Below are 115343 nucleotides of genomic sequence, written 5' to 3'. Positions count from 1 at the left end.
ATAATATCAGATTTTACAGAATTGCCCAACATCAAGAAATTCTCTGGCGGACAGTCAAGATGCTGTAATAGTTTTTGATAATCAATCTCTTTTTTTTCACTCATTATTTCAATATGATGAAAGTAATGCTCTAGGCCAGAATGCTTCAACTTTCGTTCTTGGTCTAGTAAATCACCTTTGGTGGCCACAATCAATTTATAATCATCTTTCAACAGCTCCAAGGTTTCTTTCACTCCATCAAGAAGAACAATAGGTTGATTTAAAAGATCTTGTCCAATTTCAATTATTTTATTTATGATATGCAGAGGAAGGGCTTGCTCAGAGATACGATTGGCCGTTTCAATCATGCATAGCATAAAACCTTTCACTCCATATCCATAAAGCGATAGATTTTTCATTTCTGTTTTAAAGAGCTCTTGAGATAATTTCTCTTTTGGCATCAGCTCTTTCAGTAATTCACAGAATTGATTTTCAGCTTCTTGAAAATAAGGTTCATTGATCCACAATGTATCATCTGCATCAAATGCTATTGTTGTTATGTTATTTTTCATTTCTTTATGCTTATCTTTTTTGATGGAACAAAATTCAGCAAAAGAGAAAAGACAGTAAAGGACATTTGTCCCAACAGAGATATGTTAAGGAAAAATCAATCATTTTTAGAATACATTGAGCAATTGTATGCCCAACAAGAACGTAAGGATAAAATCATTGTCAAAACCTATAAGCCTGGGCAAAAGCTCCTTTTCCAAGATGAGAAGCTTACCAAAGTGATCATTATTAAAACCGGAATCACAAAATGTTATTTCACTGAGGAAAATGATAAAGACTATATATTTGAGTTTTTGGGCGAGGGAGAAATTGTTGGTGAAGTTGAATTTATAAGAAAAGTTCCTTGTCTATGCAGTATTGAGGTCATCACAGAAGTTACTGCCTATGCCATAGCCTTGGATTATTTTACAGACCTGATCAAAACAGATCTTAGGCTGAATAATATTTTATTGGATGTTTTTGCACAAAGAATTATCAATACTTCCAGCCGGGCTTCTTTTCAACAACTTTATTCAATTGAGCACAGTTTAGGTAAACTTCTAGCGTTACAGGAGCAACAGGAAATTGCTATATCAAAGGAAAATATGGCTTCTTATCTAGGGATTACCATAAGAAGCCTTAATAGAACCTTGAAAAAGTTATATGATTGATAAATACTTTACAGTAAAGTGATTGATCGTAGACCATTCATTGATAATACCATGAAGCACTAACAATCAACCCTTTAGTGCTTAATCTCTTTCAAAAATTGAGGCCAAATCGTATCTCTAAACTTTTCTTTAAATACTCCAAAATGCCCAATGGAAGAGGTATTCAAGTCTTCCAGTGTAAGTCTCACTTCTTTTTTAGGAGCTTGAGAATATTGCCTTGTCATCCATTGAACAGCTTCCTTTGGAGCAAAAAAGTCATCTTCAATACTGTAAGCTGTGATAGCTGATTTTATTTTTTCATAATAAAAGGCTTGAATAGATGGATCACTCAAAATATAGTTGCTGTGCTTGCCCCAATTTCTCCATTGATTGGCGACCTTACTTGGAAGGTTTTCCATACCTGTGATTTTCTTGGAATACAAATAACCGAATGTACTTATCAAAACTGGAAATAAAACATACCAATTGAACCACATTTTTACTCTCTCAAACCCCTGCCAAAATTTCCAATAGCCGGATTGAGAAGCTACAAGCAATATTTTATCTATTTTGGGGGCTGACTTTGCAAGTCCAATTAACTGTCCACCAATACTATGCCCTAGCAAGACTTTTCGAGCAGTAGGAAAATGCTGTATGCCGTATTGAATAACACTTTCTAAGTCATTCCGCCCCCAATCCGATGCATTGTTGCGTACTTGTTGAATCGGTTGTTTCAAAGATCGTCCAATACCATTGTAATCGAACGTGATGACTGATACTCCCTGCTCACACATGAACTGAGCAAATTTCTGATAGTACTCTTGTTTTACCCCTGTGGCCGATGCGATAATCAATAAAACATCGCGTTCATTTGCCTCAAATAAGGTTGCTGATAATTGTTTTGAATTGGCTGTTATTTCAATTTCTCTCATTACTAATAGACTCCTACAAGCAACCTACATCGATATTAAACCAATGCTAATAGCCTGTTTGGGAGATTATTTAATTGTTATTTATTGGTTAATTTGGGATTCTACCTCTTTATTATTACCTGAAGGATAGAACCACGTTAATACAATATATGCAATGTTATACGTAATTACCTTGGCTTAAAGAAATAAATGAATAAAAATTCACAATTAATATCTCACCTCTCTCTTAGATAAAAGAAAAAAAATACCTCACCATGGTAATGGTGAGGTAGAATATAGTAGCACTTTTCTGTTTTCGATTAAAGTGTTGTTAAGTCAATTACTTCAAAGTTTCTAGCATCAAAATAATCATCTAAACCATAATCCGTATTGATGACTATACCACCTAGCAAAGTTACTTTATCCACATGAAATTCATCTTTGCAAGCTTTCAAATACTCATGCACTTTTTTATCTATAATCTCATAAGTCGCTTCAGTGATTGCTTTTGATTTATTTTCAGCAGCCATTATTTGTTCTCTGTAAGGAAGTAAGCTTTCCTCCAGTTTCATTTGTTGGTAATCATCATCACTCATAGTTGGTGCATAAGATTCATTTTCCAAACGACTTAAAGCCAGCATCAATGCTCCACAAGAATTTCCTGTCTCCTCCATTCTTGGTCTGTACATTTTACCCAATTCACCTTCCAATGTGATACCAATATGTGGGCCATAGAAAATAAAAGCGCTTCCATCATCAGGAATATGATGTGCAAAAGCCGTCATACCTGTTTTACCTACAAACGGAATACCTCCGAGTCCGCCCATTACAAATGGTCCAAAAAGTACGTTAAAAAAAGTAGTAGAAGGTACGTTGATATCGTCAGAGCAAACAGAAGTGGCCATCAGTACTTTTGAGACATCAAGCTGATGATCAATCTGCATTTTTCCTAAATAGTGAATTGAAGTATCCTTCGCATCTTTTGCATTTGGAAACTCTGCCTTAACGATTTTATCAAATTTTCTTTGAAGCATTTTTTTATTTGTTATTTATGAGATATTAAAAGTATTGTATTAGCTAAGTAAATATAAGCTATTTTTTAGTTTATGCGACACTATCGCACTAAATAAATTTTATTAAAAAAACACTACTAGCTCTTTATTTTACCATAAAACATAAACAACAGCTAAAGGGATTTGTTTCAAGAAAAAATGAATGAATTGCTCTTTGTTACTTTAACAATATCATATAAAAGTATCATCATCTTAACCCTGATTTAGAATTCATGATTAACCTTTCTAAACTGTCTAAATTTTTCCAGTTAGAGGATGATAATTTAAACTTTCTTGTTTCATAACTTCGGTCAGGTTTGTAGCATCTTAATACCAAAGAATAATAGGTTCTTGTGATTGTAATGTTCTCCACCTGACAAATAGTTTTATGAGTTAGAAATAAAATTCTTGTTTTGAATACTATATTTCCATCTTCAATTAAAATCTTGTCCAAATAGAAATATTTTTTCCTTAAGCTGACTATTAAAAATAAAGCCCCACCTATTCCACAGATCACCATGTATTTTATAGCGGAACTAAATACTACATCAAACCCTACTACGGCCATCAAGTTGACCCCTGCCAAAAATGAGCAAAAAATATTTATCGTCTTTATATCATCGTTTGTTTTTCTTATGAAAGTTTCCATCGTTGTTTGTTATTTAATTTATCTGTCATGAAAAAATTTTAGTCAATGACTAAGCATTAAACATAGTTTAGTATATCATCAGAAAAAGTTTGGTTGAAGTACTGATTCACATTCTGTTTTAATGTTGTTTCTGCTTGTTTGTTGATATGACTGACCTTATTTGTAGTGTAGTCTACCAAGTACTCATGTTTCCAATAATGATGATTTTTTGCAAGCTCTCTAATGGCATGCATTATGAAAAGTATTTCGGCGTTGGTTTGTGTAGGGTGAATTGAAAGTCTTATCCAGCCCTGCTTCAAAGAGTAGTCACCCTGATCTATCTTTGTTGTTATTTTTTCAGATTGACTTTCAGATATATTGAGCAGATAATGACCATAAGTACCCGCACATGAACACCCTCCTCTTGTCTGTACACCGTATCTATCGTTAAGTATTTTTACCCCAAGATTATAGTGGAGGTCATCAATGTAAAAAGATACAACTCCCAATCTATTTTTATGTTCTCCTGCAAGTACATGAAGGTTTGAAATATCCTTCAGTGAATCCCATATTATTTCCAAGATTTCTCTTTCACGTTTCAAAATGTTGCTTACCCCCATTTCTTCTTTCAATTGTGTACACATTGCCACTCTTATGGTTTGCAGAAAAGGAGGTGTACCTGCATCTTCTCTTGCCTCAATTTCTTTGACAAACTGATGCTTACCCCATGGATTGGACCATTTTACTATACCACCACCAACATTATCAGGAATGGCATTTTTGTAAAGTTTCTTATTGAATACTAGAATCCCTGTGGTGCCAGGGCCTCCCAAAAACTTATGTGGAGAAAAGAAAATGGCATCAAGGTAGCTTCCCTTCTGATCATCTTCGTGCATATTGATATCTACATAAGGTGCCGAAGTAGCAAAATCTACAAAGCATAAACCATCATACTGATGCATCAATGTTGCTATTTCCATATAAGGAGTAAAAATTCCCGTTACATTGGAACAAGAAGTAATTGATGCAATTTTTACTTTTCGATGTGCATATAATTCTACAAACTTTTTAAAATTTTCAACCGAAACTAACCCTTTCTCATCTGGGGGAACCACCACTACATCTGCAATGGTCTCTTCCCAAGAAGTCTGATTGGAATGGTGCTCCATATGCGTAACAAATACCACCGGTTTTTCTTCTTCTTTCAATACAATTTTATCACTAAAAGACTCATGCACTCTAAATCCTAAAATCCTTTGCAGTTTATTCATCACGCCTGTCATTCCAGCATCAGAAGAAATCAATAGGTCATCTTCAGAAGCCCCAACATGAGCTTTTATAATATCTTTTGCTTTCTGATAGGCATAAGTCATTTTAGAACTTGTATAGTTGGAATCAGTATGTGTATTGGCAACATAAGGAAGAACATCTTGCAATAACCTTGTTTCTATGGGTTGATACATTCGGGCACTCGCTGTCCAATCAGCATAAACAATTCGGATAGCATCATGGTGTGGTGTCTGAATATATTCATTCTGACCAATAATTCCCTCTCGGTATTTTGCAAAAAAATGTTCCATAGTTTTTAAAGTCATGATATGTGAGATAATCTTAGAACGAATGCGTACCAATTAATCAGAGTCATAGTCAAAAGACTTCATTAAGTTAGTGGTTGATATACACATCCGATTCCAACTGTAGCAAAGAGATCTTTATAGATCTAAAAATTGGATGAAAAGTATGATAATTGTGTTATTTCTTATTATCAAAAGTACAATGAGCGAAGGGAACCAAAAACTAATTTCCACAAGTGAAATGTTTTGTCACTTTTTTTGAAGTAAGTAGCATTTTCACCTTCTAATAGCAAACACAATCAACTAATTTCTAACACTTTACGAAAGTATTATTTTTCCTGATCACAGAGTTGTAGTTATGTTTCAATTTTTTGCATTTATGTTTTGAAGAGGTTTCAAGAAGTGACATTTACAAAAAAAAGACCTTTCAATTGCTTGAAAAGTCTTTCTAGAATGCTATAAAGTAGGAATAGCAGTTTTAATATAAAATTGATTTGAGAAAAGGGGTAAAAATTTTATCCCCCCTAATTCATAAACTGATTGTACTCAGGGTTCACCTCTGCATTTTTGAAAACAGCCCTGTCTTTCCATAGTTCATAAGTGGCTTTGAGTTGAAGGGTGTCTTCAGGGGTTTCTCCTTGGTCTTTTGTTTTTCTGATCCACTTATTGAGTTTGGTTCTATGCTTCAAAAGAATATCATTGTAATCTTTATCCAACGCTAAGTTATTCATCTGATGCGGGTCTGCCTCTATATCGTATAGTTCTTCCTTCGGTCTTGCACCAAACCAATGTTCCTCTTGGTAATCGGTCAGCTTTCCATTTTCATGAAGGCGGTGCATATCTTTTACCATAGGCTGTCGGTCGCGGTAGCTGGCTTGCATCATGGATCTTTCTGGAAAATAATTACGGATATAGCGGTATTGGTCTGTTCTAAGCGTTCGAATTCTGTCAATGGTAAAATCACAGCGATCACGAGCACTGACCACGTATTTTCTTGCCTTTTGAGCACTATCCAAGAGGTTTTGTCCGTCAAAATAATCTGGTATCTCTACACCTCCAATAGCTAAGGTGGTAGCAGAAATATCCAATGTTGAAACCAAGTCATTTCTGCGAAGCTTGGCTTTCAAATCGGGATGATTTCCTTTAATGATCAGTGGCACATGCACCCCTCCTTCATAACAGAATTGTTTATGACGCAAAGAAGTGTTACTGCCATGATCAGAGAAAAAGAAAATAATTGTATTTTCCAATTCATCATCATCATCCAATTGTTCTAGGATTTCCTCCACTTCAGCATCTGTACTTCGGATAGCATTGTAATGTTGTACCCAAGCTTTCTTGTGACTTTCAACATCTGGAAAATAAGGAGGCAATGGAACGTCATTTACACCCAATACTTCTCCACTTCTGATATGGTCTGTCCCCCTGGTCTTTCCTCCTTTCAATTCAATCTGTCCAAACCAAGGTTGATCTTTATCCTCTCGAGCATTCCAAGTATCCTCTGTCAGCGACATGTAGTGTCTTGACTTATTTCCCTGCCAGCCGTTCATTCCGGCTTGGTAATTTTCTTCAGTGCCTACGGTGTATAATGCTCTGCGGTCATAGTGGAAATTGTAGTCATCTTTTCCGCTATTAAAAGTAAAATAACCTGCCTCACTCATAAGTTCTGGGACTGTTTTCTGTATGTAATCTGGAAGATAAATTCTCAGTGCTTCAGGCACCACTTCTCCATCTGTAGTTCTACTACTTCTGTGTTGATGTGTTCCTGTGGTGGTTTGCATTTTGCCAGTGATCATAGCTGACCTTGAGGCCGAACAAACCGGTGCTGTTGCATACACCCGCTCAAAGAGAACTCCTTCTTCTGCTAGCTGATCCAAGGCAGGAGTGTGATTTTTATTGATAGAATCTCCATAGCATCCAAGGTAAGGAGAAAGATCTTCTACAAAGATCCAAAGTATGTTTGGTTGTTTAATTTTGACGGTATCAGTAGTCTTCTGATGGGTAACGTCACATCCACATAAAAGGAGTAGTAATATTCCTCCCAATAGTTGTTGCTTCAGCTTCATTTAATTAATAGTTAATCTGAAAAAATATAAGTTTCAAAGAAAAATGATTCAAGACACTTATTACTCAAAAAAGCAACCAAAAACAAACATAATCTAATCTGTTTCACTATTTTATGGTTTAAATGACAGAAAAAGGGCTAGAATTAAAATAAATTGATCACTACATTCAAAATTATATAAAAATTAACTCCTCTACCGGTTGAACTCACTTACAAAGCAGGTAGTTTAACTCAAGGTTGAATTTATACTTAAAATAACGTCTTTTTTAGAAGTAAAATATTTTTCAAAATCAATTTATAGTACAAATCAATACTTTTTACAAAAATGACCACAAGTAGCTATATAGCGCCATATTTATAGTATTTTTAAATGCTGATTTGTATCCAACTTGGTATTTAAACACAAAATAATCCTATAATCGACAAAAAAATGTTTAACTTTCGTTCATCTACATTTTTTTGGTTTAGTATGAATACTCTTTTAACAAAGTATACACTCTGCTTATTACTTTTCTTTGTTGTCATTCAGAACGCAGTGGCCAATCTTATCCCTGTCAAAGGGTCAGATGTTTTTATGCATTCTGATATCTTATCTGTTGTGCAAGACAAAGAGGGCTTTATGTGGTTTGCTTCTTTTGATGGACTGTATAGGTATGATGGTATTGAAATGAAAGTCTATAAGCATATGGAGGGAGATAGTCTTTCGCTGGCAAGCAATAGAATTATTTCACTGGCTGTAGATCATAAAGACAGAATTTTCATTGGTACTGACGTGAATGGTCTGTGTGTTTTTAATAAAAAGACAGGCAAGTTCAAAACCATAAAGATAAACCCCAATAAACAAGTTACCATTGATGCCGTTTTCTGTGACCCTTCAGGAAATATTTGGGTAGGTTCCGATAGCGGTTTGACAAAAGTGGTAGAAGATGAACAAGGAGAAATACACTTGCTGAATATCATTGATTCCAGTGTTAGAGTCAGACAAATTATTGAGGGTAACAATGGTCAATTATGGGCTTTATCGAGTAAAGGAATTTATGTAATACATCCCAATACATTACGTATTGTTCATCGTCCTTTCCGAATAAATCAAGAGCACATCAAAACTATTTATAAAGATAAAAACAATAGAATTTGGGCAGGAACTTATAAAGGGCTTTATGAGATCAATAAAAAATTCAAACCCATAAAAAAACATGTGGAGGCTACGGTGATATCCGTTTATATGGATAAAGAAAATACGCTTTGGGTCGGGACCAAAAATAAAGGGTTAATTTACTCAAATGACGGAGGGAAGCATTTTAAACCTTACCAATCATATACTTCTATCTACCCCTTTTATAATAATAAAGCCATCACTACTTTTTTTGAAAGTGACGAAGGAATACTTTGGCTAGGCTCACTATCCAATGGAGCTTACACCAATGAGAAAATATTTAGATATCTTGAACAATTCAAAAACCCTTACGAAAACAACCCAAATACCCTCTTTGCTTGTCATACTTTTTATCAAGATAAAGATTCAATATTATGGGTGGGTACCTTAGGGCAAGGGCTTGGGATATTTGACCGGAAAACAAAAAAAGTCATTGACTTCCGTGATAATAATCCTGAATTAAAGCATTTAAAGGTCTCAAAAATTCTTCCTTTACCAGATGGTTCCTTTTACCTTTTCTCTAATCAGTTTACGTACCATGTTACAAAACAAGATCAACAACGTCTGGTCAATGGTAAAAGAATACAACTAAAACTGATCAACCCGATAGCCCCTTATCGTAGGCCCAGTGTTACCTACGCTAGTATAGATGATGATCAACACTTATGGCTTAGCACCAACAAAGGCCTCTATGAATACATTCCTTCAAAGGAGAATTTCTACAAGGGTAATGTCAATGTTTACAGAACTGAAGGCTATTTAGGGCTAACCAATAGCACTACAAAATATGTAGTGACGCATAGAGAGGGACATATCAAATATGTTTGGATAGGTACCAAAGTAGGTTTGAACCTTTTGAAAATCGATGAAAAGAAACAGGAAAAATTCATTGCTAAATTTTATAAAGGCGATGGTGAAAATAGTCTCCCTTCCAACTTTATCGCATCGATGATCAAAGGAGAGGGAAATACGCTTTGGATTGGCTGTTTAGGAGGTGGTTTATTGAAATGTGAGATTAATCCAAAAGACATTTATGCTCCAAAATTCACGAAATACACAGAAAAGGATGGTATTATCACAAACCAATTGGAACAGCTTCAATTAGATAAAAATGGAGAAATTTGGATGAGTGGTTATGGGATTTCCAAATTCAACCCTGCCACACTCAAAGTCAAAACCTATGAATTTAATTCCGCTATCCGTCAGAATTATTATAAAATAAGAAGAAGTTATTATTCTCCCAATGATGAATTATTACTTGGTTCAGACAATGGATTTGTACTCTTCAAACCTTCCAATTATAAGGGCGCAACTACACAATACACTCCTCAATTTACTTCATTAAAGGTGAATGACAAGGAGGTAAAAGTTGGGCAATCTTATGATGGAAAAACGATTCTAACTGCACCCTTGAATGAGTCTCCTTCGATCAATTTGGCACATCATCAAGACAATATTGAGATTTCCTTCACCGCTTTTGGTTTTCATTCACAGAAGAATGAAATCTACAAATACAGAATGTCCGGTGTAGATGCCGACTGGGTGGAATCTAAAAAAGCCAATGCCATCTATAGAAATTTACCTTATGGCGATCATACTTTTGAGCTGTTGACTTATAATGGAAAATGGAGCGAGAAACCTGTCAAACTTGAACTTCATGTCAATGCTCCTTTCTACCTGACTACTTCAGCTTTTGTGACCTATTTACTTTTGTTGCTAGGAAGTATCTTTGCTTATTACCAAAGGAAAAAGGCACAGCTGAAACGTTCTCATGAATTAGAAATTGTTGAACTGAAAGCGAAAGAAACTGAAAATATACAAAAAGCAAAGCTTGACCTCTTCACTTTCATCTGTCATGATATGAAGACGCCACTGACCTTGATTTTGGATCCCATTCAAGATTTAATTTATAAGAAAGAATTTAAACCTGAAGTACAACGTGACTTACAAGTCATTCGAAAAAATGCTGTAAAACTGCAAAAATTGGTAGTAGAATTGATGGATTTCCAGAAGTTTAAGAATAAAGAAATGAGAATTTCTCCCCAAGAAATAGAACTCAATGCGTTTATCCATCAAGTGATTCATCATTTTGAGCTGTTGAGTGAAAAAAGAAATATCAAACTATCCCTCGATTCTATCCAAAAAGAAGTGATAGCCTTTATTGATCCTGTTCAGTTTGAGAAAGTAATTTTCAACTTGGTCAGCAATGCCATGCAGTTTACTCCCGAAAACGGGGAAATCATCATCCAATTAAAGGAGTTGAGCCATTCGATTGTAATTGCGATAAAAGACACAGGCAAAGGTATAAGGCCAGAAGCTCTCAAAAGTGTTTTTGATCCTTATTTCCAACAGAAAACATCAGGTAGAGGGAGTGGAATTGGATTGGCGGTAACGAAGTCGATCGTAGAACAGCATAGTGGTACAATTGCAGTGGATAGCAAGATGAAGGAAGGAAGTACTTTCACAATAGAATTATTGAAAGGAAACGGGCATTTTGATAAAATATATTCCGATCAAGAACAGTCTTATATTGATGAAAACTCTCCAATTGTAGAGGAAATAAATACTGAAATCGATACTCTTGAATTGGAGCAGGAGATGAAAGGTGCCAACCTATTAATTGTTGATGATAATGAAGATATCAGTCAATACCTTCATATTAAGTTTTCATCTCACTATAATGTCATCACAGCCAAAAACGGTGTTGAAGCTTTAGATATTGTAAAGAAGCAAAACATCGATCTGATTATCTCTGATATTACCATGCGAGAGATGGACGGATTAGCCTTTTGTAAAAACATTAAGGAACAACCTCAAACGGCCAATATTCCTATCGTTTTTCTTTCAGCAAAAGATGATGTACAAACACAGTTGAAGACCTTCAATATGGGAGCAGATGCTTTTATTTCTAAACCATTTAGCTTCGATATTCTATCTGCAAGAGTCAAGAACTTATTAACCTCTGCCTCATCATCATCATTTGAAGTGGAACCTTCGGAAATTGAAATGAGTTCTAAAGATGAACAACTTTTAGAGGAAGCCATGCAATATATAGAAGCCAATCTAGAAAACTCAGACCTCAATGTTGAGCATCTATGTAAAGAACTGGGAGTCAGTAGATCACAGTTATATAGAAAAGTAAAAATGATAACTAACATGTCGATCAGTGAGTTCATTAGAACAATTCGACTGAAACGTGCCGCTCAAATTCTACAAGTAGATGGATCTTCCATTTTAGATGTGATGGATAAAGTTGGTTTCAATAACCCTTCCTATTTTACAAGAACCTTCAAAAAGCAATTTGGTGTAAGCCCTAAAGAATATTCTAAACAGTTTTCTGGAAAGGAATAATTTTTAATTGATAATGATTAGGGGAGCTTTGTTTTCATTGTTGCTTTGATAGAAATGAAGAGAATTTTTTGTGAATAAAAACTCCTAATGTAATTCCAACCAAAAATGTGAACAACTCATTAGTGATTGTAGCTACAGGGTGATGATTATTCCAACTTGGAAGCTCATACAAAATATTAAAGATGAAGCCTGGAGTTTCCAAATTATTATGAAATGCACAAATATCTGGAACTATTATCTTGAACAAAATCGATCTCAATATAAAGGCTGATATTGTTGTTATTAGAATAATTGAAAGAAGCTTTAGGGTACGCATTTATTATAGATTTAGACCCAGTAATTAGGAAGGTTGGTTTACAATGTGGTATTCAAACTTTTGATTAACTCTTGCACCTCAATTTTAGAACCGCTATAACTCACAATTTTCACATCCAATGGAGTGTTTCTAAATTTTTTCAAAGCAATAAGTAAAGATTCAACAATCCAATCGGTTTCATTTCCAAAAGCACCACCTCCTACTAATGTCAGAAAAACTTTGTTGGAATAATTTTGATCCAGATTTATTAATGCACTGTGAAGTGTTGCTTCATACGATGCTTCAAGTATCAATCTTGCAAAGCTTTCAAAATAAAAAGAATCAAAACCTGAATAAGCAACAGGAAGTGCAGAACAAAAGGCTTGTGATACTATTTGTTGTTCATTAGAAATAGTTACTTCAGTATTCCATTGAACCCCTATTTTCAATTTTTCTTTTAAAGTTTCCCTCTCCTCTTCATTGAGATTATTAATCAAAAAATTAATCTGATGTAAACCTTCTTGACTGCATAAAGCATAGCCATTGATCATTCTCCAAAGTTGGGATTCATCATTATCAAGCTCCTCACCAATGAGTTCCAAACAATCAATCTGATTATTCAATGTTTGTCCTATTGCAAGGTTAACAGGAGCGAAATAATTTCTGTAGATTGTTCCAGCACCACATGCAATAGCACAAGCAGGCCCTTGTGTATAGTCTTTCTCATAGATTCCTACACCTTTTTCTGGAGATACATGAGGCCCAAGCATTTCCAGCAAATTAAATTGAGAGGCCACTTGAAACAAAGCGTTCCTATTTTCTTCTAGTTGGTGTAATTCCTGAACATTCCCCACTACTTCTTCTACCTGAAGGTCTCCTTTATAAGGATCGTTAATTGATCTTGCTTTTAAATCCTTCAGAGTAGGTACTTCTAGCTTTCCAAACTGATATGTTTTTCCATTCACTCTGGAAATCAATTTATCACCTTCTACTCTTATATTTTTTTTTACATGAGATGGAGAGACTTCTTCAAAACCCATTAATTCCTCAAACCACATTCTCTTTTCCTTTAAATTTTAAACGTTATTCCATTAAAACATTACTGACATTCTCCTGAAAAACAGGATTTAAGTACTCCTTATACAGATCTTTAGAGTTTCTCTGGAATATATTATTTCCTAAGAAAATATTTTTAGCACATTCAATGGAAATTGCTCTTTTATTGTATATAAAATGGTTGCCTTCAATGGCGATGGTATCCAGTCCTTTCCAATCTGCATTTGTAACACCACACCACTTTCCTTTCGCCTTAGGGTTTTTAAGTTTTGTTACTCTCATTCGTATAGTTGCCGCATTATAATCTTTCAGATAAGTTTTATCAAACCCAACGTTTTTAAAAAGATTATTTTTAATAAGGATATCATGAGCTACAAAACCTTCTCCCCAATCTACACCATTATTGATGGCAATAGCACATTGGCTGAGGTTTTCAAAAACATTGTTTTCAATCACGCCATAATTACTTTGAAGCAACATACCGTACCGCCTAGCATTTCTGAAGGTATTATTTCTGAAAATAAATGATTCACAAGCTTGTGTATCAATATAAGCGATGTCTTTTCTTTTGTCTTCTCCAAATTGAGTCAAACCATTGATACTTTTATTGAAAGTCAGTAAAAATAAGCTTTTCTCTTGTCTCTCAACATTAATAACGTATGCTTCATCTAACAAAATGCCTTCTCTTGGATTAAAAAAGCGTAATATATCTCCTTTTAAAACCCCTCCACCTTTGGTCAATATTTGATTCTTTTGAGGCTGTTTTAATATGTATTTCCTTACTGCTTTAAGATTGACGGCATCATCAGAATAACCTTCAAACAGGCAATTTTCTACCCAAGGCCCAAACTTAGAACCGCTCACATGAATACAATCTGCATTGGCCGAATGAAATCTGCCGGGCTTTAACCGAATTCTACAGTGCAATATATTCCATTCCTTATTGCCATGTGCGGCATAACTCCCTGCAGGAGAGGCGTAACTCGTGATGTTTCTGTAGGTAAGGTTTTCACTATTTAAAGAGGTGAAAATTGTTCTGCCATTATTCCTTGCTAGTTGAACAAAAACATCCCCTATGGCCATATCTCTAATAAAATGACTCTGTGGTTGTTGGATTCGGTAAGTACGTTTCCCTATTTTCTCCCACCCTCGGTATGGGTACAGATGTCCCGCACCATCTTTTAATTTGCCTGGAACGTTTTTATCCATAAGCATTCCCCACCGCTCCGTTGATTCTACAAAATAGGAAGCTGAAAGTTCGGGAAAACCTTCATCAATACAGAAGTCAAAGGCTTTTGCTTCGGGATGAAGTGCTATAATTTTACCTTGCGTAAACGGTAAAGGGTCATAATCGATATAAAGGTTTTTGATGACAACATTTTTGACGTTAATGATCTTCAAAAAACCAATCATGGGATTATGTACAATGATTGTGGCACCATTGCCATTGATTACCAAGTTATGATTCCTAGTTAATGTAAGAGCGTGAGTACCCTCAGAATTTCCCTTCAAATCATAGGTTCCTTCTTCCAATAAAAGCTCTACATTTTTTCCTGCTTCGGCCATGGAAGAAGCTTTTTCAAACGCTTTTCTAAAGCTCTTGGTATCATCTTCTCCATCATTAGGAACAGCCCCAAACTTGGAAAGGTGAATCACTTTTTTGTTTTCTAGATCTAAAAGTGGCAACTGTCTTTTATTCCTAAAAAAGTCGGGTTGATGGTATTGTTGCCCCATCGTTAGATAAGGTAAAAACAATATTGCTAGTAGAAAAATTGGTCTCATTTTATAATTAGTCATACATTAGTTTCTTCGTAAAGATATTTCCATCTTGATCTACCAACCTGATGATATACAGTTGTTTTTTATAGATCGATACTGAAATTTTTGTTGATCGTTGTTGAATACTGGCAGTATGATGTACCCTGCCTGTACCATCAAATAAGGTAAGTGACGCTACTGGATTCCCTGTTCCCTTATACAGCACATCAATTCCTTTTTTAGAAGGTGACACTTCCCAATCAGCATTCATAAATTCGTTTTCAATAGCTACTATTTCTTCAAAAATGAAGTCCGAATTCAAAATATCCATCGCCTTCCCTTTTTCTCCTTCTTCTAGAGTAGGGTCATTTTCATTATGCATCAGTTGATTATCAATAATACTTCCCGCCTCAACACAGTTCGCTACAATTCCAACTTTGTTGTAAGTCATCGTATTATTTTTAATCCATATATTTTTTATGCCCTGCTCATCACAATCTGCCGGGGTTTTACCACACCACTTATCATTTTCATCACAATCCTCCTTTTTCAGTTTCATCACCATCATTTTGATTGTAGCGGCGTACTCATCATTGATATAAGTCTTATCGTAACCACAGTTGGTAAATGTATTGTTTTGAATGAGGATGTCATGAGCAAGAAAACCTTCTCCCCAATCCACGCCGTTTTCCATCACTAGGCCTCCTGTGGAGAGGTCTTCAAAAATATTGTTCTCTATCACGCCATAAGCACTCTGAATCAACATGCCGTACCTGCGGGCATTTCTGAAAATATTATCTCTAAAAACAAAAGACTCTGTTGCTACATCCTCATTGTAAAGATGATCTGCACTTTGGTGTGTGCCTACCTTCTGAATATTTACCGCTTCAGAAAGTATAATATTATAGGTTTTGTCATCATTATCGGCGATGGACTGCACCATGGCTCTTTGGATTACTTTGCCTTCTCTTGGATTAAATACAACCACATTACTTCCTACTTCAAGTAATGAATTTACTTTCAATTCTGTTGAGCTCACCGCTTCTATAATATTCGATTTGGCATGTTTCATATTCACAGCATCATCTGCGTATCCTTCAAAAATACAGCCTTGCATCCAAGGGCCGATTTTTGCTCCAACCACATGCATTCCATCCGCATTGGTACTGTGCACTCTCCCTTCTTTAAGCAATACGTTACAGTGAATGACATTCACTTCCTCATTATTAGCCATACTGAAAGTACCTGCTGGACTTGCGTAAGCAGTTAGGTTTAAGAAAGTGACGTCTTTACATTGATTTGTTCTTGTGATTGTTCGTCCATTATTTCTAGCCAACTGCACAAAATAATCACCAACTTCAAAGTTCTCAATTTGAGAAGGCGACATTTGGAGAGAAAAAACACGGTCACCTAGATCATTCCAGCCATTAGGGTCAGTTTTAATGAGATTGGCTACTCCTTGTTTCATAAATCCTTTTTCATCCTTGATATAACCCCATGAATTTGTGGCGTTCATCATAAAGTTCTCATTGAGAGCTGGAAACCCTTCATCTATCTTCATTTCAATATGATCATCTGCTATCGAAATCACTTTTCCTTGGGTAAACGGCAATGTTTCGTAATCAACTTCAAAACCTTGAACAACAACATTCTGGGCATTAAATAAGGAAATAAAACCAACTGTTGGTGTTTTAATATTGATTTTTGTACCCGTACCATCTATGATGATATTGGACAGATTTGCGAGGAAGAAAAGATAAGTAGCATTTTCATTCACTGACAAAAGATCGTACGTCCCTTTTCCAAACTTCACTCTTACAGGGTTTTCTTCATTTGCTATTGAAACAGCCAATTTTAAGGCATCATTAATGGCCTTGTAATCATCTCGGCCATCATCAGGAAAAGCACCGAAATCGGCTACTTTTACAGTTGATACCGTTGGGAATGTAAGAAGAGGTTTATTTCTCTCTTTCCTAAAGAAATCTGGAAGTTCTTCAAAAGAAAAGAGATCATTAGGCACCTGCGTTGAAGGGCCTGTAACTGTTACTTTAAAAGACTGCACTTCAAGCAATTCATAACTTCCACTATACAATTCAACAGTGATTTCTGAAGTGCCTTCCCCCACTTCATTTAATACTAAAAGAGAGCCTTCTACTTGCACTTTTACGACATTAGTATTACTTGAAGTCACATTATAAACTACCCCTTGGTTATTTATATTGAAAAAGTCCGTCATTTCAATAAAAGCAATTCTAAAACCACCTTCAAACTCACGGTCTTCTACTATAATATCCTCTTCTCCAATAAAATCGTCTCCTTTGAAAATAGCCATTACTTCATCCTCAGATAATGCACCTGTGTACCATTTATAATGACTCATTTTGACATCTGAGTTGGAGGCCACTTTGAAATTTCCACCACTTTGGGTGTTAATCTTTTCATGTCCTTCCCAAGGAGAAACAAGTACTGGTCTTTGTTTTCCATCAATATATATCTTAATGTCATGTATGCTTTCCCCTTCTGTAACAACTGCCACATGATGCCAATCACTTACAAAATCAAAAGATTCTTGTGTTTCAACATAACTGAACTCATATACCGGAGCTCCATTTTCATCATCATAAGTGTTGTAATAGAGTACAACTCTGATTTTATTATTGGCTCTATATAAAATATTAAATTGTCCCTCACCGGCAATTCCGTAACTTGTCAGCACCGATTGTTTGGTATCATTGGCTTTAAACCAAGTTGCCATAGAGCGTTTCTGACTTCCTAAAATGCCCTTGTAATTATCCACTTCCAACGTACCTACATTAAATAAGATAACGTTTCCTTTCTCTTGATCCTTGTGCCCTTTTTCATATACTCCACGCATCACTGCCTTTCTGTGGAATTCCGAATAGTCATAAGGGTCTCCCGGTAAATCTGCAGGTTCATCAAACCTAAAATCTAACTGTAATTCTGTTTGTTCTACATAATTTCCCTTTTCTACTACAAATGAATTTGTAACAGACTTTGCAGGATTATACTTCAAGTCTCCTAACTGAGCAGCAGTAATACTCACTTCACCATACCCTACTATCTTTGCAACATTTCCTTCAATTTGAATGATTCCTTCATCAGAAGAAGAAAAATGCACTTCTAAACCCGAACTAGAGGAAGCTTCCAGCATAAAATCAGGATCTCCATACACCTTATTTTCTATAGTTTTGAACTTAATTTCTTGATCCTTCCTAGAAATAAAAGCTTTGATTTCTGTATCTGTCAATGCCCTATCGTACAACCTGAAATCACTGTAATAGCCTTTATATTTATTGGCCAAAGTAAAAGTGGCAGGACCTGTATTCACTATGCTGTTTACTCCCGTCAATGTTGTAGACATTAAATTGGTATTGATGTAAATTTTCACCTCTTCCAACGGTGTATTTTCTTCAATGACAATTTGCAATAAGTTCCATTGATCTTGCTGTATAAGATGAGTTGTTGCTGTGACAATATTCCCACCTGATACAAATTTCACTTGTCCTGTAGGTAGAATTTGTAATGAAATGTTGGTGGTTTCTTCTTCCTCAATCGTGATGCCCTGATACATGATGGTCTTTTGCTCAGACAGGTCTGTTGGTTTGATCCACATCGAATAAGTTCTGGCATTCATTCCCGTCACTCCATGATAATTGGCTGTACCATCTTTAAAAATCAAATGGCCCTTTCCGCTCGGAATAGATGCAAATAAAACATTACCTCTCTCTTCATCTATTACCCCAGGAGTGACCATAGCACCTTCTTCTGTGATACTATTTAATACAATATTATTCAGTACTCCCTTATTGATAAAGTCTACTTGATCGGCTACTTCATCAAAAGCAAACCACAACAACGGCTCTTCCGAAGGGCCTGCTACTTCTTCCTCCACCACTGAAATCCCAAACTTTTCTTCCACACCAAAAGAGAACGCCGTTACTTCTACTTCACCTACACTTATCCCAGTCAGAATTCCATCTGATAAAATGGCCACATCAGTATTACTAATAGTATAAGACACAGGCAAATTGGAGGTTGTAAAAGCATTGACTCTTACTCTTTCACCTACATTCAAGAGTGATGGCATATCAAAAATAATTGTATGCTTAAACTCTGTTGAAGAATAGAGGTTCAATGCCTCCTCTTCACTGACCGCTCTTTCATAATATTTAAAATCACTGAAAGATCCCCAGAATTTATTCGCAATAGCAAAAGTGGCCGGTGCGGTATTGAGTACGTTGTCATTCGACACATCAAACTGTGCTGCTTCGCCATTGATGTACATTTTGATATCAGACAGCATCGCTTCCTTTGGAATGGAAATCACGATATGATTCCATTGATTTTCTGTGAATTGGTATTCTTCTGTCGTGATAATGTTACCACCCGCCACTAATTTTACGGAACCTGTTGGAAGAATTTGAACACTCAAAGTGGTTGCCTCTCCTTCAGTTTTACCTGCGAAAAATATAGTATTGAATACCGATAAATCTGTAGGTTTGATCCAGGCGGAATACGTTCGTGCTCCAATCCCTGTCACCCCGGCATAGCTTTCACCAGCTTCGCGGAATAGTAAACTGCCTGTACCTTGCTCCATATTGATGTCTAACACAGGTCCTTTGTCTGGATCTTCTACACCCAACAAAATAGAAGCTCCATTTTCGGTATTGGCTACCAAGCTCACTTCTGAACGTAAGCCCGTATTGATCAACTCTTCTGAAGAATTTAAAGCAAAATCAAGCAATGGTTTTTCCTCTGGAATATAAGGCGTAATCGTCATCATATAAGAGGAAGTCACACCAAATGAAGTTGCCTCTATTGTCACCTCGCCTTCTTCTAATGCAGTCAGTATTCCGTCTTCAATTTTCACTTTAGAGGGGTCAGAAATACTGTAGTCAAAATCCAAACCTGAGGAAGTGGAAATTTTCAATGCTACTGATTCTCTTTCTGCAATAGATATCGGTAAGTCAAAATTAATACTGTGCGTGAAGACCGTGGAAGTATACAATGATAAAGCTTCTTCTTCACTCACTGCTCTTTCATAATATTTAAAATCACTGAAAGCCCCCCAGAATTTATTCGCAATAGCAAAAGTGGCTGGTGCGGTATTGAGTAAATTATCATTCGACACATCAAACTGTGCTGTTTCACCATTGATGTACATTTTGATATCAGACAGCATCGCTTCCTTTGGAATGGAAATCACAATATGATTCCATTGATTTTCTGTGAATTGGTATTCTTCTGTCGTGACAATGTTACCACCTGCCACTAATTTTATGGAACCTGTTGGTAGTAGTTGAATGGAAATTGATGTTGCTTCTTCCTCATCAATTCCTGCATAAAAAATAGTGTTGAATTCAGATAAGTCAGTAGGTTTTATCCAAGCCGAATACGTTCTTGCCCCTGTGCCTGTCACGCCAGTATAATTACTTCCATCAGCTTCTTTAAATATTAAACTGCCTGTGCCCTGAGCCATATTGATGTCAAGTACCTGACCTTTATCTGTATCCAAGATACCTATATTAATACTAGCTCCTCCTTCTGTATTTTTTTTCAAAATAACATCCGACAACACTCCACTATTAACAAAATCCTCTGAACCTGCAGCTTCATCAAAAGCAAAATCAAGCAATGCGTTCGTTGCTGGAATATATTCTGTAACGATTAATTTTCTTACCACTTCAGACGCAGCATTGTATCTATCATTTCCTGATTGAGTAGCAGTGATATTGGTCTCTCCCGCTCCAACAATAGTAAGTGTTGTACCGTTAACAGTAGCCACAGAAGGATTGGAACTTTCAAAAGTCACTTCAAGCTGAGAGGATGCAACTGCCGATAATTCTACCGTTTTTGTTTTGGTATTTAATGGTATCAGCTCTTCAAAAGTGATGATTTGATTAAATTTCACAGCATTAAAAACATCTGTTATTTCCTGTGCTGATAGTGCCCCTTTGTAAACTTTATAATCACTGAAATATCCTTGTGCAGCATTTGAAATTCTATAATCACCTGCAATAATAGTGTTGATGGAAGTTTCTGTCAGGTTACTTAAATCAATGCTCTTTTCCTCACCATCTACATAAATTTTCACATCAGAGGTAGTCGCTCCACTTGTAGTCACAACAATATGTCTCCAAGACGTAAAATCAATTGGTTCTTCCACAGCTAGAAAGCTTCCTCCTTTATCAGCACTGTAGAAATTATAGAGCCTGAAGGAAGAGTTGTCCCTTATTTGAAGGTCAAATTTATTCTTCTCACTACCATAATAGGTCAATCTATCTGTAACGCCAGCTCCTTCTTTTTGCTTGTACCAAAACATGATGGTGCGGGGAGTTGATCCTTCAATTCCTCTAAAAGAAGTTGCACTGACCGTAACCCCATTGGTAAACAATACCTTTCCCAATTCAAGGTCTTCAAATCCAATGGACAAATCTGATGAAGCAGTTGAAATACTGTAGTTATTTTCACTCGCATCAGACAACGTATTGGCATTGGTCACTACATCCAATAGCAATTCCTTTTGACCATATATATTAAAAACTTCGCTTGCATTTAAATATTGATCATAATACCTAAAGTCTGCCACATCTGCATTGAGTGTTGCAAAAATTTTAAATACTCCTGTGTTAGTATTGATTGTATTATTAGCACCTGATATTCCTACCTCTGAAAGGTCTCCATTAATATAAAATTCTACATCATGAATTCCCACAGATTGCTGTAACGCCACTGTAACATGATTCCATTCATTCAGTTCCAAAAGGGTTTGTGCAGCAACCCAGTTTCCTCCGTTGTCTGCTAATTTCACTTTTCCTTGACTGGTCAACTGTAATGTAAAAGTTGTTCCTGCTCCTGAGCCCGTATAAATAAAATTCTGGGTTCCCGAAAATACTTTTGGTCTGACCCAAAACGAATAGGTTCTTGGTAAATCTCCTTTCGTAACCGGATAGTTTGCTCCTGTGGATGTTTTGAAGAAAATACCTTGACTCTTTGAATCCACACTTGCAAATGATGCCCTTGTTTGATCGGACTGCTCATATGTAAAACCACCTGCATCACTGAAAACAATATCAGTTTTTGTGCCGATGTTAGTAGGTATAGCCTGATCAAATAAAAGCTGTGCCAAAGGGTCATTTTGTGCTATTCCAACCAATGGAATCAGCGACATCACCACCCATAATATATTTTGTAAAAACTTCATTTTGTTTTTTAGTAATAGTTTGTCGAAATAAATTGAATACTAAGAGTATGTTTCAAACATACACCAAGCAACGAGATTGTGTGTAATTTGCACTGTTACGCTAGTTTAATAGCCTGAATTTTGAATTAGATTCGTGTTTAAGATCAGTTCCGTTTCTGGTATTGGCAACCAGATTTTATAAGGTGCAAAATTATTTTTAAGCAATTCCATTTGCGGTTGATATTTGCTCCCTTCCAATGTCAGGTTCTTCATTACTTCTTCTATGATTCCCCAACGAATCAAGTCCAGTTTTCTCCAGCCTTCATAGCATAATTCACGGGAACGCTCATCTCTAATTTCTTCCATGATATCATACTTTTTATAGGCAAAAGTGAGTTCATTTGCCAGCTGACTGTCTCCCCCTGCTGCTCTTTCTCTTACTTCTTTCAAATAAGATCTTGCCACTGTTTCATTGGCATTTACTTTCACCTCATATTCTGCCTGCATCAATAAAATATCTGCATACCTGATCAGCTGAAAATTACAAGGACTTGCCCACGGTTCTAAAGGATAAGACCCCGGCACAGGCTGTCTCCATTTCCCAACACTAATGTTTGTCTTTCCTTGATTAATAGTTTGAGGAACAAAATACTCTACACCAAAAAAGTTTTCTTTAACGGATTGATTATTGATCGTTCCCGTTACATTATTGGCCAATCGAAGGTCTTTTTGATGGTATTGATCCATTAATTCTACACTAGGGCGAACGATTCCATACCCACCTCCATTGGTGTTTATATTTCCCTGAGGAATAAAACCGTTTACATAAATAACAATTACGTCCTGATTGTTAGTTGCTTCCACACCAAAAAGTACTTCACTGTAAGTATTTTGATTGGTTTCAGCTCTAAATAAATGAACATAATCTTCCACTAATGCCTTCTGACCAATAATAGCATAATTGATGGTGTATCCTTTCTGATAATAAATCTCACTCTCTACCCAACCCAATTGATTGATATCTGTGTTATGATAGCGGTCAATATTGTTTTCTTTTGCCGAAGCCAAATACAAATACATTTTAGAAAGATACCCTGCCGCTGACCATTTATCTGCTCTTCCAGGAATAGAGTTTTGAGCCGGCAAATTTTGATACGCAAATAGTAAATCTTCTTCAATCTGAGTATATACTTCTTGCAATGTTGCTCTGCTTAATGTATCCGCACCACTTCCATCTATTGACTTAATGATGGGAACCCCACCATACAACCAAGCCAAATACTGATAGTAAATTCCCCTCAGAAACCTTGCTTCAGCTATTTGTTCCTTTTTTCTGAACTCCCCTTGAAACGTTACTCCTTCTATTTTCTCCAAAAAGAAATTAGCTCTTTTAATACCCGCATAAAAGAAAAGCCAGGCCTCTCTTCCCATTATATCTGAGTCATTGTAAGTATAAGTCAAGTAAGGTTGATATAAAATTTGATTGGAATTGGGCACTGCTTCATCTGATCCCCCATTCAAAATATAAAGCATATTTCTTCTAAAGGTAGACGCATTTCCTTCTCCATTCACATCACTAGCGTTCAATATATTGTAGATTCCTGTAAGGGCAGTTTCGGCACTGATTGAATCTACGATCAGATCCTCTGGATCAATTTTAGATTTTGGAGGTACTTCAAGAAAATCATTACACGACATCTGAAATAAGAATAGAAACCCAAAAAGAAATGAGGTCAATGTGTTTGTTTTAAAAGTAAAGTTCTTCTGTTGCATTGTCTTCTTCTATTATAGATTTACATTCAGTCCCAAAGTCATGGTCGTGGCTCTTGGATAGCCAATTCGATCCAAACCCGTCATCACTGGATTATTAAAACTCAACTCTGGGTCGTACCCTGAATAAGGAGTCCACACAAAAAGGTTATCTGCTACACAGTAAACTCTGATGTTTTCTACATTGATACTATTCAATAACTTGCCACTGAAAGTATATCCCAATGAAATATTCTGTAAACGGATAAATGAAGCATCTTCTACATAATAAGAAGAAACGTCTTTTGCTCCTGCATTAGCTAGCTTGCCATAACTGTTAGAAGGATGCTCTTCGGTCCATCTATTATCCCAATACTCCTGCGTCACATTATTGATTTGCTGTACACCTAACCCGCCTTCGTATCTGAATCTTCCAGCATTGTAAATTTGGTTGCCATACGACCAACGGAAGAGAATATTCAAGTCAAAACCTCCGTATTTAAAAGTATTGGAAAAGCCACCAAAATGCTGAGGTACACTTTGTGATATCACCGTTTTATCATTATCGGAATCTACAATTCCATCTCCATCCAAATCTTTGTATTTGAAATCTCCAGGCTGCACGTTTCTTCCTGCCATACGCACCACACCTTCTTTCAGCGATCCATCAGCATTAAAATCTTCTGATTGATAAATACCATCAAACGCATAACCGTATGCAGTACCTATAGATTCACCTACCACCAAGCGACCTAAATCCGTCATATATCCGCCTGGAATCGTAAAAGGCATTTCATCTACTCCTCCCAAATCCAGAATTTTATTTTGATTAAAAGTGATATTGATAGAAGAGCTCCATTGGAATTTTTGCTGGTCCAGATTAATAGTATTCAAAGACAGTTCAAGCCCTTTATTCTCCACTGCACCCACATTTTGCCACTGTTTAGCTTGTCCACTGACGCCCGTTACATTGGCATACAGCAATAAATCGGATGTTCTTTTATAATAAATATCCGCCGTAAGGTTTATTCTATCCTTTAAAAAGCCAAAGTCTACACCAATATCATGTTGCCATGTCGTTTCCCATTTAAGGTCTGATGAAGATTCATAAAGTGGAGCAAAGCCTTTGTCAATAGTTCCACCATTTCCATAATCTGCAGACGAGGCATAACTATACGCCACATCAGTAGGAATTCGGTCATTGCCAGTAGTTCCTGTACTAAACCTGAACTTGGCTGTACTGATCACTTTGTCTAACCCTTTCATAAAGTGCTCTTCCCCCAATTGCCAAGCAAAAGCAGCAGAAGGGAAAAAGCCCCATTTGTTATTTCTAAATTTTGAAGACCCGTCTGCTCTATATGAAAAGGTAAAAAGGTATTTGTTTTTGAAAGTATAATTCAACATTCCCAAACCTGACATCCTTGTATTAACTTGACGAGTAGAATAGGGTGTCTCCACATTTTGAGCAAAACCTAAGTCGTCTACTCCTACCACTTCATTTACATAACCAGACGTTTTAATCAGGTTACTCTTGAATTCATATTGCTCCACATCCCATGCCGCTTGAGCACTGATTTTGTGTTTTCTTTTGAAGTTATTACTATAAGATAAAATATTTCTCAAAAAGGTCGTTGCTCCATTATTGTTTCTTATAATGCCTTTTCCATTTGCTGCTCTTCCCCAACTTGTATTTTTTCCATAAAACTCCCTCGACTCTGAAAGTACTCTATTGGTACCTACTGTTGTTCTTAAACGAAATTTCTTTGTGAAGTTCAATTGCATATAAGCTGTGGCTAAAATCCGATTCATTTCCACGTTCTTATAAGCATCAGTCAGCATGGTGTATGGAGAGGTCAAACCTCCCGTTTCATAACTATCCAGGTCTAAACTAGGATCAATTAAAATTGGATTAAAAACAACGATGGATTGCGTAATACCATTAAAATTACCATTTCCACCGTTCAGTGCAGCACCGTTGTTATTCGAGTTAGAAAAATTCAAATTTCCACCTAACTGTACCCATTTATTTGCTTTTTGATGGACATTGATTCTACCTGTAAACCTGTCATATCCCGTTCCTTTAATGATGCCCTGCTGTTCTAAATAAGAAAAAGAAGAGGAATAATTGAACCCCTTGCCTCCTCCATTAAAAGATAAATTATAGTTTTGGATATGAGCCTGAACAAAAGCTTCGTCTTGCCAATTGACCATCATTGAATCTGGAAAAATTCTCGGCACTCTCACACCGTCTATTTCTTCTCCATATAATTCTGAATTGGGGTCTCTTTCAAAACGCATGGCAGCATAAGTATTTCCATCCAGAACATTGAGTTTTTTAGAAGCATTGGCCACACCATGAGAAATATCTAAATTGATCTTGAATTTACCATCCTGCCCTTTTTTTGTGGTAATAATAATAACACCATTGGCACCCCTTGATCCATAAATTGCAGTTGCTGAAGCATCCTTTAAGATTTCTACCGAAAGAATATCATTAGGGTTGATGGCTGACAATGGATTGTAAGATTGCGTTGATCCAAAATCTCCCGAAGCTACTTCACCATCATTGACTTCAACTTGCACTCCGTCTACCACATACAAAGGTTGAGAATTCATACTCAATGAATTTTTTCCTCGGATATTGATGTTTACACCTGCGCCAGGTTCTCCTGATTGTGAAACAATCTGAACACCCGAGGCTCTTCCTTGCATAGCCTCCATAAAAGAAGTTGCTTTGCTTTTGGTAAGTTCATCACCATGTACTGACCCTACCGATCCGGTCAAGTCTTTCTTTTTTACCTTTGCCCCATAACCAATAGCCACCACCTCTACCTCTTTTAAGGCCTTCTCTTCAATCAATAAGTTTATATTGATGGTGGTTTGGTTTCCTACTTGGATTTCCTGGGTTTTATAACCCACAAATGAATACACTAAAACTGCATTTTCATTTGGAATAGTGATTTGGTATTTGCCGTCAAAGTCAGAAACCGTTCCTTGATTGGTTTCTTTTATTTTAATATTAACGCCTGGAATCGTCAGCCCATCCTCTCCTGTAATGGTGCCTTCCACCACATTTTGAGCATAAACGCCTTCGATGACCAACAGATAAAATAGTACTAAAAAGAATAGTTTACTGTTCTTTTTGTCAGTTGCCATAATTACTTCATTTTAGAGAAGAACTCAAAAGCAGATGTTGGTGATAGTTGAATGTTTTCAGTTTTTCCGTCTACTTTAAGCGTTCCCTTTTCTCCGTTACTCTTCAAGAATGTATTGGATGAGATATTGACTTTACTGCAATTTCTGAGATCCACATTCGGTGATTTAGGATAAATTGGTTGATGAGTGTTTGTTTGGACAATCTTATTATTTGTGAATTCAATTCCTTCAACAGATTGAGCTGTCAATATAGAATTTTCAAATGATTTTATCACATTGTTTCTAATACAAATGTCCTTACAGTACTTGTATTTTGGATCCATCATGGTTTTGTTCTTGTATTGAGGGTCAATTAGGATGACAGATTGATTGGCATTCCCACCATACAAGCAATCTTCAAAAATGTTATTCTCAATTAAAACGGATTGCGTAGGGCCCGATTCATTCCATAGCCTTAAGTCACCTGTTATTCTGATACTCGACATTTGAGAGGATAAATAATTATTTCTAATAACAACAGGTTTGTTGGTAGAAAGTAAAATACTTCTCGCTCTGTTATTTCTGATGATGTTGTTTTCAATCACAGCCGATGCATTCCATGATATATTTTCAATGCCATTGTACAATGCTATTTTACCTTTGATGGATTGATTGAAAGTCAGAATTGAAATTTTCTCATTGATATACTTCACCTCTTTTATTGCCATTGCCTCCGTTTTAGGCAACAGTCGGTCATGATCTACCACTCTAACAGAATCACCTGCTTCTCCAAATAAATAACCTTTCTGATGTGGATGATACGTTTCCACAGCCACTGAAAAATCATCTATTACTTTGTTTACTCTCACATATGTACCATGAATATTGGTGGCATCGTCCAACATATTCTCAAAAAGACAATTTTTGATGGTGATCAAGCCTTTGTTATTACAAAAATGAGTAGCATCAGCAGTGGTGGTCACCATACGTTCACTTCCTTCTCTCAATTTTACATTGAAAGCATCTAAAGTGATATTTTCAGAGCGCTCAGCAATCAACCCCATCGCTCCAGCATGATAAATATTGATATTATTGAATTCGATGTCTTTGGTTTTAAATACCCTAAACGCTGGTGAAGTCCGATTAGAAAGATAAGCTCCTTTGGAATTTAAAACAGCACCAACAGGTGGCAACTCCCTTGATTTCGCTTTCAACCTCACCTTCCCTTCTTCAAGTTCCACCGCTTCAATTGATCTGACTCTTAATTGGTAATTTCTAGTATTATAAAGTGGTTTTTTGAGTTTTTTATCCCAAAATATATTCTGTCCCACTTCCATTTGATCTCCTTCTGGAATGGCAAAACGGTAACCAAAATCCCTTTCATAAGGGGTATCATCACGTTCTAGCATCACATATAAATGACCGTTTTGTACTTTATAATCTGTATTGAGATGTAAATCAAAAGTCTTTTCATCTGTATCATTGGCAATAACTTCTCCTTCTATATAAAAAGGTCTCTCCCAGTCTATGTTTAAGTTTTTGATTGTAATATGCTCACTGTTTTCAATAAGAAAAGGAATCATTTTCCCATGAAAAATAAAATCAGAATCACCTCCATCAATTTCTAAATCTTTAAAACCAATAATAGGAAATGGAGTTCTTTTTAAGCCATTATCATTATTAGTGATGGCACAATAATAATCAGGAGCAAAAGTCTTATAAAAATGGTAAGTGCCTTTTGGAAACTTGATTTTACGGATACCTTTCGCTTTGGCATCTTCAATGGCTTTGACCACTACAAGTGTGGCATCATTGGCTTCAGTAATATTGTAGTCTTTCAAATGAATAGATTGAGCCAACAGCTCAACACCATAAAAGAGAAGTAATAATGGTAGTAGTGTGGTTTTAGATAATAATGTCATGTTATTATAAATTAAGATCTTGAATGGTAAATTGTAAACTAAATTATCGTCAACTTTCACGCAACATTTCTACAAGCTTTGAAAGTTCTACTTTCAACCTTCCTTCTTCTTCATTTTTGTCCTGAAACAAAAATGAAGCAAAAAATTCAAGGCTTAGAAGTCAAAAGCTAAATTCCATTCCTTTCTCCTAAATGATTTTAAACTCGCTAAAGCTCAAACAGGAAAATCATTTTTAACGGCTCAATTCATGAAATTCTTAACGCTTTTCCCTTCAATGCCAAGGGGAGTACTGCCAAACTATCATGGTAGAAAGCTCAATGGCGCGAATGTTAAGCGTTGGCGTCATTCGTGTCCTTCATATCATCAGAAGTCTCCTGATTTCTAAATGCTACAAATAACGAAAACTTAGTTTACAATGTAGTAAGTTGTAAACTAAATGATCATTTACTTTCAATTAAAAGGTGCTGCTAACTTTTGATGTCAAATACAAAATTAGACTCTATTGCAGTTACTGTGGGAACGTCGTATTACAACGTCCAAACCGACCACCATTAACAACCAGTAAATTTTTTCTGATTTTTGAATGAAAGAAACATTTGAAGGCTTCGCTTACATCTACAATTATAGCTTGCTGGTCTCAAAAATAAATTGACAGAATGTTCATTTTTTTGTACATATTCAATGTTCTTCTTCAAGAAAATAGAAAATGCACTTACCTTATTTAATACTGAAGATTGTCAAATAAATAAATTTTCAAGAAATTGTATTAATTCTAGTCTATTCCTCCAGAGCTACTTCAAATATTCTTTATTAGAGAGAATGTATCAAATAATCACTCCTGATTATTTATAACAAATGGTGCACAAAAAATCCCTACAAATCGAAAAAAAGCTCTTTTTTAGCCCTAAAAGTTGTACAAATCAGTCACAAACTATTCAAAATCGCTCAAATGTCAAAAAGTAACAGAATATGACTGTTATGGTCTTAACATTGTTCAACAAAATGACGAGCTTTAGATTGTGTAATTAAAATAGCAATTATTAAAGACTAAAACGAATTCACATTTATCAAAATTTAAAGTAAAAGTGATGGTGTGTTACAATAAATGGTGTATATGCCTTCTTAATTCGACTGATTATTGATTAACAATAAAAAAAACAGGTTTAGGTGTGACTACCTAAAGTATAGGTGTAAAGTAATAGTTTTACACCTATTTTGTTTTTAGTCATTTTTTCACTTAAAAAATTTATTCAAAAGCCTTCCTCATAGAGAATTTAGAATAATATGCTAAATGCTGTAAGCATAGAAAACATTGTATTCTTTATTACCAACTTTTAGTATATTTATAAATCACTAGATTGTAGTTGCCTTGGATTTGTTTAGTAAGAACAGGATCTGCCTGCTCTCTTTTGATTTGAATTTTTCTATTTAAAATTAACTCTTAAAAACATGGGATTTTTCTCAAACTTAACGGGCAATGCCTCAGAACTTAACGCCGAAGAATTAGAAGCGGACTTCACTGATGTCATTTTTGAAGGAGAAAATGTTGAAGCGGCTTTCAAAATATTTAGAGACAAATGGGTATTCACCAACAAAAGACTTATTGTTTTGGATGTACAAGGTTTAACTGGTAAGAAAAAAGAATATCATTCAATTCCGTACAAATCAATTACACAATTCTTGGTTGAAACTGCTGGAAATTTTGACGCTGACTCTGAACTTAAAATCTGGTTGTCTGGTCAAGGTGAACCTTTATCATATGAATTAAGCAGTGGTGTAGATGTGGTATCATTACAGAAGACATTAGCGAAAAATGTTTGTAAGTAATTGAATTTTTGATAAAAGTAGATTAACAGTAAGAGCATGTTTGAAACATCTCTAAATTGATTATCTACAATTAAAAACATGAGTCATCCCTATTTTATATGTCAATATATTAGAGAGGTGACTCATGTTTATGTCTATAGTGATACAACTTCTATAACTCTGTGGTCTGAAGTGTAACGTTTCCAAGTGCTCCACTATCTAAATTTGCACCAGATTGCTGTGTAACAAATGGATTATTCGGAGCTGCAGCTCCATAAGGAGTCCAAGTAGATGTATTCTCCTTGGAACCCCAAGGGCAATCCCAAGAATATGTTCCCACTTTGGTATTGCCATCATATAAGTCAAAGCTTCCCTCTGTTCCTGAAGCCGAATCAGAGCGCCCACAAGCATAGACTGTATAACTACCTTTCTGAGGTATTTTTACTCCATTAATAGCAGATGGTTCAATTTCTTTATCTTTATTTCCATCAGAGTAAAATTTACCCCAAGAATGTGCAACGTTTTTCAATGTCACTTCAAAATTACTAGGGTAAATTGTAATTGCTACCCATTGTGCATAAGCCATAATATTAACCTTTTACTGTTTTATTATTCCTACTCGTAAGGTTTTTCGGATTCTACCTTCTTTGTTAACAAAAAAATGATAGTAGCTACTCAATCAAATATTTTATATTTTGATTACATTACAAATGTCTGATAAAACATTAGCTTTTACTTGAGTATAAACACTTGTTTTTGCAAGAGAGTATTTATACTCAACTTTTTAATTCATATTATTAGCTTATCCAACGTTGAGAACTTAAGTAATTCAACTTAAATTGTTAGACCTTCAAAACCCCTCTCCTATACAATTCCATTACAATATCAGCCTCATGGAAGGCGTCATCGGCTCCTCGGTGGATTTCGGTGTAATCATTATTCGGAAAGAAAAAGTCGTAGGCCTCTTCTACTTTGGGCCACTTCCATTTTTTATAATACGCGTTCCAAGAAACCTTACAAATATTAGTGGATAACTGCATTGGGCAATCTAGTTTCTTTGGGAAAGAAAAGTTTCTGCTTTCCAAAAAATCAAAATCAAAAGAGCGGTTGAATGCCGTCGCTCCTAAAGTGTAAGTATTGATGATTGACTGGACTTCTTCTCTTAAATGTTCAAGGTTTTTACTGTATCGGATTTCTTCTACAGACATATAGCCATTGCTCACAATCCAGCTATTTTCTACACTTTCTAATGTCATGCCCTTCTCATGACATACTTTATCAAAAACGATTTGTTTATCTCCATTTCTTAAGTCCAGCTCCACCATTCCAATTTCTGCAATATGTCCGCCTTGATTAAGGAAGCCTGTCGTTTCTATATCTATGATTAGTATTTTGTTGTCCATCCTTTCTTTTATCTCAATAATATCTCAGGACCTTAAGTTAAGGTAATTTTGTGTTTTTTGAAACGACTGTACTCACCGCTTCTCAGCAGAATTTCACATTAATAGCTAGTAATCAACCCGTTCCATTTTCTTTAAATAATACAATAAATTGTTTCACGTGAAACGTTTTCAACAACTTTCCTCTTCTATTTATACTATTACATCTTAAAGTTTGCCTTAAATTTTAGTTATTTTCTAATACAAATCACTCATTTTGAAGTGTAAAAATTATCTTTTCGTATAATTTTCATAAAAACCATGAAGTCAGCGATTTACGTTCATTCTTGGGAATATGATAAACAGCAGTGCAAAAACTGACTTTTTGTTTTATGAGGTCTAAGCTTCATCAATTTAATCAAAGCTTACTGTTGGAAAAAGCTTTTGAATACTACCTGAAAACACCGTGATTTAAATCATAAGTCTACGAAGAAAGTAAAAACTATCACAAAATATTTGATTCCTTGTTCATTCGTATTACATTGAAAGAGCTTAACGAATTAATAAAACTGACTATTTAACGAATCTCATGAAAAACCTTCAACTTTATCATAGAAGAGTCATCCAAAGTCTTATTGAAGACAAACGATTTACCGTAGCAGAAATTGCGGAAGGTTTAGAAGTGTCTCCATCTACGATCTACCGTGAGTTGAAAAGAAATACCAATCCTAAAACCCAAAAGTACGACGCAGAATATGCACATAAATTATTTTTAGCACGAAAGAAATACGCCGGTTCCAAAAAGAAAAATCCATTCATACATCATCCAAGGAGAAAAAATGATTACGAGCTTTATGCCGAAAGAAAATATATCTATTGGTACTCTGATCAGTACTACGATCTAAAATTTAAAGGCAAGAACTACGATGCTGTCTACCTCAAAAAATGGTACGCTTATCGGATTGGTAAAAAGTATCATCATCATCAAGATGATTGGGAATACTACGATCTTTGGATGGAACATCTACAGCTTCTCAGAGCACAGCAATCACAAGCCGGTCCCAAATATTATTGGATGCGTAAACTGATCAAAGATCAACCACAATTCAAACTCTGGAAGAACCCAATCGCTGTATTGGAACAGAAGAAGTGCGTCTAATCCATTCCATTTTAATAAAAATTCATCCTAACTCGTCTATTTCTACTCACTTCTCTCTACAACTTTTCACAAGACTCCCCTCTTCAGGGATTTTTTTATGCCCAAATTTCCCAAGGTCACACCAAAAATCAACAATTATTCAAACCTGAAAAGAAAATTTGCATTTGCTCACGAATTGATTTGAAAAAAATAATTTCCCACACCGATCAAGACAATTCAAGCCATCGTAATGATTCCTCTTGCCATTGAAAGAAAGTATTTTAAAAACTTGAATGATAGCAGTTGAAATTTAAAGTGTTTTCGATTGTTCACGGTTTAAAAAATTATAATAATGCTGTAGATTTATTCTATTCAATAAGAATAATGCTTTGTAAACTGAGTTTTCGAATATCTATAATTTAGAAACCAGGAGATTTATTTCTATTGATCTGTAGGACAGATGACACTAACGCTTCACATTCGTACCAGTGGGCTTTCTGGACAATTCGTTTGGCAAGTGCTCCCTTTGCCTTGAAGGGAAAAGCGTCAAGGTTTTCATGCGGTCAGTCGTTAAAAATGATTTTCTTGTTTGAAGTTTAAAATCATTTAAGCAACAGAACTGAAGAAGGAAGATTGAAAGTTGACTATAATTTGGTTTACAATGCAGTAATGTACTTACACGATAGATTACAAATGAAGATGAAAAAATACATATGGAACTGTTTTCTACTCTTAATTCCCATATTCTTGTGGAATATTCTGCTCGTAAAGTACTTACCTAAGGGATATAGTCCTGAGATTTTCTGGGAAAACATTCCACCCCTCGTAAAATATATTGAGAATATATCCCGAATTATTGTGTTTGCATTACCAGCACTAATGTTATTGTCATTTGAAACACGAGTACAACGAGCTGGTATCAGAACATACTTAGTTGGATTAGTTTTCTATTTTATGTCTTGGGGAATTGTAATTCTCTATCCAGAATCTTTGTGGAGTACAAGTCAAATTGGTTTTATGGCTCCCGCTTTTACAACACTGATTTGGTTTGTGGGGATTGGTATGGTAGGTCAAAAATCATTTATAAAAATTCCATATATATCCACTCTCTACATTATTCTTTCAATACTGTTTGTAATCGTTCATTCGTTTCATTGCTATATCGTTTTTCAAAGGTTTGTAGAATAATGCATACTTGATCATAACAAAAAACACCTTTCAAAAGATTTTATCATCTCTTCTATTTTCTGGTAAGAATAACAATTCTTGTTTTGTAATACATTAGAATGTAAATTGATCAAATGTTGTATGCAATCACATAAATTATCATGCATTCTATTGGTCAAATATCTTTAATATATACCGATAAGGTGGAAGATTATCAGATAGGAAAAGGAAGGTTTTCGTTAACAAAACTAGATGAGAATTACCAAATCAATTTTTGGATAAGAGCTGAATATGATATTGCAATGCCTGATGGACAAAAAGAAATTGTATGGGGGCCGACAATGGAAATTCTAACGGTTCACAATTCAGAAATAGAGATTGGTAAAGTTTCTCTACTCCAGATTTTAAATAGAGAAAAAGCTGGAGAAGAATGGGATATCAAATATCGAACAGGGTTTTACCATCAAAGTCACCAAACAATTAATAACTGTATTTTTAAAGTTCAGAAACTAGAAAATGAGCATATAGAAATTGAATTTACAGGTGAACCTTCTGATGATTCAGAAGAGTTCTTTTTTAAAGGAAACTGTATACTGCCCTTATCAGATAGCCTAGAAAGATATTGGTAAAACTAAATTTTGGTAAATGAGTGAACGTCAATTTGAGATAATTACCAAAGTCACTTCTAGATGCAGCCACAGGTGGGATTTGTTGGTGAGAAAATCAAGGTTGGGAAATTGTTGTAGATAATTCCATTGTAATTGAGAACAAATTAAATACACTTAAATATCAAGTTGATACAAAATCATCTATCAGCAAAAGAAAAACACCAACTGAGAATATATTTAGACAAGCAAATTGTACAATCTTTAATTATTATTTTATGACGTTAAGTCCTGATAAAGCTGATAAAGGAGCAATTATTGAAATAAATTGATTTAAATACCAACGAAAATGAACTAAATATTGATGGCAAAAATTATAAAGCATACTCTTATTCTAATCATTTTAGTTTCTTGTTTTACTACAAACATATTTTCTTTCATCACAAAAATTATCAATCCGGATTTTAAGGTTACTGATATCTATTATCAAATTAGAAATGATAAAGTTATAGATAAGGATATTGTCTTAATCAATATAGGAAAGGCCTCAAGAGGAGAAATTGGAAAATTACTTACAAAACTAGATCAGTATCAACCCGCAGTAATAGGTATCAACGCCACTTTTATGGGAAATACGAGTTACTCAAACCCACATGAAAACAAAATTCTTTATCATGCTCTGAATAATATGCATACTAAAGTTATTCTTCCAAGTAGCATAGTTAATGATGAAAAAAACAACCTACAACTTGAATTATCTGATAAGCCATTTACTCAAAATACAGAGCATGGTTTGACACATTTCCATTATGATAATGAGCAAAATGAAGTTGTTCGAAAAATGGTAAAGTATATAGACTTGGATACCAATAGGAAAGAACTTCATTTCGCCATAAAAGTGGCAGAATTATATAACCATAATTTAGCATCTCAATTTTTATCTCGTAAAGACAGTATTGAAACTATTTTTTTCAAAGGAAATATTGAAATTTACTCAAAAGTAGAGTATTCAGAAGTTTTGAATGACGAAGACTTCTTATTTAATTTTTTAGAAGGAAAAATTGTTCTCCTTGGATATATAGGAGCGCCACTTTCCGAGGATCTTGAAGATAAATTTAGGTCGCCATTAAGTTATGATTCTCCAATTCCAGATATGTATGGGGTTGTTATTCTAGCAAATATTGTTTCCATGATCTTGGATCAAAACTATATTGATAACTTAGATTGGAAAGCAACCTATCTGATAGGGGGAATATTGATCATTATAAATGTTTTAATCTGCCTTTTACTACTAAATAAAAATTTTAAAAATTGGTATTATGTGATCACTTTTTTTATGATTTCAAGTGAACTCGCAGCGATGTATTGTAGCCTAATCTACTTATTCAGTATCCACCATATTATTGTAGATTTTCAACCCTTTGTATATGGTTTAGTATTATCAGTTTATCTGACAAAAAACTACATTTATACTATAAGGACAGGCCTAACAAAAAAATACAGTAGTTAACCCATCCCTATCTCCATTCAAATGTTCTTCTTGTTTTCTAGTACATGAGAATGTAAATTCAAATCAGCTTTCGCCTCTATTACTGTAAGCTTAAAGGTAGTTGAGGGTATTTTTTAATAAATGGGTATAGTAAATCGAACCTTATCATCAATTAATTTCAAATGGATATACCTCAAGATTATTTAGAATTCCTACATTGGTTTAAAGAGCAAACTGAAGAATTTTGGAGCGTTGAGCCAACGATAAGTAATAATAATTTAGTTTGTGAAGAATGGATATTTGGAGCAAAATGGATAGGAATGACCGATAAAGAAATTGCAGAAGCAGAAAGAAAATATTCAATAACCTTTCCTGATGATTATAAAGAATTTTTGAAGGTTTTACATACAGTTGATAAAATTAGTACAGAACATTCATTTTTTTATAATTGGAATACAGATAATAATGAACTTGAAAATGCTCAAAAATGGGCATATGAAAGTTTACTACAAAGTGTACTCAATGATAAAATTTGGTTAGCAAGCTTTGGAAAGAAACCTCAATCTATTAACAATCGTAAAAATGTTTTTAATGAATGGTATAATAATGCACCAAAGCTAATTCCATTTTTAGGACATAGATATTTAGTAAGTCAATCAATTCGAGAAGCTAATCCTATAATATCATTGCATGGATTTGATACTATTGTTTATGGTTGCAATATCAGACATTATCTTTTGCATGAACTTCAAGATGAAATAGGTTTAAGTGAAATTGTTTATGATGAAACAGGGTGGAGTATAGAACCTTCAAATCAATTTCTAGAATTAAATTCTGCTGAAATTAATAAAATGGAATTATCATCTATACCGTATTGGGGGGAATTACTAGATTTTAACGGCTTAAATAAAAGATAACAGAGGCTATCTTCAATAAAATGACTGAAAAAGAAAAAATAGAATTAAAAAGAAATTGGCGATTAAGATGGTTAGGTGAATTATTTTTAATGACTCACTTAGAATATCAGAAAGATTTATGGGTCAACAGAAAATATCCAAATGAAATAGGTTGGTTCTCGGAAAATATTTATAGATATTTTGATGATCTTTATTTAGATGATAACTATCAATGTCAAATCAAAGACGGAATAATTTCTCAATTAGAATTTGAATCCATTCAAGACTTCCATTTTGCTCTAGAGAAGTTTGTTGAAATGACCAATAAACCTGAGCAGAAGTTTAATGAAACTGAGATTTTTAAAAATGAATATTGGCTCAAGATATGTGAGATTGGTAAAAAGTCTTGGACTCGATTAAAACAAATTATTTCTGATGAGAACGAATTAATCCACATGCATAGACTTGAGAGATATTATTTAACAAATAAAAAGTGAATACAGAGAAATATCATAATTAACCCCTACACTGTCCGTTGTGTTAAGCCGATCAACGTCACTATGAACTTCAATATCGTTTAAGTTTGAAGCTTAAAACATTCTGTATTGTCACAAAAGACTACTTTTCAAAAGGCTTTTGTTATCAACCTCACCTATTTCCTAAAAAATCAATTCTTGTTTTCTTGTACATATAAACGCAAACCTATATTCTACTCCAACGGTCCTACACTTGCACTCTCAAAGAGATTGAGTTATATTTAAGTGTAAATAACTCATAGACAGCTTTCAAAGTATCTTAAATTAAATAAAACTATGAAACCAAAAATTTTAATTCTAATCGGCATTCTATTTCTAACATTTGCATGTAGCAGTGATGATGAAAAATCACAAACAGTCATAAATGGGGACTATATTGGAGTTTTCGAAAGAAATGGAAATATTTCAGAGGTTGAATTAAGTTTCAATAATGGAACTTATACTGGCAATAGTAAAATTGAAAAATTCCCTGCTCTTTGTACGGGGAACTATTCTATTTCAAGTAATTCTATTCAGATTCAAAATGACTGTCATTGGACTGCTGATTTTGATTGGACACTTATTTTGAAGGATGAATGGAGTTTTGAAACGGATGAAAACGGCCTAATACTGACAAAAGCGAATGGGGATAAATATATATTGACAAAGCAATAAAATGCATAGGTAACACTAAATGATAGTATTGATTCGATATATCATTTAGTGTTATGATACATTGAAAACTAATTAGAAAAGTAGCTGTTATTAATAGTCTCTTTTTTCATCAATTTAGTCTTCCCCTAAAGACTTCCTACACTGTTCGTTGTGTTAAGCCGATAAACGTCACAACGAACTTCAATATCGTTTAAGTTTGAAGCTTAAAACATCCTCTATTTTCGCATTTCCAAAAGGCTTTTGTTACCAATCTCACTTACTTCCTAAAAAATCAATTCTTGTTTTCTAGCACATGAAAATGTAAATTCAAATCAGCTTTCAACTATCAACAGCAAACTTAATGGTAGTTGAGGGTATTTTTTAATTATTGATGAACATCGTATTCTAATAAATGATTGACATGCTGGTGTTTATTCAATGTCTATAATACTAAAACCATGAAAGTTTCAATTACATTTATCACTGTACTAATTCTAAGCCTTTTATCAAACAGCTCAATAGCTCAGAATATTTTTCCGGAAAAGTTCGTCGGTTGCAATACGGATCGATTTGCTTTAGAAAGTGATACTACAACTGCTAAAATAAATTCCTCTGAATTTATTGATGCTGTAAAAGCACACCTGGGTACATCAATTACAAAGAAGTTGAGGGGGACATTACGTCTTCAAGTTGTTGTTGATTTAGAAGGTAATTCGTGCTTACTAAGTTTAGAGAACAAAACAAATATTAAAACAAAAAAACTTAGGCTAAAACCATGGGTGGATAATGATATCAAATGGAATATCCCTTCTAAAAAAGTAAGTGCCATAATTGTTCTAGACTTTACTGATACTGGAATTGGGTATCGTAGATTAGGAATGAAGCACATGAAGTGGCATTATATTGAGTAAAAAACGAACAAACGCCTTATTCGAGTGACACCTCCTCGCCTGTATAAGCATTTACATTGTAGAACATAAGAAAATCAAAATGCAGACTCACGAAATAGTATCAGATGGTCAAAAGTTTATTTTTAATGTTATTAAAAACTTCACTGAACCCTGCCCTGAATGTGGTGTTCCTGCTTGTGGAAAAGAAGATATTCTTTGGTACGAAGACAAAAACCGAAGAATTGCCATCATTTTTGACGGCGGTTATTTTGATTTGGCAGGAGAAGAATTCTTCGACAAGAATATAAAGACGATGGAATACGACACTCTCCCCATTTTTATGAAACAGTGGAATGAAGCAAGAGGCTGGTCTAGCTGTTGGGATTATAATGGTTATACGCTTTTCATTGACGACTTTTTGGAAGCCATGGAGTTATTAAAAAGTTGTGAAATGGGTAAATGGATCACCATGGAAGAGGTTCTCTCGATGGAAGACCTTGCAAATAATGCAAAAAGCATTGGAGCTAAATTGAAAATTGGGCGAGGTTAAAATAGGTTATGGAGACCATAAACTGCTTTATTAGCCGAACTGATGTAAAATATAACAAGAAACATAGTACACTAAATGAACAAAGAAAATTTTTTCACTAATAAACTTAGATTAAAATCCAATTCCGATCTTCAATATTACATTGATAATAAAGAAAAATTTCAAGTAGAAGCGGTTCAAGCGGCAATTTGGGAACTTGAACTAAGAGGTTTACAATCTGAGAAGTCGGAAGAAGTGCAAGAAGAGATCAACGCTAAAAGACAAGCTAAAATTAAAGCCAATACCAATCAACATGGTATCCCCGTGAGGACTGTTTCGCGCGGAATTAGGTTTGTACACTTCTTGATTGATGGATTTATCTTGCAGGGATTGACTTACCTGGTCAATTTGATCCCTGTTATGGAACTTAGTCAACTATTTACTTTTTTATTGTATCCACTTTACTGCATCTTCTTTGAATATTACTTCCAGTTAACACCTGGGAAATTAATTTCAGATACTATAGTTGTGGATAAGCAGGGAGAAAAACCAGATCTCAGAACAATTATCTTAAGGACTTTCACTAGGCTTGTCCCGTTTGAACCCTTCAGCTGTCTTGGCTCAAATAGTTGGGGCTGGCATGACAGATGGACAAAAACATATGTGATTCAGAAGAAAGACCTAGCCACTTTAAGAGAAAAAAGCGGATTAGAAAAGATAGATTTAAAACCAAGACCTTTGGATAAGGTCGGGTATATGATCATTGCAGTTTTCCTTGCCACTATCATTGGAGGTGTAATTTTATCAAAATCTTCTACTGCTCAATTATCACAGGAAAGTCTTGAATTCGTTCAACAACTCGATTCAAAAGACGCTCAAAATATATTAGGAACGTGGAATACTTATGATACTGAACTTGGAGAAGTGAACTTTATATCAGCTCAAGTCGTGATTATCAAAGATATTAACTTGATTTATAAAATTGAAAACCGAGTTTTAACGATGACTGATAATGATAGCTTTGTCAAGAATTTTGTAATAGTGGAATCTTCACCAACTCAACTAAAACTTAGAGATACTGATAACCCTATGAAAGAGTTAATTTGGCGAAAATAAATCCATATTTCACAAGGTTTATAAATTGAAATCAGCTTTCAACTACCATTACAATTAGGTTGTTGAAAGCTTTTTTATTATTGAATACGATATTTCAAAACCAAAAGCTCCTCTGTTCGTGATGTTAAACTAATAGGTTTTCACTACGCCTAACAATTGTAATAATGGTTCGTAAGCCACAATGCCTTGTGGCTCTACTGTAGTATCTTTTCAATTTAATTCTTCAAATCGTTATAGATTTCCCTTTGTAGAAATGTAATGCTTTGCGTCTCACGAACTACAAAACGAAACATTATCATCACCATTATTAAATGTGAAATATAAATATCACTCCTGTTGTGATTATTTATGAACAAACTCACTATTTATTGGCAAATAAAATGTATTACATTGTAGTATACTCAAAACAGGTAAGTTTTTTGATCTAGCAATTAATGGAGAAAAAGGTTAGTAAAACTTCGTCTTCCGCATTTGAATTTTAAGAACATGAATAAAAGAAAAGGAGATTTAATTGCATTGGCAATTGATGGTGAATTCGATTTAATAATTCACGGCTGTAATTGTTTTTGTACGATGGGTGCAGGTATTGCGAAAACAATCAAACAGAAGTTCCCTGAAGCATATAATGCAGATTTACAGACTGAGAAAGGTAATCAATCAAAATTAGGCACAATCAGTTGGGCCAAATCAAAAACTGGAAATAGGGAATTAGTAATTGTAAACGGATATACTCAATTCAATTGGAGAGGAAGTGGGAGAAAAGCAGACTATGAAGCCATAAGAGCAGTCTTTAAAATAGTGAAGAAAGAATTTTCTGGGTTGAGAATAGGCTACCCTGCAATTGGAGCTGGATTAGCAGGTGGTGATTGGGATATCATTTCGGAAATCATCAATGAAGAGCTGAAAGATGAAAATCACACTTTCGTTGAATATCAAAAGTAAACTTATATGGTAGCCGAAAGCATTTTTTTATTGGAACAAAACAATCGATAATTGACATGTTAGTGGTAACTAAATGAAAAATATAAACATCATACTTATAATAATCAGTCTGCTGACTAGCTGTGAACAAACTTCCATAAAAGATACCCCTTCTACACAACTAAACGATAATGTTGATATTTCTTCAATTGAAAACAATAGTCAACAGGCGGAATCAAAGAAGGTATTGAATAGAGTGGAGAGAAGAACGCAAGTTGCCGCAGAAAAAAGAATACAGAAATCACACCTTGATTATGCTTTAAAAGACGCATTTAGAACTGCCAAAAAAGAATTCAATACAAACAGTTTTACAACGCAATATTCAATTCAACCTGACAGTAGTTCATTTGCTATTGATATAGAAATCGAAATAGGTAAACTCTTCAATGATGAACATACATATTTTTTACTTCGAAGAAATGTTCCTTGGGCTGCTTACCTAAACATTTACAAGGTCAATGGTGGGCACACTGAAGAATTAATATCTAGGCAACAGGAGGGTATGACATCCATTCGTGATACTATATATGATGTAAATGGAGATAAAAGAAATGATTTTCTTGTTCATTGGTATCCATCATCAGGTTGCTGTAGAAGAAATGTTTATAATGTATATTTGAATCAACCCGATGGAACATTCACCACTGATTACGAATTTATAAACCCAACCTTCTCCTCAAGTGAACAAATAATTAGAGGGGTCGGATATGGTCATCCAGGTGAAGTGGGACTTTATAAATACAAATGGGATGGATTAGAGGTTGACACGCTTGAATATATATATCCTGATGTTTCAAAAGAAGGACAGTTTATTAAAACTGTAAGTAAAGAATACAGACCTGATAAAACAAAAGGTACAATATTAAAAGAGGTACCAAGAGAATATCTTGAAATTGAAAGTTTTGAATGGTTCTCAGAATATTAGGAACTTCTACACTATTATAAACCTTCCCAACTCTTTCATGAAATCAATTATTGTTTTGCAATACACGAGAATAATGTAAATTGAAATAAGCTTATAATAAGTTAATAGCAAACTAAAAAGTGGTTGAAGGTCTTTTTTAACTATTGGATAAACATCATTTTAAAATACAGAATCTAATATGTACTATAGATAATCGAAGTACATTAAGTCTTGTACTACATAAAGATAATGTCATTTATCTGTAGTATATATATCAACCTAACGATAAGCATTAATTTAAAAGGTGATTGAAAATTTAAAAAAATGGCTAGCGAAAGAGTTAAAAGTAACAAATGAAGATCAAATAGATGAACATTCAAAAGATAGTGATGTAACAGGATTTCTAATTCTTTGGATAATTTATGAACAAAAGTTTTTTAAGAATTCTGTACCATGAAAAAAATGGAGGAAGTTGCACAAAATCAATTTTATAATATTGATAGAGACGAAACTATTTCAACCTATTTTCATAAGAGATATCAGGACAAAAAATTATATAAACATTTATACAATAAAAATGATAATCCTAAATTAGTACAATCTTAACGAAACAAGAAGAGAATTTTGATAGGTTGTTTCTATTACTCTATGTTGTTTATCGCTACAGAAATAATATTTTTCATGGTAATAAAGGGGTTCTTCTTAAGTTAAGTATCATAAGCAGATTAGAGAATATGTAGATGTAATGATTCAAATGATAGAAAAAAGAACAAACTTCAATAACAAGTAATCATTCATACCAAAAGAACCTATGAACAATACAATGAAAACTTTTTTAAACTAATAATTAATACTAATAAGAATCAGTTCAATGAGAATTTTAGATATGTCTAGTGAGGATGCAAGAAAATTTCTTCTAAAAAATAGTAGTTATGCGAACTTTGACTTACCGTTATACTATGATTTCAGCAATTTATTGACAAAAGTAAGCAACCTTTTGAAAGAAAATTCATTATCAAATTATTATTCTCAATTCGAAGCTCAACCAAATAGAATGAAGCCTCTGAAACCATATATGGTTGATGAAGTGAATTATAAATTTCTGAATAATAAAGATGGCAAATATTCTTGGAGACCTTTTCAGTTAATTAACCCCGCTTTATATGTTCATTTAGTACATACAATTACAACTGATGATAATTGGTTAGAAATAGTCAATAGGTTTAACACTTTACATGAAAACACAAAAATTGTTTGTTGTAGTATACCACTAGAATCTGATTATGATAAGGAGTCAGATAAAGCTTCAACTATATTAAGTTGGTGGAATGAAATAGAGCAAAAGTCTCTTGAATTATCATTAGATTTTAATTACGTTATTCATACTGATATAGCAGATTGTTATGGATCAATCTACACTCATTCTATTCCATGGGCTTTACATGGAAAAGAAATTGCTAAAAATGAGAGATCTATTTCTCTGTTAGGGAATAATATAGATTCTCAAATTAGAGATATGGGACATGGCCAAACAAACGGAATTCCACAAGGAAGCAGATTAATGGATTTTATTGCTGAGTTGGTTCTTGGATATGCTGATACTTTATTGAGTGACAAGATTAAATCAGAGAATATAAATGACTATAAGATTCTAAGATATCGTGATGACTATAGGATCTTTACAAATAGTCCAGTTGATGCAGACTTAATAATGAAGAATTTAACCGAAGTTTTGATTTCACTTGGAATGAAACTAAGTTCTCAAAAAACCATTCCATCAAATGATTTAATTAGATCTTCAATCAAACCTGATAAAATTTATTGGAATTCAATTGTTCAAAAAAGAAGTAGTTTACAAAAACAACTCTTGATTATTAATGAATTATCTCATCAATACCCTAACTCCGGAAGTTTAACAAAAGCTTTAACCGACTATTTTAATAGAATTTCCAAAATGAAAAAAGAATTAAAGGATGTAAAAGCTTTAATTGGTATTGTAGTAAACATTGCTTTTAGAAACCCAAGAGTCTATCCCATTTCAACTGGTATAATCAGCAGGTTATTAAATGACCTTGATATTGATAATAGAGTAAAACTAATCGACTCAATACTTAAAAAATTTCAAAGATTACCAAATACCGGACATATTAAAGTTTGGCTTCAAAGAGTGACTTTAAAAATTAATCGAAATATTGAGTATGAAGAACCTTTATGCCAAAAGGTAAATGATCATTCTATAGCAATATGGAATATTGAGTTCCTTCATGGTAGTTTGAAAACAATTATTGAAAATACGTCTATAATTAATGAATCAATAATAGCTGAAATGGAAGAAATAATAGATATAGATGAAGTTAGTCCATTTGAATTCTATTAATTAGAAGGAAACTACCTATAACTTTCTAAATGCTTACATCAGAAAGGGTAAGTTTTTTATACTAAAAGTGTTCTGAATCATAACAGGCACATATCTTAAACATTGTATCTAAAACAATTAATTATGTTAATAGAACTTTTAAACCAAAATACAATTGAACAATTCTTAATCGATGAGCAAAAGATAAAAATTGATAAACAAAGCTCTGATTTTATTTCATACAAAGAATTTGTGAAATATTTTAAAGATCTTGAAAAAATAACAAAACATAATTTAGTAATAGGTATTAATTTCACATATGGATGGATGCCTACAATTTTTAATTTCAAATCTACAAAATTAAATGAAGTACTTAAGATTTTAAATTCTGCCAAAAAAGATAATACCTTGAAAGAAAATGAACTAGAATTATTAAAGGAGTGCTTTAATAATTCTTTAGTTGGTACATCCAAATTATTACATTTTATCAACCCAAATAAATTTGCTATTTGGGATAGTAGGATTTATAGATATTTAAAAAATGAATTTCCTCATAAATATAGAGTTGAAAACACTAAGTCCTATCTTGATTATCTCTCATTTTGTAATACTATAATCAATAAAACTGAATATGATAGCATCCACAAATCTATGGAGAATAAAATCGGTTATAAAATGACAAAATATCGTACTATTGACCTCATAATGTATTTGAACGGTGGTGACAAAAACTCTAGAAGATTATAAGTTACCCACTGTTCATCGTGTCAAGCCGAGAGGCGTCACTGCGAACTTGAGTATTGTATTGTTTAAGTTTGTAACTTATAACAAAAACAGATGGAGACAAAAAAATAAAGGTGATGCAAAACATCACCTCTATCACTACACTACGATTGATTTACTAAGATAAATCGCTTTACTTAACTACCTTTTCATCTACAGAAGTGTATTTCACTATTGAAATCCCTATCGAATTATTGAAAATTTTTCATTTTTTTGCTCAACCTTGGAAATTGATGCTATTAGAGGGGATTAATGTGCCTGTTTTTTCTTTTTCTTCTTACCTGTTTCACCAGCTTCTGCTCTCGCTTTTCTTTTTTCCGCTCTGCGAATACGGTTCAATTCATTGACGTACTCTTGGTGCTTTTGGGTGGCAGAGATCAAGTATTGCTCATCCTCTTTGTGATTGTACATGTCCAACATAGGATCCTCTGTTTTTTGCATGTATTCCAACATGGCTTTTTCAAACTCCGCTTGTTGCTTTGCGTATTTTGGAGAGTTGATCACATTATTTAAACCGTTCGGATCATTTTTTAAATCATAGAATTCTGAAACAGTTCTGAAAAGGCAGAAATCTACACGCTCTTTCATTTCAGGATTTGTTTCCGCTTCTGTTTTCATGGCTGTAAATGTTTTTCCGTTGATCGATGACGTTTTGTATTGTCTACCTCCTACGGCCCATGGTGAGAAGATGTACAAGTAATCGTGTGTTTGTACAGCACGCATTGGGAAGGCTTTGCTACCTGATGTTTCATTGTAATGCGTGTAAATCATGTCTCTGTCTTTTTGTTTCTTTCCTTTTAAAATCGGTAAGAAACTTCTTCCGTCTAATGTCGCCGGAATCTCAAGACCTGTCGCTTCTAAAAGTGTTGGCATTAAGTCGACCATAGAAACCATATCTTTTTCATTGACCTGCCCTGCCTGAATGTGCTTTGGCCATTTGACCATAAATGGTGTTCTTGTGGATTGTAAATACACATTGGACTTGGCAAATGGGAAGGCCATACCGTTGTCAGACAAGAAAATGATGATGGTATTTTCTGTTAGGCCTTCTTCTTCTAAGGCTTCCAATAATGCTCCAACAGTGTCGTCACATCGTTTTACGGAACTAAAGTAGTTCGCTAATTCTTGTCTTATTTCTGGCATATCCGTTAAGAAACCTGGTACTTCCACTTCTTCTGGAGTATAGATTCTTGAAGGTCTCTGTCTACCGTTTCTTTCATAGTTTGGACTGTCTACGAAAAATGGACGGTGTGGATCGTGAGAGTTGGCCATCATAAAGAAAGGTCTGTTTTCTGATTTCGCTTGCTCCAAGAATTTCTTGAAGTGCGATTTGTATAATTTTGGAGATCTACCTGATCCTAAATCTTTAGAGTCTTGTTGATATTCCCACACATATTTTTCTACTTTTTTCGGTGTAGAGTGTTTTACTTTTCCAAGGATACCCGTTTTATAATTCTTCTGTTTTTTTAATTCCTCTGCCAATGTAGGCACTTCCGGTTTGGAAGGGAAAAAGCCTGTCATACCACTGTTGTTGGGGTAACAGCCTGTTCCGATTACACCTCTTGACGGCATACAAACGGCTACTGTAACGTGGGCATTTGTAAATCGAATGCCTTGTGAGGCGAGTTTGTCAATGTTCGGTGTGATGTCTTCTACTTTACTACCATTGGCACCGATGGAATTGAAGTCCATATCATCCGCTGTGATTAATAGGATGTTCGGTGTGGTACTTTGTGCGAATAATGCGCTGGAAAAAATGCTTACTAATAAGTAAAAACTAAAATTGATGATGCTTTTCATGATATTATTATTGAATGTCTCTTTATTCTTTTTTTATGTCGCAAGTGTTAAGCCGTTAAGGCGTCACTTGTGATTCTATATTGGTGAAGTCTCCTGACTTCGAAATGTATTTGGTCGGTGGTTCGAAGTCGGGAGACTTCGCCAATGATCAGTTCCAAGTGACGCTATCGCTTAACACTTGAAACAGAAATACTTTAAAGTTTATGATCCGATCTGGCTTTCACTTTGATCTCTCGTAATGGAAGGCCTTTTTCTATCTGGACGTAATGTTTGACTGTTGTTGCAATCACTATCCCTTTATGCCTTACTTCATAGGCGTCTACATTTGGGATAGGTTTCCATGTCAATACTTTTTTGTTTTTATTTTTGATACTAGTAAAAAGTTGGATTTGCTCTACTTTAGAAGCATCATTGACGGTGATAGGTTGTGGGTTTTTATTCCACCATATATCGTCTACAAAGATTTTTGAATTCTTGCCTTTGAAGACAATTTCCAATCCTTTCACCTTTCCTTTGAATTTGGAATAGTCAAAGACTAAATCCTGCCACTGTCCTGTTGTTGTATACGTTTGGACTTGATGATTGAATTCGGTTTCGTCTCCTAATTTCAAATGTACTTCTACTTCAGTTGCTTTTTTAGCGTAGATTTTCAAATGGCAGTACCCTAATTCTTTGGGTGACATTGGTGCATGTGAAACACGGATTTTTGAAGTACTTTCTCCATGTTCCAATTCCAAAACATGTTCACTCTGATTCAATCCTTTTTTGTGAGGGTTTTGAATCACTTCTACTTGCTGGAACTGCTTGCTTTCAAAACGTTCAGGGATGATTTCTTCAAAAGTAAACTGATTATGTACTTTGTATTTTCCTACTGCCGAAGGATTCCAACCCCAAGCAATTTTTGAATTATTCTGATCCCAATGGGCATAGATGGTTTTCAATTCCTCTACTTTTTCAGGGTTCTTTTTATACAAGTCTTCCTTTTCATAAGGGTCTGCACTGATGTGATACAATCTTTCCTTTTTGGCTTTCTTATCGTAAAACAGTTTCCAATCTCCATGACGAACACACCACTTGTTGGCATTCTTCCAGAACAGCTGATGGTGTGGCTGATGTTTATCCGTGGTGACAAATGGAATTAAATTGACACCATCAATGTGTACCGGAAGAGGAATGCCCGCAAATGATAATAATGTAGGATAGATGTCCATACTTGATACCATAGGTTCATAGATTTTCCCATTAGGTAATTGTGCAGGGAAGTGCATCAAGTAAGGCGTTTTGATTCCACCTTCAAATAAAGTCCCTTTATCACCGTTCAAGGGAAGGTTGAGAGATGCATTATCGCCAGGTTTTCCTCCATTATCAGAGATAAATACGATCATGGTGTTCTCGTATATCCCTTTTTCTTTCAATTTTTGAATGATTTTTCCGATGTTCTGATCCATGACATACTGCATGGCCACAAGCTTTTTTCGGTTAGGATCTTTGATATGATCAAACTTCTTCAACACTTCCTGAGGTGCTTCCAATGGCGTATGAACTGCGTTAGGTGCCCAATACATAAAGAAAGGTTGTTGCTGATCGTGTGCATCAATATAATCAATGGCTTTCTGACCAAATAAATCCGTTAGGTATACTTTGGGTGTTTTGATGGGCTGATCATCTTCCATAAAAAATTGAGAGCATTCGTCTTCAAAATAATAGGAAGAAGCACCACCCAAGAAACCATAATAATGGTCAAACCCTTTTTGAAGCGGTAAGTAGTTTCGATCCTCTTGTCCTCCCAAATGCCACTTTCCAATGGCAACGGTAGCATATCCATTCTCCTGTAATTTTTCAGCAATGGTAGGGAAATCATCAGAAATGCCCGGCACCACTTCTGGAGAAGGGCGGAAAGGACCTGGATTATCTTTAAAACCAAATCTCTGCTGATAACTACCCGTCAGTAGCGCTGCGCGTGAAGGACCACAAACCGGTGCAGTAACATAACCGTTTTTAAAGACTACGCCTTTTTCTGCTAACTTATCAATGTTTTTGGTAGGAATATCCTTACTCAAATGATGATACCCTACATCTGCATACCCCAAATCATCGGCTACGATAATCAAAAAATTGGGGCGGTCTTGTGCTAAAGATGTTCCACTTGTCAGCATCAATAGCCATAATATTCTTTTTATAAGTACCTCTTTCATTAGGCTTGCTTCTTTTCGTCTATTTCAATGGTATTGTTTTCTTCAATGGTGAAATTTGGAATGAGTAATTTGTTCTCTTTCGCTTCTTTCACTTTGGTCTTAAACTTCGAAATTGTATTTCTCGACATATTCAGCATTTCACTCAACTCAATATTGCGGTAGGCGTCGGGTTGATAAAGTGTGATGTAGGAAAGGTAAAAGGCTTTGGTCAGATCAAACTTGACGCCATGGAAAACCGTATTACTCGTCACTGAATCTACGTAACCGCACTTGGTACAACGCATGGTAAATGTCTGTCCTGTTTTAGAACCTGAACAGTTTCCGCATTGCTTACATTTGAATCCATTACTCCATTTTTGCTTAGCCAAATAACGCTTACAAGCCGTTGCATCTGGGAATAAATCTTGGAATTCGGTCAGTGTGACCACCTGATTGATAAAGCGTTTCTCAATGACTTTTTTGATTTCATCTTTCAGGTTGTAGTTGGTGACATCGAGCTTGTAATTGGTTTTTCCCAGCTTCTCTGCTCTTTGCGAAAGTTGCTGATTCAATTCCTCCAACTGCATTTCTCTTTTCTGTAGTTCCTCCGTTCTCTCCTTTACTTTTTGCTCCAGTTCTTCATTGACCTTATTACTCAACTCAATGTTCTTCTTCTGCTCTTCAATCACCTGTTCGTGCATCAATTCCGTTATTCTTTGCTGATTCAAAAGCTTACGTTGTGCTTGGTGTTCGCTTTCTTTCAAAAGACGTAACGTGTCATAAAGAGCAAAAGAGAATGCCAACATTTCAGCAATGACTGACATTCTGAAACCATAAAAAGTGAAGAAGTTATGAGGAATCACACCGTACCATTTCATGTACCATATAATGCATCCGATCAGCAGAAAACTAATCCCCATGATGTAATAGGGTGACATGGTGGATTTTCGGTAGATACTGGTCAACCCGAAAAGTAAAACGGGCAAGGTGATCACCAACGAGAGTCTTCCTTCTGAGGGAACCTCGCCCATTATAGTCAAAACCAATACCAGAAACTGAATGCCGAAAAGTACATTGATGGCAATATGATAAGACCTTGTCAAGTACTTTTTATCTACGACTTCTCTGATAAAATTGGTCACTGTCAGAGATACCGCAAAACTCAGAAAGGCATTAATAAAGGTATTGATAGCTGGCGTTTTGGGCCATAAAAACTGGAACGCAACACCGTCGTTGGTCATACTATACAGACACACCACCACGATATGCCCGATATAAGCAATGTATTTGAAATCTCGGATACTCGTCCAAAGCAAAAGTGAGTACACCGCCATAATGATAAAAGCACCATACTGTAAGCCAAACCATAGGTATTCTTTGGTAGAGTACTGCACAAAACGGTTGATGCTTCGGAAATTCATATGAAGGTCCACTTTCTTATTGCTATTGATCTTGACAAAAATTGGTTTTGAAAAATCGATATCATGTGTCAGTGGAATGACGAAGTTTTTGTGATCGTACCTTCTTTTTGCATAAGGATGAGAAGCACCCATGATTTCCTTTTTCAGACTACCGTCCAATAATGGAAGAAAAACGAAGATCTCTTGTATTTTCTGATCGTAAATTTCAATAAGCCAATGCTTAGCGCTGTTGTGATCAATATTGACTTTAAACTTCAACCAGTAGTTGGCCTCATTGTCATAATCTGCTTTCGAATAATGATCCGTTACATCGAATTTCGGATTCCTGACCAGCATTTCTTCGTAAGAAATCAAGCGAGTGCTGTCTTTCCAATAAGGAATGCTTTCTAAATTCAACAGTTGTTGCTGAATAGAATCGTCGAGTCCAATCACCACTTCATTGGGGCGTACCTCCGCTGAAAGCATCAGCGGAGTCGCCAAAATAAAAGCGATTATTGTAATGATATTTCGATGTAACTTTTTCATTATTCTTTCATTTCTTCTGTCAATGTTGGAGAATGTGGTTCGTTTGAAGCCACTTCTCTAAAATATCGTCAGCTATCCGTTAATCATTTTACAAGCTTTCAACATCCTACTTTCAAACTTCCTTCCTCTTCATTTTTGTCTTGAAACAAAAACGAAGCAAAAAATTCAAGGCTTAGAAGTCAAAAGCTAAATTCCATTCCTCTCGCCTAAATGATTTTAAACTCGCTAAAGCTCAAACAAGAAAATCATTTTTAACGGCTCAATACATGAAATTTTTAACGCTTTTCCCTTCAAGGCCAGGGGAGCACTACCAAACAAATTGGGTAGAAAATCTCCCTGGCGCGAATGTTAAGCGAAAGCGTCATTCGTGTCCTACAGATCATCAGAAGTCTCCCGACTTCTAACTAACATCTTTCGAAGTCAGGAGACTTCGCCAATGTCCTGTTCCAAGTGACGCTATCGCTTAACACTTGAAACATAGGTCTAATCAAATAGCAAATACTTGCCGGTGACTTTCAATTGGTCCAATCCCATATAGCCACTGTTGATTGCTCCCATGTGTCTGTAGAGGACCACTATTTTCATTTTAGCGTCGTTGATTTTTACACCTGCTTCCGCATTATGGTGAATAAAGAACCAACCCTTTTCAGTTCTTTCATGCTCTGCTGTAGTGTATACCAATGGCCAATCATCGATTTTTGAAGCTACGTCATTATTTGCTATTGCTTCGTTATAGGCGGTTTCTCCTACGGCTCTGATTTCGATTCTTTGATCTCCAGTAATGTCTACGCCGGCGTTGAAAAGTACGCCTGTTTCGGTCATGATGGTTTGGAGATTTTCTGTATCAAATGAACCTAGAGGGACCATCATATGCTCTGCTTGAGAGTTTTCTTCCAATGTTCTAGCATAGCATCTTGTGATGTAGTTTCCGTTTCTTGATTGGTCAGGATGGTTTTTCTTTTCACGGTTGATGTTCCACCAAGTCGTAGCCGAAGTGATTTCCGGTCCTGAAATCTGCTTGAAGAACATACCTTCAAACTCAAATTCAGTTAATCCATCTGGCTTGTAATTGGACGTAATTTCCATTTCAAACAATGGTCGTTCTACCGTTGAAGCCACTTTGGTATGGAAGTACAGCATTGGTTGTTCTTGTGCTTCGCCGTATTCATTCTCAGCTGACAATACCACTGTATAGGTGTTTTGCTCCACTGCTCCTGTAAAATACAAATAACCCGTGGAATGTAATAATAATTGAGTGCCTTCGGGAAGTGCCGGAGTAATGTCGATTTTCACATCAGAAGTCTCGCATCTTACCACGTTGACTTTCGCATCTGTCACAATAGAGGAAAGAGGCTGGCCTGCATTATCAATCAATAATTCGATGTTCTCATCCTCTGCTTCAATGAAAACAATCGGTCGCCAATCCTCCAAAACAGCTCGGTAGGCATTGGTAAATGCTGTCGTTCCTACTTCATTGTTGAGCATTACATCAATCAAATAGGCTCCTAGCTTTGTAGAGTCATGAGGAGTGTATTGGATCACGCCCGTTTCTTGATTAATGGAGAAAGGGTTGATGCTGTCTTCGACCACTGTCGTGTCTGAAGCCTGAATCCATGCCACTTTGGAGATATCATAGTTCAATGCTCCATCCGCCATAGTTTCTGGTGCCACACCCTCAAACGAGAGTGTGAAAGGCTTTACCACATCATTTTGATGATACAATAATGTTTGAGGAGCTTCGGCAGGTAACGTGAAGTCTACATCATGCTCTGTTAAACAAGCCGTAAAACTCAACATTGCCACTATATTTATGAGTAATTTTTTCATGTCAATTCCGTTTACCAAAGGTTGTGTTGTTTAATGTTCACGTTGATCTGCAATTCGTCTGAAGGAATTGGGAACACCACATGCTTCTCTTCTACCCTCTCACCTGGTGCCACTAACTGTATTTCGTGCTCTTCTCTGAAGCTAGGGTTTGCTCTGATGTTTTCACTCAAATCTCTCATTGTTTCCAATAGCGTTCCCCAGCGTACCAAATCAAACCTTCTATGACCTTCGTAGCAAAGTTCTCTTCTGCGTTCCTCCTGAATCAGCTTCATATAGTTACCGTCCACTTGCATTAATCCTTCTTCCAAAGTACCTGCATTGGCTCTATTTCTTACCAATTCAATATCCTGATTAGACTGTTCGTTTTCACCTTGTAAAAGGTACAATGCTTCTGCTCTCATCAATAAAACATCGCTGTAACGCAACAATGGGAAATTAATTGAGGTTCTATCTTTGTTGATGACGCCCATTTCTAAGCTTTCTGCAGTGTCATCTAATTCTCCGTTGGAATCTCTTCCCAAATCCAATCTTCTCCATTTTCCAGGGTACCATCTTAATTGATTTTTGGTAAAAACAGGAAAGTAAAAGTCACCGTCATTGTTGAAGCTAAAGTCGGCACAATTCCATGCTTTTCTAGTATCTGTATTGCTGTACAAAGCATTGTGCATGGTTGGAGCAATGTAACTATTGGCTGTTGCGAAAGGTTGATTACCTGAAGTAAAGCTGATTTGTACTCCATTGAAATTACCGATTCTTCCTCCTAAATTTCTACTGTCTGAAACTGTAAAATCTACTTCCCACATCACTTCCACATCATTTCTGATGCCCTTGATCTCATTCAAGAAAACCTCTTCATATTCTGGTAAGAGCGTATGATAACCGTAGTTTACCACGGCGTTGGTGTGCTCTACTACTTTATTCAAACAGTAATCCTTTCCAAAATCACCTCCTTGTACTCTCGCCCCTGCCATATTTAAGAATACTCTTGCCAAAATACCGTGAGCAATTTGTTTCGAAACTCTTCCGTATTGCTTTGGGCGCTCGTTCATCAATTCTAATGAGGCTTCCAAGTCTGCCACAATTTGATTATAGATTTTATTGGCCGGTACATTGGGTAAATTCAAGTCCTCCAAGTTACCGTTGAGGTCAGTGAAATGATCCAAACGTAATGGTATATGCTCCCACATTCTTACCATATTGAAATAGAACATTGCTCTTAGCGTCAAGGCTTCTCCCAACATTAAGTCGTGGTCTGTTCTTTTTAAATTAGGGATGGTATCCAATGCAGACAACGACCCAATAAAGTCATTGGCAATATTGATAGCCGTGTAGCTATTTTTCCAGATTCTAGCCAAATCTATATCAGATTCATTGTATGACATTCGGCTTAATTCTTTTCCAAACGTGGCTCTTCTGTAAAGCATCTCGTCCGTTCCCACGTTTAGCCAAACCGAAAAATCTTCTGCATACAGCGTTCGTAGCTGTGCATAAACGCCTGACAAAGCTAAGGTTACTTCTCTGTCATTTTTGTAAAAATTATCTCTTGTCAGTTCATCTTTGGGTTCTAAATCCAAAAACGAACATGCACTTAGTGTAGCGATAATGATGAATAATATGTAATTAAATCTTTTCATTTCTCTGTCAGTTAGAAGGATACTTGAAGACCTAGGATGGCTGATTGCGCGGCAGGATAAGAAGAATAATCAATGCCTCTGTACATGGCTTGACTCCTTACGGATACTTCCGGATCGTAGCCTGAGTAATTGGTAAACACCCAAAGGTTATCCACTGATCCATATACTCTGAAGGATTTGATTTTTAGTTTCTTCAAAAACTGCTTATTGACTTTATAACCTAGCGTAATATTTTTAATTCTTAAGAAAGAGGCGTCTTCTATGAAGTAATCACTCATTTGATGCCCTCCGTAAACTTGGTGGTAAGAGTATTCTAATCCAGGACCTGGCACTGCCCAAACGCCCTCTGAAGTTGGGTTGTCATACGACCATCTATTGGCTACTTGCTCCAAGTAATTTCGACCTCTTTGGCTTCCTACCACACCAAAATCAGCATTATTGCCATTGAAAACGTCTTGGCCTACTGACCATGTCAATAAGATGCTTAAATCCCAGTTTTTGAAAGTGAAAGTATTCGTAAAACCACCGTAATACTCTGGGTTCGGATCACCGATGATCTCTTTGTCGTTTTCATCAATCTGTCCGTCTCCATTCAAATCACGGTATTTTGGATGTCCGGGTCTTACTTCTCCCGTTTGAGAAATGAATTCCGGTACGCCTTCTTTCAGCGTCAAACTCCCGTCTGCACTTTTTATAAAGTCATCGACCTGATACATTCCGTCATATCTGTAACCGTACATTTGTGTCATAGGCTGACCTACAAAAAGTCCGTAATACAACTCCCCTGAGAACATTCCTCCTACATTTGGATCATACAATCTGAAATCCTCTCCGTAGGATAGTTTTTTGACTTCACTTCTATTAAATGAAATATTGAAGTTGGTAGACCATTGGAAATTCTTTGTCCTTACATTAACCGTATTCAATGAAAGTTCCACTCCTTGATTTGCAACTGCACCGATATTTTGCTTCACATTATTATAACCTGTAGAAGGTGCAATTCTACCGTTAAATAATAGGTTGTCTGTCAAGTTGTAGTAATATTCTAGATCCAATAAAACTCTATTGTTGAAGAATCCCATATCTGTACCCACGTTGAACTGCTGAGTAGTTTCCCATTTGAGGTCTGTATTGGCCAATTGTTTTTGATAGAAAGCAGAGGAGTAAGCACCATTAAAATAGTAGCCTGAAGAGACGCCAACGGTAGGTAAGAAATCGAAATCACTCACTCTATTATTACCGGTAGTACCAAAACCTACTTTGAATTTTAATTCATCAAATACACCTAAGTCCTTTACAAACTCTTCTTCTCCAGCTCTCCAAGCGGCCGACGCTGATGGGAATATACCAAAGCGGTTGCCTTCTTTAAATCTTGATGACCCATCTGCTCTGAGTGAGGCCGTCACAATGTATTTATTTTTGTAAGTATAAGAGACCCTACCAAAACCTGACATCAAATTTTGCTGAGTGGACGATGAACTTGGCATTTGAGCCACGTTTGCAATTCCCATATTATTCCACCCTAAATCATCCAATGGAAACTGATTAGCAGATGAAGATTGGTTAAAGCGTTCCGTCATTTGGAAGGATAAACCTGCAATGGCTTCCAAGTGATGTCCATTTTGGTTTAGGCTGTACGACAATACATTTTCATTCAAGAAATTCTCTGTCTTCGAAGCACTTAATGTACCATTGATGCCCGCACCACTTCTGTCGGCTTGATTGGTTCCTAAATTGAAGAACGTTCTGCCGTTGTTGACATTAATCTGATACCCTACTTGCGTTCTGAACTTTAACCCTTCTGCCAATTTCACCGTGAAGTTGATATTGGTTTGCAAGGCGTCCACTTCGCTTTCGCGGTCTGTATTATTGAGTGTTTGTGTTGGCGGATAGAATCCTGCACTCAGTTCATCTTCGTCTTCCAAATCGCCGTTTTTAGGGGTCATTGGCTTAAACATAATCGCTGATTTGATGGCTGAAACTTGTGCTGTAGACGTTTTCATTCCTACATGTTTGGAATTTGCGTAATTCAAATTCACGCTCATATCCACCAATTTCCCAATACTTTGATCCAGTTTCAAACGTCCATTTAAACGCTCAAAACTTGAGTTCAATAATGTTCCTTGCTGATTAACATAACCTAGTGAGGTAAATACTTTTGTTTGCTCAGAACCGCCTTTCAATGATAAAGTATAGTTTTGGAAAGGTGCCTGACGGAAAATTTCTTTTTGCCAATTGGTGTAGTCTTCATCAGTGTAGTTAGAAGACTCTCCCCATGGATCTCCTCCTCCTATGTCGTGTTGTACCTCTACATAATCTTGAGGGCTTAATGTCTTAATTATTCTTTCCTCGGGAATTTGTGACATTCCCATTTTTGTATTAAAAGTGACGGTTGGTTTCCCTGCTGTTCCTTGTTTGGTCGTGATCAAAATTACACCGTTAGAGGCTCTCGATCCGTAAATCGCCGTAGCAGAGGCATCTTTCAATACATCTACACGCTCTATATCCGCAGGATCTAAACTGAACAATGTTGGGTCTTCCAATGGAAATCCATCAATCACATACAATGGGCTTGATGTTCCCGTGATGGTGTTTGTACCTCTGATTTCAAAGTTCATAGCTTGTCCCGGTCCGCCTTCGCCCGAGTAAACCTGTACACCGGCCATACGTCCTTGCAACAGCTGATCAAAAGAAGCGGCAGGCATGGAAGCGATTTCGTCATCAATCACCACTGATTTAATGGAACCCGATACCTCTTTCGCATCTTGCTTACCATAACCAATGACCACCAATTCATCCAAAACTTCCACATCTGTTTTGAGGTGAACAATAATCTCTTTTCTTCCTTCTACACTGATGCTTTTCGTTTGATAACCAATAAAAGAAACCGATAGTGTAGCATTTTCTCTTACGCGGAGAGAGTATTTTCCATTAAAATCAGAAGCTGTACCGTGTTTTGTGCCTTCCACCAAAATACTTGCTCCCGGAATAGGCAGATCATCTTCCTGATCCAACACCATACCTGTTACTCTTACAAACTTTGGTTTTTCTTCTGTTTCTTCTTGTGCTTGAACAGAGAGTGAGCATACCAAAGCCAATAAGATGAATATATATTTGTAAGTAACTTGTTTCATAATCCTCTTCATTATTTTGCTCTTACTTGAAGTTCGTGTACATAAAACCTTCTTGTTAATGCTCCGATTTCTGGGTTTAAGAAATCAGCAATGAGCGCCACTTGGATCTGCTTGCCCAAGTATTTTTCTGGAATTTGAACCTCTAAAGATCCATTCAGTTTTAAGTCTATTTCTTTGATAAGTCCGTCTGTTGGGAATTGAATAAAGCGGTCCGAAATATCATTTTCTAAAATTTCCCATTCAGACGCTACAGGGGATCCTTCGTCTAGTTCTGTCACATCTATAATGGCCACACTTAAATGCTGATTGACATGTTCAGCCCCACCACTGTATCTCCAAAGTCCTGAAGTTTCGATATAAGCATCTGTAGTATAATTGGTTAGATCTACAGTTTCAGTGGCTAAGAAACTTCTCGATTCTTCACTATCAGACCAATAGGCTACTAATACACGTTCCGTAATCACGCCGTCTTCTTGCTGATAAGGAAAGACCTGTCCTGCCCAGGCTCTTCTCCAAGTTTCTCCTACAAACTTTGGATTGTGCGTAGAATCGTTCAATACCGTCGTATACTCTTCGCCTGACAGCTCTTTGGTTACTGTTCCGTAGTAATTATTGGAAGTCAGATTTTGTAATCCATAACTTTCGCTATCGCCTTTGATCGCAATGCCATGAAATATCAATTGACCGATATTCGCTCCTAATACTTCAATGTCCATGATACTTTCTTGCATTTGTTCGCCTTGTGCATTTTCTACGGCAACATCTAACTTAAATTCCTTGAACTCATCATCACCAATAGTGTATTCTTTGGCTAAATGAATGCTTCCTGTTGTGGCATCAATCGTGAAAACATCCGTGTGATTATTCAATTTGTAAGTATATGGACCTCCTCCTTTTACATTGGGAAATGCTGTTGAAAATTCCATATTGGTACCGTAAGTGGAGTATAAATTCGGAAGGTAATACAATCCGCTAGGCTCCGCTTGGTGTGCTTCAAATGATAATACATTTTGGAAATTCACTTCTGCAATGGCATTGGTTACAGCAATATCAAATGTGTACTCACCCGGCAGTAAGTTATTGTATTCTAAAAATGAGATTACGCCATTACCTGGATCAATAGAGAAGTTGTTGGTCACTTCTATCTCTTCTCCTGAAGTATTGACAACGTTGGTAATCTTAAATTCAGCTTCACCGCCTCCCACGAAAACAGAAGGCTGATAGGTAGTGAAAAAGTCTCCACATTTGTAGTCAGCTACCCCCGCATACCTTAGGTCTTTCGGTTGACCGACGTATTGTTCCACTTTCTCTTGGGTACAAGAGGAAAGGATCCATAGGGATAAAAAAATTGAAAAGTAGTTTTTCTTCATTTCAGTAAATAGATTGTATGATGTTTCTTAGAAGTTTTTGCTTGATGTTTTTGGTTGTATCAAACAGGTTTATGTAGTTGTGTAATTATTTTTTGGTTGAATTATTTATGTCGCAAGTGTTAAGCCGGTAGGCGTCACTTGTGATAGAATATTGGCGAAGTCTCCTGACTTCGAAATAAATATTACTTATTACTTGTACTTCGAAGTCGGGAGACTTCGCCAATGTGCAGTTCCAAGTGACGCTGTCGCTTAACACTTGAAACAGTGTTCCTTTATTTTGATTTGACCGGATTACCTTTTCCTACTTCAAATCCCTTTGTCAATGTAAATGAAGCCCTTTTCACATGATCAGAACTTGTGCCGATATAGACATTGAAATCTCCAGCTTCCACCCCTTCGCTCATATCCCAACGGAAGTAGGTCAAGTCTTCTTTTTTGATGTTGAAAGTGACTGTTTTAGTCTCTCCTTGCTTCAAGAAAATCTTCTCAAAACCCTTCAGTTCTTTCAATGGTCTTGTCGATCTTCCGACCACATCTTGCACATATAACTGCACTACTTCCTCTCCGTCGTAGTCTCCAATATTTTTCACTTCAACAGAAGCAGTAATTTCATTATCTGTTGATTTTGAAGACATTTTGATTTCAGAATACTCGAATTTTGTGTAACTCAAACCGTATCCAAAAGCATAAAGCGGAGTGTTGGGTACGTCCAAGTAAGTAGATTTATAACCTGAAGGTTTTTCTGGATTGAAAGGTCGACCAGTGTTTTTCACATTATAGAAAATTGGAATTTGACCTACATTTCTTGGGAAAGTCATTGGCAGTTTTCCAGAAGGGTTGTAACCACCGAAAATCACATCTGCAATAGCCGGTCCTGCCATTGTACCCAAGTGCCACGTTTCTAGTAATGCATCCGCTAGTTCGTCTTCTCTTTCTAAAGTCAGCGGTCTACCATTCATCAAGACTACTACGATAGGTTTTCCGGCTTGCTTTAAATGTGCTAACAAGTCCGTCTGTACACCCGGTACTGAAATGTCAGATCTACTTTTCGCTTCACCAGAAATCACTCTTGACTCCCCAATTGCCAATACAATTACATCTGCTTTTTTTGCAACTTCCAATGCTTCCTCAAACCCTGATTTATCTTCACCACTTAACTTACAGCCTTTCGCATAAAGTAACTCCGCCTTGCCAGCTGTAGCGTGTTTCATGCCTTCAAAAAGTGATTGAGCATTCTTAGGAGAACCCTTTGCTTTCCATCCTCCCAATACATCTTTTCTACTTTTGGCCAATGGACCAATCAAAGCGATTTTTTTCGTATTACTTAATGTTATCGGAAGTGTTTGATTTTCATTTTTCAATAAAACGATAGAACGTTGTGCCGCTAACCTTGCTTTGTGCTTAAAATCTCCTGAAAGCGTTACTTTCTCCTCTCTTTCTGCATTACAGTATTTGTAAGGATCATCAAATAAGCCCAATTTGAACTTCACCGTTAAGATTCTTCTTAACGCTTCATCAATCGTTTCTTCTGATACTTTATGCTCTTTGACTGCTTTTACTAAAGTATTTAAGAAAACTGCACCTTCCATATCCATATCAATACCTGCATTGACCGCCAACTCACCTGCTGATTGTAAATTATCAGCGATACCATGAGGAATTAATTCATTGATAGCTGTGTAATCCGTCACTACCATTCCTTTAAAGTCCCATTGATTTCTCAATATTTCTTTGAATAAATAAGGATTGGCAGTACTTGGTGTTCCATTGATTTCATTGAATGACGTCATAAAAGTCTCTACACCTGCGTCTACACACGCTTTGAAAGGCGGTAAGTAAACGTCATGTAATGTCTGCATCGACATATCAACTGTATGATAATCACGACCACCTTGTGCCGCTCCGTAAGCTAAGAAGTGCTTTGCACAAGCCAAAACCGTATTGGTTGCCGATAAATCATCTCCTTGAAAACCTTCTACTCTTGCTTTAGCCACCACACTGTTGTAATACGTGTCTTCGCCGGCACCTTCCATCACTCTACCCCAACGTGGATCTCTACTCACGTCCACCATAGGAGCAAACGTCCAATGAATACCTGCCGCTGATGCTTCTTCTGCCGCTACTCTCGCCGCTCCTTTGATCATCTCCAAGTCAAACGAACTTGCTTCAGCCAACGGAATCGGGAAGATCGTTTTAAAGCCATGAATCACATCATAACCAAACAATAACGGAATCCCCAAACGTGTTTCCTCTACGGCCATCTGCTGTAATTCCCTTGTATACTCCGCAGAAACGGCATTAAACAAAGAACCTACATGTCCGGCCTTTACATCTTTCTCCACATTGTCTCTCAATGTCGGACCCGTTACATCGCTGGAAGAAGTAAACTGCGTCATTTGCCCTACTTTCTCTTCGAGGGTCATTTTCTTCAGCAATTTCTCCACTTGTTTCGAATAGTCTTGTGCACACATCACCTGACTAATCAATAAGCCTACTACTGTAATTAATAATTTTCTCATGCTGTTACCATTAATAAAGTTGTACTGCTAGTTCGTTTGTTAGTTTACCGTCAATTTTCATAATGATTTTTCCCTTAGTGCCCGAAAGGAACTGCCCTTTATTAAAGACCAATTGATGCATTCCTTTTGATTTAGATTTAGAGGGAAATAAAGTAGTCACTACACCATTTAAAGTTTCAAATTCAAAGCTTACTTTTCCTTTATTTTCTAAGAAATAATCCAGATGATAAGCTTTCAATTCAGGATGTCGAATTAATTGTACTCTTTGTGATATATTCTCTTTTACTGCTAGTGGAAATCCTGTTTTGTGGTCTGGAGAATGAATCTCCATCTTTTCTTTTGCGACTTGTAATTCAGGAATCTTCTTTGATAATTCCCAAAACAAACCACTGCGGTAGTTTTCCATCATAATGACCGTTCTACCTTGATCCAAACCTAAGTAACGATCTGAATACCAATTATCTTTTATGGAATACGCATCTTTGAACCCATACTTGTCCCAAAGTCCTTCTTTATGATTTTCATAGAAGTTTCTCAATGCCATCATGGACTGATACGGCACATAAGGAAATACGCCTAAAGCACCCGATGGCGCAATCACACCTTTGTCTTTGGAAGGTCCTGCTCTGTTATTATAACCTCCTGGAATTTGTGAAGCCGTCAATCCCCAATCTTCTTGAGAGTAACCGTATTCCTCTGGAGCAAACTTGAAACAATACGTCCAATTGATCAATGAATGAGCGATGCTTCTTGTCCAATAAAATGTGTATTGATCTTGCATATCTCTAGGATCCATCGTCACAAAAGGCGTCTGTGCCAAGTACAACGGTCCACCTTTTGGCTTTCCTAAATCCAATGTATAACCGAAGTATTTTCTACCATTGACAAAATTCTTTCCGTTGACATACGCTTGATACGAAGACTTTTTGATGGCATGTTTAGGGTGTCCTAAAGCAAGAGCATAACTCGTCATTGCCTCATTGTAGCCTTTCATCAATAGCTTCAAACCGTTATTTTCTTCCTGATTATCAGAGTGATTCCACCATAAACCGTCTTGGTATTCATGTACGGTATAGTCTACCGCTTCCCAAAGTTTTGTAATATTTTCTCTTAACTGCTTCTCCTTTGGTGTATTTTTATCAAAATAAGCTCTTGCTACCAAAAGGCCCATCATCATGTTGGAAGTCTCTTGAATATCAGCACCATCTTGACCAGCAAATTTGATCAACTGTCCCGTTTCCCCATGAATCAAATGAGGAAATACGCCATGGTACCTAACGGCTTTATTTTCTAAGAAATCCGTCACTTTCAAAAGGTGATCCACCACTTCTTCTCTTGTCACCCAACCTCTGTGAGCCCCAACGATAATTGCCTGAATACCAAAGCCCGAAGCTCCAATACCGATATCGTAACGCTTGTTTTTCAATGACCTTCTCGGTGTCAATCCCGATACAGGATGAGCCCATTCCCAAAAATAGCGGAAGGTAGCCTCATGTGTTTCATTAAAGATTCTTACGTCTTCTTCAAAACGTTTTTCTTCATCTGCCAGCTTCTTTTTCTTATCAGTGACAGGCTCACCAAAAGAAGTAAACAGTGTTATTAGTATAGCAAAATAGGATAAAAACATATAGATAGTGAATGTGATGTTATTGAATTATTTTGTTTTTGATTGTGCCTTCATTTTCTTCTCCTTCAACCTCCTCATTCTAGCTTCTTTACGGTAATCCGTATTCTTCCACGACTCATAAGGCGGTTCCTCAGCTTCTTTCATCAAACGAGCCAATTCTTCTCTCAATGACGCTATTTCATCTTGATACTCAGGAGCATCAATCAGGTTATTCATTTCAGAAGGATCTTTCTTTAGATCATAAAATTCGTAAGTGTCGATATTATTATAGAAGTGGATCAATTTATATCTGTCCGTTCTCACGCCGTACTGTCTTTTCACCATATGGAAACCAGGGTATTCGTAATAGTGATAGTACACTGATTTTCTCCAGTCCTTCGGAGTTTTCCCCTTCTCAGCCACTGTTTTCAACGATTTCCCTTGCATATCTTCAGGAATTGTAACGCCTGCATAGTCAAGGAAGGTTGGTCCGTAATCAATATTCTGTACCATTGCCTGAGCCGTATTTCCCGCCTTAATTGCTTTTGGATAACGCATCACTAATGGCGTTTTAAACGACTCCTCATACATAAATCGCTTATCGAACCAACCGTGTTCACCTAAGTAAAATCCTTGATCAGAAGTATACACTACGATGGTATTCTCCGTCAAACCTTGTTCATCTAAGTAGTCTAACACGCGACCGACATTCTCGTCGACCGCTTTTACAGTCGCACAATAGTCTTGTAAATATCTTTGGTATTTCCACAATGCCATCTCTTTTTTCGTCATTTGAGCAGCATTCATTTTATCATTTTTAGCACGGTATGCCTTAAACCAAGCCTCTTTCTGTACATCGGTTAACCTATCGAATAGATGAGGCCAGATGTCTTTTCTCCACTCGTCTGATCCCACTGCCACTGACATTTTCAAGTCATGTCCTTCTTGAGCATCTTTATAAACTACCATTTCCTGCTTTGCTGCCGCTTGACGTCCTTCGTAATCATCAAAGTAATTGTCTGGCACTGGAAACTCCACATTATCAAATTCATTTGCATAACGAATTGGTGGCATCCAGTTTCTGTGTGGTGCTTTATGATGAATTAATAAAGCAAAGGGTTTATCTGTATCTTTCTGTTCTTTGATCCAATCTAAAGAATAATCCGTCACCAAATCCGTTGTATACCCTTCTACATAGGTCGTATCGCCATTTGAAATAAAATCAGGATTGTAGTACTCTCCTTGATCGTTTAAGATATTCCAGTGATCAAAACCCTTCGGTGTACTCTTTAAATGCCACTTTCCAATTACTCCTGTTGTATATCCCGCATCATGCAATAAGCTAATCCATGTCTGTTGAGAAGAATCAAACTTATCTGTATTGGCTCTAAAACCATTCTTATGACTGTACTTTCCTGTCAACATTGTAGCTCTCGAAGGGCCACATAAAGAATTGGTTACAAAACTCTGATCGAATTTAATGCCTTCATTGGCTATGCGATCAATGTTAGGAGTAGGGGCAATTTTTGAAACTTCATGTCCGTATGCACTCACCGCTTGTAATGCGTGGTCATCAGACATTATAAAAATAATATTAGGTCTGTCTGCTTTCTGTGCGAATATACTCGCTGATAAGCTTGTTAATAGTATGTATAGAATGTATTTCATTTCAATTACTTCAGATTAAAAAAATACTTTAATAAAATGAATAGAATTATGTTTTGTATAAAGCGTCTCAGTGACAATTCAAATGTATGTGGTAAAAAATAATTTTTGAAAAAAAAGGGGAAAAATGTGTAAATAACAAGCTTTTAAAGCCACTAAAAAACACACTTTTGCACAGATTGATAACATTAATAACAACTGTTTTACAGTGATATAACCAAATGTAACATAATAAACGACAACTTTGATAACAGCTTCTTGTGAAAAGCAAAATTTCATTAAAAACACACCCATTTTTAACATATACATTCCATTAACATTAAATACAATATTTCTGAAACCCGTTGCTTTTACTAATTTTAAGAATTGTCGTTTTATGCAAAACAAGGCTATAACATTGCTTTCAAGGACTTAACTTCTTCTTCATTTTCATCTTTGCATAATAACGAAGCAACTTACAATCCGAAAGAAGTTTTAATTGTAATCCTCAAAACGATTTAATATAGGAAGGTTGGTATTGTGTTATGAGGCTCTTATAAATAAAAAAGCCACCCCAATTCCTCTAAAGGGTGGCTTAGTAGCTTGATTGTTAACTTATAGAAGGTTATGTTATGTACGTTAGTTAGTTTTTGGCAAGTGTATTAACCATTGTATTGTTGGAACTATCAGTTAGTTGGGTCTTTCTTTTATCTTTATAATAGTTTTTGTGCTTAATTTCTTCTTTGAAAGGTGTTCTGATGTACTGTAAATTCTTTCGAAAACACTACTCCCACCAAATGTCTGATCATCAACATCCATAATCATATTCGTTTTACTATTTGACAATTCTGGATGTTGCTGTAAAACGTTTTTATTCTTTTGCCTTAATGTTTCTGGAGATCCTACACCAAAGATCCAAATATCATCCTCTATTACAAGGTAAGTGGGCTCATCATCAAACTTATTGTGTATAACGAAGTAAGTATTGTCATTTATTTTTCTCAAATAATCCATCTCATAACTGAAAGTCTGAAGCAACAACCTTCCTTTCTCCGCATTTGGCATTTTGAAAGCCACTTTAAAGTTTAAGCTACTCGATGACGTTTTATTTCCTTTACTCACTGCTAAAAAACCCGTTTGAAATACCTTCAGAAAATCATCATCCAATGTCAAAACCTTTAGCTTCAACTCACCATCTTTCCTTCTTGGTTTTAAATCTAAATGCTGGATTAATTTTCTACGCAACCACTCTACATCAAAACCATAAATCATCCAGCTTGTTGCATCACTTGGAAAATACTGCAGAATATCATGATCTATTTTGACTATCTTGCTTGGCGTTTTTTGAGAGGTTAAACTTGTAATATTGATTTCTTTTTCATTTACATCTACACCATACCATATCTCTTCTCCTTTCCCTGCTTGATTAAACGGTTCGAAGATTTCAAGATGTTCTTTGGCTTTATTTTTAAAGAATATGTCCAATAGGCTCTCATTATAGCCTAAAATGGCTGCTATTTGTATAAATGTCTGATCATTGAAATAGGTAACCACTGGCAAGTGATTAAGCTCTTGAGGGAATTCTACACCCTTTTTAAGCTTTTGGGATTGAAGAATATCTTGTTTTTCTTTCTCGAGTACTGTATCTACAAAAGGTTTAACCTTGGGAAGGTCCAACTGATACAAGGAATCTGTGTAATTTATAAATTCAGTGTAAGAGATCTCCTCTGTATAGATTTTTTCAATTTTTTTCTCACTTAAAGCATTGTATTCTGCATTGATAAATCCTTGCTTGTACAAGAGTTTAAAAGTCCAGAAATCTTCTCCTTGATGTAAAAAACCAAAGCGAGATTGTCGCCCTTTATCATCTTTTTTTTGTTCCAAATTAATAAACGGCCCCTCTTCTTTCGTAATTGTCAAACCCGATTCTAGTACCCAATCTTTTATCTTTTGAGGAGCAATTTCTTCTCTCAAGTTAAACCTCACCGTCAACATCACATGAAAGGTATCTACACTGTGTGTATACACCATTACATCATCTATATATTGATGTGCTTCTTGGATTTTTTGAGAAAGTTCTTTCTCTATATTTTGATGCTTAGCAATATGAGCTGCGTTATAATACATCAAAAATGTCAAGTTTTCAGAAGGTATACGACCTTGTATTGGGTTTTCTTTTGCTTGTACTGAAATGTATATTAATGAAATAAAAAATAAGGCGATGTATTTTTTCACTTCTTATTATTTAGTTGAGAAACTTGTTTGATGATGCAAAGGTGAAGCGTGCTGTCTTACTTTACAAAAGCGATTGATAAATGCAGGTGTTTAATTAATAAATGAAATTTGAGCAAGAGGTTTTCCTTATTTATCTCAATATTTCGATTCAACTTTTTCCTTTTTCAGCTTTTATATTGAAGAGAAAATGCAAAGTTTTGAAGCATATAGCATAATAATACTCTAGAACCCTTCAGAAAGCTATATAAGCACCCTCTACTGAACTTTTCTGCTTTCAACGATAGATTATTATTATTAATGTATTTAAAATCGCTAAAACAAGTTAGAATCGTCTTCACACAAAAAAACCTTCTCTACACAATTGATAGAGAAGGTTAGTCCTAATTGTCACATAAACTATTGTTTGATATAAGTAATCGTTTCTGTGCAACCTGTAATAATATTATCATATACTGTTATAAGTTGGTCGTCCTCCACCTCAATAGTACCTTCTGAGTATTCGTTTGTATCATCCACCTCAGTGGTATATAATTCACCTCCGACAATTCTATAAGTAAACTCATATTTATAAGCCTCAGGAGCTCCATATTCCAAGCTTACTAACTCCCCTGTTCCATCTGAATTAAAAGTCCATGAACGGCTTTCCCATCTTTCATCTTCTCCATTATCGGCTTCAGATCTACAGCCAGTGTTCACAAAACTTGTCATCGACCAAGTTCCTAAATATTCTTCTGGGTCCATTTCTTCTGTCGTTTCGCAAGATGAAAATAAGAGACACAAGATACTTCCGATTAAAATAAAATTCTTCATAATTATTAGTGGCTGTTTGTATTATAAAAGTTGATTGATGAGAGATGTTATTAATAGCTCAGTGGCAAATATAGATCTACAAGTTTAGATATTCTATCACTATGGTAAATAAATACAAACAAAGCACATTTTTTGAATTACATTTAGTTTATTTTTTAAACATTTTATTGTTTATTTTTTAATCATTATTTATATTTGAGATGTAAACGAAAATCTCCCTTATTGACGTACTTAAATTACCCACAGTGTCATTGCACTGTTATATTGAAAATTGATAAAGAGATGGGAGAAATTGAAGAACTGCAATTCGAGAGAGATGGAGAAAAGTTTAAAGAGGAGTATTTGGAAGCCACCGGTTTTCCAAGTCCTGCAAAAGATTTTGCGGAAAACGATATTTCTGCAGATGACCTTATAGAAAGAGGGTATAATACTTTCTTCTGTAAAATGAGTAGGGATATTCCTGAATGGCGATTGGCAACAGGAGACTTTCTTGTTGTTGCCAAAGGTGAAGATTTGAAATCTGGAGATTTATTTATCGCTTATATCAATAACGATTTTAGAATTTTCAGAATGGCAAGCGAAGGCTATTGGTCTACCCCTTACTCCATTTCTAAAAAAGAAATTAAAGTTTGGGGAAAAGTGACGCATAGTATTATAAAATTGAAAAGGTAACTAAGAATCAACTATTCTTCGTTAAAAGAAAATTGGAGAAGTCTCTCGGTTTCGAAATCTAAACGGCATTAATATCACATTTCGAATGTCGAGAGGCTTCTCCAATTCTTTATCCAAAGGATAAGTTTTCTAGAAGCATATTTGAAACATCTCTAATGGAAAATTTATCCTATCAAATATTTACTTTTAGGAAGGTATGATAACAGCTTCACTAAAATATAACTTGCTGACCATGTAAGCGCTGTAACCAATAGAATTGAAACAGGCGTAGAAAGGTGCATAGGTTGTACAATCAATGTCCATGAAATTCCTACAAAGAATAAATGAGATAGATATACTCCGTAACTTAATCTTGAAAGTTCCTTCACTACACGGTATACTTTTTCATTTTGAAAGTCAATAGTTCGAATCATTAGGAATAAACCAATTGTCATCAAAATGACATTTGGTGTGCAGAAACGGAAAGGAATTTCAACAAAATAAATTTCATTGGTGTGATCCAGCATTGTTCTGAAAACAGTAAAGGTAATCGCATAACCAATAAGGAAAATGATCAAGCCTAGAACTCTACTTTTTGTTTTTCCTAAGTCTACAAACTTTCTAAAATAGAAGGCCAATACAATAAAACCTAAGTGCCCTGAGAAATACCAGAGTGAATGAAATTCATTCCAGAAAACTTCACCATAAACGCCATTTGGAAAAGCTAGTTTTGCATAGTGATGGAAACTTGTGATAAACCAAAGCACAAGATAAAATTCGACAAACCGTTTTGATGCTGTTTTTAACCATGGTGAAATAATAGGCAAGAACAAATAAACGCCTACTAGCATGTAGATAAACCAAAGGTGTCCTGATTCTAAATTAAAGTTGTGAAGTAAAGTGGTCATCTTTCTTTGCATTACTTCAAAAGTATCAGCTCCAAAAATATAAGGAACAACAGCGTAAAGTATAGACCAGAAGATAAAGGGATACAAGATTCTGGTAAATCTTCTCTTATAAAAAACACTTGGGGTATCTTTTACTGGAACTAATAGATAACCGGAAGCCATCACAAAAAGAGGCACACAAGCCCTCATTGGACTACTCATTAAAGCTACCCAGAAATCGTCTCCGGGTTTGATGGAAACATGGTCTACGGCAAGATAGAAGATTTCTATGGCATGCACCATTAAAACCATTGTGATTGAGATCACCCGCAGATAATCCAGAAATACAATTCTGTTTGACGATGGCGGGGTAATTGTTTTTGTTGCTGTGGTAGTTAAATCCATTTTCATTTAAGCATAAGTAATTATTTATCTGTAATTACTTATTCCTACGAATCTCGAAAGAGAAAGTATAACAATGTATAGCTGAAAAGGAAATATTAACTACCCAAGCAGAAAACAAAAAGACTAATTCTATTCCTCTGAATTTTGCTGTTGACGTTTCACTTGAAGCAAGTATTCCAAATCTTCTACTGATGTTTCCATCGACTGGAAATATTCTAATGCTTCAGGCTCTTTTTCGTAAACAAACTTTCCTTCTAACTCCTCTCCTATTTCCACAATTTTATCTAGCGGTACAGCAAAGAAATCTTTTTCTAAATTAACTTTATTGACTGAATATTTCTGTAGTCTCTCTTTCAGCGTTTGATATAATTGCTCTGCATTAGAAGCATTAATCAAGGCGTGAATATCAAATGGGAAAGGTAAAGTTTCACTTAAAGCATCAATCTCTGCTTGTGGATTTTCTGACTGTGTAAAACCAATTTTAAAAACTTCTTCTCCAAAAGAACCATAGTTGGATAAGATATACACAAAACCCGAGGTTGTAGAAGTAGAAGATTGATCAGAGGCTCTTTGAATGTGTTCTTCTACTCTATCTAATTTGAATTGTAATTGTTGAGCTTGCTTCTCATTGGCTACATGAATCGCATTGTGCAATTCTCTCTGTAAGGATAACTTTTCCTGTTCTAATCGTTCCAGTTCTCCTTTTACTTTTTCTTGGAAAGTACGCTCCTCTCTCATTTTATCTTTCAACTCATTTTGAGATTGCTGTTCTAAATCCTTTCTTACAAGATTTTCAAATTTTCGTTGCAAGGATTTTTGAGCCTGTTTTAGTGCCTCTTGGTTTTCGTAGTCATGTGCTAAGCAAAAATCAAATACTTCCTCTAATTTGTTTTTGGTCTCTACATAATTACTCGCCGTTACTTGAGATGCTAAAAAGTCTGTATGATCTTTTAGTAACTTTTCTGCTGTCTGAATAAGGTTGTTGGCTTTGTGGTCAAGTTCACTCTCTACATTTTTCAATCGTTCTTCAAGAGCAAAATAGTTATCCTGCGCCTCTTTCTTCGTTTGTTCTAATGTTTTTTCAAGTGCATTATAACGCTCTACTGAATCATCTCTTCTTTTCAATAGACTTGCTTGTTCTTTAATTTTTTTCCCTCTCTTTATACTTACAAGTAATAAGATTATCGTAAGGCAAAAAAGCACTAAAAATGCGGATGCGATATAAATGAATTCATTCTCCATAACAAGAAAAAAGATTAGATTAAAAAAGTAAAATGACCTCTACAAAAATAGTATTTCAATATTTGATTTCAACTTAAAAAAAAGAAAAAAAGACATTGATTTCAACTTAGTTTTTGAGTAATCGTATAATTAATTGGTAAGAATAATTTCAAAATATATATTCGTAATTGATACAATAAAGGACCTCACTAAACTTAAAACAAACTTTATATTAAGTGTCAAATCAAAATTATCAAAATGAAAATTAACACAAAGAAAATTCAGCAAGAAGGAAAAAGTACCGTCAAGGATTTCTTTCAAGTACTCATCTTAGTTTCACTTTTCTCATGGTTGATTGGTTGGAGAAGCGTGGTTCCAACAAGTTCGTTAGAACCAACTATACAAGCCGGAGATCATATTATTATTTCAAAATTAAATTACGGGGCTATTACTCCCGCTACTCCATTACAGTTACCGCTTATCCATGGTTATGGTTTAGATTGGATTTCTCTTCCTACTTATCGTTTACCTGGTTTCTCAGAAGTCACAAAAGGAGATATTGTAGGGTTCTTTTATCCTCCAGAAGATAAACCTGTCGATTTAAAAACCATCTATTTGAAACGTTGTATTGCCACTCCTGGAGATGTAGTTGAAGTTAGGAATGCAGATGTCTATATAAATAATCAACTAATGTTTGATGATGTAGAAACACAACATCAGTTTGAAGTATTTACAGAAAATGGATTATCGAAAAAGAAACTAGAGAAATTAGATCTGTATCATTACGATCACAACAACGATAAAATTTACCCTTCTGGACAACGAAATTTTATTGTTCATATCTCTGAAAAGAAAGCGGAGGTGATCAAAAAAGATCCACATATCAAAGCAGTAAAAAGTATAGTAAGTAGAGAAGCGGATTTTTACCCAGCGACAAGAGTGCCTAAAAAAGGAGATGTTGTAAAGCTGACATCTCAAAACCGTCAGCTGTATTTACCTATTATTTTAAAGTATGAAGACAATAATGCTACATTTGAAAAGGGCAAAATTTACATTGATGGAAAGGAAGTCACAGAATATACAGTGCAACAAGATTATTATTTTATGATGGGTGATAACCGACATAATTCATTAGATTCAAGATTCTGGGGTTTTGTTCCATCTGATCATATTTATGGAAAAGGGACAATTGTTCTTTTTAACTTAAAAGAATTTGATGCCAGCCGAATGTTTAAATCATTATAGACTAAGATCTCTAACATAGGTTAATCATAATATAAAAAAGCTCTGAAGTTGAAATTAACTTCAGAGCTTTTTTTATAATGCATCTTTATAAACCCAATGCCCATTTTCTTTTTCAAAAGTCGACTTTTCATGAATTACAGAAGGTCTTCCTCTCTCCATAAAAAAGGCTTTAAACTCTACTACACCGAAATCATCTCCTTCCAAACCTTGTTGCTTATTAATAATTTCAAGTCCTTTCCACTCTACAGATTTTGCCCATTTTACTGTTTCTCTTCTCTCTCCTCTTGACTTTGGTCTTGTCTTCGAATGATGGCTTTTATGCAAATACTCTCCATTGGCAAGTGTAAAAGCAGTATAACGAGAACGCATTAATTGCTCTGCTGTAACTACATTTTCAATATTATCATGAGCTATTTTACAGCAGTCTTTATATTCTTTCCCTGATCCACAAGGACAGTTTTTTTCTGTTTCCATAAAGGGTAAATTAGAATAATTTCGTTTTTGGCAAATTTACCAAAATCGTTTTCTAATAGCATTATTATTATCTGTAAACTTACACAATAATAACAATTACTACTCTGTAAATTAATTTCTCACTATTTATTGTATTTAGAAATTAGGATCTTTTTGAAGATCTATAGGCACGAATGACACTTCGCTTCCGCTTAACATTCACGCCAGTTGGCTTTCAACTCTATTCATTGGGTAGTGCTCCCCTGTGGCTTTGAAGGGTAAAGCGTTAAGAATTTCATGTATTGAGCCGTTAAAAATGATTTTCTTGTTTGAGCGTAGCGAGTTTAAAATCATTTAGGCGATAGAAATGAAATTTAGCTTTTGACTTCCAAGCCTTGACTTTTTTGCTTCGTTTTTGTTTCAAGACAAAAATGAAGAAGAAGGAAGCTTGGAAGTAGATTATAAAAAGCTTGTAGAAATATCGATTAAAAGTAAATGAATATATTTTACAATGTAATTACTCTCTTACTTATGATTGTACTCCGATTGGCATTGAAGGAAAAAAGTAATTTGCCGTTTTTGGCAAAATTGCCAAAAACGAAAAAAAGTGGTTTCTCAACCACTTTTTATCTATATAATTTTTTAAATCCTAACCTTTTTTTGATCTCTTCTTGAGTAACTCCCATTCGAATTAAATCTCCTAAAGTTACCCCTTTTCTGAATTTCTTCTTTACATTTTTATTAGATCCTGATGATAGCATAAGTATGTAATTTTAAATTCAACATACTTTTTATACGAAATGCTATACATTGTTGTTTGGATATGTGACCTAATAAAATCTAACACGAAACTACAAAGATCTGAAAAAAGCCTCTCTCAATACTTGTAATTCTTGATGTTCATTCAATTCAATATAATGACTTTCCAAAGCTACTTCTATCAGAGGAGATGGATTAGTAGTAATAATTCCTACTTTTAGGTCTTGTTTTTCAACTTGTCGTTTTGCTTCTTCTAGTAATGAATCATCTACAACAATATAAAATTTATGACAAGATGCAGATAAATCAATTAGGCTGTTTAAATTTTGAAGGTCATCAAATGTAGAGAAAATCTGATAACCTACTACTAGAGGCAAAAGTTCTGAACCATTTAACTTCACAACTTGTATTACATCAACATACTTACTTTGCTTTACCTCCTCATTATTTTCTACAAAACGAATTGTAAAATCATTATAATGTTGGTGTGAAGGACTGACATCTTGCTCTTCAAAAGATGTATCAGGGTATCTGAATGCGAGTGCCACTCTACTTACTTTCTCCACTAAAGCTTCATCGTTCAATAAAGCTTGAACTTGTTTTGGAGTTAAATCCTTATCTACTTGTTTTGTCTTTCTGCTTTTCTTTTTCTTTTCTTCCAGTTCCACTGCTCTTAACTCAGTCCAAGCTTTATGGATAGAAAGGTAACCGTCCATCACGGCATTCAACATATCAGCAGGTCCCTTTTCTATAACCTTTTTCATTTTGGTTACATTCTTAGTAGACACACCCGCAATTTTAGCGGCTTCCTCTGCTCTGTTGATTCTCCCTTTAGGATCAATATTCAATGATTTTTTCAGATCATCCAACTCATTTTGCTCTTCTGAAACTTCAACCGGAGTAGTCTCTACTTTCTTTTCAGCAGTAGCGTTGAATCCTTGAACTTGACGTTTTTTTCTTTCCTTTGCCTCAATTCCTAAGAACTCTGTCAATTGAAGAGCAATACGTATCTTTTCAGCATCACCAATATTACGTCTACCTAATTGGTTTCTCAACATCCAAATACGGACGTCATTGTGCGTACTGAACTTTAACTCTTTACAAGGAATGTATTCTAATCCTAATTTGATTGCGGCCTCACAGCGATGGTGACCATCTACAACAGTATGAACTACCCTAGCGCCTGTATTATCTCTAAGTGTATGTGTCCAATATAAAATAGGCTCACGAACCCCTTCTGCTTTGATTGATTCTTCAAAGTTACGGGCTTCGTCTTCTGTTTGCTTACGAATCAGTTCTCTGTATTCAGGTTCAATATGAAATGCACCTGGAGATTTATAATCTACATTCGTCAACTTTTCTTGTGACTCTTTCTCTCTAAGAGAAGTTTTACCTTCTTTTAATTTTTCTTCTTCTTTCTTCTTAAATTTATCTAGGTTCAGCATAGTTCATATTTGATCTAATACAGTGAGTAAAACAGCAAGACTTTATTCTAAAACAGGAAGTAATTCATGAATTAATGAACGCACCTCTTTTGTAATATTCGTATTACTGAAGTTAGTATCTCTTTGGTATTGGATTGAATCAGGAATAAAAGTATCCAATAATTTCAATCCCATATAGCCATCCAATTCAAAAGGCATTCTTGATTCCTTCACCGTTCTGTTGACTCTATTTCGAATACCAATAATTTTGGTTGGCAAGTCCAATGAATCTCTTACATCAGCAATATTACTGATACTCGAAATTGTTGGTCCTAATGCTGTTTCATTTAGAGTAATCGGTACAATCACATCAGAGTTAGCAATAATACTGGTCAGCAAATCTGTCACTGCTACATACCCTGCTGTATCTACTAAAATGTAATCGTAACTGTATTGACTGTCTTCAATCAGCTTTCTGTATTTTTCAGAGACGGCAATTGTATTGGAATCAAAACTGATAACATCAATGTTTTCATGCCTGCCATTTTCAGCGTACATCGCCAACGTTTGCTGAGGATCGGTATCAATACACAAAACCTTTAGTTCTGGGCACTCTATCACAATTCCCATGGTAATTTGTCTCAGTAAAGACGACTTTGTATTACCACCTTTAGAGTTGATCAAAGAAACCACTTTTGCTGGAGGTCCTTTTACAATATAGTCTAAAGGTACTTTAAAAATGTCGGCGATCTTGGATAGACCAGAATAAGGGATTTCTACTTTTCCCTTTTCCCATTTAATTAAGCCTTGAACAGAAATATCAATCAGCTGTGCTAATTCTTTCTGTTGCATGTTATTCTTTTTTCGAAGTTTGACGATATTTTCTCCGATCATGTCTATGAAGTTATATTATTGTATAATTACAAACCTAATATAATTCTAATAAAGGTCAAAGTAACACATTAAATTAAATCTTAGATTAACTTAATCTTGTTAATTATCTCCTAAAATGGGTGATTAAGACTACCAGTCATTAATCATTTTTGCAAAAGTGCCTTTGTTAGGGAATATTTCATTTCTCTGAACAGCATTTCTCAAGTCTCTGATTTCCTTCTTCAAAGGTTTCATTACTTGATATTCCTCTAAATCATTGACAAACACTTCAATAGCTTTACGAATCACCGAATTACCAATTCCCAACGATTTCATATCCTTATAAAATACAAAAAGCTGGTTATTCAACTCATCCAAATAAACTTGATGCCACTCTCCGAATTTTTTGGTAGAAAAATCATACGTACCAAAGTGGTTTAACTTCTTTGCCAATTTCGTAGAAAGTGCCTTGAATAGTTCTTGGTCAGTGCCATACTCAGGACAAGGAATATTGACAGGTTCAAATTTATAAGAAGTAGGAGCTTGTTTTGCTGGCTGATTTAACTCATCCTGATTGATTACAATCTCAATATTACCAAATGCTCCTTCAGCTGGCGTTTCTTTGATCGATGACTCAACAGTGGCTGGAGTTGCTTCAATATTCAATGAAGTTTTACCATTCATGATGTAAGAAAGCATGTTGTTCTGTACGCCAATGATAAATTTCTCTCTTGATCCACCCGCATGTTCAGTGATAATCTCACTAAGCCATTTCCCTAAAATCTTTTCATTCATTACCGGATCAATAATCTTTGCTTCTACATCTTTGTAGCAGTTATTGTTTAACCTGTAGAGATGAATGAAATTATCAAATGTATTTTTCAAAGTGGCATCCTGGCTGAATTCAGTATTCAACAGCTCCATAGAAGAAGCAAAGTCATTTTCTCTTTGCTGATGATCCACTTTTCCAGAGAAGAAAAATTCCAATACTTTGATAGTTCTTCCCTTTTTATATTCTTTCAATGATACTTCGATATCCGCATTCTTATTGATATCCTTGATAGAAGGCGTAATCACAGACTGCTTCAATCGGCCATACGACTGATATGTTTTATGTTTTTCCAGACCAAATACAGACCTGAAGTCATCCACTGTTATTTTTCTACTCTCGTAGAATCCAATTCCTCTTGATAATAAATCGTAAAGCTTAGGTCCATACTTGGAACGCATCTGGCGGATATTTCCGTAGATATAAGTCGTGTAATTACTCTTTGCATTCAGGTAAGGCAACAAGTTGTCTGAATATTCAAAAGTCACCTTTGTCTTGTCCAGTACGATTCTATCAAAAATAGAAACATACTCCTTACGGTAACCCTTGTTCAGAAGGCCCACATCGCCGTCTTTGCCAATAATGACCGGTAGACCTGAATCTTTATCGATAGGCGTATAGAACATGATCATAGACGATTTAAGAAGCTGACAAGCTTTATCTACGTCCTTCAAGTTCTGTCCTCCTACATAACGTCCGTAAAAACTCGAAAGCTTAAAAGTGATGGGCTTAGAGTAATCCTCGTTATGGAAGGTATTGGTATAAATAAATAACTTTTGTGCTAAACCAGGAATAGGAAGCTGGGTATTTGCTTCTATAATCTGATTGGGTCTTTTTACCAATTCAGCACGGGTAGTGATGTTATTTATTAAATCCATAGATAGATATTATTAACCTTAAAAAAATAAGTGCACTAGCAAAAATGCTATTATTCTTCATCAGAATAAGCCTACTTTCTAAAACTGGAACGCCTCAAGCATACCCATTCTCAAAAAGAGGTAATTCTAGTATTTCAGAAGTAAACCACAAACATGCTCCGTAAAAATTACGGTGCACTTAGTATATTTAAAAGTCTAATTTATAGCAAAATTTGGAAAAACAAACATTTTTTACGGTGTATTTAGTATTTATAATTTTCAATTACGGTTAAGATAGTATTTAAAGGGCAAAATTGCGGTTAAGATGATATATTTAAAATTCAATTTTCAATTAGTTATCCACATTGACGTTTGCTGAAACAGTGCTCTAGAAGTCAGGTCTTAAAGCAGTAAGCACATTCTATATATACTGAATAAGACGTAAAATTAGTTCCCATAAAGCTAAAATCACGGAAAAAACGCAATTATCATCAAAAATTACGGTTAAGATGGTATTTATAACAAAATCATTGCGGTTAAAACAGTATATAAAAGTCATTTTACGGTTGAAATAGTATATATAGTGCGGAAAATATTGGTTTCTCACCCTGAATTATGGTTGAAATGATATTTAAAGAGCAAAATTGCGGTTAAGATGGTATCTATAATAGGATATTATGGTTGAAGTATGAATAAAGCGCGGTTAAAATGGTATTTATAATACGGTGTAGTGAATATCCTATTACGGTTAAGCTGGTATTTGAAACTCAGTAAAAATCTGATTATCTATACTTTATGATGTATATAAAGAATAAGATGATATAAATAAAAGAATAATCCGCTTTATGTATTTTTCAGGAATGAAGATTATTTGAGGTCTGAAATCCTACTTTTAGCGTTATAAATAGTAGTTATACGAAAACTCCGCAATGTTTTATGGTTAAGTGAATATTCTAGCATTAAAAATTATGGTTTTAGACGTATTTAAAGCCACTTTTTACGGTTAAATAGGGATATTCAATTTTGTCATACGGTTAAGGAAGTATATTCCTATGGTTAAGTAAATATCTATACTACGGTTAATTTGGTATCGAATTACGGTTAGTTTAGTATCTAAATGATATATTATATTCTGTTTTTCAGTTAGTTACGTTACCCTATAAATAATAAGTATATAAAATAACTAAATAAATAGATCTTATTATATCCTTTTGGATTGGAAGATTATATTAAAAATAGCTTATAGAATTAATTAAATGGAAAGTTATTGAGCTAAATAATATGTTACTGATTAGCGGTTAAAACAGTATTTATTATAAATAAAACAATTTGGAACAACTTTCTCCGTAAAAATTACGGTTAAGATGGTATATTAGGCTTAATTATTACGGTTGAAATAGTATTTACTATTAAAAACTGCGGTTAAGATGGTATAGATGAGTTTTCAACCGCTAATTCTAAAGGATAAATTAAGTTTTAAGAACTAGAAAAATCCTTCATTAATATACTAAAACTCCGTTTAATCCTATTTCTATCAATATTATTACGGTTAAGATGGTATATTAAGCTCAATATTGTGGTTGAAAAGTGGTTTGTACTGGAAAATAATTCAATTATTGCGGTTAAGGTAGTATATAAGAAGGAGTATTATGGTTTAAATGGTATTTTTTGCTAGGAAAAGTATTCTAAATATACTGAAAGAACCGCAATTCATATGGCTTTCATGACTTGAGTAGGAAAAGTAAGGATTATCCGTTGCTTCACGTTTTTTCCAATTGGGAAGATTTTGTACTAAAATTATCCTTCTATTTTCATTAAAGTGAAAAAAATACCTTTATTGATAATATAATTTACTTTAAAGTGAAAAAAATATCTTTTTTAGTTTTTTACTTCACTTTTTTTGTGTTGATTTGTTGAGAAATTATGAAAATATCGCATCATGACACAAAAAGACATACTTGATTTTATCAAAGACAATGATATGCTAAAGGTTTCAGTAGTCGAAAAGAAAGCTGGAATCCCTACAAGGTCTCTTCATAAAGCATTAAATGGAGAACAAAACTTGAAAGCAGAGTATATCGAAAAGCTAACACAAGTCTTAACTCCCCTAGGTTTAAAATTGAAAGACAAGTTTAAAGTGATTTCAATAATCAACAACAAAGGTGGGGTAGCAAAAACTACAACTGCTTGTAACCTTGGAGCTGCATTATCAAGATTAGGTAAAAAAGTATTGTTGATTGATGCTGATCCTCAAGGAAACCTGACACAACATTTAGGTTATAAAGATCCTCAATTTTATGAGGGGAAAGAGCTTTCAGATATTATTGAAGGAAAATGTGATGTAAACAATGCCATCATTCAATATCAGGAAAACCTGCATATTATTCCTTCTACAACTAACCTGGATTTTACGAATAAAACACTCAACAGAAACTCCGGCCCTTCTTCTTATAAGTTGGTGAAAAGGTATGTGATTGAAAAAATTGAAGGGGAATATGATTACATTTTCTTCGATTTATCTCCTTCATTTGCTTTAATTACCAATGACTCCTGCTTGATTGCTTCTAACAGAGCCTTGATTCCAGTAGATGCTTCTGAGTTTGCTTTTAGAGGAATCAACAACGTATTGAGCCATATTAATGATTATAAAGAAGAGAATCCAAACCTAGAAGTATTAGGTTTCTTGTTTACAAAAACGGGTAGAACCAAAGATATGCACAAGTATAAGGAGGCGTTGAGGTCTACTCATTATAGAGTTTTTGAAACAGAAATTGCCGTAAGAGATATGGCTTACAACAAAGGGCCGTTGATTGGTAAAGATATTTTCTCATTGTTTGAAGATGAATCCCTGAAGAAACAGGAGAAGGAAGGGATCAAGAAAGCAATGGATGAACACACTTATTTAGCACAAGAAATTATAGCACATGCCTAACGAAATTAATATCGGAGATTTTTTACCGGGTAGCGATCAGAAATCATCAAAGCTGATTGACTCCAAAAAGGAAGAAATGTCCTCTGGTAAAATTCATGTTATTGATGAATTAAAAAAGTGGATCAGACCACTGACAGAAACAGAAAGAAATACACTTGAAGAGAGTATAAAGAACGAAGGAGTAAGAGATCCTTTGACATTTTTCTATTTGCAGAATGGACAAAAAGTATTGTTGGACGGTCACAACAGATATGAAATTTGTCAGTCTTTAGGTGGTGAAGAAAACGGTTATGATTTTGAAGAAGTAATTGTAGACATTGATAATATTGATGATGCAAAGCTTTGGATGATCAAAAACCAAGTAGGAAAACGTAACCTATCAAAGCGTGAAATGTCTTATTACAGAGGTCATCATTACTTAACACACAAGGGAAAGCAGGGCGAGAAAACAGGTGATGGAAAACTTTATAACCTTTTGGCGGAAGAATATAATGTTGGAAAAAATACCATTTTACGTGATGCTAAAATTGCAGAAGTGTTAGACCTTGTCTCTGACTTATTCAAACATTCTTACTTTGATGGAGAAATGAATGTATCTCAAGCGAAGTTTGAGGAAGCATTAAAAGCCATCAAAGAAGGGATAATTGATACAGAAGAGTTAGAAGATTTTCTACAGAACAAATTGGAAAAACCTGTTGAAACTCCAAAGAATACCTCAAGGGCAGTGGCTAATACACCAAAGCCTTTCAATTTTAATAAAATCAATAAGACGATCCGTACTCTTATCGATGCTCCAGTGGATAAGGAATTAGGAAAAGTGGAGAAGCTTGCCATGGAAGAATCAGTCAAAGAATTGATTCAGAAATTTGGTTTAGATATATAGAAATATGGTGTAATGTACACCACTGTATTAGAAATGCTGGAAGTAGTTTCAGACTAATACATCTGATAGACGCTCAAATCTATCTATAAAAAATTAGGGTATGTATTGGCGTACATACCCTGAGAAAACATTTTAAAATCGTAGTTGGAGTATCTCACCTCTGCCAACTATGAAATGTTCAATCCAAAGATAATTAAAATAATGAAACCGTTAAAACTGATAGATTACTCTCTAGTAGTAGTATCTATGCTTTACAGTTCCTATGTGACATTTTGGTTTACCAAGGAATACTTTCACAACACCCCACTTGCACTATCCATTTCTATTTTCATCGTTTTTTTAGCCCATCATTATACTTTACAAACTATCTCTTATTATCAAGTTCACAAATCCATTAATCAATATGCAATCCTTGCAGCTCTTCTTACCTCAATGATTTTTTATGCAGAATGGAATGGTCAGTTGCTTCATGCTAAAGAACAGGTTGGTATTAAGACAACAGTTTCAATTGATGATCAAATTAGACAAGTGCAAGAGATGATTTTAGAAAATTCTAAGCATACTGTAAAAGGGAAGACCAATTGGGCCAAGTATCAAACTTTTTTAGAGGCTCAAAAGAATCTTAAACTATTGGAAGAAAGACGAGAGTTATTATTAGAAGAAATAGCAGTTCAGAAGTCTGAGGCTGAACAAACCGCCAATTCTTTTCGAGCATTTTCAGTCTTACTTTTTGTATTAGCATTCTTGGCATCATCTGTTCAATTCAGAGGATATGAAGTACAGGCTGTGCATGAGGTGATAGATCAAAAGACTCAAAAGATCATTGGTTTGATCAAGAAAGGTGAAATTAAGAATGCGGAAATGCTAGTTAATTACTTCAATCTAACAAAAGAAGAGGCACTTTTTCTATTGCAGAAACATAGTCCTTCTCAACAAATTGGTTTTTGATATAAAGTTCTAAGACAAGATTATCTGTATTAAGGTCCCAACTTGGGACCTTTTTTATTGGTCGTGAGTGAATATCTTTTGCATATGTCGATGGATCAAAACAGGTAAAAAACAAAGGTCCCAATTTAGGACCTTTGTAATCAGAGCGTTTGCAAATAGAGAATGTAAATAGAGAAATAGAAAAAAATCATTCTTGATCGATGCCCTGAATGCATTGAATATTTAATAAAGTAGCATTACCTTCAATCACAGTGAGTCGTTTTTTGCCTTTAAAAATCAATTCATCACTTTCCTCAGAGGGAGATGAATACGCAAAAACGTCATATTGTCCCTGTTTTAATTTTAGAGTAGAAGGAATATCATGTAAGTGAGAGAAAGTAATCACCTCACTCCTGTCAACAACATTTTCTATCCTTATTGCAAAAAGGTCAGTGTTGGTAATACTTAAGTCAGAGGTATAAAGGTCTGGTTCGGTTACTTCAATTTGGAATGAAACATCACCGAAGTGTTGTTGACTTTGGAAAATGTTTTCACAAGCAGTAAAGAGTATTATTATTGAAACGAGTATAGTTTTTAGACCTGAATTCATTTTTTAATAAGAGTTGATACAATATCAAAATTAAGTAAATCAGATTACTTTTTGTAAACTCAACAAAGTGCAGTATGTAACCAATAAAGAAAGTTTAACCTAATAAGTTGAAAAAGAATTGTAACATCAGAAACCTTACATTTAATTTGAAGATATAAAAAGGAAAGTGCCTACAAAGCAAATGTAAGAGCCTTTGAATTATTGATTTTGAATAGGGATAAAGGTGTATTTTGAAGGTGGTAATTTTGGTTTTTGTATTTGTAAATATTACATGCAATAACAAATAAGTACTAAGTCAAAAATAAAAAATAATAAGAATTAGTGTTCTATACTTTTGTCTTAGTAATTAATATAAACCTTCACATATAGAAAGAAAAGCTGTAAAGCATTTCATCCTTTTTAAAACAAAAAAAAGTGGACTGAAGGTTTGAAACGTTTTAAGAAGAAACATTCAAGCAGATTCCGATAGACTATAAATTCATCATGAGAACTCTACTCGTATTCATTTTAACTTTAAGCTCATTGGTGGGGTTTACACAAACAGGACCATCCAATAGCACAACACTGCAACGTGGTGATCTCATTCAACCCATCACCGTTAGAGATCTGAAGAACAATGATCATATCACTCCACTGATTGGAGAAAAAGTAGTAATGATCTTTTATGCAGACCCTGATACGCCAGATGCCAATGAAGATTTTGTCAAGAAAGTAAAGCAGTGGAAATTCAATTTAGACGAATTCAAAGCGTATGGAATTGTTAACCTAAAAGATTCAAAATATCCTAATGGAATTGTTAGATTTATGATTAGGATGATCAGAAAGAGGTCTAAGAGAGAAGCAAGTGCTTTGATTTTAACGGATCCAAAAGGAACTGTAACCAAAGAATGGAATACAGGAGATTGTAACAATAGCATTGGTGTGCTCTTAGTAGACAATACAGGGGAAGTTCTCTTTTGGAAAGCAGGGGAATTGACAGAGGAAGAAACGGACTTTGTCATCAAGGAAATTTGCGATCATACAACCAACCATAAAAAATTGACCGAAGAGGAATTAAAAGAATTTGATCTTTAGATGGATCAAATCATAAAGGCTAAAAAAAGAGGATAACTATTTTTTATTGTATAAATGAATTTGACTAAAATGTACAATGGAAATAGGGATCCTCTTTTTGTTTTACCCTTTTTATGATAAGTACTCAGCCAAAAATAGAATAAGTATTAAATACTTTTGTCTTAGTACATACACAAACTCTCCATATATAGACAAGAAAATGAACATATCAGAAAAAGAGCAAAAGCAAATTTTTAAAATTCTGGAGGAAGAAATAGTTCCCGCAGAAGGATGCACTGAACCAATTGCCATAGCATTTGCAGCTTCAAAGGCTGTAGAAGTTTTAAAGAAAAAGCCTGATACAATACGAATATTTGTCTCTGGAAACATATTGAAAAATGCTAAAAGTGTGATTGTTCCTAATAGTGGAGGAATGGGAGGAATCGAAGTTGCGGCTACTATGGGGGCTTTAGCAGGCGATGCTTCAAAAGATTTATTGGTGATCAGTAATGTGACTGAAAATGATATGTTGGATGTTCGTGCATTGATTGATACAGGTAATGTGACGTTAGAAGTTGTACTCAATAATATCACATTGTATGTGATGATTGAAGTGCTAGCTGGTGAGGAGAAAGCAAGTGTGGAAATAAAACATACGCATACCAATATTACTAAAGTGACAAAAAATGATGAGGTTTTAATTGATCAGCCTTGCAATGACGCCGATTTTAATTCATCATTGACAGACAGAAGTATTCTGACTATTGAGAAGATTGTTGAAATGGCCAATCGTATTGATATTGGATTGATTGCTCCCCTGTTTGAAAAAGTGTATCAGTTTAATTCAAGAATAGCTGAGGAAGGACTTACAAAGAAATACGGTGTAAACATTGGTGCGTGTATTCAGGAAAATATCAAAAAAGGAATTTATGGAGATGATCAGAGAAACCGTTCTGCAAGTTATGCTGCTGCGGGAAGTGATGCTCGAATGGGAGGATGTGCTTTGCCTGTAATGACCACAAGTGGAAGTGGAAATCAAGGAATGACTGCTTCTCTTCCAATTATCCGTTATTGTATAGATCAAAATAGGAAAAAGGAAGAAATGTATAGAGCTTTGATGGTTTCACATCTATCTACAGTTCATATCAAAACGAATGTTGGAAGATTATCGGCGTATTGCGGTGTGATGACAGCATCGGCGGCAGTGAGCGGAGCTTTGGTATATTTAGATGGAGGAACAGTACAACAGGTTCAAAACGGAATTATTAATACACTAGGAAATGTATCCGGTGTGATTTGTGATGGAGCCAATGCTTCTTGTGCTTCCAAGATTGCTTCAGGGATTTATGCTGCTTTTGATGGAGCAATGCTTTCTCAGATTGGAAATGTTTTTACAAGTAGTGATGGGATTGTGGATGCTTGCTGTGAGGAGACAATACAAAATGTAGGTACACTTGCACAGCAAGGAATGAAGGGAACGGATAAAACCATTTTAGATATTATGACAAAATAAGAAGATAATATATTGAATAGTGACTAAAATAAGGCAATGCAGTTTTTTAATTGTATTGCCTTATTTTCATTTTGAAGCAGAGTTACTTTATGAATTACGGTTAAGCTGGTATGTTTAATTATTATGCTCCAAAATTAAGGTGGGAATACACTTTTACGGTTAAGTCGGTATTTATAATTAATTGAATTAAACTTCTGCCTTCTAAGCTTCATTTGATCGCAAACTAAATTCAGTTGAAGGGTTCCGTTACAAGAAGTAACAGATCAATACCCAATTAACCTATAAATACCGACTTAACCGTAAAATATTAAATATACCAAAACTCCGTAAAATTAAGAGCTGAAGGTTATTTCGTTAACAAAAGAGAATAGTTTACGATCCAGCATTACTTTTAACGTTAACAAAATATACCTCAACCTTTAGTCCTGAAAAAATGAAATTGATATATGCGCTGCTTTTCTTTTTGTTTGCTTGTCTACCCATGATGGGTAATCCAATCGATACATCTACTGAAATCTCTGAATTCAAAATTGAAAATGGTATGATTCATTGGACGACATCAAAAGAAATTGACAATAAGGAATTCATTATAGAATCTTCTATTGATGGTGAAACATGGAATGTAGTGGAGCATCTAGAAGGAAGGCAGTTCTCAGATATTAAAAGAGAATACAGTTATCAGCTGAAGCAACCTGAAGTGACAACTTACTTCAGATTGAAACGAGAAGATATGGAAGGGAAAAAACAGACTTACGATAAAGTGTTGGTCTATGAGGTACTAGGAGAAAAACCTTACCTCTCCTATTCAGTTGAAGGACAGCATTTGAATTTTAAAACCAATGACGGAAATATTAATGTCACTATTCTGAATGCCTTAGGACAAGAAGAGCATCAGGAATATACAAAAGACGGTGAAAGTATAGAGCTATCAGATGGAGTTTATTTTATAAAAATGACCTCCGCTCATCAACACCTCTTTGAACAAGTCATTATCAAATAAGGAATTTATTGTTATTCCTAAAAATATTAATTCGTTATTTCAATTAGCTACAACGATTCTACTATGAACAATGCCACACTTTTTTACAGTGTGGTATTTTTTTGTGTCAAATGAAATAGATTTGATCAAAGATATTTTTTACTTTTGTATTTACTATTGTTATGTTTTTAGCATAATGTTAATAATTAGACCAAACTTTTTTACCTGGTTCTTCATCTTAATCATTAAATCAGTATAATTCAGTTTTTATGAATACAATACAGCAGACTTTATTAGTCAGTCTTATTAGCTTGCTTTCTATTACAACCAGCTTTGCTCAAGGACAGTATAGAGGTGGACTTCAAGCAAGTACAAGTGCAAAGAAGAAACTACCTGTACATTCTGAAGCGTATGCTTTGATTGTAGCTACAGATGAATACGATAACTTCGAGGATCTTAATAACCCTATTTTTGACGGCAAAGGGGTGGCAGAGGTGCTTAAAAACGATTACGACTTTAATGTGGAGCTTTTACTTTCTCCAAGCAAAGAAGAGCTTCTAGACGCCATAAGAGGCTACCACAGTAAGTTGCGTAAGAATGACCGTTTCTTGTTGTACTTAGCAGGCCATGGAGACTACGAAGACAAGTACTATGAAGAGGGATTCCTGATCCTAAAGAACACCAAAACAAGAGGTATGGATCCAAGTTTGATTTCTTATCTTCCTTTTCATAGATTAAAATCGTTGACAGAAAACTTGCCATCACAGCAAGCTCTAGTGGTTGTGGACGTTTGCTTTGGCGGTTCATTCAACGACAAAATCAACAAGGGCCGAGGTGCTTACAATAACCAATACAGTATTACAGCAGAAGACTTTTTACGTTTTCAGTTAAAAGAGAAAAACAGATATGTATTGAGTTCAGGTAGATTGACTGCAGTGGCCGATGGCAAAAAAGGAGAACATTCTCCATTTGCAGGTGCTTTGATTCATTCATTAAAGGAGCACAAGGGCGATAGCATTGTTACAGCGGAAACAGTGAAATATGATTTGAAAACACTTCCATCCCACCCTATTTTAGGTTCATTTTCTGAGTCAGTTGGAAATACAGAGTTTATTTTTAAATCAAAATCGGAAGGTACATCTACTTCAACGCTGATGGAAAGAGCCATTGACAAGTATATGACTTACCAAATGAACCTTTCGAAATATAAATTGGATGAGCCATTTGTACGAAAATCAAAAGAGCTGGAAACAATAGCTGGTATTTTTGACGATGCAGCAGTTATTGATGAAAATGTAGAAGGCATGTTCTGGAAACTGTTGATGGAACATCAGCACGATCAGGTTGAAATGACAGATTCTGAAAGAGACTACTATGCAAAGCAGGTAGTAACAGCATTCCAGAAGGAGCAATCTGAAGGAGTCAATACACACCTTTGGCAATTGGCAACTATCCAAGCGCTTGGCATTAGAAATTTTGCAGATGAAGAAGATATCTATACTTTATTCCGTAGAGCAATGGGACAGCACAGCCTGAAGAGTTTTTATTTTGGAGGTAAGTATGCCTTGAGAAATGGAAATAAAAACAAAGCTTATACTTTCTTTAAGCAAGGTGCAAAAGAAAATGATCCTTTCTGCTTGTACGAATTAGGTAAATTGAAATATGATAACTTGGATACTTACGAGTTGGACAAACCTTTAGAAGGATATAGAAACGATTTGGAAAAAGCGAGTGACTCAGGTCTTCAAAGAGCTACAGATTTATTATTAATGATGGATTAATCCTGTAGTTTTTAAATACCAAATCTCCATATATACCAAAACTCCTTAATTTGGACAATACGTCTGAGTTAAGGAGTTTTGGTATATATAAGCTTTCTCCTTTCATTATCATTAAGTTTTAGGCTTTCAGCAGAGAAATATTTTAAAATGACCCTTAACTCTACTTATAAATACCAAAACTCCCCAATCGAAGACATTATTTATCCATTCAAAACATACCAAAACTCCATATATACTAAAACTCCGCAATTATTATGGAGTTTTAGTATAGTTCCTCAGTTCTTATATATATACCGTCTTAACCGTAATATTTGATTTTTTGAAAAAGGTTCCACGTGGAATCATTTTTTTTGATTCAAAATAATCCTCTATTCAGAGAAGAAATGGGAGGTGTTCAGTGTATTTGGAGGATTAAGTTTATCTGTAAGAGTCTTTTCGCTTAATCTAATTATTGGCATCACTGATTTTTATGAAGGATGATCTATTACAAAATGAAAAATCCCACATTCCAATTTGGATTGTGGGATTAGCATCAATTGATAAGAGTTAAAAAGCAAACTATTGTGTATTCTAAAACTAACTATATAAAGTCAGGGTGTAAATAAATTATATCTTTTAAAACAAGTATCCGAGGATAATGTTTTGATGTTTTCTCTTTGATTACATTACAAACATACTACGTTTATTAACGTTTGTAAAATCGATAATTTTTATACCAGTATAAGATTTACCTATTGTCCTAAAAAAACAAAACCTTGATACTAAATCCATTCCAAAATGAATATAATATCAAGGTCTATAAATGAAGCTTACCTTGTTGGAATTATCGCATTATATCGGCTACATCATAGCATTCAGCCAAATGATAGAGTTGATCACTAATGCAATTGTTCCTCCGATCCTTAAATTGAAGCCTCTTTTTTTATCGTGTTCAATAAAGATGCTTCCTAATGCATAACCTGCCAATAAAATACCTAAGGTAGAAACGATAAAGCTTACGCCGTATTCTGTTTCGTTGAGAAAAGGAGATGCCACATGTGGTGCCGAATAACCTTGTACAAAACCTAAAAGCATAAGAATAAAGGCTACTTTATTTGCTGACATTTTGTTCAAGAAGAATAGCAGAACACTTGGAATAATCAGTGATATGATGATTAATTGTTCTACATAAGGTACTAAGAACAAATGATCAGTGGAAACGAAATAACCACAGAAAACACTACTTAGAAAAACAACCGGCAGAAGCCACTGTGCTTTACGGATTTTCTTTGTGAAAATAATACCGATTGTAGTGAAGAATAAGAAGTGGTTGAAATCTAAAATAAAATGAATAGCTTCTACATCATTTACGCCACAAGCGTACACGTTGATGATAGAAAATGATGTGATGACTAAAAATAAGAATAGAGATTTCTTAAAAACTTTATTAAAATACATGATCTCAATATTTACAAAGTTTGTGTTGTACTATATGTATTTCTAATACAACACACAATAGTAATAATATTAGAATTAACGTTGAATTTAGAAAGGTTTAAAGGCGAGTCAAGGAGGTATAGCATTCATACTATTTTAACCTTTGTGCCTTTAAAAAAGTTCATTTAGAATTGAAGTTTCATTTTTCTAGTGAATAGTGTTTAAATAAGCATATATAGAAAGTATTAATAAGTGTAAAGTTAAAAACATTTTTATAATCATGATACTGAATATTAGATAGGTGCAATAACTTCATTATTTGGTGAAAATTCAATTCAGTGGATAAAAACAAGAATGAGTATTTTTGAATCTCTATCCTAGTACTTATATCGGAAATGAAAAATTATGGATGAAGCATTACAAAAATTAAAAAATCATATTCAGGAAACCGTCAAGCTGAGTGAAAGCGAGTGGGATTTTATAGCACCACATTTTTCTTTTAAAAGATTAAAGAAACACCAATTTCTTGTGCAGGAAGGAATAGATGTCCCCAATGAGTTTTGGATAGTCAATGGGTTGGTCAGGTCGTATTTTATGGAGGAAAACGGTAAAGAACATATTTTGCAGTTTGCCATGGAAAACTATTGGGTGAGTGATTTTAATGCCTATCAGAATCATGAAATCTCCACACTGAATATTGACTGTCTTGAAGATTCTACTTTTTTGGTGATGTCCTTCGAAGATAGAGAAATGATGTGCGAAAGAGTACCTGCGTTGGCTAATTTTTTTAGGATTAAATCTACAAAAGGATTTATCGCTCTTCAAAAACGAGTAATGGGATTGATGAAAGATAATGCCGAGACTAGGTATAATGATCTGATCGAAAAACTGCCGGGCCTTACGCAAAGGGTACCAAAGAAGTATTTAGCGTCTTATTTAGGTGTAAGCCGAGAAACATTGAGCAGGTTTTCCAATGACTGATGTGATCTACATCACACCAAAGCTGTGCGGTACTTCCTTCTTGCTTTGAAATGAAAGTAAGACCTTTGTAAAAACAAAAAAATAGAAGAAGATGAAAACCACATTATTTGATCCATTACAATTAGGAAAAATTACTTTAGACAATAGAATAGCCATGGCTCCCATGACGAGATCCCGTGCGGTGGGTGACGACGTGATTACGCCTTTGGCCGTAGAATATTATGGACAGAGAGCTTCTGCAGGTTTAATTATTACGGAAGGAAGCCCTATTTCCAAAGTGGGAAGAGGGTATTCGTTTACGCCGGGTATTTATACAAAAGAACAAATTGAGGGCTGGAAAGCAGTGACGGATGAAGTACATAGAAAAGGCGGTAAAATATTTATTCAGTTATGGCATGTAGGAAGACGTTCACACAGTGCTATTGCAGGAGAACAACCCATGGCGCCATCTGCTATTAAAGAAGCGGATAAAGTTTGGGGACCTCTTGGTAATGGTGAATATGGAATGATTGAAACAGATGTTCCAAAAGCCATGACATTGGAAGATATTAAAAACACACAGCAAGACTTTATTCAAGCGGCTAAAAACGCTATTGAAGCAGGTTTTGATGGAGTGGAATTACACGGAGCACACGGTTATTTATTGGATTCATTCTTAAGAGAAAATGCCAATCAGAGAACAGATGAATACGGTGGCAGTGCTGAAAATAGAATGCGAATGGTATTAGAAACGGTGGAAGGTGTTGTGAATGCTATTGGAGCTGATAAAACGGCGATTCGTATTTCTCCATTTGTAGCAGAAGGCAGTGCAGAGCATGATCCTAAAGTGATTGAGACTTCTTTGGAATTGATTAAAAAACTAGATCAATTTGGTTTGGCTTACCTTCACTTTTCAGAGAACATCTCTAACTACCAAGAAGTGAAAGATGATTTTAGAACGCAAGTGAGAGCCATGTATCATCATCCTATTATGGTTGCAGGAAAATTGACAAAAGAAATTGCAGAAGATTTATTAGCAAAAGACTACGTAGATCTTGTTGCATTTGGTCAGCCGTTTATCACCAATCCAGATTTGGTAGAAAGATTTAAAAATAATTGGGAACTCACTCCTGTAGATTATGCCAATCATGCCACTTTCTACGGCGGAGGTGCTGAAGGTTATACAGATTATAAAACATACCAGCAATAAACCAAAAGGGAGAGTATAAGTACAAATTCAAAATTATCTCATACTAATTCTATTTATTGTTTTGCGATTACTTCCTTCAAAAAACTATTGATAGAACCACTATTAATACGTTTTTTAGCGTTGTACTCACAAAAAATAAATTAGAATTAACTATGATTTATTTTTGACTTAGTACTTATTTCAATATACTCTCCCTTTGTTATGTACTCTATTGGGGCTAACTAGTAACTATTTTAGAAAACGTATTAATTTTTATGGTGGTCTGCTGTGCTGAATTCTCAAATTATTCTACATAAGATGCCGTTCCAAACTTTGGATTATGAATAGTTAGATTGATATGATAAAAACTTCCGTAGTTGAATTGCTGATGAATATAATCTACGGTAAAATGACAATCTTTATGTACTCCTTTGAAGAGGCCATTTTTGCCCTGTCCTTCTCTTGTCATTTCAACTCTGAAATAATGCTTCAAGGAAACAATAAACTTCTGTACTTCTGCCTTTGTCATTAAAGTGGGGGTACCACTTTTTTCAGGTTTGAAAGAAATACTGTGAATGACGCCTTGACTGTTCTGATTGGCTTCAAAGTGACCATAATGTCCTGCAAATGACATCTTGGTAGTGTTGATTTTATTTTCGGGCAAAGCATTGCCGATTACATATCCTTTGAAATTGATTTGAGAAAATGCAGTAAAGCTAGTGAAGAGGAATAGAGCGCTAATGAGTATACGTGACATAAATAATTGATAGTTAAAGTAAAACAAATGAATAAGGGGAAGTCTATTTGAGCTTTCTTTATCAATACCTTTATGTTAGAGTATGTTTGAACCATCTCTTTTAGTAAAAATTGCCCCTTTCAAAACGTGAGTTCATAAATTTCCTCACAACCTAAAATGCAAAACTTTTACTTCTAAAATATATATTCCAAACATGCTCCTATTAGAAGTGTTCCATTATATAATTTACTGAAACCCAATAATGTTTCCAATCTTTAATAAAAAAAAAGAGGTTCAATGTAATATTCCATTCCATTGAACCTCAAAAAAGGAGATAATACTTACTTATCAAACATGCTGATCAAGCAGTATTTGATTTCCGTCCGGGTCAGTGATCATCACACTTCCAGGACCTTCTGTATTTTCATCTACTTCAGAAATAAGTGCTATCCCCTCTTTTTTGAGGTGTTGTTGTATTTCTCTTACATCATTAAACTTTTCTACACTATTGGCATCTTCATCCCATCCAGGGTTGAAGGTGATGATGTTCTTTTCAAACATACCTTGAAATAAACCGATATTGGTTTTTCCATTTTTCATGATGTAATAATTCATTTCAGCATTTCCTGCAAAAACACTAAAGCCCAATTTTTCATAAAACTCTTTGGAAGTCTGAAGGTCTTTGACAGCAATACTAAGAGAAAAAGCTCCAAGATTCATAGTAATATACGAGTTAGATTTTGTTTTAATTATGTAAATAAGTTACTCCAATCAAGCTGGAATGAAAAGAGTTGAAATAATAAAAAGACCCAAGTGTGAAATTATTCTCTCTTGAGTCTTCATTAGAAATTGTAGTATTTACTTCAACAATTTGATTTTGATATTCTGGTTTCCAAGTTTGATTTCATCTCCCTCTTTTTTGCCAATAATAGATTTGTAAATAGGAGCATCACCAGCCACTCCGGTGACTTGTTTTCCTTCATATTTCACTGGAGGAAAATGCGTGCCCATGATCAGGTACATCATTGGCGTTTCAATGACACTGCCACCTCTTACTTTATCTTCAGTATGTTCTTGTGCAAGGCTTTTTTTCAGGGATTGAATATTGTCAGAAAGTGCATCAATACTGCTGTTGGCAATAGTAATACTGCTGATTTCGTCTTCCGTATTGCTTTCATAAAGTTTGGTATCAGAAGAGTCAATAGTGTTCTGAATAGACTCCTCACTATCTTTATGAAATGCATCTATTGTTTTTTGAAATTCATCAATAACATATTGGATAATATTGTTTCTTGTTGCCATAGTGTTCTGAGTTAAAATTTGTGTGTATTAGGACGAAAGCTTTGGTTGTAATTCTTTTAGTACTAGGACAGAAGATACGATAGAGTGTCCGTTTACTTTTGTCTTAGTACTTAAATTCATATAAAAGACAATGAAAAAACGTCAACTGCTTCAGTTCTAGTACTTAATATCAAATTTTTAGACATGTAGTGCAACAAAAAGGTTTCAACCCCCTCAATATTCTTGGAAAGTTCCAATACATTGAAGTACCTATTCCATAAAATTGTCATTTTGATAAAATTCCTTCCTGTTGTGTTAAGTACTAGGACAGAAGAAAGTGAATAGAAAAAATAAAAAAGTTTCTAATAGGGTTTTCAGTTTTCTTTTGCGCATTTATCAATGTAAGAGTTGAAAAGGTAGATGAATGAAAACGGCCCATAACATCACTATCACTCTTTGGAGGGAAACCTCTGAGAGAATAAATCTTTACCCGGATGTTGGTGGAGGTCCTTTAAAATTGAGAGGGCCTCCCCATTTTATAGCCGCTTAATGGACAGCGTATTAGGAATTGATCCTTGCTCAATATTAATTTGTCATTGCTGAAAGAGAAAAATCATCATTCAAAACCTCATTTTTTTGTATTTTGCAGTTTTTAGATTAATAATATCTAATACCCTGAAATGAATTAATCTTTATGACCTACTTTTTAAATAAATTAATTGTTGTCCTCTTACTTATTACCTTTTGCTTTACTACTACAGTAAAAGGGGCGCCAATCAAGTTGCCTAACTTTTCTGGTTCAGTGACTGGAATTATCCAAGATAAGGAAGGATACATATGGTTTGCCTCTTGGGATGGTTTGTATAAATATGATGGGTATGAAATCACAGTGTTTGGAGAAAGAGATTACCAACCGTTATTAGATAAAAAGATATCTGCAATCATGGAGCATTCCAATGGTCAGATATGGATAGGTACAGACAACAATGGTATTTTTATTTTTGATAAAAAAACGGATTCATTTGAACATCTTACCCAAAATTCAGAATCCGCAAGAACATTAAACATTCAAAGAATCACTTCTTTTTCTGAAGACGAAAACGGGAATGTATGGATTGGAACACAAGGTAATGGACTGGCCTTTTATAATTTAAGCGATAAAATCTTCAAGTCGTACACTCAACGTGAGTTGGGAGACTTATTTGATCGTCAGCTTTTTCAGGACTTAGTGATTTCAGTACATTTTGACCCTAATGGTTACGTATGGTTTGGAACGATGCAGGGCCTTGGGTGCTTTAATGTAAAAACAGAAGAGGTGGCATTATTGACGGGAGATGATTTTCATGGGGTCTACAGCATTTATCAATCACAGATGAATGAAATTTGGTGTTCCAATACACAAGGTGTTTTTACTGCTTCCTTCAAACAAAAGCAATTAAGAGGAAAAGTCGTAAAATCCTTAATCAATAACAGTAAATCCTACCTTCAACCTTCGTTTTCAAGAGAAGGAAAGCTTTGGTTTATGACTGCCAATGATATTTACAGTATAGATTTGAAGTCAAGACAGCTTGAACTGAATCAGGAATATACAGGCAGGAGTGGTTTTTCTGCTATTTTTGAAGACCGTGCAGGTGTTCTTTGGGCGGGAACTCACTTTGGTGTTTATACATTGGATCTTTATAAAAAGCCAATACGCCCGCTTTTGCAGAAAGAAATTGACCCTGTGGTGGCCATTGAAGAACAGAATGGAAAGGTTTGGGCTGGGACAATTAATGGAAAACTCTATTATGAAGCATCTTACAATCCTGATGGTACTGGCAATTACGTACAGCATGATTATCGTTTTGAGCAGATCACGGGTATTGTCAGTGATGAAAAAAACACTTGGGTAAGTACGGCAGGTAAAGGAGTCTATCTTCTTAATTCGGAAACAGCCAAAATCAAAAGGACTTATAAAAGCAGAGATAAGATCACTAATCCTTATATTATGTCAATTGCCAAAAGTGAATATGATGGCAGTTTATGGGCAGGTTTCTGGGATGCTGGATTGGCGTATTATAATGAAAAAGAAGATCAGTTTGTTTCTATGACCAAAGGTAAAGGACGTGTATTATTGAATGTTCCAATAATAAAAATATACCACGTCAGTAAAACTGAAATATGGCTGGGAAGTAGAGGACAAGGACTTTGGAAAGTGATTTATGACAAGAATTTTACAATCACAAAAATAGAGCAATTCAACGTTCAGACTCCTACAATGAACACTTCCTTAGTGTCGGATATTGTAGAGAAGGACAATCAAACTTTGTTGGTGGCGACAGAAAATGGTCTTTTTGAATTTCTGAAAGGCAGAAACCATTTTTCACAGAAAAACATTCCTCACAAACTTTTAAAAGCCACAATCAGTAGTATTGTAAAAACACCCGACAATAAAATTTGGGGCACAACACTGACCAATACTTTTGAATGGAAAGAAGATAAGTATTTTACTTATACAACAGAAGATGGATTACTGAATGAGCGTTATTACAATAAATCAAAGAAACTAACCTCCAAAGGAAATGTGTTGTTTGGTGGTGAAAAGGGAGTGGATTTATTAAAAATTCCTTTGTTCAGAGAAAACCCTTACCCAGTAGAGCCAGTTATTTCAAGGTTTTATTTGAATGGAAAAGAAGTACATCCCAATGAGAAGGTAAAGTCTAAGGTTGTATTGAAAGATATTATTCAAAACACGTCAGAAATTAATCTGAATCATGATCAGAATACGTTCTCTTTTTACCTTTCTACGCTGAATTATACTAAGGGTGATAAAAAGGTTTTCCGTTATAAGATGGAAAATTTGGACAAAGAGTGGAAAGAAACTTCGGGAGATCAGCACATTATTACTTACAACGGCCTGATGCCTGGAAACTATATTTTCAGGGTGATGTCTGCTAACGTAGATGGGAAATGGAGTGAGGAAATCAAAGAATTGAAGATCAACATTGTTCCTATTTGGTACAAATCTCTGACAGCTTATATTATTTATGCTTTGCTGTTAGTAGGAGCCATGATCTACATTATGATTTGGTGGAGAAGAAAAGTGCATACCGCCAATGAGGAAAAATACGAACACCTCAAAATGCGTGATGAGAAAATTGAGTACGAAAGAAAGGTCAATTTCTTCACCAATCTCTCTCACGAGTTGAGAACACCTTTGACACTTGTTCTTGGGCCGATTGAGCAGATAGCCAAAAACAGTACTGTGGCCACAGAAATGCAGGAACCTTTGGGTATTGCCTATCGAAATGCTCAGCGCTTGTTGCGACTTACGGATCAGTTGATGTTCTTGACAAAGAGTCAGCACGGCCAAATGCGTTTGAATGTCAAAAAGGAAACAACAGAAGCCATTATTAAAGATGCCACCGATGCTTTCAAACATGTGGCAAAGAAGAAAAAGGTCAATTACACAATCAACTTTTTACCAGAACTTCAGGAGTCGGTTTATATAGATAAAGTGATGCTGGAAGCGGTGCTGTACAACATTCTTTCTAACGCTTTCAAATACAATGTGGCCAATGGTGGTGTTTGGGTGAGTGTTTCTTCTGTGGAGTTTGGTGAAGTACAACCCAAGTTTGTAAACTATAAAGGAAATTTACCTCAAAAATACTCTCGTCATTATCTTTCCATTGAAGTGAAAGATTCTGGAATTGGAATCAACAAGGAAGACCTGGAAATCATTTTTGATCGATTCTATCAGGTGAAAACCAACAACGATGTGGGTTCTGGTATTGGTTTGGCATTTGCGAAGTCTATTATTGAAGCCATGAAAGGTATGATCTATGTGGAAAGTGAGCCTTCATTAGGGTCTAAGTTCACCTTGATTATTCCTTCAGATGATGATTTTTATTCAATAGAGGATAAGAAAAATGAATCTTCTGAATTGGTGCCAAAACTTTTGTATTCAAACACAGAGAAGCTACAGTTTGTCAATAAGTCAAACCAAGAAGATACTAAGGCAAAAGTAGAGAAAGAGGAGTTGATTTTGATTGTGGAAAAATCTGAAGAAATCAGAGAGTACATCGCCAGTATTTTAGAAAAAGAATACAAAATCATGTATGCTGACAATGGTCTGGACGCTTATGAAAAAGTATTGAAATATTATCCTTCGTTGGTGATTGCGGAGATTTATTTAGAGGGAATGAATGGTCTGCAATTGGCAGAGAAAATCAAATCAGGAGAGAAGACAAAACATACACCATTGATTTTACTTTCATCAAATCCTGACACTCAAGAGCGTATTAAAGCTCTTGAAGCAGGATCAGATTCCTTTATCGCAAAACCTTTCTCTCCAAAACACATGGAAGTAAGGGTGAATCAATTATTGAAGATGAGATCCAACATTTTGGATATTGATAAAAGCGACCAGAAAACGAAGAAAAAGAAAAAACAGGTGGTGGAAATCTCTTTTGAAGATCAAGCAAGAAAGATCATTGAAAGGAATATTTCTGAGGCAGAATTCTCTGTTCCTGAATTGGCCAAAGAAATGGATATGAGTAATATTCAATTCTACCGAAAGATGAAAGCGGAGACAGGAATGCCACCAGTGGAATTTGTGAGAAATATCAGACTTCAAAAAGCATTGGAATTATTGAAAACAAGTGAGTTGAACATCTCCGAAATTGCTTATGAAGTAGGCTTTAATGATCCACAATATTTTAGAAAATCCTTCAAAAAACAATTTGGTCAAACACCGACACAATACAGAAAGCCAATAAAAAGCTAATTGTAAATGCAAGAATATAAATGAAGAGGGAAGAAATGCTCCGTTTTTGGTGTCATATCTTCCCTCTTCTTCTATATTCTAAGTACTAAGACAAAATTATATAACACTTATTCATATTATTTTTTCTGATTACTGCCTTTAAAAAACTTTAAATAGAACCACTATTTATACGTTTTTCAGCGTTGTACTCACAATAAATAATGAGGAATTAATTATCATTTATTTTTGACTTAGTACTTAAAGGTTTTCTTATCTATCTCAATTTCAGCCATTCTTCAGCTAGCCCCGTCCATTTTGGAGCATGATCAGATGCTATTCCCATACCGTAGCCATGTTTGCCAGTAGGATAAAAATGCAGATCAGCTTTTACATTATGTTTGACTAATGCCTGATAAAAGAGGATGGAATTCTCAACAGATACAGCACCATCATCACCAGAGTGAACTATAAATGTAGCAGGCGTATTTTCATTCACTTGTAATTCATTTGAAAACTGAGCCACTAACGCTTCAGATGCTGATTTACCCAGTAAGTTGTTTCTTGATCCCATGTGTGTTACTTCTTTTTTCATGGTAATGACTGGGTAAACTAACAACATAAAATCAGGCTCAAATCTTTCTTGATCAATCTCATCTTTGGCAGGGTAATACGCTTTAGAATGAGTGCCTAATGTGGAGGCCAGGTGACCACCTGCTGAAGAACCAATCACTCCAATTTTACCTTTATCTACATTATAGGATGTGGCATTACTTCTTATGATTCTCATGGCTCTTTGTGCATCTTGAATGGGGGCAAGGTGAGAGGTTTGTACAGATGCTGACTGAGGCATTCTGTATTTCAGCACAAAAGCAGCAATGCCTTTACTGTTGAGCCACTTGGCATAATCCGTACCTTCCCAATCATAAGCCACTCCACCATAGCCACCTCCAGGAAGGATCAATACGCCTTTTCCGTTGGCACTTTGCTTAGAGGGTAAGAAAACTTCTAACGTTGGTTTTTGTACCTTTTGTATGAAAATAATATTCCGTTCAGGAATGAATTCTTTCTCTTTAGATTTTTGATAATTCGGAATGTCTTTGTCTTCCCAAAGCGGTAGGAGTTGCTGAGCGAAACCATTGCTAATAGTCATCATAAAAAAGAGGGGAAGTAGTAGTCGTTTTGTCATTTTAGTGGTTTGTTTATGAACGTTGTTTTATTTATTGCAACACCCAAATTAATATTTTTATTCAAAGCCTTTGTAATTCACCCAATCAAAATCAGCATATTCTTTGGTCGGTTGGCCATTGCTTGTAGCATATATACCACAATAAGTCCCTGTATAACCACTGTTCCATCCAAAACTCAGCAAGTAATCTGATTTTGTAGTTTCAAAAGGAAGAAAAGTTTTACCATTGTCCAATGAATACGAGAATATGTATTTATTTTCTTTTGAAAGAAGTTTGAAAAGAATTTCACCTTTATAAGCAGGCAGTATTTCTTCTTTCAATACTTGTAATCCATCGACTTTCTTTTCAGCTAAAACCAATTGTAGAACATGTTTTCCGTCTTTCTTTTTGACTGTAAAATTGATAAAATTATCATCTTTCTGGAAGATGCTGATGCCGGCTTCCGTATTTTCTTTTTTGGAAGCAAATTTCATCTTGGCAGTGTATTCAAAATCGGTTTCTTTCTGACGAATTCCCATCAAGCTGGCTCTTCCTCTTTTTTTGATTACTTCTGGCTTCAAGTTCAACCTTAAATATCCTTCCTTGTCCGTGAGGCTGTATGTGTTTTTCATTGGAACCCTCCTGAAATTCCATTCAATATTTAATGTATTATTATCAAAATTATCCATAAATGCATCATTTCTCATTTGAGGATGATCAGCAAAGGGAAGTTCTTCGTACTTCATTACACGGCCAGTTTTGGGAGCAACCACAGGCCAGTCGTATTTAATTTCTTCCCACCAGAAAGGTACTCTTTCCCATTGAACAGGAATTAAAAATGTCTCACGACCCATATTGGATGCTCTTTGAAGGTCGCCACGAATACCTAAAGCCACCATGTACCAACGGCCGTCTTTGAGCTGTACAATATCAGCATGTCCCGTAGAGTTGACCCAATTGTCATACGATAGGTTTCTAGTGGTTAGAATAGGGTTTCTCTCATTTGATTCATAAGGGCCTGTCATGTTTTCACTCACAGCAATCATCATAGCGTGATTATAGCTTGTACCGCCTTCAGCGACCATCAAATAATATTTTCCATCATGCTTGTAAACATGTGGACCTTCCACCCAGACACCGCCACAAGCGCCTCGGTACAAGTAATGTCTTTCACCTTTCAATTTCCAATGGTCAAGATCGAGTTGCTGTGTCCATATTTCCCCTTCTCCTTCATAATTAGGGTTTTCAGGAGAATGAGTGCCTACAAACCAAACATCTCCATTGTCGTCAAAGAAAATATCAGGATCAATCCCAGGAGCACCTTCAATAATATGAGGGGCTGACCAAGGACCAGTGATATGTTCGGCAGTAATGATAAAGTTGATGGTCTTGGTAGGAGAACCATCAATTGGATTGTAAACGTTAGTGGTGATGATATAAAACTTTCCTTCATGATAACGAATAGTAGGAGCATGGATACCGCCATTTTGTTGTACATCTACAAGATTCATTTCACCATTGCATTGATTTTCACGGTGCAGGCCATAACCTACAAATTCCCAGTTCACCAAGTCCTTAGAGCGGTGCAAAGGTAGCCCCGGAAAATACTCAAAAGAAGAATTGACAATGTAGTAATACTCCCCATCAGTTGTGATGGAAGGATCAGGGTAACCACCTTGTAATATTGGATTTTTGAAAGTGCTTTCCTGTGCCCATGAAAACTGAACAAGGAAAAGGAATAATAGGGTTAATTTTTTCATTTCATATATCATTTTATCAATGGGGTTCAATTTAACAATTCGTACACCAAGGGCATAGCTTCATCATTAGATTTAGTATAGTTTAATACACTATTACTGTGGTGAAATTGGTCTATGGAATTCCAAGTATGGGGGAGGTACTACCTTACTAAAATAATAGAAAGCTTATCAGATAATAACATAAGTCAAGAACGTCAGAAATCAGGAGCTTTTTATTGATCTGTAGACACGAATGACTGTAATTTAGCTTTTGCCTTCAAAGCCTTGACTTTTTTGCTTCGTTTGTGTGTTAAGACAAAAATGAAGAAGAAGTAAGCTTGAAAGTAGATCATAGACAACTTGTAAAAAAGCCGATTGAAAGTTGACTATAAATTGAGTTTACAATGTATTTGTTCTTTTCTTGGCTATTTTAGTATTGAAAATAAACTTCAATTTGAAATTCTAAATCATGACCAATTCTAAAAAAGTGGCAGACCGATTGAGAGAAGTAATGCTCAATGGAACTTGGATAGCGAATACCAACTTTAAAAAAGCGTTGAAAGATGTGGATTATAACATTGCCAACAGTAAAGTAGAACCACTTAATACCATTGCCATTTTAGCACAGCATATACATTATTATATCCATGGTATTAAAAATGTTTTTGAAGGAGGTGAACTGGAGATCAAAGATAAATTCAGTTTTGATTTTCCGCCTATCACCTCACAGCAACAATGGGAAACATTTCTAGAACGGTTTTGGGAAGATGCAGAACGTTTGGCCGTCTGTATTGAAGGTTTAAGTGATGAAGATTTAGAGGGTAATTTTGTCAAAAAAGAATACGGTTCTTATCAAAGGAACGTAGACGGTATGATAGAACATGCTTATTATCATTTAGGACAAGTGATTTTGATTAAGAAGATGCTATCTTTTGAAGATTAACATGTATTTAGTTTCAAAAAGAGTTTAGAATTTATGACTTTTGCCTTCGGGTAATGGAAGTAGATTTTCTGGTACCTCATTTATAAAATTAATTTTCAATTGAGCTACTAAGTTCTAAGACAAAACTATAGATCGCTAATTCTTATTATTGTTTTGTAATTACTACCTTAAAAACAATTAATAGAATCACTATTCATTCGTTTTTCAGCATTGTACTCCCAAAAAATAATTAAGAATTATTCTCATCTATTTTTGGCTTAGCACTTAATTGAAAATAAACCAATAGTTAATTTATTTACTAAACTATTACAATCAAGCTGTTTAGCTTCAATCAAAATGGAACAACAACTTCAACACAAGATCGATTTTAAAACAAAACCACTTGGGTCATTAGGAATGCTGGAAAAATTGGCTCTTCAAATTGGAAAAGTCCAAAATACATTGTCTCCAACATTGACGAACCCTCATATGATTGTATTTGCAGGAGACCACGGAATTGCTCATGAAGGTGTGAGCCCTTTCCCGCAGGAAGTAACGTTCCAAATGGTGATGAATTTCTTACAAGGAGGTGCTGCTATTAATTCTTTTTGTATGCAGCATGATATTAATCTTAAAGTAGTGGATTCGGGCGTTAATTATGATTTTGAGCCAAACACTGAATTGATCAACCTTAAAGTAGGAAGAGAAACAGCTAGTTTTTTAACGAGTAAAGCAATGACGCCTGAACAATACGAGGAGTGTATTGAAAAAGGAAGAAGCGTGGTGAAAAATGCGGCTCAAGAAGGATGTAATGTGATTGGTTTTGGAGAGATGGGCATTGGCAATACTTCTCCAGCTACAATGATCTTGAGTCAGATCTGTCATTTATCCATTGAAGAGTGTACTGGCAGAGGTTCAGGTATCAACGATGAAGGATTACAAAAGAAACTCAAAACACTTCAAGCAGCCAAAGCATTTCATGGTGATATTGAAGATGCCAATGAATTGATGAGAACGTATGGCGGGTTTGAAATGGCACAAATGTTGGGCGGTTTCTTGGAAGCCAAAGATCAAGGAATGGTGATTTTAGTAGATGGCTTTATCACAACGAGTGTGTTTATGGTAGCGGCTGAGCTTAATCCGTCTATTCTTGAAAATGCGATATTCTCACATCAGAGTGATGAAGGTGGACACCGCAAAATGCTGGAACACTTAGGTGGAGAACCAGTATTGAAATTGAACTTGAGATTAGGTGAAGGTACAGGTGCTGCTGTGGCTTACCCTGTGGTAAAAAGTGCAGTACAATTTTTAAGCACAATGGCGAGTTTTGAAGATGCCGGAGTGAGTAATCATGATGAATTTTTAGATAAATAAATGAGAGAAGAAATCAATATTTTCTTCACTTCCCTCATGTTTTATACGAGGATACCTTGTCCTATTAATATTGATCACGACCCTGATTATATTAATAAAGCGACAAGGTATTTTCCGTTAATCGGGTGGATAGTTGGAGGTATTTCCTTTGTTGCTTTTTGGGCCAGTTCCCTATTATTTGATACCACCATTTCAGTGGTGTTCTCATTGCTGATAGGAGTGTTAACTACCGGCGGTTTTCATGAAGATGGCCTGTCAGATGTTGCAGATGGCTTTGGTGGCGGTTGGACAAAAGAGCGGATTTTAGTGATTATGAAAGACAGTAGAGTAGGGGCTTTTGGTGTACTTGCCACTATTTTGTTGTTATTGATGAAATATGCAGGCTTGACACAACTTCTAACAAAAGCCTCATCAAGCGGTATGATAGTACTGGCTTTATTGTTTGTGGCTTATCACTCGGTCTCAAGGTTAGCGGCTATCAGCATCTGTTTTATATCAGAATATGCCCGTGAAGATGCAACAAGTAAGGTAAAACCAATCGCAAAGAAACATAGTGCTGTTGAAATCATTGGTGCATTTGTATTTGGCTTGTTGCCCTTGGTGGTTTTATCTACTTATAATTATTACTTCCTGATTACAATAGTACCCGTTGCCTTGTTGACGGTATTATCCAAAAGATATTTTGAAAAGTGGCTTGGTGGATACACAGGTGATTGTTTGGGAGCAGTTCAGCAGATTGCTGAATGTATCTGCATTTTAAGTTTTATTGCATTATGGAAGTTCATGTAATTCGTCATACCACCGTTGATGTTGCCAAAGATGTCTGTTATGGACAAATAGACGTTCCTTTGGCAGCTACTTTTGAAGCGGAAGTGCAAGCGTATAAAGAGAGTTTGAAACAAAATTTTGAAGCTGTTTATTCAAGTCCGGCCGAACGTTGTGTTAAACTTTCGGAGGCATTGCTTTTAGAAAACTTTATAACTGACCCAAGGTTATATGAATTAAACTTTGGTAATTGGGAAGGGAAGAAGTGGAGTGAAATTGATCAGCTGGAACTCAATCCTTGGATGAATGATTTTGTGAATACAAGAACGTTGAATGGGGAATCATTGGCAGAAATGTTTGAACGTGTGAAATCCTTTTTGGAGGAATTGAGATTGAAAGAAATAGATAAAGTATTAATTGTAGCTCACTCTGGCGTGATTCGATGCATCTGGGCTTATTTGCTCACAATTCCTTTGAAAAGCATCTTTAAACTACCTGTAGGTTTTGGTGAAACCTTGATTTTTAATTTAGGGCAAGAAGCTGATTATGATAGAGTTATTCAAATGAAATAGGCATCATTTCAGCCAATACCAAATAAATTAATCATTTCATCATTTTTTTGTAAAATCAAATCTGACTTTTTTTATTAATTATACGAAGTATTTGCCCCTAAAATGAAACCTTAGAAGAGCAAATCTGTTTAATAATTGATTTTCTGTTCAATACAGCGCTTTAAATCAGTCATTTATGAATAATAATAAAATTGTAGTTGGAAGCGAAGAATGGTGTAGCTTTCCACAAGTAAATATTCCTGCTATCAAAGCTAGAGTAGACTCAGGAGCAAAGACTTCTGCACTACATGCTGTCAATATTGTACCTTTTAAAAAGGAAGGAACTCCTTGGGTGAGTTTTGAAGTACACCCTTTGCAGAATGACGGAAAAACAACCGTTCATTGTGAAGCTCCTATTCATGATAAAAGGAGAGTAAAAAGCTCAAGTGGCAATAGTGAAGTCCGTTTTGTGATTAAAACGGTATTGGCCATTGCAGATGATACATGGGAAGTACAGTTGACTTTGACCAATAGAGATTCTATGGGGTATAGGATGCTATTGGGACGTCAAGCTATGTCTGGAAAGATGTTGGTAGATCCAGAATCTTCTTGTTTACTGGGCGAACCGACTGATGATCTATTAAAGCAGTATTATCATAATAAAATTGTCAAGCCAACAGGTTTGAAAATTGGTCTTTTAGCAAGTAATCCTGACCTCTACAGTAATAGAAGAATTATGGAGGCTGGGCAAGAGAGAGGACATGAAATGGAATTTTTGAATATCAAAGACTGCTATATTAAGTTGGATGGGAAAAACCCTGAAATGCATTATAGAGGTGGAAGAATTCTGAACGATTTTGACGCCATCATTCCGCGTATCAGACCTAGTGCTACTTTTTATGGGACGGCTTTGACAAGACACTTTGAGGCTATGGGAGTGTATACGCTTAACAATGCCTCTTCCATTACAAGGTCAAGAGATAAGCTGTATGCTCTTCAGTTATTGATCAATAACGGTTTACCTATACCGACTACTGGTTTCGCCAACTCACCATTAGACACTGATGAGTTGATAAAGATGGTAGGTGGAGCACCTTTGATTGTGAAGCTTTTGGAAGGTACACAAGGTAAAGGTGTGGTATTAGCTGAGACCACTAAAGCGGCTGAAAGTTTGATCAATGCTTTCAAGAGTTTAAAGGCCAATATCCTAGTTCAGGAGTTTGTGAAAGAAGCGAACGGAAAGGACTTAAGATGTTTTGTAGTCAATGGAAAAGTGGTGGAGAGCATCATGCGTACTGCTGCACCAGGAGAGTTTAGAGCCAATATTCATATGGGAGGAACGGCTTCCTTGGTAAAGATTACATCTGAAGAGAAAAAAGTGGCGTTGTTAGCGGCTAAAACTCTAAACTTGAAAGTGGCGGGTGTAGATATTATCAGAGGTCAAAATGGACCATTACTTTTGGAAGTCAATTCTTCTCCAGGTTTGGAAGGGATAGAAGGGGTGTCTAGCAAAGATATCGCTGGGAAAATGATTGAAACCATTGAAAAAGATTTGAAATACAAAAGAGTACAGGAAGTAGTTGAGAATGCTTAGTACTTCACTATAGTTTGTAAATAAAACGGCTCCAAAGTGAAAATTCATTTTGGAGCCATTTTTATATCTAGAACTTTTTTTGATTAATGTTCCGCCATCATTTTCTCATGATCAGCAATCAATTGAGCGTGCTCTTTTTCCATTAGTTCATGCTCATCTACTAATACAACTTCATGATCCTTTTCCATTTGATCATGGTCTTTCTTCATAGTAGCCATATCAATTTCACCCGAAGCATGTTTCTTGATCATTTCTTCGTGATCGGCTAAGATTTTATCATGCTTTTTCATTAGTTTTTTATGCTTTTCTAGGATGGCTGTATGTTCCGCCTCCATTGCTTCATGTTCAGCATCTTCTTCACCACCGCTGATTTCCTCATGTTCTTTGACCATTTTTTCATGCATGGCTTCCATTTTAAGGTGGTCTGCAGCAAGTTTTTTGTGTTCTGCTTCCATCACTTCATGCTCTTTCAGCAATTTTTTATGTTCTTCAGTTTCGGCAGGGTTGGATGAACAGCCTATTAAAAGGAAGGCAGAGAATACAGTAATAATGATAATTTTTAAAGAAAACTTCATAGTTATTTGAGTTGATAATAGTATGTTATATTGATTGACCTAATATAACTTTAATCGTTTGTATTGACAATGAAAAAGTAAACGAATGTATTGTATACTAAGTTTTTATCAACTTCAAATTACTGCAAACATGCTTTTATGAACTACTTCCAAGCTTCTTTCTTCTTCATTTTTGTCTTAAAACAAAAACGAAGCAAAAAATTCAAGGCTTTGAAGCCAAAAGCTAAATTCCATTCCTTTTGCCTCCATGACTTTCTGATTATACACTCAAAAGAAAAATGTTTTGTAACCAACTACAATACGCTTGACTACGCTCACTAGCGCGAATGTTAAGCGTTAGCGCCATTCGTGCTCTACAGATCATTAGAAATCTCCTGATTTCTAAATGTCAAAAGTAATCGAGTGTTTCGTGCACCATAGTTAAAACTATGGGCAGGTGATACAGCAACCTAACCAAGACTAAAGTCTTGAAGGTTGAAAACGAAGGCAACACTTTAGTGTTGTTGGAGTCAATATCACCAGCTCATAATTTCAATTATGGGTCTACGAAATACTCGTTTTCATTTGTCCTAGTACTTAAAAACGAAGCAAAAAAGTCAAGGCTTAGAAGTTAAAAGCTAAATTCCATTCCTTTTGCCTCCATGACTTTCTGATTATACACTCAAAAGAAAAATGTTTTGTAACTAACTACAATACGCTTGACTACTCATAAAAAATCATCCGATCTAACTAAAAATCAGTTTACAATGAAATGAACTGTATTTTTATCTCATTTATGACATCAATGGTTACCTATTTTTCATATAATGATTCATTTGATCTGTCCAAATTTTCTCAGAAACATTACTGAAGAAAAGACTACTTTTGATTCATTTCTATAAAACATTGATTATTATATTTTTCTTATTTCATTACTCCTTTTTGAGCATTTGGCGATGAATTCCTTCTTATTGAACAAAATAAGAAAGGATATTCGTTTTTACATATTGGTTAGCAATAATTGATGAAGTGTTGTATTTTTGATGAACAGAAAAAATATGAGAGGTTTACTGTTTTTGGCGAAAAAGAATAAATTATTAGAAAAATGCTCTAAATATTACATGAATAGACGTAAGCTGTTGTATATCAGGTTTTGAGAATGGATCAGAAATAATTAATTTAATAATGATATTACTGTTTTTACACAGTTTATCAACTGCCAATAGCTAAGATATAAGAACCTAAAAATGAAGAAACCTGATATACCAAAAAACGAAAAAGAAAGATTAGAAGACCTTAAGTCTTACGTAATTTTGGACACTCTAATGGAGGAGGATTACGATAATTTGACCAAAATAGCCAGTGAGATATGTGATACTCCCATTTCCCTAGTTAGTTTGGTGGATGATAAACGTCAATGGTTCAAATCTCACCATGGTGTAGATGCTACTGAGACTCCTAAAGAGTTAGCTTTTTGTGCCCATGCCATCAATGAACCAAATCAGCTGTTTATAGTTCCTGATTCAAGAGAAGATGAACGTTTTTATGATAATCCATTAGTGGTAGATGCCCCTAATGTAATTTTTTATGCAGGGGTGCCATTAGTTTCTAAAAAAGGCAATGCTTTGGGCACTTTGTGTGTGATTGATCATAAACCTAAAGTGTTAACAGAGCGTCAGAAAAATACTTTAGAGGCCTTAGGCAATCAGGTAATGAAGTTGATGGAACTCCGAAAAAGTAATTTGAAATTGGAAAAGACTTTATCGGATATGGCCACCAAAAATAAAGAATTGGAACGTTTTGCATATGTGGCCGCACATGATCTCAAGTCACCACTGTGTACTATTTCAGGTATGGCCAACCTTTTGAAAGACAACTACGGCAGTGATTTGGATGATAATGCACAGATGGTGGTAGAGCATATTTACAAATCTACAGATAAATTAAAAGGATTGATTGATGGGATATTAAGCTATAGCAAATCCAGTACTTTATTAAACGATAAAAAATCGACATTCAGTATTGACGATTTAAAATCTGATATTGCAGGTATTTTTAATTTTGATTTCCAAATAGATTTGCTGTTCAACAGTTCAGTAGAAGAGTTATATATAAATAGAACGGCCATCGACCAGATACTTATCAACTTGATATCCAATGCTATAAAGTACAATGATAAAAAGGTCCCTAAAATTGAGATCAAGATCTCTGAAGATACATCATTCTATCATTTTATTGTAAAAGATAATGGCCCTGGTATTCAGGAAGAAGACCAAGGAAATATATTTGAAATATTTAATACTGCAACAAACCAAGATCGTTTCGGAGAATCAGGCAATGGAATAGGCCTAGCCACGGTCAAAAATATTGTAAACTCTTTGAAAGGAAATATTCATGTAGAATCAGATGGTACCAATGGTACACAATTTATTTTCTGCTTTAAGAAATAGTTTTTTTATTCATTTTCTTGATGCTTTTCCCTTCAGGTCCGAGGAGATATTGCTTAATGACTGTCTGATTATAGCTCAAAAGAGAACTATTTTGTAATAACCTACTATGATGTTGTAGGGATGTTGCATTGCAACGTCTTCAAGACCATAATACATTGTAAACTAAATTACCGTGAACTTTCATTCAATTCTTCTACAGGCTTTTATGTCCTACTGTCAACCTTCCTTCTTCTTCATTTTTCCATTGATGAAAAACGAAGCAAAAAATCTAGGCTTAGAAGTCAAAAGCTAATTTCATTCCACTCGCCTCAATGATTTTAAACTCGCTTTGCTTGAACAAGAAAATCATTTTTAATGGCTCAATTCATGAAATTCTTAACGCTTTTCCCTTCAATGCCGGGGGAGTACTACCAAACTATAGTGGTAGAAAGCTCAATGGCGCGAATGTTAAGCGTTAGCATCATTCATGTCCTTCAGATCATCAGAAATCTCCTGATTTCTAAATATTATAAATAACGAAAACTTAGTTTACAGTGTAATAATACACCACATCAAAAGCTTTCAACAATTTTTTTGGCAAAAAAATATTCTGATTTTTAAAAAAAAATCGTGAGCAAATGCGAAAGGCCATAAAATCAAAAAAGAAAGGATAAGAAAATGGAGCAATACCCAATTCCCTTACCCTTTTTATTATCATGTTCAATAATTATTTATGGAAAAGATATCAAAAATGACAATTTTTTCTCTTTGTCTAGGTGAATAGCATACACCTTCAAACATCAGGACGAAGATAATCTCATCAAAGATGAAATATCAGGCCCTTCTAACATATTGATAAAACACCGCCCTCGCATACCTTACCATTTTTTCTTCTTTTGCTTTTCTATTCCCTCTTTCAGCTCGAAAAGCTACATGCTTACTTGGTTTTCGTGTTTTCAGCATAAACTCCACCAATTGTTGTAGAATAGGAATATCATTTTTATAATGATATCTTTTTTCCCAACCCAAACGAATTTTATAACGATGATATTTACCTCCAAAGTGCCAACGGATAAAAAAGTAGGTGTTTCTTACCCAAGGTGTATCTGAATGCCAATAAATATGCCTACGGTCGGCATAAAGTTCGTATCGGTTTTTTCGTTTAATTTTTTTAGACCTTTTTACTTTGGGAAGACTTCCTACCACTTTTTTTCGTGCCACCGCTAAATCGTTGGCTTTTTGGGCTACATATTTTCCATCCACACTATTTCTTTTGATTTCTCTATACAAAGTAGACAAATGAATTCCCAAGATCTGAGCAATACGTTTCTTTGCACCTCCATGTCGAAGAAGGTATTCCAATTGTTCTCTTTGAGGTAAATCAAGTTGTGCCATAGTTGAATAAGGAATGAGTGGTGATTAAACTTGATGAATACACCATCATGTGCTTTCTAAGTCGTTAAGTCAGTGTAATGCAATCGTTAGCTTATTTTTTTACACTAGAATAAAAATCATTTGATATGGTAATGTTAACGTTTGTAAGGCAATTGTGCAAGTTTTTGAGCATGTTTCAAATATACTTTTACATTTGAAACTTTTACAAACCTCCTACATTCTCCTTTCAAGCATCCTTTCTCTTATTTTTTCTTACTTACTTGATTGAATATAGAATGAAATACAAAGAAAATTTTTATTGTTAGACACAAAATTTTACTTTTACCTCGATAATGTTACAATTTACATTGCAAACTAAATTATTGTGATTTTTAGTATTTAGAAATCAGAAGGACACGAATGATGCTAACGCTTAACATTCGCGCCAGTCAGCTTTCTACCATTTTAGTTTGGTAGTGCTCCCTCGGTCTTGAAAGTAGGCCATATAAACCTTGTAGAAAGGCTGATTGAAAGTTAACGATTTATATAATACTTAAAAGTAGGACTATTCAAATTACAAGCTGAGAAATTAACTATGTATCAAAGATTAGAGAAAAAACAGGAACGTTCGAGTACTGAGAAAGAGAATTACCATTCTCCCATTAAACAGTATGAATATGCAAATGATGAAATTGACGCATCAAATCCACCTCCACTTATTATAAGAGTAGCGTTTGATTCAGATAGGAAAGAAGGTTTTTATTTTCGTCTTTCTTTTCAAGAGCCTCATTATGAATATAATGAAGTAGCAAGAAATTGTGTTATAGCTCCTTTAAGCCCAATAAATATCTTTATTTCGGAAGAGCTGAAACTACCGAATAGTATTTTAATGGAAGCTTATGATAAGCTGAAAAATAAATTTAAGAATGCTCAGTACATCCAATTTAATGGAGGAGAATCAGCACGTATCACAAAGGAAACGTTCTTTTCTAGAGAAAAAAGTGAAAATAAAGGTTATAAAGTTCAAAGTAGATTTGCAGAAGGGAAAATATCAGATATTCTAAATACTGAGAAAGCAGAGTTGTTGACTCAAAACTATCGTACTTATAAAATTAGCCAGCCTCTTCCACTGGACTATAAAAACTTATGTCAAAGGATTTATGATGAAACGGTACACAATTATAATCGAAGTGATTATATAGAAAGTAAATCTAAGGAGCTGATGCTCGCCAAAAAGTTCTCTCCAACAAACTTCAGTATGGAGTTATCCTTAAGGTTTTCCTCTCAGTTAGGACTTTATTTACGAGATACATTTTACTCAATTTTAGGTCCTGATGAAGATGATATTTTAGAGGTATTATTGAAAGTCGATGGACACCCGCCTTCTATTGAAAAATTAAAAGAAACATTTTTATTACATCATGGAGTAGCACTAGATGACTTTATTCATAAACATATCCCTAGCTACAGGAAAGATTGGTCTAGATTGTTACCCAACCTCCAAGCTGAGCCATTACCGTTGGATTACGAAACGATGGCCTCAACAATATGTAATTACTATGAGGTATATCTAGATGAGAAAGAGAAAATAAAAGTAAAAAACGAAGCCTATTTTCCATTTGCAGGCATGTATCCTACTACACAAACTAAGGCAACACCTAATAAGAATAGGCCTGCAATACTATCAGAGTTGATTAAGTTAAAACGAAACAGAGCGTCTATAGAACAGCTGGAAGCCCATATTGATGCTTTTGGCTTTTCATTGGGTGAAATTTTACAGGAAATGGGACTGTACAATGAGTTGTCTGAATACTTATATGCTCCTATTCAATGGAAAGATCAAATTCGTGTAGAAAATAAAGAATATAGTAAAGAAGAGATAATCAGGAGAGAAAAAGAAAATAATGAAATTTCTAAGCCAAAGCGAAAAACAGCTAAAGGATACCTTGTTCAATTTGATAATGATGGAGCCTATGGTTATATGGTTTTTAAGGGGGATACGATAGATGGTATTAAAGAGCGTTTTGGTGTTAAACAATCCGACTTAGAAAATGTGAATTATTGGCATGAAGTACATGAAAATGGACAGTATGAAGATAGTGTAGGGATCTTTTGGCTGCAAGAAGGAGATATTGTGTATTTACCTGAATATTATACACCTAAAAATGGTACACTATTTTATAGCTATGATAGAAATACAAATACTGGTATTAAAGTTAAGAAGGAACAAGGAAAATATGAAAAGAACTTTTTAGGGGAAAATTTAACTTATAAATACTTCAAAGATAGGCTAAAAGAATTTGCAGATCAGTTTGATGACAACACAAGGACGTACAGCTTTGATCTTTCAGGTTCAATATCTATTTCTGCACAACTTTCAGTATTTTTCTATTTAGGTTTAGATGGAAAATTTGGAGCATCAATAGCCTCTGGTAATACGAGAAGTTTGGGTGTTAATTCTTATTGGAGTATTGGTGGAAACGCAGGTTTTGGGAATAAATCTGTTGCAAATATTGGTGTAAGTGGAGAATATAAGCAATCACTAGGGATGCTTGAAGCGCTGAATGGCAGTTATACCTCAATTAAACACTTTATGGCATTTCTTGACTTAAATATGTACAGTTTTATGCTCCAAAATGAATGGACTGTTCCTCTGTATAAAATGGGAATTGATGATGAATATTGGAATCATGTAATGTCAGAAGAGGGAGATGTCTATCATGAGTTGTCAAAAGGGTATGTTAGAGCAGTAAATACAAGTTATGTAGGGCAAATTGAAGGAGGCCTTAAAGGAGTAGGAGGTTTTAATGTAGGGCATCAATCAGTGAGTGTAGAAAATTATAGTGTTCCCCAAATAATAAGTTTTGATGAAGTCAAAGCTTACTCCAAAATTAAATCCAATGACCAATTAAAAAAGTATAACAAAGAAGACGTTAGTAATAAAATATATGCTACTCTTAAGGTCGGTGATGGAGCTGAATGTAAATTCTCTTATGATACTGTAGAATCTAGTTTAAACAGTAATAATCTAGGAGAATACTTTAATATTAGTCTTACGATCAATGAATATGACATTAGTACTAATACTAATGGAGAAAAGGATTCAAATGGTGTGAAAACTGTGTACAACTTCTTCAATGATGTGATGACGAAATATAAGAGTGAGAATTCTGAAACTGTTCTTGATTGGACGAAACAGTTTGAGAAAAATAGTACAGAGTTAAAAGATGAAGTGAAATGGAATAATCGAAGTATAGCTCATGAAGAAGCAAAAGAAGAAAAAAGAGTAGCAGAAAGAAAGTTAGAGAAGCAACAAACGCAGCAAA

The 115343-nt window shown here is 35.1% G+C and carries 80 protein-coding genes and 1 pseudogene (1 of these 81 running past the window's edge); 39 read left to right on the top strand and 42 right to left on the bottom strand.

The features are described 5' to 3' along the window. Positions 1 to 551, bottom strand: partial view of an HAD family hydrolase gene (locus AVL50_RS30840; RefSeq protein WP_062621622.1) — the 5' portion only. Its footprint begins 142 nt before the window's first position; the window shows 551 of its 693 coding nt (coding positions 1-551); it begins with the start codon at positions 549 to 551; the stop codon falls past the left edge of the window. Positions 552 to 557: 6 nt separating this feature from the next. On the opposite strand from AVL50_RS30840, the gene AVL50_RS30835 reads away from it, so the two are divergent. Beyond that, entirely contained in the window at positions 558 to 1199 is a 642-nt protein-coding gene (locus tag AVL50_RS30835; RefSeq protein WP_253764340.1) for a Crp/Fnr family transcriptional regulator, read from the top strand. Positions 1200 to 1273: 74 nt separating this feature from the next. Here AVL50_RS30835 and AVL50_RS30830 read toward each other — a convergent pair whose 3' ends face one another. The 5 genes from AVL50_RS30830 to AVL50_RS30810 form a co-directional block, all read right to left on the bottom strand. Continuing rightward, on the bottom strand, positions 1274 to 2110 hold the full coding sequence (locus AVL50_RS30830; RefSeq protein ID WP_062621621.1) for an alpha/beta fold hydrolase: 837 nt from the start codon (positions 2108 to 2110) through the stop codon (positions 1274 to 1276). Between the two features lie 299 nt (positions 2111 to 2409). After that, the gene (locus tag AVL50_RS30825) at positions 2410 to 3123 is read right to left on the bottom strand and encodes a hypothetical protein (protein ID WP_062621620.1); all 714 of its coding nucleotides are present in this window, start codon (positions 3121 to 3123) and stop codon (positions 2410 to 2412) included. A 226-nt stretch (positions 3124 to 3349) separates the two neighbouring features. Next, entirely contained in the window at positions 3350 to 3790 is a 441-nt protein-coding gene (locus tag AVL50_RS30820; protein WP_062621619.1) for a hypothetical protein, read from the bottom strand. 56 nt (positions 3791 to 3846) lie between these two features. Further along, on the bottom strand, positions 3847 to 5349 hold the full coding sequence (locus AVL50_RS30815) for an aminotransferase class V-fold PLP-dependent enzyme (RefSeq protein WP_216639113.1): 1503 nt from the start codon (positions 5347 to 5349) through the stop codon (positions 3847 to 3849). A gap of 518 nt (positions 5350 to 5867) precedes the next feature. Next, the gene (locus tag AVL50_RS30810; protein ID WP_062621616.1) at positions 5868 to 7409 is read right to left on the bottom strand and encodes a sulfatase; all 1542 of its coding nucleotides are present in this window, start codon (positions 7407 to 7409) and stop codon (positions 5868 to 5870) included. A 468-nt stretch (positions 7410 to 7877) separates the two neighbouring features. Here AVL50_RS30810 and AVL50_RS30805 point away from each other — a divergent pair, with 468 nt between their 5' ends. Next, entirely contained in the window at positions 7878 to 11915 is a 4038-nt protein-coding gene (locus tag AVL50_RS30805; RefSeq protein ID WP_062621615.1) for a hybrid sensor histidine kinase/response regulator transcription factor, read from the top strand. Positions 11916 to 12269: 354 nt separating this feature from the next. Here the strand turns inward: AVL50_RS30805 and AVL50_RS30800 are convergent, their stop codons facing one another. The 6 genes from AVL50_RS30800 to AVL50_RS30775 form a co-directional block, all read right to left on the bottom strand. Next, complete coding sequence (locus tag AVL50_RS30800) at positions 12270 to 13268, bottom strand: hypothetical protein (protein ID WP_062621614.1); 999 nt, start codon at positions 13266 to 13268, stop codon at positions 12270 to 12272. 25 nt (positions 13269 to 13293) lie between these two features. Beyond that, complete coding sequence (locus tag AVL50_RS30795; RefSeq protein ID WP_172826956.1) at positions 13294 to 15048, bottom strand: right-handed parallel beta-helix repeat-containing protein; 1755 nt, start codon at positions 15046 to 15048, stop codon at positions 13294 to 13296. A 7-nt stretch (positions 15049 to 15055) separates the two neighbouring features. Further along, positions 15056 to 22249, bottom strand: coding sequence for a LamG-like jellyroll fold domain-containing protein (locus AVL50_RS30790; RefSeq protein WP_062621611.1), 7194 nt, complete (start codon positions 22247 to 22249; stop codon positions 15056 to 15058). A 105-nt stretch (positions 22250 to 22354) separates the two neighbouring features. Next, positions 22355 to 24001, bottom strand: a complete 1647-nt coding sequence (locus tag AVL50_RS30785) for a RagB/SusD family nutrient uptake outer membrane protein (protein WP_082796082.1) — start codon at positions 23999 to 24001, stop codon at positions 22355 to 22357. A gap of 12 nt (positions 24002 to 24013) precedes the next feature. Continuing rightward, positions 24014 to 27133 carry a TonB-dependent receptor gene (locus tag AVL50_RS30780; RefSeq protein ID WP_062621609.1) on the bottom strand — a complete coding sequence of 1040 codons (3120 nt, stop codon included), beginning with the start codon at positions 27131 to 27133 and terminating at the stop codon, positions 24014 to 24016. 2 nt (positions 27134 to 27135) lie between these two features. Next, positions 27136 to 29034, bottom strand: coding sequence for a hypothetical protein (locus tag AVL50_RS30775; protein WP_062621607.1), 1899 nt, complete (start codon positions 29032 to 29034; stop codon positions 27136 to 27138). Positions 29035 to 29281: 247 nt separating this feature from the next. Here AVL50_RS30775 and AVL50_RS33200 point away from each other — a divergent pair, with 247 nt between their 5' ends. Together AVL50_RS33200 and AVL50_RS30770 are read left to right on the top strand one after the other, a co-directional pair. Continuing rightward, on the top strand, positions 29282 to 29419 hold the full coding sequence (locus AVL50_RS33200) for a hypothetical protein (RefSeq protein ID WP_157491721.1): 138 nt from the start codon (positions 29282 to 29284) through the stop codon (positions 29417 to 29419). Positions 29420 to 30483: 1064 nt separating this feature from the next. Then, positions 30484 to 30861: a PH domain-containing protein gene (locus AVL50_RS30770; RefSeq protein ID WP_062621606.1), complete on the top strand. Its 378-nt coding sequence runs from the start codon at positions 30484 to 30486 to the stop codon at positions 30859 to 30861. A 151-nt stretch (positions 30862 to 31012) separates the two neighbouring features. Here the strand turns inward: AVL50_RS30770 and AVL50_RS30765 are convergent, their stop codons facing one another. Further along, positions 31013 to 31426: an aegerolysin family protein gene (locus AVL50_RS30765; RefSeq protein ID WP_062621604.1), complete on the bottom strand. Its 414-nt coding sequence runs from the start codon at positions 31424 to 31426 to the stop codon at positions 31013 to 31015. 256 nt (positions 31427 to 31682) lie between these two features. Beyond that, the gene (locus tag AVL50_RS30760; protein ID WP_062621602.1) at positions 31683 to 32243 is read right to left on the bottom strand and encodes an exonuclease domain-containing protein; all 561 of its coding nucleotides are present in this window, start codon (positions 32241 to 32243) and stop codon (positions 31683 to 31685) included. A gap of 565 nt (positions 32244 to 32808) precedes the next feature. On the opposite strand from AVL50_RS30760, the gene AVL50_RS30755 reads away from it, so the two are divergent. From AVL50_RS30755 to AVL50_RS30690, 14 genes are all read left to right on the top strand, one after another. Continuing rightward, positions 32809 to 33378 carry a helix-turn-helix domain-containing protein gene (locus AVL50_RS30755; RefSeq protein ID WP_062621601.1) on the top strand — a complete coding sequence of 190 codons (570 nt, stop codon included), beginning with the start codon at positions 32809 to 32811 and terminating at the stop codon, positions 33376 to 33378. Positions 33379 to 34056: 678 nt separating this feature from the next. Beyond that, positions 34057 to 34545, top strand: a complete 489-nt coding sequence (locus AVL50_RS30750) for a hypothetical protein (protein ID WP_157491719.1) — start codon at positions 34057 to 34059, stop codon at positions 34543 to 34545. A 140-nt stretch (positions 34546 to 34685) separates the two neighbouring features. Then, positions 34686 to 35153: a hypothetical protein gene (locus tag AVL50_RS30745; protein WP_157491718.1), complete on the top strand. Its 468-nt coding sequence runs from the start codon at positions 34686 to 34688 to the stop codon at positions 35151 to 35153. A 340-nt stretch (positions 35154 to 35493) separates the two neighbouring features. After that, positions 35494 to 36639 (top strand): CHASE2 domain-containing protein, encoded by a 1146-nt coding sequence (locus AVL50_RS30740; protein WP_062621596.1) that lies wholly within the window; start codon positions 35494 to 35496, stop codon positions 36637 to 36639. A gap of 161 nt (positions 36640 to 36800) precedes the next feature. Then, positions 36801 to 37535, top strand: coding sequence for an SMI1/KNR4 family protein (locus AVL50_RS30735; RefSeq protein ID WP_062621594.1), 735 nt, complete (start codon positions 36801 to 36803; stop codon positions 37533 to 37535). Between the two features lie 20 nt (positions 37536 to 37555). Then, a complete protein-coding gene (locus tag AVL50_RS30730) occupies positions 37556 to 38011 on the top strand; it encodes a hypothetical protein (RefSeq protein WP_062621592.1) in 456 nt (151 codons plus the stop codon). A 315-nt stretch (positions 38012 to 38326) separates the two neighbouring features. Further along, on the top strand, positions 38327 to 38704 hold the full coding sequence (locus tag AVL50_RS30725) for a hypothetical protein (protein ID WP_062621589.1): 378 nt from the start codon (positions 38327 to 38329) through the stop codon (positions 38702 to 38704). Between the two features lie 437 nt (positions 38705 to 39141). Continuing rightward, entirely contained in the window at positions 39142 to 39594 is a 453-nt protein-coding gene (locus tag AVL50_RS30720; RefSeq protein ID WP_062621587.1) for a hypothetical protein, read from the top strand. A gap of 79 nt (positions 39595 to 39673) precedes the next feature. Beyond that, the gene (locus tag AVL50_RS30715; protein ID WP_062621585.1) at positions 39674 to 40123 is read left to right on the top strand and encodes a hypothetical protein; all 450 of its coding nucleotides are present in this window, start codon (positions 39674 to 39676) and stop codon (positions 40121 to 40123) included. 75 nt (positions 40124 to 40198) lie between these two features. Beyond that, the gene (locus AVL50_RS30710; protein ID WP_062621583.1) at positions 40199 to 41218 is read left to right on the top strand and encodes an RDD family protein; all 1020 of its coding nucleotides are present in this window, start codon (positions 40199 to 40201) and stop codon (positions 41216 to 41218) included. A gap of 486 nt (positions 41219 to 41704) precedes the next feature. Further along, positions 41705 to 42160 carry a macro domain-containing protein gene (locus AVL50_RS30705; RefSeq protein ID WP_062621581.1) on the top strand — a complete coding sequence of 152 codons (456 nt, stop codon included), beginning with the start codon at positions 41705 to 41707 and terminating at the stop codon, positions 42158 to 42160. A 73-nt stretch (positions 42161 to 42233) separates the two neighbouring features. After that, positions 42234 to 43124, top strand: coding sequence for a hypothetical protein (locus tag AVL50_RS30700; protein ID WP_062621579.1), 891 nt, complete (start codon positions 42234 to 42236; stop codon positions 43122 to 43124). Positions 43125 to 43974: 850 nt separating this feature from the next. Then, a complete protein-coding gene (locus AVL50_RS30695) occupies positions 43975 to 45480 on the top strand; it encodes an RNA-directed DNA polymerase (RefSeq protein ID WP_062621577.1) in 1506 nt (501 codons plus the stop codon). Positions 45481 to 45603: 123 nt separating this feature from the next. Next, a complete protein-coding gene (locus AVL50_RS30690) occupies positions 45604 to 46206 on the top strand; it encodes a hypothetical protein (protein WP_062621575.1) in 603 nt (200 codons plus the stop codon). 285 nt (positions 46207 to 46491) lie between these two features. On the opposite strand, the gene AVL50_RS30685 is transcribed toward AVL50_RS30690, so the two are convergent. From AVL50_RS30685 to AVL50_RS30675, 3 genes are all read right to left on the bottom strand, one after another. Then, positions 46492 to 48042 carry a sulfatase gene (locus tag AVL50_RS30685; RefSeq protein WP_062621573.1) on the bottom strand — a complete coding sequence of 517 codons (1551 nt, stop codon included), beginning with the start codon at positions 48040 to 48042 and terminating at the stop codon, positions 46492 to 46494. Between the two features lie 194 nt (positions 48043 to 48236). Then, positions 48237 to 50237 (bottom strand): sulfatase, encoded by a 2001-nt coding sequence (locus AVL50_RS30680; protein ID WP_062621571.1) that lies wholly within the window; start codon positions 50235 to 50237, stop codon positions 48237 to 48239. Next, the gene (locus tag AVL50_RS30675; protein ID WP_082796081.1) at positions 50237 to 52162 is read right to left on the bottom strand and encodes a 7TM diverse intracellular signaling domain-containing protein; all 1926 of its coding nucleotides are present in this window, start codon (positions 52160 to 52162) and stop codon (positions 50237 to 50239) included. The genes AVL50_RS30680 and AVL50_RS30675 overlap by 1 nt, the downstream gene beginning before the upstream one ends. Before the next feature lie 266 nt (positions 52163 to 52428). On the opposite strand from AVL50_RS30675, the gene AVL50_RS33195 reads away from it, so the two are divergent. Next, the gene (locus tag AVL50_RS33195) at positions 52429 to 52566 is read left to right on the top strand and encodes a hypothetical protein (protein WP_157491716.1); all 138 of its coding nucleotides are present in this window, start codon (positions 52429 to 52431) and stop codon (positions 52564 to 52566) included. 79 nt (positions 52567 to 52645) lie between these two features. Here AVL50_RS33195 and AVL50_RS30670 read toward each other — a convergent pair whose 3' ends face one another. The 9 genes from AVL50_RS30670 to AVL50_RS30625 all read right to left on the bottom strand — a co-directional run bounded on the left by AVL50_RS30670 (position 52646) and on the right by AVL50_RS30625 (position 68941). Beyond that, positions 52646 to 53989: a hypothetical protein gene (locus AVL50_RS30670; RefSeq protein WP_157491714.1), complete on the bottom strand. Its 1344-nt coding sequence runs from the start codon at positions 53987 to 53989 to the stop codon at positions 52646 to 52648. An 11-nt stretch (positions 53990 to 54000) separates the two neighbouring features. Then, complete coding sequence (locus tag AVL50_RS30665) at positions 54001 to 55623, bottom strand: RagB/SusD family nutrient uptake outer membrane protein (protein WP_062621567.1); 1623 nt, start codon at positions 55621 to 55623, stop codon at positions 54001 to 54003. Between the two features lie 11 nt (positions 55624 to 55634). Beyond that, complete coding sequence (locus tag AVL50_RS30660; protein WP_172826955.1) at positions 55635 to 58757, bottom strand: TonB-dependent receptor; 3123 nt, start codon at positions 58755 to 58757, stop codon at positions 55635 to 55637. An 11-nt stretch (positions 58758 to 58768) separates the two neighbouring features. Continuing rightward, a complete protein-coding gene (locus AVL50_RS30655) occupies positions 58769 to 60127 on the bottom strand; it encodes a hypothetical protein (RefSeq protein ID WP_062621565.1) in 1359 nt (452 codons plus the stop codon). A gap of 272 nt (positions 60128 to 60399) precedes the next feature. Next, entirely contained in the window at positions 60400 to 62646 is a 2247-nt protein-coding gene (gene bglX, locus AVL50_RS30650; RefSeq protein WP_062621564.1) for a beta-glucosidase BglX, read from the bottom strand. 10 nt (positions 62647 to 62656) lie between these two features. Continuing rightward, positions 62657 to 64273: a glucoamylase family protein gene (locus AVL50_RS30645; RefSeq protein WP_062621562.1), complete on the bottom strand. Its 1617-nt coding sequence runs from the start codon at positions 64271 to 64273 to the stop codon at positions 62657 to 62659. 27 nt (positions 64274 to 64300) lie between these two features. Beyond that, positions 64301 to 65920: a sulfatase gene (locus AVL50_RS30640; protein WP_062621560.1), complete on the bottom strand. Its 1620-nt coding sequence runs from the start codon at positions 65918 to 65920 to the stop codon at positions 64301 to 64303. 666 nt (positions 65921 to 66586) lie between these two features. Beyond that, complete coding sequence (locus AVL50_RS30630) at positions 66587 to 68131, bottom strand: hypothetical protein (protein ID WP_157491712.1); 1545 nt, start codon at positions 68129 to 68131, stop codon at positions 66587 to 66589. A 396-nt stretch (positions 68132 to 68527) separates the two neighbouring features. Beyond that, positions 68528 to 68941: a hypothetical protein gene (locus tag AVL50_RS30625; protein ID WP_062621554.1), complete on the bottom strand. Its 414-nt coding sequence runs from the start codon at positions 68939 to 68941 to the stop codon at positions 68528 to 68530. Between the two features lie 282 nt (positions 68942 to 69223). Between AVL50_RS30625 and AVL50_RS30620 the strand changes: the two genes are divergently transcribed. Continuing rightward, entirely contained in the window at positions 69224 to 69613 is a 390-nt protein-coding gene (locus AVL50_RS30620; protein WP_062621552.1) for a LexA family transcriptional regulator, read from the top strand. 164 nt (positions 69614 to 69777) lie between these two features. Here AVL50_RS30620 and AVL50_RS30615 read toward each other — a convergent pair whose 3' ends face one another. Continuing rightward, a complete protein-coding gene (locus tag AVL50_RS30615; RefSeq protein WP_063851026.1) occupies positions 69778 to 70884 on the bottom strand; it encodes an acyltransferase in 1107 nt (368 codons plus the stop codon). Between the two features lie 129 nt (positions 70885 to 71013). Further along, positions 71014 to 72009, bottom strand: a complete 996-nt coding sequence (locus AVL50_RS30610; protein WP_172826954.1) for a GIY-YIG nuclease family protein — start codon at positions 72007 to 72009, stop codon at positions 71014 to 71016. A gap of 354 nt (positions 72010 to 72363) precedes the next feature. On the opposite strand from AVL50_RS30610, the gene lepB reads away from it, so the two are divergent. After that, the gene (lepB, locus tag AVL50_RS30605) at positions 72364 to 73350 is read left to right on the top strand and encodes a signal peptidase I (RefSeq protein ID WP_062621547.1); all 987 of its coding nucleotides are present in this window, start codon (positions 72364 to 72366) and stop codon (positions 73348 to 73350) included. Between the two features lie 72 nt (positions 73351 to 73422). Here the strand turns inward: lepB and AVL50_RS30600 are convergent, their stop codons facing one another. The 5 genes from AVL50_RS30600 to AVL50_RS30585 all read right to left on the bottom strand — a co-directional run bounded on the left by AVL50_RS30600 (position 73423) and on the right by AVL50_RS30585 (position 78566). After that, entirely contained in the window at positions 73423 to 73824 is a 402-nt protein-coding gene (locus AVL50_RS30600; RefSeq protein WP_062621545.1) for a YchJ family protein, read from the bottom strand. Between the two features lie 605 nt (positions 73825 to 74429). Next, positions 74430 to 74564, bottom strand: a complete 135-nt coding sequence (locus tag AVL50_RS33765; RefSeq protein WP_256366145.1) for a hypothetical protein — start codon at positions 74562 to 74564, stop codon at positions 74430 to 74432. A 90-nt stretch (positions 74565 to 74654) separates the two neighbouring features. Then, complete coding sequence (locus AVL50_RS30595) at positions 74655 to 76007, bottom strand: ParB N-terminal domain-containing protein (protein WP_062621544.1); 1353 nt, start codon at positions 76005 to 76007, stop codon at positions 74655 to 74657. 42 nt (positions 76008 to 76049) lie between these two features. Further along, complete coding sequence (locus AVL50_RS30590) at positions 76050 to 76880, bottom strand: helix-turn-helix domain-containing protein (protein ID WP_062621542.1); 831 nt, start codon at positions 76878 to 76880, stop codon at positions 76050 to 76052. A gap of 129 nt (positions 76881 to 77009) precedes the next feature. After that, positions 77010 to 78566, bottom strand: coding sequence for a replication initiation protein (locus AVL50_RS30585; RefSeq protein WP_062621540.1), 1557 nt, complete (start codon positions 78564 to 78566; stop codon positions 77010 to 77012). 1918 nt (positions 78567 to 80484) lie between these two features. On the opposite strand from AVL50_RS30585, the gene AVL50_RS30580 reads away from it, so the two are divergent. The 3 genes from AVL50_RS30580 (at position 80485) to AVL50_RS30570 (ending at position 83308) form a co-directional block, all read left to right on the top strand. After that, positions 80485 to 81477 carry a ParA family protein gene (locus tag AVL50_RS30580; protein ID WP_062621538.1) on the top strand — a complete coding sequence of 331 codons (993 nt, stop codon included), beginning with the start codon at positions 80485 to 80487 and terminating at the stop codon, positions 81475 to 81477. Then, positions 81470 to 82360, top strand: coding sequence for a ParB N-terminal domain-containing protein (locus AVL50_RS30575; protein WP_062621537.1), 891 nt, complete (start codon positions 81470 to 81472; stop codon positions 82358 to 82360). Before AVL50_RS30580 ends, AVL50_RS30575 begins: the two co-directional genes overlap by 8 nt. 201 nt (positions 82361 to 82561) lie before the next feature. Next, the gene (locus tag AVL50_RS30570; RefSeq protein ID WP_157491710.1) at positions 82562 to 83308 is read left to right on the top strand and encodes a hypothetical protein; all 747 of its coding nucleotides are present in this window, start codon (positions 82562 to 82564) and stop codon (positions 83306 to 83308) included. A 187-nt stretch (positions 83309 to 83495) separates the two neighbouring features. On the opposite strand, the gene AVL50_RS30565 is transcribed toward AVL50_RS30570, so the two are convergent. Beyond that, positions 83496 to 83897, bottom strand: coding sequence for a DUF4493 domain-containing protein (locus AVL50_RS30565; RefSeq protein ID WP_062621534.1), 402 nt, complete (start codon positions 83895 to 83897; stop codon positions 83496 to 83498). A 483-nt stretch (positions 83898 to 84380) separates the two neighbouring features. Between AVL50_RS30565 and AVL50_RS30560 the strand changes: the two genes are divergently transcribed. The 4 genes from AVL50_RS30560 to AVL50_RS30545 all read left to right on the top strand — a co-directional run bounded on the left by AVL50_RS30560 (position 84381) and on the right by AVL50_RS30545 (position 89223). Beyond that, a complete protein-coding gene (locus AVL50_RS30560; protein ID WP_082796079.1) occupies positions 84381 to 84971 on the top strand; it encodes a YtfJ family protein in 591 nt (196 codons plus the stop codon). A gap of 199 nt (positions 84972 to 85170) precedes the next feature. Continuing rightward, positions 85171 to 86463 (top strand): serine dehydratase subunit alpha family protein, encoded by a 1293-nt coding sequence (locus AVL50_RS30555; protein ID WP_062621757.1) that lies wholly within the window; start codon positions 85171 to 85173, stop codon positions 86461 to 86463. Positions 86464 to 86896: 433 nt separating this feature from the next. After that, positions 86897 to 87463, top strand: coding sequence for a T9SS type A sorting domain-containing protein (locus tag AVL50_RS30550; protein WP_157491708.1), 567 nt, complete (start codon positions 86897 to 86899; stop codon positions 87461 to 87463). A gap of 248 nt (positions 87464 to 87711) precedes the next feature. Further along, complete coding sequence (locus AVL50_RS30545; protein WP_062621529.1) at positions 87712 to 89223, top strand: caspase family protein; 1512 nt, start codon at positions 87712 to 87714, stop codon at positions 89221 to 89223. Between the two features lie 840 nt (positions 89224 to 90063). On the opposite strand, the gene AVL50_RS30540 is transcribed toward AVL50_RS30545, so the two are convergent. Continuing rightward, positions 90064 to 90660, bottom strand: a complete 597-nt coding sequence (locus tag AVL50_RS30540; protein ID WP_062621528.1) for a HupE/UreJ family protein — start codon at positions 90658 to 90660, stop codon at positions 90064 to 90066. A 384-nt stretch (positions 90661 to 91044) separates the two neighbouring features. Here AVL50_RS30540 and AVL50_RS30535 point away from each other — a divergent pair, with 384 nt between their 5' ends. After that, positions 91045 to 91620, top strand: a complete 576-nt coding sequence (locus tag AVL50_RS30535) for a Crp/Fnr family transcriptional regulator (protein WP_062621526.1) — start codon at positions 91045 to 91047, stop codon at positions 91618 to 91620. 91 nt (positions 91621 to 91711) lie between these two features. Then, positions 91712 to 92809 carry an alkene reductase gene (locus AVL50_RS30530; protein WP_062621524.1) on the top strand — a complete coding sequence of 366 codons (1098 nt, stop codon included), beginning with the start codon at positions 91712 to 91714 and terminating at the stop codon, positions 92807 to 92809. 283 nt (positions 92810 to 93092) lie between these two features. Here the strand turns inward: AVL50_RS30530 and AVL50_RS30525 are convergent, their stop codons facing one another. From AVL50_RS30525 to AVL50_RS30515, 3 genes are all read right to left on the bottom strand, one after another. Next, positions 93093 to 93545 carry a hypothetical protein gene (locus AVL50_RS30525; RefSeq protein ID WP_062621523.1) on the bottom strand — a complete coding sequence of 151 codons (453 nt, stop codon included), beginning with the start codon at positions 93543 to 93545 and terminating at the stop codon, positions 93093 to 93095. Positions 93546 to 93872: 327 nt separating this feature from the next. Next, positions 93873 to 94244: a VOC family protein gene (locus tag AVL50_RS30520; protein ID WP_062621521.1), complete on the bottom strand. Its 372-nt coding sequence runs from the start codon at positions 94242 to 94244 to the stop codon at positions 93873 to 93875. A 138-nt stretch (positions 94245 to 94382) separates the two neighbouring features. Beyond that, entirely contained in the window at positions 94383 to 94826 is a 444-nt protein-coding gene (locus AVL50_RS30515) for a hypothetical protein (protein WP_062621519.1), read from the bottom strand. A gap of 673 nt (positions 94827 to 95499) precedes the next feature. Between AVL50_RS30515 and AVL50_RS30510 the strand changes: the two genes are divergently transcribed. After that, positions 95500 to 99570, top strand: coding sequence for a helix-turn-helix domain-containing protein (locus AVL50_RS30510; protein ID WP_062621517.1), 4071 nt, complete (start codon positions 95500 to 95502; stop codon positions 99568 to 99570). Positions 99571 to 99823: 253 nt separating this feature from the next. Here the strand turns inward: AVL50_RS30510 and AVL50_RS30505 are convergent, their stop codons facing one another. Further along, positions 99824 to 100735 (bottom strand): alpha/beta hydrolase, encoded by a 912-nt coding sequence (locus AVL50_RS30505; protein WP_062621515.1) that lies wholly within the window; start codon positions 100733 to 100735, stop codon positions 99824 to 99826. Positions 100736 to 100792: 57 nt separating this feature from the next. Continuing rightward, complete coding sequence (locus AVL50_RS30500) at positions 100793 to 102475, bottom strand: glycoside hydrolase family 43 protein (protein ID WP_216639112.1); 1683 nt, start codon at positions 102473 to 102475, stop codon at positions 100793 to 100795. A gap of 448 nt (positions 102476 to 102923) precedes the next feature. Here AVL50_RS30500 and AVL50_RS30495 point away from each other — a divergent pair, with 448 nt between their 5' ends. The 6 genes and pseudogenes from AVL50_RS30495 to rimK all read left to right on the top strand — a co-directional run bounded on the left by AVL50_RS30495 (position 102924) and on the right by rimK (position 107660). After that, positions 102924 to 103397: a DUF1572 family protein gene (locus AVL50_RS30495; RefSeq protein WP_062621512.1), complete on the top strand. Its 474-nt coding sequence runs from the start codon at positions 102924 to 102926 to the stop codon at positions 103395 to 103397. A gap of 336 nt (positions 103398 to 103733) precedes the next feature. Continuing rightward, positions 103734 to 104750, top strand: a complete 1017-nt coding sequence (cobT, locus tag AVL50_RS30490; RefSeq protein ID WP_062621510.1) for a nicotinate-nucleotide--dimethylbenzimidazole phosphoribosyltransferase — start codon at positions 103734 to 103736, stop codon at positions 104748 to 104750. Continuing rightward, positions 104751 to 105539 (top strand): adenosylcobinamide-GDP ribazoletransferase, encoded by a 789-nt coding sequence (locus AVL50_RS30485; RefSeq protein WP_062621509.1) that lies wholly within the window; start codon positions 104751 to 104753, stop codon positions 105537 to 105539. Continuing rightward, positions 105524 to 106087, top strand: a complete 564-nt coding sequence (gene cobC, locus AVL50_RS30480) for an alpha-ribazole phosphatase (RefSeq protein WP_062621507.1) — start codon at positions 105524 to 105526, stop codon at positions 106085 to 106087. The genes AVL50_RS30485 and cobC overlap by 16 nt, the downstream gene beginning before the upstream one ends. A 175-nt stretch (positions 106088 to 106262) precedes the next feature. Further along, positions 106263 to 106664 (top strand): annotated as a pseudogene (locus tag AVL50_RS33700) (ATP-dependent zinc protease); the annotation flags it as partial. Positions 106665 to 106748: 84 nt separating this feature from the next. After that, positions 106749 to 107660: a 30S ribosomal protein S6--L-glutamate ligase gene (rimK, locus tag AVL50_RS30475; protein ID WP_253764341.1), complete on the top strand. Its 912-nt coding sequence runs from the start codon at positions 106749 to 106751 to the stop codon at positions 107658 to 107660. An 83-nt stretch (positions 107661 to 107743) separates the two neighbouring features. On the opposite strand, the gene AVL50_RS30470 is transcribed toward rimK, so the two are convergent. Next, complete coding sequence (locus AVL50_RS30470; protein ID WP_062621504.1) at positions 107744 to 108235, bottom strand: hypothetical protein; 492 nt, start codon at positions 108233 to 108235, stop codon at positions 107744 to 107746. Positions 108236 to 109461: 1226 nt separating this feature from the next. Here AVL50_RS30470 and AVL50_RS30465 point away from each other — a divergent pair. Then, positions 109462 to 110664 (top strand): ATP-binding protein, encoded by a 1203-nt coding sequence (locus AVL50_RS30465; protein ID WP_062621502.1) that lies wholly within the window; start codon positions 109462 to 109464, stop codon positions 110662 to 110664. A gap of 813 nt (positions 110665 to 111477) precedes the next feature. Here the strand turns inward: AVL50_RS30465 and AVL50_RS30460 are convergent. After that, on the bottom strand, positions 111478 to 112038 hold the full coding sequence (locus AVL50_RS30460; RefSeq protein ID WP_062621498.1) for a helix-turn-helix domain-containing protein: 561 nt from the start codon (positions 112036 to 112038) through the stop codon (positions 111478 to 111480). Between the two features lie 574 nt (positions 112039 to 112612). Between AVL50_RS30460 and AVL50_RS30455 the strand changes: the two genes are divergently transcribed. Beyond that, positions 112613 to 115343 (top strand): hypothetical protein (locus AVL50_RS30455; RefSeq protein ID WP_157491706.1); only part of this gene is annotated, 2731 nt, incomplete at its 3' end.

Origin of the sequence: Flammeovirga sp. SJP92 (assembly GCF_001583495.1) — a bacterium.
Taxonomy (GTDB): domain Bacteria; phylum Bacteroidota; class Bacteroidia; order Cytophagales; family Flammeovirgaceae; genus Flammeovirga.
The sequence above is the reverse complement of the archived record's forward strand: the minus strand, read 5'-3'. Positions and strand labels throughout refer to the sequence as shown.

Excerpts from the sequence above, each read along its gene's own strand:
- AVL50_RS30835 (WP_253764340.1), top strand. The coding sequence starts at position 558 with ATGCTTATCTTTTTTGATGGAACAAAATTCAGCAAAAGAGAAAAGACA.
- AVL50_RS30830 (WP_062621621.1), bottom strand. The coding sequence starts at position 2,110 with ATGAGAGAAATTGAAATAACAGCCAATTCAAAACAATTATCAGCAACC.
- AVL50_RS30825 (WP_062621620.1), bottom strand. The coding sequence starts at position 3,123 with ATGCTTCAAAGAAAATTTGATAAAATCGTTAAGGCAGAGTTTCCAAAT.
- AVL50_RS30820 (WP_062621619.1), bottom strand. The coding sequence starts at position 3,790 with ATGGAAACTTTCATAAGAAAAACAAACGATGATATAAAGACGATAAAT.
- AVL50_RS30815 (WP_216639113.1), bottom strand. The coding sequence starts at position 5,349 with ATGGAACATTTTTTTGCAAAATACCGAGAGGGAATTATTGGTCAGAAT.
- AVL50_RS30810 (WP_062621616.1), bottom strand. The coding sequence starts at position 7,409 with ATGAAGCTGAAGCAACAACTATTGGGAGGAATATTACTACTCCTTTTA.
- AVL50_RS30805 (WP_062621615.1), top strand. The coding sequence starts at position 7,878 with ATGAATACTCTTTTAACAAAGTATACACTCTGCTTATTACTTTTCTTT.
- AVL50_RS30800 (WP_062621614.1), bottom strand. The coding sequence starts at position 13,268 with ATGTGGTTTGAGGAATTAATGGGTTTTGAAGAAGTCTCTCCATCTCAT.
- AVL50_RS30795 (WP_172826956.1), bottom strand. The coding sequence starts at position 15,048 with ATGAGACCAATTTTTCTACTAGCAATATTGTTTTTACCTTATCTAACG.
- AVL50_RS30790 (WP_062621611.1), bottom strand. The coding sequence starts at position 22,249 with ATGAAGTTTTTACAAAATATATTATGGGTGGTGATGTCGCTGATTCCA.
- AVL50_RS30785 (WP_082796082.1), bottom strand. The coding sequence starts at position 24,001 with ATGCAACAGAAGAACTTTACTTTTAAAACAAACACATTGACCTCATTT.
- AVL50_RS30780 (WP_062621609.1), bottom strand. The coding sequence starts at position 27,133 with ATGGCAACTGACAAAAAGAACAGTAAACTATTCTTTTTAGTACTATTT.
- AVL50_RS30775 (WP_062621607.1), bottom strand. The coding sequence starts at position 29,034 with ATGACATTATTATCTAAAACCACACTACTACCATTATTACTTCTCTTT.
- AVL50_RS33200 (WP_157491721.1), top strand. The coding sequence starts at position 29,282 with ATGAAATTCTTAACGCTTTTCCCTTCAATGCCAAGGGGAGTACTGCCA.
- AVL50_RS30770 (WP_062621606.1), top strand. The coding sequence starts at position 30,484 with ATGGGATTTTTCTCAAACTTAACGGGCAATGCCTCAGAACTTAACGCC.
- AVL50_RS30765 (WP_062621604.1), bottom strand. The coding sequence starts at position 31,426 with ATGGCTTATGCACAATGGGTAGCAATTACAATTTACCCTAGTAATTTT.
- AVL50_RS30760 (WP_062621602.1), bottom strand. The coding sequence starts at position 32,243 with ATGGACAACAAAATACTAATCATAGATATAGAAACGACAGGCTTCCTT.
- AVL50_RS30755 (WP_062621601.1), top strand. The coding sequence starts at position 32,809 with ATGAAAAACCTTCAACTTTATCATAGAAGAGTCATCCAAAGTCTTATT.
- AVL50_RS30750 (WP_157491719.1), top strand. The coding sequence starts at position 34,057 with ATGAAAAAATACATATGGAACTGTTTTCTACTCTTAATTCCCATATTC.
- AVL50_RS30745 (WP_157491718.1), top strand. The coding sequence starts at position 34,686 with ATGCATTCTATTGGTCAAATATCTTTAATATATACCGATAAGGTGGAA.
- AVL50_RS30740 (WP_062621596.1), top strand. The coding sequence starts at position 35,494 with ATGGCAAAAATTATAAAGCATACTCTTATTCTAATCATTTTAGTTTCT.
- AVL50_RS30735 (WP_062621594.1), top strand. The coding sequence starts at position 36,801 with ATGGATATACCTCAAGATTATTTAGAATTCCTACATTGGTTTAAAGAG.
- AVL50_RS30730 (WP_062621592.1), top strand. The coding sequence starts at position 37,556 with ATGACTGAAAAAGAAAAAATAGAATTAAAAAGAAATTGGCGATTAAGA.
- AVL50_RS30725 (WP_062621589.1), top strand. The coding sequence starts at position 38,327 with ATGAAACCAAAAATTTTAATTCTAATCGGCATTCTATTTCTAACATTT.
- AVL50_RS30720 (WP_062621587.1), top strand. The coding sequence starts at position 39,142 with ATGAAAGTTTCAATTACATTTATCACTGTACTAATTCTAAGCCTTTTA.
- AVL50_RS30715 (WP_062621585.1), top strand. The coding sequence starts at position 39,674 with ATGCAGACTCACGAAATAGTATCAGATGGTCAAAAGTTTATTTTTAAT.
- AVL50_RS30710 (WP_062621583.1), top strand. The coding sequence starts at position 40,199 with ATGAACAAAGAAAATTTTTTCACTAATAAACTTAGATTAAAATCCAAT.
- AVL50_RS30705 (WP_062621581.1), top strand. The coding sequence starts at position 41,705 with ATGAATAAAAGAAAAGGAGATTTAATTGCATTGGCAATTGATGGTGAA.
- AVL50_RS30700 (WP_062621579.1), top strand. The coding sequence starts at position 42,234 with ATGAAAAATATAAACATCATACTTATAATAATCAGTCTGCTGACTAGC.
- AVL50_RS30695 (WP_062621577.1), top strand. The coding sequence starts at position 43,975 with ATGAGAATTTTAGATATGTCTAGTGAGGATGCAAGAAAATTTCTTCTA.
- AVL50_RS30690 (WP_062621575.1), top strand. The coding sequence starts at position 45,604 with ATGTTAATAGAACTTTTAAACCAAAATACAATTGAACAATTCTTAATC.
- AVL50_RS30685 (WP_062621573.1), bottom strand. The coding sequence starts at position 48,042 with ATGAAAAGCATCATCAATTTTAGTTTTTACTTATTAGTAAGCATTTTT.
- AVL50_RS30680 (WP_062621571.1), bottom strand. The coding sequence starts at position 50,237 with ATGAAAGAGGTACTTATAAAAAGAATATTATGGCTATTGATGCTGACA.
- AVL50_RS30675 (WP_082796081.1), bottom strand. The coding sequence starts at position 52,162 with ATGAAAAAGTTACATCGAAATATCATTACAATAATCGCTTTTATTTTG.
- AVL50_RS33195 (WP_157491716.1), top strand. The coding sequence starts at position 52,429 with ATGAAATTTTTAACGCTTTTCCCTTCAAGGCCAGGGGAGCACTACCAA.
- AVL50_RS30670 (WP_157491714.1), bottom strand. The coding sequence starts at position 53,989 with ATGAAAAAATTACTCATAAATATAGTGGCAATGTTGAGTTTTACGGCT.
- AVL50_RS30665 (WP_062621567.1), bottom strand. The coding sequence starts at position 55,623 with ATGAAAAGATTTAATTACATATTATTCATCATTATCGCTACACTAAGT.
- AVL50_RS30660 (WP_172826955.1), bottom strand. The coding sequence starts at position 58,757 with ATGAAACAAGTTACTTACAAATATATATTCATCTTATTGGCTTTGGTA.
- AVL50_RS30655 (WP_062621565.1), bottom strand. The coding sequence starts at position 60,127 with ATGAAGAAAAACTACTTTTCAATTTTTTTATCCCTATGGATCCTTTCC.
- bglX (WP_062621564.1), bottom strand. The coding sequence starts at position 62,646 with ATGAGAAAATTATTAATTACAGTAGTAGGCTTATTGATTAGTCAGGTG.
- AVL50_RS30645 (WP_062621562.1), bottom strand. The coding sequence starts at position 64,273 with ATGTTTTTATCCTATTTTGCTATACTAATAACACTGTTTACTTCTTTT.
- AVL50_RS30640 (WP_062621560.1), bottom strand. The coding sequence starts at position 65,920 with ATGAAATACATTCTATACATACTATTAACAAGCTTATCAGCGAGTATA.
- AVL50_RS30625 (WP_062621554.1), bottom strand. The coding sequence starts at position 68,941 with ATGAAGAATTTTATTTTAATCGGAAGTATCTTGTGTCTCTTATTTTCA.
- AVL50_RS30620 (WP_062621552.1), top strand. The coding sequence starts at position 69,224 with ATGGGAGAAATTGAAGAACTGCAATTCGAGAGAGATGGAGAAAAGTTT.
- AVL50_RS30615 (WP_063851026.1), bottom strand. The coding sequence starts at position 70,884 with ATGGATTTAACTACCACAGCAACAAAAACAATTACCCCGCCATCGTCA.
- lepB (WP_062621547.1), top strand. The coding sequence starts at position 72,364 with ATGAAAATTAACACAAAGAAAATTCAGCAAGAAGGAAAAAGTACCGTC.
- AVL50_RS30600 (WP_062621545.1), bottom strand. The coding sequence starts at position 73,824 with ATGGAAACAGAAAAAAACTGTCCTTGTGGATCAGGGAAAGAATATAAA.
- AVL50_RS33765 (WP_256366145.1), bottom strand. The coding sequence starts at position 74,564 with ATGCTATCATCAGGATCTAATAAAAATGTAAAGAAGAAATTCAGAAAA.
- AVL50_RS30595 (WP_062621544.1), bottom strand. The coding sequence starts at position 76,007 with ATGCTGAACCTAGATAAATTTAAGAAGAAAGAAGAAGAAAAATTAAAA.
- AVL50_RS30590 (WP_062621542.1), bottom strand. The coding sequence starts at position 76,880 with ATGATCGGAGAAAATATCGTCAAACTTCGAAAAAAGAATAACATGCAA.
- AVL50_RS30585 (WP_062621540.1), bottom strand. The coding sequence starts at position 78,566 with ATGGATTTAATAAATAACATCACTACCCGTGCTGAATTGGTAAAAAGA.
- AVL50_RS30580 (WP_062621538.1), top strand. The coding sequence starts at position 80,485 with ATGACACAAAAAGACATACTTGATTTTATCAAAGACAATGATATGCTA.
- AVL50_RS30575 (WP_062621537.1), top strand. The coding sequence starts at position 81,470 with ATGCCTAACGAAATTAATATCGGAGATTTTTTACCGGGTAGCGATCAG.
- AVL50_RS30570 (WP_157491710.1), top strand. The coding sequence starts at position 82,562 with ATGAAACCGTTAAAACTGATAGATTACTCTCTAGTAGTAGTATCTATG.
- AVL50_RS30565 (WP_062621534.1), bottom strand. The coding sequence starts at position 83,897 with ATGAATTCAGGTCTAAAAACTATACTCGTTTCAATAATAATACTCTTT.
- AVL50_RS30560 (WP_082796079.1), top strand. The coding sequence starts at position 84,381 with ATGAGAACTCTACTCGTATTCATTTTAACTTTAAGCTCATTGGTGGGG.
- AVL50_RS30555 (WP_062621757.1), top strand. The coding sequence starts at position 85,171 with ATGAACATATCAGAAAAAGAGCAAAAGCAAATTTTTAAAATTCTGGAG.
- AVL50_RS30550 (WP_157491708.1), top strand. The coding sequence starts at position 86,897 with ATGAAATTGATATATGCGCTGCTTTTCTTTTTGTTTGCTTGTCTACCC.
- AVL50_RS30545 (WP_062621529.1), top strand. The coding sequence starts at position 87,712 with ATGAATACAATACAGCAGACTTTATTAGTCAGTCTTATTAGCTTGCTT.
- AVL50_RS30540 (WP_062621528.1), bottom strand. The coding sequence starts at position 90,660 with ATGTATTTTAATAAAGTTTTTAAGAAATCTCTATTCTTATTTTTAGTC.
- AVL50_RS30535 (WP_062621526.1), top strand. The coding sequence starts at position 91,045 with ATGGATGAAGCATTACAAAAATTAAAAAATCATATTCAGGAAACCGTC.
- AVL50_RS30530 (WP_062621524.1), top strand. The coding sequence starts at position 91,712 with ATGAAAACCACATTATTTGATCCATTACAATTAGGAAAAATTACTTTA.
- AVL50_RS30525 (WP_062621523.1), bottom strand. The coding sequence starts at position 93,545 with ATGTCACGTATACTCATTAGCGCTCTATTCCTCTTCACTAGCTTTACT.
- AVL50_RS30520 (WP_062621521.1), bottom strand. The coding sequence starts at position 94,244 with ATGAATCTTGGAGCTTTTTCTCTTAGTATTGCTGTCAAAGACCTTCAG.
- AVL50_RS30515 (WP_062621519.1), bottom strand. The coding sequence starts at position 94,826 with ATGGCAACAAGAAACAATATTATCCAATATGTTATTGATGAATTTCAA.
- AVL50_RS30510 (WP_062621517.1), top strand. The coding sequence starts at position 95,500 with ATGACCTACTTTTTAAATAAATTAATTGTTGTCCTCTTACTTATTACC.
- AVL50_RS30505 (WP_062621515.1), bottom strand. The coding sequence starts at position 100,735 with ATGACAAAACGACTACTACTTCCCCTCTTTTTTATGATGACTATTAGC.
- AVL50_RS30500 (WP_216639112.1), bottom strand. The coding sequence starts at position 102,475 with ATGAAAAAATTAACCCTATTATTCCTTTTCCTTGTTCAGTTTTCATGG.
- AVL50_RS30495 (WP_062621512.1), top strand. The coding sequence starts at position 102,924 with ATGACCAATTCTAAAAAAGTGGCAGACCGATTGAGAGAAGTAATGCTC.
- cobT (WP_062621510.1), top strand. The coding sequence starts at position 103,734 with ATGGAACAACAACTTCAACACAAGATCGATTTTAAAACAAAACCACTT.
- AVL50_RS30485 (WP_062621509.1), top strand. The coding sequence starts at position 104,751 with ATGAGAGAAGAAATCAATATTTTCTTCACTTCCCTCATGTTTTATACG.
- cobC (WP_062621507.1), top strand. The coding sequence starts at position 105,524 with ATGGAAGTTCATGTAATTCGTCATACCACCGTTGATGTTGCCAAAGAT.
- AVL50_RS30470 (WP_062621504.1), bottom strand. The coding sequence starts at position 108,235 with ATGAAGTTTTCTTTAAAAATTATCATTATTACTGTATTCTCTGCCTTC.
- AVL50_RS30465 (WP_062621502.1), top strand. The coding sequence starts at position 109,462 with ATGAAGAAACCTGATATACCAAAAAACGAAAAAGAAAGATTAGAAGAC.
- AVL50_RS30460 (WP_062621498.1), bottom strand. The coding sequence starts at position 112,038 with ATGGCACAACTTGATTTACCTCAAAGAGAACAATTGGAATACCTTCTT.